We start from the raw sequence: 115,343 nt of genomic DNA, 5'->3' as shown, positions 1-115,343 counted from the left end.
AAAAAGGAGGTTCTGTAATTGAGAACAACCAGCGCAATGGTTTCTCAGAGAAAACTATCAAGACTCATAACGGCGAACAACGCATCAAAATCCCCAGAGATCGTCAAGCGAGCTTTGAGCCTGTTATTGTCCCCAAACATCAATCGATTAGTCAAGAATTAGAAGATTGTATTCAACTGCTTTACGCCAAAGGTATGAGCAATAGCGATATTATTGATTTTATTGAAAGTACCTATGGAGTGCAGTATTCCACATCACAGGTATCCATTATCACCAATCAATTATTGGAAGACATCAAACAATGGCAGAATAGACCTTTAGAAGACGTATATCCCATTGTCTGGATAGATGCTATTCATTATAAAATACGTCAAGAAGGCAAGGTAATATCTAAAGCCTGTATGATAGTTTTAGGGGTGAATACCGAAGGGCAACAAGATATTTTGAGCATGAGTATTGTGGAGACAGAAAAGGCAGCTGCTTGGATGTCCATTTTAGACGATCTGCGCTCTAGAGGCGTAAAAGATATCTTTTTTCTGTGTTCGGATAACCTCTCTGGATTAGATAAAGCTGTAGAAGCTATTTTTCCAGGTAGTATACGTCAAATATGTATCGTACATCAAATTAGAAACTCTTTAAAATATGTGAGCTATAAGGACCGCAAATCAATAATGGTCGATATTAAAGCTATTTATCAAGCCGATAATGAGAAATTCGCTTTAGAGGCTTTCGAAGTCTTTAAACAAAATTGGGAAGATAAATACCTCTCTGCCGTACAGTCTTGGGAAAACAATTGGGATAATTTGACCTCGTTTTTAAACTACCCAAAAGAGATTAGAAAACTTATATATACTACCAATATCATTGAGAGTTTTAATGCCAGTTTAAGAAAATATACACGCAACAAAAAAGTCTTTCCTCATGATGATGCAGCACTGAAATCCATATATTTAGCAGCTCAAAGCATCAGCAAAAAATGGAAGAAAACACGATTTAAATGGGGCCAAATTTACAATCAATTGTATATTTGTTTTCCAAACAGGTTATAATCTATATTATTTTAACCTATGAATTTTGAAATTATTTTTCAAAAACACAAAATTTTGGATAAACTCGACTTGTCAAAGTTACCGTTACCTGCAATAGCTCATGTGGTAGTTAATGGTTCTCTTAATCACTACGTTGTGGTTTTAAAAGTAACCAATTCATTTGTCACTGTAATGGATCCAGCCGATGGAAAGATTCATAAAAAGATTTTATCTGAATTTATAAAAGAATGGACAGGTGTAATAGTATTAATGCTACCTAGCAATACATTTTCAAAAAAAGATGAAAGAATATCTACTTACAAGCGCTTTTGGCTATTGTTAAAACCTCACAAGCTTGTCCTTATTCAAGCATTCGTGGGGGCTATTGTTTATACCTTACTGGGGTTTTCTACCTCTTTGTTTATACAAAAACTAACTGATTTTGTTTTAATAAACGAAAATTACAGATTGTTAAATTTACTTGGAACCGTCATGGTTTTATTATTGCTTGTGCAAGTATTAATTGGGGTATATAAAGACAAATTTTTAATTAAGTCTGGGCAACAAATAGATCTTCAACTAATACTTGGTTATTACAAGCATCTCCTAAAATTACCGCAGCAGTTTTTCAATACAATGCGAGTTGGAGAAATAATATCTCGCATTAATGATGCGGTAAAAATTCGAACTTTTATAAATGACATTTCATTAAATTTAATGGTTGATGTGCTAACCATATTCTTTTCTTTTGGTTTAATGTTCTTCTTCTATTGGAAATTAGCAATCATTATGTCTTTATGTATTCCCTTGTATTTTTTTGTTTATCTGGTGTTAAATAGGTTGAATAGAAGAACCGAAAGAACAGTAATGGAACAAAATGCGGATTTAGAGAGTCAATTAGTCGAATCGCTTAATTCCATTGAAACAATCAAACAATTTGGTATGGAAACCCACGCCAACGCCAAAACTGAAATACGATTTGTGCAACTATTAAAGACTGGTTATAAATCGTCTTTAAACTCAATTTTTTCAATAACAAGTGGAATGTTTTTAACTCAAATTTTCACAATTGTTTTACTTTGGAAAGGCTCTTATTATGTTATTGGTAAAGAAATCACAATAGGAGAATTATTATCCTTTTTTGCTATTATTGGATATTTTACAGCACCAGTATCAAAGTTGCTTCAATCTAATAAAGAAATTCAAAATGCTCTAATAGCAGCTGATAGGCTATTTGAAATAATAGATTTAGAAAGGGAGAAATTTGAAAACAAAGTAGAAATTGAAAAAGATAAATTAGGAGATATAATCTTTAAAAATGTGAGTTTCACATACAATCATAGCATTCAAGTTTTAGATCAGTTTAATTTAAACATTCCCAAAGGTAAGGTAACCTCCATAGTTGGAGAAAGTGGTTCAGGTAAGTCTACATTAATAAATTTAATTCAAAAAATTTATACGATACAAGATGGAAATATTTACATTGGGAAGCTTGATTTAAACTATATAGAAAACTCAAGTCTAAGAAATATCGTTGGAATAGTGCCTCAGAAAATTGATTTGTTTTCAGGAAGTATTATTGAAAATATTGCCCTAGGAGATTATTCCCCGAAGATGGATTTAATTCTTGAGATTTGTACAAGACTTGGAATAATTAATTTTATTGAAGAATTACCGAATGGTTTTAATACTCATGTTGGTCAAAATGGATCTGTTTTATCAGGAGGACAGAAACAACGGATTGCAATAGCAAGAGCATTATATAAAAAACCCGAAATATTAATTTTAGATGAAGCAACATCGTCGTTGGATAGTAAATCAGAAAGTTTTATTCAAAATGCAGTAGCTATTTTAAGACAGGAAAACAAAACTATTTTGATTATTGCGCATAGATTAAGTACAGTAATTAATTCAGATAAAATAGTTGTGCTGAAGAATGGGAAAATACTTGAGGAAGGAGCACACGAAACCCTATATGATAATAAAAACTATTATTATGATCTCTGGCAAGCTCAATTACCAAAAAGAAATATAAATTTAGAATATATATGAGTTTCTAATAAATATTAAGCATTTAATAGTACCAATGACAAATAATAATTTTGAAGTAATAATAATAGGTGGAGGTTATGCAGGCTTATCAGCCGCATTGTCTCTCGGACGCTCTTTGAGAAAAGTTTTAATTATTGAAGGTAACTCACCTTCTGCAAACAAAAGGAGTAAGTTTTCTTATAATTTTATAACTCAAGATGGAATAAAACCAGAATCAATATTAAAACAAGCAAAAGATCAAATTTTAAAATACGATACACTTAAATTTATTTCCGATATAGCTATATCGGTCCAAAAAAGTAATGATCTTTGTTTTATTAATACTTTCTCTGGGCATAAATTTAATTCTAAAAAAATAATCTTTGCCACTGGAATTAAATATATATATCCTAAGATTAAAGGTTTTTCCGAATGTTGGGGAGTGTCTATTATTCACTGTAGTGGCTGCCATGGATATGAATTCAAAAATAAAAAGACGGCAATTTTAGCAAATGGAGATTCAGCTTTCATGTTCATTTCAATTGTCTTAAACCTCACAGATAAAATCTCTATTCTAACAAATGGAGAAAGCAGTTTTTCTCCAATGCAACTCGAAAAACTTAATTCACGTAAAATTCAAATCATTGAATCTAAAATAAAAGAAATTCAACATGTTGAAGGGGTTATAAAGAACGTTGTATTTGATAACAATATAAGTAGTGATTTTGAAGTTTTATATGCGTTTCCTGAATTAAATCAAAAAAGTGAGCTCCCATCAAAATTAGGTTGTCAGTTTACAGATGATGGTCTTATTAAGGTGGATAGTTACAATAGAACAACAGTTAATGGTGTATATGCCTGCGGTGATAACAGTTCTGATAGGCGTTCAATTTCTAATGCTGTTGTTAATGGTCACCTTGCAGGAGCGACAGTAAATTTAGAGTTATCAATAGAAAGTTTCTAAATAATTTGTAAAATGCTGTTTTTATTTGGGCATTCTCTTAAGCTGTTGAAAAAAAAGAAATAATTTACCCTAAAAATGATTTAACTTTTTTGGATAAGAAAATCAATATATTTTCAAAGTTATCTTCATTGATTATTTGTTCGATATTTGAATCGGATTCGCAGTAATACCAAAATTCGTTTACTTTATCAGTAGGGATTCCAAGGCTTATTATAAAATCATCATTAAACATCTTTCTAGCTGTGTTAACAGACTTTATCCTGTTATCTAAATCCACATGGCTTTTAAGCATCTTTGTGCGTCCAGAAATTGTATTCATTAATGAAACTAATCCAAAGCCTCTCGCTAATTGAAGTTGCCGTTCGTTGTAGGTAAGTCTCTCAAAATTTTGGTAAGGAAGTCCAACATCACTTGGAGATATACTTAATGGTTTTTTTAAATTTTCAATATCTTGATTAAGATTGCCTGATAATCCGTGTGAACTCAAAATTATTTCATCAAGGTCGGTAATTTGAATATGAACTTCAATTGATAGTTTATTTTTTTTATTGTGATGAGATTCAAGAATAACCACTTGCTTTTTTTTAATACCTATTGAGGATATTACTAAAGTGTCATTAATTCGAGTCATTATTCTAAACTCCCCTTTCTTGTTTGTTATTGTCCCTTTATTAAGTGAAGAGTTGAAAATATGAATATTCTCTACGGAGACAGAGTCTTTAGAAAATACTAATCCATTAATATCTTTAGTTTCTTGTGCTGATAGTTTTAATTGTAAGATTATTAAAATAAAAAATAAAAAGTAGTTTAACTTTTTATACATATCGGTTAAGTGTTTTGAATATCTATGAATTAACTTGAAATTAAGTTGTACAAAAATGTAGCTTTTCCTTTAAAAATACAATTTAAATAACAAGTAAATGTTATGCTTGTTTATTAATTCTTTGTTAAAATGATTTCTTTTATTCTTAGTAAATAAGGTTGTTTTTATACGCATGTGTAGGCTTCCCTTTTTTAGGGAAGCCTACATTTTTATCCAATCTTTTTATTTCAATTTTTGTTTTTTGAACTAATGGGTGCAATTGCCGCAATACTCTTTTCTTTGTTCAAAGTTTAATATAATTCAAAACATTAGTGTCCGATAAAAGATTTAAAAAGCGGGATTTCCAAGATAGGATTTCCCGCTTATTTTGTATCTTGAAGTTATCACACATCCAAGATATGAATAAAAGTAAAAACTTTAGCGGACACCCCATAATCAAACAGGTATTAAATTTCATTTTGCCCAAAGATGTTCATCGGACAGCCAAAAAGCACAACAGCGATCGCTATACCAAAAAGTTTACCACCTATGAGCATTTGGCCACTATGGTATTTACCATGATCAGTGGCTGTAGCTCACTTCGTGAGGTTTCCAGTATTATGCTTGCCTGCGAGGGAAAGATCAACCATCTAGGACTCACGGACTTTCCAAAACGCAGTACCTTGTCAGATGCTAACAGGAGAAGAAGCTCTGAAGTATTTGCCGATATTTATCATTTACTCTACAAACGTTACCATCGCTTTTTATCGGACAGCAGACCCTTAGAACCTGCAGTGAAGAACCTTAAAATCGTTGATTCCTCGACCATCCCCCTATTTAGCGACATTCTTAAAGGTGTAGGAAGGAACCCGCTCAACGGCAAAAAGAAAGGAGGTATCAAGATGCATACTATGATAAACGCCATGGAAGACGTTCCTTGTCTGATTAAGTTTTCAAGCGCGGCCACGCACGACCACACCTTTTTAAAAGACCTGGAACTCAAGAAGGGCTCTTATGTGGTTTTTGACAAAGGGTATGTGGATTATGAGCAATACCAAAAATGGACACTGGAAGATGTTTACTTTGTGACTCGGCAAAAGGACAATGCTCGCTATACAAGCCTTGAAGAGTTTGATATCCCCAATAAAGTGGACGATGCTGTCTTAAAGGACGAAAAAATAGGGCTTACGGACAAAAACGGCAATGCTTTTTCCCTGAGGAGAATCGCTTTTTGGCACGAAAAGCACCAAAAAGTTTATGAGTTCATCACTAATAATTATGATCTTGATGCAGACAAAATAGCCGACATCTATAAAAATAGGTGGCAGATTGAGACGATGTTCAAGCGGCTTAAACAGAACTTTCCGCTAAAGTATTTTTTGGGAGACAATCAAAATGCCATCGAAATACAAATCTGGGTCAGTTTGATAATCCAGCTCATTATGCTTGTGATCCAAAGAAAAGCCCAAAGAAACTGGGCTTATTCCAATATGATGTCCGTCATACGATACCATTTGATGACATATATCGATTTGTTCAAATTCCTGAAAAACCCAGAAGCTAATTGGGAAGAGATTACAACCAAAAACATTGGGCAATTAAGCCTTTTTGACCCATAAGGAGGTTCTGTTTTCAAAATAAAGAGTGCGATCAATAAAAAAGGCCAACACCAACGCTTTTTTAGCTAATTCTGTTTTTTATCGGACAACAATAAATTCAAAATAATTATTTTCTTTTATCTATAGTTTTCTTATTAAAAGCCACCAAATTAAAAAGCTGCCGCATTCGGCTACGAACACGAATGCCGTAAAGCTCTTCCAGTTCTGCAGCATTTAGATTAGTAGTTGCATGGGTTTTAATTTTCTTCTCTAGGAACAAGTCATGTCGAGATAACAGAATTTCGCCCATCACATTTCAGTCTTTACCGTAGTGTCCGCCCCATCCAGTATATTACACTCAACAGCGCATAGCTATACACCAACGTAGCGGTTCCAAAGGCGCATACATAACCAACAAAGATCATCTTAGCAGCTCCCATTAACAATACAGTCAGTGGAGTCTTCAATACTTTAAGAACAAGGCGGCTGCCATGGTCGTTATGTTGCAGCATGTGTTGAACAGATTATTGCTGCTTTGGATTATCCTGAAACAGGTTACAAAAGAGCTATGGGCGTTATACAACCCCATAAGTCTTATGGCTCCCAAAGATTAGACAATGTTCTTAAAAGAGCCATACAGGCTGATGCTGTAAGCTACAACAGGATAACCAACATACTGAAGGATAATCTAGATCAAAGTTCTTTATTCCTGAAAGATGAGGCAGATCAAAGCACTCATATCCCTAAGCATGCGAACATCCGTGGGGCATCCAATTATAAGTAAAAACAACACGAAAAAATCACTTAAATTTTATACAGATTATGAATACAAATCACACCATCGAAAAACTCAGAAAAATGAAATTAAGGCTACCAATGGGAATACCATCATATTCTACGGGATCTAAAATACGCGCTATGTTACTATCCGTCTTTGGAGAAAAAAGATCTTTACTAACCGTGTGCGTTTGTAAATGACTTTCTGGATAAAAGAAGTTTGTGATATCAGTAATTTGTGTTGTGGTAAGATTTGGATCTAGCCAAGATTTTGCATGCTCTGCATCTAAAATTAAAGGCTGTCGTTTTTTAACATTATGTACTTTAGCGAAAAATGGCGAAGCGTTTTTAGTAATAATAGAAAACGTAATATAACTTCCTATTACAGAATAAATACCTGCTAGAGCCAAGGGTTTCTGCTCTTTATTTTGAATAAAAAACGGGTATTTCTTTTTTTGATGTTCGTGAGGTTCGTAAAAACCTGATACAGGAATGATACACCGCTGTTCGTGTATCGCTTTTTTGTATATGAAATGATCAAACAACTTTTCAGAGCGCGCATTGAGTCCGCCGCCATATTTCACCGCTTCTTTGTAGTAGGACAAAATGTGTTCGGGGGTTTTATGATCTGGCACAATGCCCCAAATTCCTGGCGCTAAAACTTCACTCTTTTGCTGCGGAATTACGAGCATGTTAGGATGTGAAAATCCATTTAAGTGATATTGTGGTTTATCGAAAATGGTGCGAATGTCTTCGCTACTTAATGTCACTTTAAAATGCTGTTCTAGCTTTTTTGTTTTTGTAATGGTCGATGTATGAAAACACATGCTGAATTGTTTGCTTGTTTAAAGATAATGAAATTGTTGAACAGCAAACATTTTAGAACCTATTAAACCATAGTTAACAAGACCTATAGACAGTATCTCTTTTAAACATTAATTCATCAATGCATCCTAAAAAGCTTGTTGCCCAAATTTACATTATAAAGGCTAGTAAAGCTATCATTGTTCAAATAAGAGCAGTTATTCTCAAATATTCCTGAGGAACATACTTTGGAGACCAAATATAAAACACTTAATATTTACCGGGATTTTTATACGAAAATTTCAAATAATTCAATCCTAATTCAATTTGTTACAATAAATTTCTTTTACAACCTTATGTGAGTTGGGGAGATTTTCTTATTGGTAATAATCCGTTTAGAACCCCAAGTATTCTTTTTTAAAACCTATAATGGATTGAAATAGGAAAATATATCATATTACCCGTTGTGCATTTTAAATAATGTTAATTTTAATATTATTAATGTTTCTCCCAAAAATAAACTTATTGATATACTGAATAGTTGTTAAAGCAGTTATCTTAGCTACGATTCTTGTTTTAAAACCTTCAAAAGTTTTAGCATAATTGCGTCTTATCATAAATTGGTCACAAAGTTGTGAAAATAATGTTTCTATCCTTTTCCTCTTTTTTCTAAATACATAAGGCTGTACTTTGTAATTTTTTTGATTGCTTCTCATAGGTGTATTTAGCGTTATATTACAGGTTTCAAACAAGTTAAGCTGTATTTCTGTTGATAAATAGCCTTTATCACCAATTAATGTACAATCGCTTATTTGCATCTTAATATCTTTAAGATAATTAATATCGTGTACAGATGCTGGACTCAAATCGATACTTTGAAAGACACCATTTACAGAACAAACAGCGTGCAGTTTATAACCGTAATAATTAGAACTTTGAGCTGCACAATAACCTTTATCTGGAAATGCATAAGTGTTTTCTTTACAAATCTTTGAACGAGAACTGCGTGATAATTTACAAACTTCTAAAGGCATACTATCTACTACAAAATAATCTTCAAATTCATTAAAATGGGAAGCTAAGCTTAACCTGATACTGTTGAGCTTATTAACTAGTTTTCGTCTTCTTCTATTGTAGACACTTCTCTCTATTTTTGATAATAGGGAATCTGGAAGTTTTCTAAAAAGGTCATTTTCACTATCTATTCCCATAAATTCGGCAGTAAGACTCAAGCTGATAAGTTCTAAATCACTAAGCTTTGGTTGTCGTCTTTGATAACTTAAAAGTTGTTCTTTCGATATTTTTCTTAATACTTCCAATATTCTTTCGTAATTTGCACTCAAGTTGTTCATTATTAATGATTTGTGATTAAATCAATTTACTGATTTTCAGTAAGATGAACAACTTTTTTCTTTTAAATCATAATGCACAACGGGTATCATATTTATATTTTCTATTAAAATAGGACACCCTCATAATCGATTTCAAACGAATTCAAACAAAACAAAAAAACACCTAAACACTGAAAATCATTTATTTAACATTTATTTAGATTTCAATATTTCAATTTTGTCGAGATGACAGGGTCCGAAACTATGAACGTCTGCTTATAAGACTAACAGAAATAATATTGCATTTCTCTTATCTTATTAAACTATTCGCATACCGAATTCTCGACTATTTTTATGAGCTTTTTGGTTAGCCTTAATGTTCAAAACATTCTTCAATTCAACCATATCTTGACTAATTTTAGTTTCCACTACTCTTGAATAAATCTGTGTTGTTGAAATTTTGTTATGCCCCAGTAGTTTCGAAACAGTCTCTATTGGAACACCATTACTTAAAGTCACGGTAGTTGCAAACGTATGCCTTGCCATGTGGAATGTCAAATTTTTATCAATTTCACAAAGCTCAGCGACCTCCTTGAGATACAAATTTAACTTCTCATTTGTGATGACGGGGAGAAGTGTTCCAGACACCTGTGTTATTGGATGTCCTCTGTACTTTTTAATAATCTCAAGAGCCTTATCTAACAACGGCACTTTAACAGGGATATCTGTTTTCTGTCTTTTAATTAGTATCCAATCCTCATTATCTACACCCTTACCAATACTCTTTGAATTCAGTTGCATAACATCCACATAACTAATTATTGTGTAGCAACTAAAGACAAATAAGTCACGAACTCTATCCAAACGTTCTAAATAAAGCTTCTTACTTTCTAGTCTAGCCAATTCATCTGGGGACAAAAATTCTCGTTCACGTCTCTCCCATTTGGGTTTCCACCTAATAAATGGATCCTTACTCATCCATTCCATATGATATCCCAATGTTGCAATCTTTCTAAACCTTTGAATATGTTTCATAACGGTGTTATGAGACATAGATTTAGGATGTCCTTTAGGCCAGAAATTATGTAAATATTGTTCAAATTCCATAAGGAACCTATAATTTAACTGTTTCAAATAGACATCTGAAGTCTTATGAATATCTCTTAAATAATATCCAATATATTTCTCCGTTACATGGAAATTTTTAATCGTACCCTTGCTCAGAGTAACCTCAATTTTGGCATTATGATAATTTAATAGACCTCGAAGTGTTTTCTGTTCATCAGTTTCACCTAAATAATGAGCTTTAATAAGTTCTGTAGTAATTAATTCTCCTTTTAATCTTAAGTCCTGATAAATTTGAAATATTTGGGTATAAATACTGCTCAAAAACTGGTTAAAAGATTTTACCTCTTCTGTAGTTCCATTTAGTCTTTGTAATTTTTTATCCCATCTTAAAATATCAACCTTTCGTTTCAGGCTAATATTAGAACGTTTACCGTCTACGGTAATTCTGGCATAAACAATCCCTTGATTATTTACCTCATCTTTGTTGTAAATCCAAAACAAAATTGAAAACGTGGATTTTGCACTCATAATTGTCATCTTTAATAGTTAAACATTCCGTAAGACGAAGGCCAAATCAATTATAGTTCAATTCCTACTTAAAAGATTAACACTAACCGATAGCCAAAAACAGGGATCAGTCCTAAAAGTTGGGGACTAGGCATAAATTTGTGCTAATCTAAAGAGGAAGAATTCCTTATTTCTCACACCTCTAAGTTGTTGTCTAAAGGCTTTGATCTTTGCATTAAAAGATTCAGCGGCCGCATTGGTACTTCTGTTGTCAAAATAGTTTAATATTCCCCTGTAATTTAGGGAGATTGTGTTCATAACAACTCTAAAGCTTTTAAAGCCACTATTTTCAATTTGATTGTACCAAAGTGCCAATTTAGTCATTGCTATATTTTTGTCTGTACAAGTATTATAAATTACTCTTAGCTGGTTTGACAAGTCATAAGCTTCCTTTATCATAGGGTATTGCATGAATAAAATTCCTGCCCTTTCCTTTTGGGAACTAGTCCATTTGTCAGGACTTTTGAATAGAAGATACCTACTTCGTGCTAGTAGTTGTTTGCGTGTGTCCCCGTTACTAAATACTTCTGCTCGATACTGGTAGTTATTATTTTTAGCTGTCTTGATAGCCTCATTTTCTAGTTCTAGAGCTTGCCAGCGGTATTTTACTCTAATGTCTTGTACAGCATCAGAAGCTAGTTGTTGTACATGAAAGCGATCAATGACTTGCACGGCTCTTGGGAAGCTCTTCTTTGCAATTAGTTTCATGCTACCGGCCATATCTAAGGTTATTTCTTCTACCAACCTCCGCTTGCCTTCAGGTATCTTTTTAAGATATTTAATAACCTCTTCGGCCTTAGTTCCTGAAATAATAGCTACAATAGAACCTGCTCTACCTTTGGCTTTTTTATTGGTTACTACGGTGTATAACTCTCCTTGTGAAAGTGCTATTTCATCTATAGATAATCGTTTGCCAATATTTTGAGGGTAGACTAACCATTTGGAGGATCGCTCAAGGTATTCCCAATCTTTAAATTCACTTAAATAATCTCGATATTGGCGCTGTAGCTTTTTACCATCTAAACCATACAAATTAGCTATAGTTTGCGTGCTAGTATTGTTATTATCGATTAATTTCTTTTAAAAAAGCGGCAAACTCGGTGGTCATACGAGTGCCTTTTGCTACATTATTCCAGTCTCTTTGCAGGGTTTCTTTTGTGTCTACATCACGCCATCTGCGGCGCTTTAAATGCAGATAAACTAGTTTCCCTCTAAGTGGAAAATCCTCGATAATTATTTCTTTATGAAAACCTTTAGATTCTACTTTACGTGTTTTAAAACTATTTGGGACAATGTTCTTCTCTTCGAAATACAACCGAAGTTTATCTTCTGTTGAAGAACTACTTTTAAAACTAAAATGAGCTACCAGAAAATCAGGTAGTAATAAGGATAATAAATCTTTAGAAATTTCCACGGAATTTAATTTTTTCCAAAGATAAAATTATTTTTACTCCCCAACTTTTGTGCTTGACCCAAAAACAGCTAACCGAATAGCGAACATTTTAATTCAAATTAGTTCAAATTATATGAATTCCCAAAAACAACAAATCCCTGCTAATCATATGATTTGCAAGGATTTATACTTATCTAATACTTCTATTAGTGACCGCGCCAGGATTCAAACCTGGAACCTCTTGAGCCGTAATCAAGTGCGCTATTCAGTTGCGCCACGCGGCCTTATTTTGTGGGTGCAAATATACATTTTTATTTAAAACATATGCAAACATTTTTTATAAATTTCTAATTCCGTACTTTTGAAACACTATAAAATATGGTGCTTCTTAATTGTTTTTATCCTGTTAAATTAAAACACTAAATAATGCATCATTTAAATCACATAACTTAACCCTATGAAAACTAATTTATTAACCGATATCTACAAACATCATTTAGATCAAACACTTATTGATGAAATTAATAAAATAGGGGTGCTAAAAAATTTTGAAAAAGATGAAATAATTATTGATATCAATCAAACTTTAAAATTTATTCCCCTTTTATTAAGTGGAAATATTAAAATTTTAAGAGAAGATCAGGATGGAAACGAGTTACTCATCTACTTTTTAGAAGCAGGAGAAACCTGCACCATGTCGTTAACTTGCTGCATAGGCACTGCAAAAAGTAAGATTAGAGCTGTTGCAGAAAGTGATTCTACCTTAATTATGATTCCGGTGTCTTATATGCAAAAGTGGTTTCAGAATAATGAAAGTTGGCGCAACTTTATTTTTGAAAGCTATCAAAATCGATTTGATGAAATGCTTGAAGCTATAGATAATCTAGCTTTTATGAAAATGGACGAGCGTTTATACAAGTATTTGGTTAATAAAACCGTTCTCCACGAATCTAAAAACATTATTATTAAACATCAAGACATCGCAGAAGATTTACACACTTCGCGCGTAGTGGTTTCTAGGCTTTTAAAACAATTAGAGAACGAAAAAAAGATTGTACTGAGTAGAAACAAAATAGAAATTTTATAACATTTCACATCCCGTATCCTTGCTTAGGTAACATTTATCACAAAGCCCCCCCTTTCTTCATTATATTTTTGTAAAAAAATTATAAGCATGGATTTTATTTTAAACCCTTGGCCATGGTATGTTTCTGGCCCACTTATCGCCATTGTTATGGCCCTTCTACTCTACTTCGGTAAAACATTTGGTATGTCGTCCAACCTTCGCACCTTATGTGCCATTGGTGGGGCTGGCAAGTTTTCCGATTTTTTTAAATTCAAATGGAAAGACCAACTTTGGAATCTAACAGTTGTTCTTGGTGCTATAATTGGCGGATTTATTGCCGTTCATTTCCTATCAAACGATAGCGGAACAGCTCTTAACCCAAACACCATGACCGAATTACAACACATGGGATTTAAAAACCCTGGGGCTAACCTAGTGCCTGATGAAATATTTAGCTTAGAGGCATTAGCTTCTGCTAAAACTCTTATTCTTTTGGTTGTTGGTGGTCTTCTAGTTGGTTTCGGTACACGTTATGCTGGTGGCTGTACTTCTGGTCATGCCATTACAGGCTTAAGCAGTTTGCAAATGCCATCACTTATTGCGGTTATAGGCTTTTTTATTGGCGGTCTTATTATGGCGAACCTTATTTTACCGCTTATTTTTTAATAACTCTTACAATATTCAAATTACATGAAATTCATAAAATATTTATTTGTTGGGATCTTTTTCGGCATTGTGCTTGTAAAATCGGAGGCTGTTTCATGGTTCCGCATTTACGAAATGTTCCGTTTTCAATCGTTTCACATGTATGGCATTATAGGTACAGCCATTGCTACTGGTGTGCTTTTTCTTCAAATTTCTAAAAAAGGACATATTAAAACCATGCAAGGGGCAGACTTATATGTTCCTAAAAAAGATAAAGGCTTTACACGATATATTATTGGCGGTATTATTTTCGGCCTCGGATGGGCGCTTGTAGGTGCATGCCCTGGCCCGATGTATATTCTTTTAGGTACAGGTGTATGGAGCATGCTTATTGTTATTGCTGCCGCCATAGCGGGTACTTTTTTATATGGTATTCTAAAAAATAAACTGCCACACTAATTATGGACAGCATCCAAATAATTGGTTATATAGGGGCTTTAATCGTTGGTGTTGTTTTAGGGCTAATTGGCGGTGGTGGTTCTATACTAACCGTGCCTTTACTGGTATACCTTTTAGGATACAACCCCATTTTAGCAACTGCATATTCACTTTTTGTGGTAGGTATCACCTCATTGGTAGGTACTTATGATAAATACAAAAAAGGATTGGTAGATTTTGAAATAGGATTAGCCTTTTCTTTTCCATCCTTCCTAGCCGTGTATTTATCAAGAAGATATTTAGTTCCTGCAATTCCAGATGTTATTATGTCTTTTGGAAACTTTGAGCTTACTAAAGACATCGTCATTATGGTGTTTTTTGCCCTTATTATGCTTTTTGCTGCCATTTCCATGATAAAAAAGAAGAAAGATTTAAAACCTTCGGAAAAAAAGCAAGCCTATTACAAAACTTTTATTCAAGGAATCACCATCGGAACGATAACGGGTTTAATAGGGGCTGGCGGAGGCTTTTTATACGTTCCTGCTTTAGTTCTTTGGGCTAATATACCTATGAAAAAGGCCGTAGGAACTTCATTAATTATCATTACTATTAATTCCTTAATTGGGTTTTTAGGTGACGTACAAAACCTAGACATCGCCTGGGATTTCCTATTAACGTTTACAGCCATTTCGGTTTTAGGCATATTATTAGGTGGCATGTTCTCAAAATATGTTAGTGGCGGAAAATTGAAAAAAAGCTTTGGTTATTTTGTTTTAATCATGGCGGCATACATTATATACCGCGAACTCCTTGAACTAAGTGTTATATAAGTTACAAAGCACATGCTGTAAGTTTAGTAACTTTAAAAAAGTAATTTTAAAACACATCTTACCAACAGGTAAGGCAAAAACATTATACTATGAAAATTGAACAAATATACACCGGTTGTTTAGCCCAAGGCGCTTATTATATCGAATCTAATGGTGAAGTCGCCATTATCGATCCTCTTCGTGAAACGCAACAGTACGTGGATAAAGCCTTAGCTGAAAATGCCACGATAAAATACATTTTTGAAACGCATTTTCATGCCGATTTTGTTTCTGGACATATCGATTTAGCGAAAAAAACAGGAGCAACAATCGTTTATGGGCCTGGTGCTAAAACCGATTACGACATCTATACAGCAAAGGATAATGAAGTTTTTAAACTTGGTAACGTTACTATAAAAGTACTACATACCCCTGGCCACACCTTAGAGTCTTCAACCTTCTTATTATTTGATGAAAACGGAAAAGAACACGCCATTTTTTCTGGTGACACTTTATTTTTGGGTGATGTTGGTCGACCAGACTTGGCTATTAAATCCGATTTAACCAAAGAAGATTTGGCAGGAATGCTTTTTGATTCTTTAAGAAATAAAATCATGCCTTTACCCGACGATACCATTGTTTACCCTGCTCATGGCGCTGGGTCGGCATGTGGAAAAAATCTAAGCAAAGAAACTGTTGGTGTTTTAGGTGAGCAAAAGAAAACAAACTATGCCTTGAGAGCCGATATGACTAAAGCTGAATTTGTAAAAGAAGTGTTAGACGGTATTGCACCGCCACCACAGTATTTTGCAAAAAATGCCATGATGAACAAATCGGGGTATGATGCCTTTGAAACGGTTCTTAAACAAGGCAATACCCCTTTAACACCAGAAGCATTTGAGCATCTGGCTAACGAAGAAGGTGCTTTGGTATTAGATGTTAGACATGAAACAGACTTTGTTAAGGAACACATTCCCAATGCTATATTTATTGGTATTCATGGCGGATTTGCACCATGGGTTGGCGCTTTAATTACCGATTTAAAGCAACCTATTTTATTAATTACGCCCGAAGGTAAAGAGGAAGAAACCGTAACCCGATTATCGCGCGTTGGCTACGACAATACTTTAGGGTATTTAAAAGGCGGTATGGCAGCGTGGAAAAAGGCAGGCAAAGATGTTGAATCGATCACGTCAATAAACGTTGATGAATTTTCGAGTCGATTTAAAAGTGACTCTATTCAGGTTTTAGATGTTCGTAAAGATGGCGAATATAAATCGCAACACTTAGAAGGTGATAACATTAAACACTTTCCTTTAGATTATATTAATGATAATATGTCGGCAATTGACAAAAACCAAGAATACTACGTGCATTGTGCAGGTGGTTACCGTTCGGTAATTGCAGCATCCATTTTAAAAGCTAGAGGGTTTAACAAATTAATTGATGTTGCTGGTGGTTTTGGAGCCATCAAAAACGCTGATTTGCCAACAACCAATTTTGTTTGTCCGTCAACTTTATAATGTCAACACCATGACACTTTAAATAAAAAAAGCCAAGATTTAACCGTTGTCAAATCTTGGCTTTTTTATTTCATTCTATTTCTCAGAGGTTTCCTTCTGAATAATTTTAATTCCGTTTACTGAAAACTACACAATTTCAGCACTTAAACCAGCTTCTAAAAGCATGGTGCAGCGCGGTTTTAAATCGTCGTAATCACCGGTTTTTACGGTACATTTCCCGTTATAATGCACTATTAAGGAGCATTGTTCTGCTTGTTCTGCCGTATGATCGCAGGCGTATATTAGCGTTTCTATAACGTGATCGAAGGTATTTACATCATCATTATACACTACTATTTCATTTTGAGTTGAAACCGCTTCCTCGAGCAATACCTCTTCGGATGTTTTTTCTTTAATACTCATCTTTTTTTTATTACTAATTTATAAATTTTAAAGCGACCCAATTGTTTCTCTCTAATTTCTCTTGAAATTTTAACTGAAGGGCTTCACAAGCTTCTTGAATAACCGGAATGTCATCATTATAGAAACCGCTTAAAAACAAGGTGCCGTTTTCATTTAGGCAAGACACATAGGTTTTCATGTCTTGTAATAAGATATTTCGGTTGATGTTGGCAATAATAACGTCGTAATTTTTTCCCTCAAGCACGGAAGCATCTCCTTCAATAACGGTGATATGTTGGCAATTATTACGCTCCACATTCTCCAAACTATTCAAATAACACCAGTTGTCATAATCGACAGCATCAATAGGTTGAGCCCCTTTCATTTCGGCTAGAATCGCTAAAACACCTGTCCCACAGCCCATATCTAAAACCGATTTACCTGAAAAATCATTTTTTAAAATATGCTGAATCATCATGTGAGTTGTTTCATGATGCCCTGTTCCGAAACTCATTTTAGGTTCGATAACAATATCGTATTCGGTATCGAATTTCTCATGAAAAGGCGCTCGTACCGCACAAACATCGTCTACAACAATAGGATTAAAATTCTTTTCCCATTCGGCATTCCAATTGGTTTGCTCTATTTCGTTGAATTCGTATGAAATTTCAAATTCATCGGATTGCAAAATCTGAATATCATCTAAAATATTGGCATGCCATTCTTCCTTTTGAATGTAGGCTGTAGCCCCTTGTTCTGTTTCTACAAAACTTTCAAAACCAGCATAGCCCAATTCTGCAATTAAAACCTCAACACCTGGCTGTAAAGGGGTTACCTTAAATTCGTACCCGATATAAATGATATTCGACATAGTTATTTTTTTCGGACTACAAAGATAGAAGTAAATGTCGAAATTCAATCCTGTCCTAAACATTTTTGATCTAATCAAAAGTCAACGATTTTACTGGTAATTAGCCATGTTTTTTATCTTTTTCAAAAAGAACCCCTTGTGTATAATTTTGTTTGGGGGGAGGCTGCTCGTTAAAAGGGCTATCAATCCATTTTTGCAAATCCACTTTGACAAAAAGGTTAAGTCTTATAAAAGCTACTAAATTGGACAAGTACCAATTATATTTTGCATTTGCTTTTAAGGCTTTTAGGATGAGTATAGTAATAAGAGCCGTCCATATTTGTATCATTACGGCATTTTCAGAAGTTCCTATAAACGATTTAATATGTAGCTGTTGTTTGATGTCTCTAAAGAATATCTCAATATCCCATCTAGCTTTGTAGAGTTGGCTAATTGTGTTTGCTGTCCAAGACATTTGGTTGGTAATAAGTTCTATTTCCTGGTTATTTTTATCGTCCCATACAGCTATTCTACGTAGCTTCTTTGGGTATTTTGTTTTTGATTTAGCCCCTGTTAGCTCAATGATTTCATCTTTTAAAACATGATGATGTCTATTTTCTGGCAATTCTTTTTCTTTAATACTCTTAAATTGGATGTTTTCTTTGTGCCTAATTACAAAAAACACTTGGTTGCTGTCCCAAACGTTAAGTAACGAAAAATCATTATAAAATCGATCTGCGACAATAACCGAACGGCTAATCAAAGGAATATCGTAAGCTCCTTTATTATCTGCTGTTTTACCATCGCTAATATTTACATAGTGCGGTAAATTACCATCATAATCAAGCAAGGTGTGCATTTTTACAGCTCCTTTGTGGGTTTTGTATTTTGCCCAATCAAAGAGACTTAAACATAGACTTATCGTTGTAGAATCTAATAGAAATATCTTGGATTTAATTTTGAATTTAACACGTTTTAAGTGAGGGTGCTGTCCAAAACTTTTTAAAAGAACATAGTAGTAATCTCGATAAAGCGTCCAGTCTCGATGTTTGTTTTGATAGCTTATCGTTGATTTAGAAGGTGCTTTCTGTATGCCTAAATGATTAAGGTTTCCTGTGGCAGAGCGAAGTCCATTACTTATATCTCGGACGGATTGACTTTTTGCAAATTGACAAAACAACATGGAGACTAAATGTGTCCAACTATTAAATCCTTTTTGATGTTTATCTGTTCCCTTGGCTTTTACAAGTTTAGAAAAACTAGAACGGTCTAATTTGGAGATTATCTGAGAGAACAATGTTATATTTGTCATGGAGAAAGGTTATTTTTTGTTGTGCAACTCAAAAATAATATTTTGAGATACAAAATCCCTTTCTCTTTTTAAGCGTTTTGGACGCTATTGGTCGAAATTATACGAATTGTTCTCATAAAGAGTTCTTAAACTTAACGGAAGTTTAATTTGAGAGCGCCATCGTCATACTGAACTCGTTTCAGTATCGCACAATCTGATTGAAAATTGAATTTAAGAAAAAGCAGCAAGGAGAACTTTTATTTTAAATGCTTCTCGCCTACGCCCAAAACCAACTACACTACCGAATATTATTGATGAGTGCTATTGACAGACTTGTTGTTATATCTTTGAATTGACGTTTTATTTAGAGGATGGGATTCTGAAACACGTTCAGAAAAGCGAAATATTTGCGGTACTGCGTTAGCGATTGAAGTGGCATCCTTTTTTTGACCTTAGAAAAAAAAAGATATAACGTAAAGCGCGACCCCGATTTTTCATCGGGGTAACGCCCAAAATATTAAAATCCATTTCCGGATAAACGAAAATGAAATGAGTTGTTAGGTATTAAAACGCATTAACGATGGCGAAAAAATCTTCGGCATTAAGCGAAGCACCTCCTATTAAACCACCATCAACGTCTGGTTTAGTAAAAATCTCTTCGGCATTGTTTGGTTTTACACTGCCGCCATAAAGTATAGAAACTTCTTCGGCAATATCATTTCCATATTTATCGGCTAATGTTTTTCTTATAAACGCATGCATGTCTTGTGCTTGCTCGGCGGTAGCCGTTTCTCCTGTTCCTATGGCCCAAACGGGCTCATACGCTAAAATAATATCCTGAAAATCGGCTGCAGCAAGGTGGAATAAAGCATTTTTAATTTGACTGCCAACCACAGTTTCTTCTTTTCCTGCTTTTCTATCGGCTAACTCTTCACCGAAACAAAAAATGATACGCATACCTTTAGAAAGCGCCATATCTACCTTTTTGGCTAAGGTTTCATCGGTTTCATTAAAGTACTCACGACGCTCACTATGGCCTAATATTACGGTGTTTATACCGATACTTTTTAACATGCTTGCGCTAACTTCACCTGTATAGGCACCGTTTTCAGCGAAATGCATGTTTTGAGCTACAACTTCTATACCTGTACCTTTAGTACTGTTATAAGCATGCCATAAATTGGTTGCTGATGGGGCAATCATAACTTCGGCATCGGTAGTTTTTGCCTGCTTTGCTAAACTGGCTATTAGCGTTTCGGTTTGCGCTAAATCGTTGTTCATTTTCCAGTTTCCTGCTACAATTTGTTTTCTCATGGTAGTATGTCCCTTGTTTTTTCAAGGTTTTTATTTAGTTATTTAATATGTGTTCTATCCTTTTATCGTCGGCTTCAACTGCCTTGAATAATTTAATATTTCCATTGGCATCAACCACCATATAACGTGGTATCCAATCGATATTTACAAAATCTCCAAACGGACTTTTCTTGCCGTTTTCGAGATAGTAATGCTCGCCCTCGACTTCATATTTTTTAATGCCATGTTTCCACGCCTCTATTTTTCTATCCAAAGATAAAAATACATACGCAACATCGCGGTGATTTTTCTGTAAAGCTTTCACCTTAGGCATGCCTTTTATACAGTCGCTGCACCATGACGCCCAAATGTCTATAACGATATCTTGGCCTTTATGAGCACTTAATATATCTCTAAAAACCGTTTTCTCGCGATTCAAACTTAGAAATACATCATTTAAAGCGTCTTCTGAAAATTTAGTTGGTGTTTGTGAATTACACGATGTAATACTTATTAAAACAACAAGTAGGGTTACTATTTTTTTCATTTATAAAGTGTGTTTATGGTTAATTGAATAGGTCTAGCTTTTGGCTTCAACCTAACATTATCTATATCTATAAAATTATTCTAGCTTTACTTTAGGATCTAACCAAACATAAATAAGGTCTACAAAAATATTAATGATAATAAAAAGTAAAGCAATAATAAGTACCGCCCCCATAATAACGGGTAAATCTAAGGTATTAAGAGCATTCACGATTTCTTTACCTAAGCCGTTCCAACCAAAAATGTATTCTACAAAAACCGCTCCTGCAAGCATAGAAGCAAACCAGCCCGAAATGGCTGTAACCACAGGATTTAAAGCGTTCTTTATGGCATGTTTTCTTATAATTTGAAACTCGCTTAAGCCTTTAGCTCTTGCGGTTCTGATATAATCCTGATTAAAAACTTCCAATAAGGAATTTCGCATAAGCTGAATAACCACAGCTAAAGGTCTTATCCCTAAAACGATGGCTGGAAGAATTAAGTTTTTCCATCTGATATGCATGCCTTCGCCAAAATCGTCTAACTCGTACAAACTACCCGTCATTTCTAAATGGGTATACTCATGTAATACAAATCCGAACAACCAAGCAAACAAAATGGCGCTAAAAAAAGAAGGGACACTCATTCCAAAAGTACTTATAACTTGAATGAACTTATCGACCCAAATATCTTTGTTTAAAGCAGAAATAACACCTAGAAACACCCCCAAAAGCATGGCAATAACAATAGCCGTTATAGCTAAAACGAAGGTGTTAGGCAAGGTTTCACTAAGCACCTGACTCACTAATTTTCCTTGTTTGGTGAAAGACTCTCGCAAATAGGGTAATTTTAAAACAACGGTTTTGTTTCCTATAGAAAACAAAGGGTTTTCATGATATTTTCCTGGCTTTAAGTAGGTATAATCGCTCTCGACATTGGAATGTATAGAAATGGGAGATAAATCGTTTAAATAATATAAGTATTGTGTGGTGGTCGATTTATCGAAGCCATATTTCTGCTTTATTAGTTGGAGCTGCTCGCTGTCTTCATTTTGCCCGAGCATCATTTGAGCAGGATCGCCAGGAAGTACATTAAATAAAAAGAATATCACAGTAACCACCCCAAAGAGTGTGAGTAAAGCATATCCTATTTTATTTAATAAATAACCTATCAAGTAGTTATGGGTTTATTTTTTTTTAATCACGTCTTCAAAATTAAAGCTTTAAATCTTCGATGTCATTCCAATGTACTTTTTGCATCACAGTACCTTTGTCGAGTTCTAATACTCCTGGATTAGATCGCACCACCGTTTTTAAAGCTTTTTCATCACATAAATAGAACTCAAAATCGATATTATAAGTTTGTTTCATGCGCTGTTTAGCGGTTTCACCTGAAGCTGTTAGTCCGATGATTTTATAGCCTTTTTTACGAGCTTCATCTTGAAGACTTTTTAACTTCAATGCCCCATTTTTTTCAATTTTCTCCAAGCTATACGAAACCACAACAATGAGTTTTTCTTCATTTAAAAACTGTGCGGTGAGGTCTTCTTCTGCACTTTCTATAGAAAAATCGTAAATGGGAGGTTGGTACCCTTCTTGAATCACTTTGGTTTCAACACTAATAAAATCGCCATCTACCGAAGGGTAAGAGCCGTTTGTTTTTATTACTTTTTCTTCTCCATTAATATTAAAGGTCCAACTGTATTCTTGTATTGGTTTAGGTGCGTCGTCTGGAATGGACATGCCTTCTGAGATATTGGCTCCAATTTTATAAGCTCTAAAATCGATAGCCGGTAAATGTTCTAATACATGAAAACCAAACCATAAACTTAAAATAAAACTCAATAAAGCAAAAATGGATGTTTGTAGTTTTCCAAAAACAGGGTGAATGTATTTTACGCCCACAAATAAAATTAATATGAATATAAGAAGGACGAGATCTTTGGTAAAGCTTTCCCATGGGGTGAGTTTAAGAGCATCACCAAAGCATCCGCAATCTTTTACTTTATCGAAATAAGCCGAATAAAACGTTAAAAAAGTAAAAAACACAATCATTAACAGTAAACTCCAGACGGTAAATTTGGGCATATATCCTATTAATAAAAATACGCCTAAAACGACTTCAAAAACCACCACAAGAATAGAAATTCCTAAGGCATATGGTATTAAAAACTCTATATTAAGAACATCGGCACTAAAATATTCCTGTAATTTATATGAAAACCCTAAGGGATCATTCAATTTAATAAACCCAGAAATTATAAATAAAACACCAACAAAAATTCTAGAAATCGCTACTAATACTCTCATCTATTTTTTTCCTGCCTTTAAGTGAATCATAGCGAAAATGGCGTAATTAATCATATCTTGATAATTCGCATCAATACCTTCGCTTACCATGGTTTTTCCTTGATTATCTTCAATTTGTTTAACGCGTAGTAACTTTTGCAATATTAAATCGGTTAAGCTACTCACACGCATATCACGCCAAGCTTCGCCATAATCGTGATTTTTGTCCGCCATCAGTTTTTTAGTTGCAGCGGCCATTTTCGTGTATAGGTCTATAGCTTCATCATGCGACAAATCGGGTTGTTCTACAACACCTTTTTCTATCTGGATTAAGGCCATAATACTATAGTTTATAATCCCTATAAACTCACTCTCTTGGCCCTCATTTACTTTTTGAACGTCATTTTCTTGTAAGCCACGAATACGTTGGGCTTTAATAAAAATTTGATCGGTTAATGATGGTAGTCTCAAGATTCTCCAAGCACAGCCATAATCGCTCATTTTCTTTGTGAATAAACTTTTACAGATATCTATGACAGCGTCGTATTGTTTTGAAGTATCTTGCATAAATAAATTGAATTTTGCGTAAATTTCGCATAAATTATTAGAATGTTCAAAGGTTTAAGGCTTAATCTTCGATTTATATTCCTAGACCTCACAAAACCACATCAATGACTATAAATTGCAAAGGACAACTCATCGATTTATCTACCCCAAAAGTCATGGGAATATTGAATATAACACCAGACTCATTTTATGATGGTGGTGCTCATAAAAATGAAAAAGAAGTACTTTTAGCCGTAGATAAAATGCTGAAAGAAGATGCTACTTTTATCGATGTTGGTGCATATAGCTCCCGCCCCAACGCCGATGATGTGAGCGAAACTGAAGAATTAAACCGTATTCTACCGATAGTAAAATCGCTTGTAAAAAATTTTCCTGATATTTTACTTTCCATAGACACCTTTAGAAGTGAGGTTGCCAAGCAATGTGTTCACGCTGGAGCTGCCTTGATTAACGATATTTCAGCTGGAAAATTAGATAGTAATATGTTAGATACTGTTGCTAAATTAAAAGTACCCTACATTATGATGCATATGCGTGGTACACCAAAGACCATGCAACAGCAAACCGATTACAACGATATTACAAAAGATGTTTTATTCTATTTTTCAGAACGCTTAGCCGCTGCAAAAGCACTTGGGATTATTGATGTGATTGTAGATCCTGGCTTCGGGTTTGCCAAAACTTTAGAGCAAAATTATGAGCTTCTCAACAAACTGGAGCTTCTAAAAATGACCGATAAACCGATGCTTATCGGACTCTCAAGAAAATCCATGATTTACAAAAAACTACAAACTGATGCCCAAAAGGCTCTAAACGGCACTTCGGTATTAAACACGATAGCCTTACAAAAAGGCGCTTCGATTTTAAGAGTTCACGATGTTAAAGAAGCTGTAGAATGTATAACGTTGGTTAATGCCCTAAATCCAAAATAAAACATGAAACTGAATTTTCTTTTGCTAAGCCTGTTGTTTTTATATTCCTGCGGAAATGAAAAAGTAATTGAATTGCCCGAGATAAATCATTCTGAAATTTCTGAAATTAACGATGTCTCAGCTGGGTATTTGTTTTACGATGAGACCCAAACGGATAGTATAGAACTAAACAGAAAAAACTTAATTGTATCAACCAACTGGCTTATTAATGTCGACAAACGCTTAAGCCTAAAACAGGTTATTCCGAAGATTAAATTCCTTCAGGACAAAAAAAACAATTCTAGTCATAAAAACGAAAGCGCCAGAAACTATTATACTTGTCATGATTTAAGCAAAAAAAACTTAGGATTTATCGACTTTACAGAAGTCGTTTACACCCTAGAAGACAGCATTTCAAATGCTACCAAAAATCAAATAATAGTGCGATTTGGTAACAACGACAACATTACGCTTAATCAAAAAGGCAAAGACGTCTCAACTATCAATTCTAATTCAGATAACTTGTTTTCCGACTTGAATAAATTTTATACGACCGGCAGCACCATAACCTTAGGTTTTCATGAAGGTTTAAGTTTTCAGGACTATATTGATTACAAAATCTTGTTTCAAAACAAAAAAAGTACGCCTCTAAAATTCTCAAAAAAAGAGTTTCTTTACAATTAATCATATTTCATTACATTTACCAAAAACCCCAACAATCATTGGAAATTTTTAAAGACATTTTAAATTTTACGGTAGTTGATATTATCGATGTTATTCTTGTGGCTTTGCTCCTTTACTACTTATACCGTTTAGTAAAAGGTACCGTAGCCATTAATATTTTCATTGGAATTATTATTATTTATGGGGCGTGGCGATTAACTGATTTCCTAAACATGGAACTCCTTTCAAGTATTTTTGGAGGTTTTATGAAGGTGGGCATTATTGCTTTAATTGTTGTTTTTCAACCTGAAATTAGGAAGTTCCTACTCATGGTCGGCTCAACCAATTTTGGTCGCCGTGGTAAATTATTTAAGCAACTCAATTTTCTTAAAACAGAAAATAGCAACGAAACCGATGTGGATGCCATCATTTCGGCATGTAGTAAAATGGCCCAATCTAAAACCGGCGCATTAATTGTTTTTGAACGTAACAACAACCTAGATTTTTTATCGGAGTCGGGCGATGAAATGAATATTAAAGTCACTCAACCCATCATAGAAAGTATTTTCTTTAAGAATAGTCCGCTGCACGATGGCGCGATAATCATAAACCACAACACGGTAAAAGCCACCCGTGTTATCCTTCCTGTAAACAACGAAAAAAACATCCCGAAACGTTTTGGTTTACGCCACCGAGCTGGTATTGGTGTTTCAGAAAAAACCGATGCCCTAGCCCTTGTTGTTAGTGAAGAAACCGGACACATCTCCTGTTTTAAAGATGGGGAATTCGTGGTTTACAGTGATTTGAATGAATTAAAACAAATTATTAAAAGTGATTTGGTTTAGGAGGTTTTTTTGGGATCCCAAAACAATAAACACCTACAAAACAACAAGTTAAACCTATTTTTATTGTTGATATATTGTAGTTGTATGTAAGCTATGAAAGCTACGTCTGAAATGAACATTTTAAAAAGAAATATTGGAAAAATTATTCCAATAATAATCTCGATTCCTATTGTCGCAGGTCTAATTTATCTGATTTGGCTGAATTCAATATTTAGTATCAATGAACCCAGTGACAAAAGACTTGAACAACTGTTTGAATCTTATACTAAATCTGAATTCCCAAAATCAGGTCAAATAATTGATAAAGACTATTTAAGCGGAATAAACGATGGATGGGAAACTGGAATTATTAAAGTTAGTGACACAATTGAATTTGAGCATTTATTGAATAGTTTAGAACAAAAAAAAATAATGAATAGAAGAATTAGAGGGAAATATGGTTTCGGATTCTCTTCTAAATTTGCATCTGAAAAAACGACTTTATTAACCCGTTGTGCATTTTAAATAATGCTAATTTTAATATTATTAATGTTTCTCCCAAAAATAAACTTATTGATATACTGAATAGTTGTTAAAGCAGTTATCTTAGCTACGATTCTTGTTTTAAAACCTTCAAAAGTTTTAGCATAATTGCGTCTTATCATAAATTGGTCACAAAGTTGTGAAAATAATGTTTCTATCCTTTTCCTCTTTTTTCTAAATACATAAGGCTGTACTTTGTAATTTTTTTGATTGCTTCTCATAGGTGTATTTAGCGTTATATTACAGGTTTCAAACAAGTTAAGCTGTATTTCTGTTGATAAATAGCCTTTATCACCAATTAATGTACAATCGCTTATTTGCATCTTAATATCTTTAAGATAATTAATATCGTGTACAGATGCTGGACTCAAATCGATACTTTGAAAGACACCATTTACAGAACAAACAGCGTGCAGTTTATAACCGTAATAATTAGAACTTTGAGCTGTACAATAACCTTTATCTGGAAATGCATAAGTGTTTTCTTTACAAATCTTTGAACGAGAACTGCGTGATAATTTACAAACTTCTAAGGGCATACTATCTACTACAAAATAATCTTCAAATTCATTAAAATGGGAAGCTAAGCTTAACCTGATACTGTTGAGCTTATTAACTAGTTTTCGTCTTCTTCTATTGTAGACACTTCTCTCTATTTTTGATAATAGGGAATCTGGAAGTTTTCTAAAAAGGTCATTTTCACTATCTATTCCCATAAATTCGGCAGTAAGACTCAAACTGATAAGTTCTAAATCACTAAGCTTTGGTTGTCGTCTTTGATAACTTAAAAGTTGTTCTTTCGATATTTTTCTTAATACTTCCAATATTCTTTCGTAATTTGCACTCAAGTTGTTCATTAGTAATGATTTGTAGTTAAATCAATTTACTGATTTTCAGTAAGATGAACAACTTTTTTCTTTTAAATCATAATGCACAACGGGTTTTATTAGATTCTATCTATTACACAAAACAAGGTTATATTTTGGGAGTTATAAAAAATGAAAATATTATTCTATTTGAAAAAGATTGGTAAAAGCCTACATACAACAACGTGTATAATTCATTGCTAGTACTTGCCTACTCACAAAAATCCTCACGGATTTTCTATTCGGTTTGTATTTGCTATTTTAGTTGCTAAAACACGCAACGAAATCATACACAAAACCGTTATAAAACACAACCAAAAACCACTCCGTATTCAAGAACTTAACGCAACAAATCTAAATTAATAGATTTGTAATTATGGTACGAAAAAAAACAGGTAGACTTACCCTTAAAGAAAGAATACAGATTGAGACTCTTTTAACTGAAAAAAAGAATAAATCATACATCGCTATAACCATTAACAGAGCTCGATCTACGGTTACAAGAGAAGTTAATAAATGGGTGCAAACAGATAGAGATAAATACTCAGCAGAACTAGCTCATTGGTGCGCCAAAGATGATTACCTAAACAAAAGAAATATTGATAAAATATCTAAGTACCCTAGACTTCGAATTTATGTCTATAGGGGCTTATTATCACAATGGACTCCTGAACAAATTGCTGGAAGACTAAAAGAAGAATTCCCAAATGATCCTATAATGTCTATTTCTCACGAATCAATTTATAGGTACATATATGCAAAGCCTCAAGCTAGTTTAAATAAAAAACTAATTAAACTCCTCGTACGCAAAAAAACAAGACGTAGACCCTCTAAAAAAAGACGCAGAACAGGATCTAAAATATTAAACCAAGTCAGTATAGACCTAAGGCCCGAGCATATTAACCTAAGAAATGAAATCGGACACTGGGAAGGAGATTTAATGATTGGGAAGGATCAAAAATCGGCTATTGGAACTATCGTAGAACGCAAATCTAGATATACATTAATTATCAAACTAAAAGCCAGGAACTCTAAGGAAATTGCTAAAATGTTTTCTAAAGAACTTAACAAACTAGATCCCATATTCAAAAAATCTATGACCTACGATAATGGAATTGAAATGGCAAGACACGAAACAATTACCAAGAAAACAGGTATGAAAATTTACTTTGCACACCCCTATTCTTCTTGGGAAAGAGGTACCAATGAAAACACTAACGGACTCATCAGAAGGTACCTCCCAAAAGGAACAGATTTTAACAAAATTGACTTAAATACATTCATCGAAATTCAAGAAAAATTAAACAATAGACCTCGTAAAATTATTGGATTTAAAACCCCTAATGAAGTTATGATAAAAGAACTAAAAATTGTAGCTTAGACTCATACAAAAAAAAGCAACGTTTGTTGCGTTAGAACCTTGAATGCAGCCACTAAAAATGAAAAAAGCACTTAAAATCACCTCTACTGTTTCAGTCATATTATTTGGAATTTTATGGTTGGCAAGCAAATTCGATTTCTTAACAGCGTATCAATCCCCTGAAATCAGGAACCTATTAGTACTTGTTTATTTAATTACCCGTTTAAAATATTTTCAAATGTCTGTTAAAGACAAAGATGCTGAAATTCAAGAATTGAAATTAAAATTGGAGGAGAAATAGGAAATATCAGTATTCCTTATCAATTACAAGCAACTGAATCCCAATTCTCATCGACACCTCTAAGCCACATGCTCCTTTAAAAACTGTACTTCATACAAGTTTTTATAGTAGCCATTTTCCTTTTTTAGGAGTTCGTCGTGTGTGCCTTTTTCTACAATTTCGCCGGCATCCATCACAATAATCTGATCGGCCTTTTGAATGGTTGCTAAACGGTGAGCAATTACAATAGACGTGCGCCCTTTGGTAATTTTATCGGTGGCATTTTGAATAAGCTGTTCTGAATAAGAATCTACCGAAGAGGTTGCTTCATCCAGCACCAAAATACTCGGGTTCGTAACATAAGCCCTTAAAAATGAAATTAATTGCCGTTGCCCCGAAGAAAGCATCACGCCTCGCTCCTTCACGTTATATTGGTAGCCGTTTGGCAAGGACATAATAAAATCGTGAATCCCGATATCTTTAGCCGCTTGATACACTTGCGCTTCGGTAATTTCAGGATGATTCAATGTGATGTTATTCATAATCGTATCGGCAAATAAGAACACATCTTGTAAAACCACCGCTATTTGGGTACGTAAAGAGGCTAAAGTCACATCTTTAATATCAATACCGTCTACCGTAATCATACCTGACTTAATTTCATAAAAACGACTAAGTAAATTTATAATGGTAGATTTTCCTGCTCCAGTAGCACCAACAATAGCTATGGTTTCTCCTGCTTCAACATCAAAAGAAATGCCTTTTAAAACGGTTTCATCTTCAACATAATTAAAATAAACCTTATCAAAGGATATGGCACCTTCAAAATTTTCAGCAATATAAGTACCGTGGTCATCAATTTGCGACGTGGTATCTATCACTTTAAATACTCTAGTAGCGGCAACCATTCCCATTTGCAAGGTGTTAAATTTATCTGCAATCTGACGCAAGGGTCTAAAAAGCATGGGAATAAACATAATAAAAGCTACCAGATCACCTTGAGAAACGCCGCCTTCATTTAAAACCACATTTAAACCACCATACCAAGCGACTAAACCTATGGTTATCGACGCTGATAATTCGGCAATAGGAAAGAAAATAGAGTTATACCAAACCGTTTTAAGCCAACCTTTTTTATGACGCTCATTAATGGCTTTAAAGTTATCATATTCAATGTTTTCTCTAGTGAATAATTGGAGAATTTTCATCCCTGTTAAGCGCTCCTGAACAAACGAGTTAAGATTAGATACCTCGGTACGCACCTCTTCAAAAGCTTTTTTCATGTATTTCTGAAAAAGGCGGGTCGCATATAATAAAAGCGGTAGCATCGCAAAAACGATTAAGCTCAATTTTAAATTCAAATAAATCATGACACCAAAAACTACGGCCATAGTAAGTAAGTCGCGAACAATCATAAAAAGCCCCTGACCAAAAATATCGGCAATACGCTCCATATCGGTTACAGCTCTTGTAATTAAAACCCCTACCGAAGAATTATCGTAATACTTCATTTTAAAACGCAGCAAGTGATTGAACAACTTAATACGCACATCGACCACCAAATTTTGTCCCAACCAAGTCGCATAATAAATAAAAAGCAACTGAAAAACCGTAGACACCACGAGAATACCAAGCATCATCACGATATAGAACAAAAAGTCCTTTTCCTCTCTAGTGATGATGCTATTATCTATAGCATATTTTGTTAAATATGGGGTAGCCGCACTAAAAGCTGCCAATAAAATCACTAAAACAATAAGACTATAAAACACCAATTTATAAGGCTTTATGTATTCAAAAAGCCGCTTAAAAAGCTTAAAGTCGAAAATATTTTCTTTTGGTTTACTCATTTATTTTTTTATATCTTCAGGATACTCAATATGTGTTAAAAACAAAGCATGTGCAGGAACAGAGAAGCCGGCTTCGCATCTGCTTTTCGATTGGATGATGCTATGCATCTCTTCTACCGCTATTTTCCCTAAACCAATATTTACCATCGTACCAACAATAGCACGTACCATATTTCTTAAAAACCTATTGGCTTTAATAACAAAATGAAGCTCATCATCTTTGTAAAACCATTCTGCTTTCATAATCTCACAATTATAGGTTTTCACATCGGTGTTGCTTTTTGAAAAACATTGAAAATCTTCATAATCGAACAATATTTTTGAAGCCGCATTCATTTTATCTACATCCAAAGGTTTTTTCACAAAATAACTCTGCTCATATTGAAACACATTTTTCTTAGTCGTAATGCGATATAAATACTGTCTGCTTAAGGCATCAAAACGTGTGTGTGCTTCATCATGAACTCTAAAAACATCATTAATAGCGATATCTAATGGTAAATAAGAATTGAGTTTATAAAGAAACTTGTCTTTTTCAAAAGCCATTTGGGAATCAAAATGTGCAAACATCTGTGAGGCATGCACTCCGGCATCGGTACGTCCCGCGCCCATAATGGAGATTTTCTCTCCCAAAATGGTTGTTAAGGCCTTTGCTAAAACCTCTTGTACTGAAATCGCATTGGGCTGATTTTGCCAACCGTGATAAGGTTTTCCGTTATAAGAAAGTTCTAAAAAATATCTCAATTTTAATACATTTGTTCAAACAACAAAGATAGGCAGTTTTATGCTTCTTAAGAAGTATGTGTCCTAATTCTACATTAAAAGATTTTCATGACTAAAATCCTACTGCTTTCCGATACCCATGGCTACATTGACGATGATATTTTAAAATATGTAAAACAAGTTGATGAAGTCTGGCATGCGGGTGACATAGGCCGTTTAAAAGTAACTGACGTTATAAAAAAAATTAAGCCTTTACGCGGGGTTTATGGTAATATTGACGATGCCGAAATACGTGTGGAATTCCCAGAACACAACCGTTTTATGTGTGAAGATGTAGATGTCTGGATCACGCATATTGGAGGCTACCCTCCCAAATACAATAATCGTGTTATAGATGGTATTAATGAAAATCCGCCACGAATATTCATCTGTGGGCATTCGCATATTTTAAAAGTGATGCCAGATAAAAAACGCCATTTGATTCATATGAATCCTGGTGCCGTTGGGAAAAACGGTTTTCACAAAGTGCGAACCATGTTACGATTTACTATTGATGGGAGAAAAATAGAGAATCTTGAAGTGATTGAATTTCCGGTGCGTCATCCTAGGTAGGATCGGGTTTTGAGTTTTGGGTTTTGGTAAGTTTTACTTCGTCTTGAAACTGGAAACAAAAATCATATAAAAGACACAAATTCCACAAATTATCACGAACCGTATTACATAACAAACCATCTTAACAACTAAACTCCAGTAGAATGTATATAGAGGAAGTAGACCTTTGGCTATACCTAATTCCATCTTTGAAACTTTGGAGCTTTGAAACTCTAAAACCTTAAGCAATACGCCGTAAGCTATAGGTTACTCCGTCTTTAGAACTTTGCCTTTATGTGAATTTTTTACTTTCTAACCTCTAACTTTATAACTCTGTAACTTTGAATCTTCTCCAAATTAACAGTATTTAACGTATAAAACCCTAAGTTTAAATTCATAAATTGTAGTTTTGCCTTTCGATTTATTAAAACAGTAAACATTAATATTTATGAGTCAAGTAAAAGAAAATGATACCGTAAAAGTTCATTACACAGGAAAATTAGGAAATGGTCAAGTTTTTGACAGTTCTTTAGAAAGAGAGCCTCTAGAAATTACTCTAGGTCAAGGGATGCTTATTCCTGGTTTTGAAAAAGGTATGATTGACATGAAAGTAAACGAGAAAAAAACAATTAATATTCCTGTTGCTGAAGCTTATGGTGAGGTGAGACAAGAGTTATTTTACGATGTAAAAAAAGAGCAATTACCTCCAGAAATGACTCCTCAAGTTGGTATGGGATTAGCCTCTAAAGACCCTGAAGGTCGTGAAGTTCAATTTAGAGTTGCCGAAGTTCATGATGATTACATCGTTGTTGATGCCAATCACCCATTAGCTGGTCAAGATTTAACTTTCGATTTAGAGCTTGTTGAAATCAAGTAATTAACGATAACGAGTTAACATATATTTGAATGCCCAGAACTAAGTTCTGGGCTTTTTATTTTGTGATATATTCTAATTTAAAAATTTATGTTATTTAGAGCTAGTCAAAATATCCCGCTCCAATGAAATTCTAATATGATGAGAACCTGAAATAAAATCAGATTGACGTAAGAGTAACTTTTTTACATGTCATATTCAGCTTGTTTAATTATTTCAGTAAACACCTTTATAATTAGGGTTTCGACGGGCTCAACCTGACAAATACAAGTAACTAAACCAAAACCTCAGCTACCCTTTAGGATTTATAAACGTTTCAATGTCAAAAGTTGATAAGTCAGGATTTGCCCCTTCACGTTGGGCAACCAAAGCGCCAACCGCACTTGCAAAATTAATGGCTATTTGAGGCGTAATTCCGTTTAACAACTGACTTATCAAAGAGGCTAAAAAAGAATCGCCGGCACCAACGGTATCGGCCACCTTTATTTGGTAACCACTATTATAAAACAAATTGTCATCATAAAGCAACACCGCTCCATGAGATCCTTTGGTCACACAAATATGGTTGGTATGGGTGTTTTCGGCTATATAGTGTAAATTTTGTTCTAAACCATTGAATTTAGATCCCATAAAAGCAGCCACTTCAAAAAGCTCATCATCATTAAATTTTATAAAATCGGCTTTACGCATTAAATAAACTAAGAGCTCTTTGTTATAAAAAGGAGGTCTTAAATTAAGATCGAATATTTTATACGTCTCTTCTACTTCAAGTAAATTAAAAAGGGTTTGTTTAGATACGGCATCGCGAGCGGCCAAACTACCAAACACAAAAGCATCAGCTTCTTGTACCGCTAATTTAGCCGCTTGTTTCAAGCAAATTTTATCCCAGGCACGCGGATGTTCAATCGTGTAACTCGCCGATCCTTTAGCATTTAAAACCACCTGAACCTCTCCTGTTTTATAATCTTCTAGAATTTGTACGTGATTTGTATTGATGTGATGTTCTTCTAAATAATTCAAGATTGTAGCTCCCAATTCGTCTTGACCAACAGCACTAATCATAGTGACATCATGATTAAACGAGGCCAAGCGAAGGGCTACATTTAAAGGTGCTCCGCCTATTTTTTTATGCTCAGGAAAAACATCCCAAAGCACTTCTCCAAAACAAACAATATGAGCCATATTATATTTTTTTAGAATTTAATTTCATGAACTATTTTATGTCAGACTAAGACTTACCTATAAAAATTTTAATAAATATTAGATTCCATAGTACGCTGGTTTATAGAGTTTTTAAATATCTCCAAAATACGCTTGGCAATACCAGTCCATCCAAAATTACGACGGGCAAATCGTGCGCCTTCCACAGACAATTCGTTTCTTAAATTGGGGTACAATAGCGGCATAGACAACATGGCTCCAAACTCTATAGGGCGGTGCGGATCGGCAAAAAGGGCTTGATTTCCAAAATCGATTAAGTCGTATAAACCACCGTGCACTGTAACAACACTTGGCGTTCCGCAGGCCATAGCTTCAATAGCTACCATACCAAAAGGTTCATATCTAGACGGCATAGCAAATATATTTGCCGAACGGTATACATTCGCTAAATCTTCATCGGCGATATAGTTTTTCCACTTAATTTTATCGGCAACCCCAAGCTCATTAGCTAATTTTTGAAGTTTTTCTACGCCTAACTTGTCTTGCTCCGAATCACCACCAACGGCAGCTACCAATCGGGCTTCCGGACAGAGTTCAAAAACAGTTGGCAAAGCCTGAATAAGTAAATCGTAACCTTTATTGTGTGCCATTCTTCCGAGGGCCAAAATATCGGTCGGATGGATATCGTACTTTAATCGAATTTTATCATTTTCTTTGGTAGGCACCGGGTAAAAGCGATTTTCATCGATACCAGGAGGAATCATACCGCAATTTCGAGGTAACACATCGTATTGCTGTGTTAGCAAATCTACCTGTGGTAAAGTGGTTGCGATTACATAATTACACATTTGAAACACAAAATATTCTTTTCGAATACGCTCTTTGAAACGGTAGGTTTTCTCCATTTCCTTTTCATCCATATCACTACCCATGGTATGCTGTTTCCACCATCCTAATGAGTGTGGGGTATGCACGTGCGAAATACCTAGTTCTTCAGCAATTTTCTGTCCTGCCCATCCAGCATCCCAATAATGTGAGTATACGATATCGTACTTTTTACGCTCCTTTTTAATCGCCGCTAAAGTATTGGTAACAAACTTTTTGAGGTGATCGTGCATATCTTCCTTTCTTATGAATTTTTTTCCACCAAAAGGGATTCGCCAAACACTAAAATTCTCATCTACATGATCGTATTCTGGCTGGTCTTCAAACTGTCGGGTAACTAAATCTACGGTCCTTCCTAGCCTGCTAAAGCGATCGGCGAGTTCTAAAACATAAACTACTTGTCCGCCGGTATCTGGTTTTCCTAATTCTGGGTTTGCTGCAACATAACCGTGCAGCGATATCATTAAAATTGACTTCATCGTAATTATATTTAGTTATTATTTGGCTATTTTTAAATCATGACAGGCAGAAATATATTGTGCGGCAGACCAAGCCTGATAAGCTTTTCCCATAGGTTGTCCTGTGGTACCATGTGCCCATTCGGTAAACTCCCATTCGTGATTAATGCCTTCTTTATTGATTAAAGCGAGTTTATACAATTCGGAAATCGCGACTTCACGTTGGCCTAATTTATTAACAAACTTCACCCAAAACCCGCCAACAAAGGGCCAAATACCACCGTTGTGATAATGGTTAGGTAAATTCAATAAATTCACGGTATAATAGGGGCGCCAATCGGGATCACCAGGCATCACTACAGGATACACATTAGCTACAGGAAACGGGTCGTTAACCCCAACCCCCAGCATAAAACGGAAGGTTTGATGTGCTTTTTCGGCATCGACAGTACCGTGTAAAAAGGCCAAAATATTTCCTAGAGTATCGCAACGCCAACTAAAGTCGAACGGTGTTGTTTGGGCTATTAAATAAGAAGTATCTCCCAGGGTAAATTGCTTTTCAGCAAAAGACACCGAATTAAACATTTGCTGTTTGGTTGAAGGCCAGAAATTTTGAACGATTTCTTTTTTTATAACCTGCGACCAACGGATGTACTCCCCTGCTTGTTCGGAGTCACCCAACATTTCTAGCATACGACCAAAACAAACATTGGCACGATACCACAGAATTTCATCGTAAAGAATGTTATAACTTCTACCAAAAAGATCGGTCCAATCGCCAGCTTCAGGGATTTCTAGAAGCGCATCATTATTACTATCATGCGCGCCCAACCAAATCATGGTTCTTTTAATATCTTCAATATGTGTTCTAAGGAATTCGATATCCTTAGTCACATTCACGTATTCATAAAAGGCAATAATCACCCAAATCCCAGAATCGATAGAACAAATGCCGCCTACACCTGAGTAATCGGGCACATTATCTTTAATGCGCACATTTGAAGGGATTTGTCCATTTCTAGAAATATGCTCAAATAAAGTTAATAGGGTTTGCCTCTGGCATTTATGGATCTCTTCATCCTGAATTAAAGGCAGCGAACCAATTACTGTAATAGCGCCATCGCGAGCCCAAACACTATAATAATTCTCGTCGGTACCATGGGCCACATTATCGGCTATGGAACAAGCAGAAAAACCTAAAGGTGTGATGTTTTTCTTTAAAGCTTCAACAGCCTTTTTATAACCTTCTTTAATTAATGCAATCTTCTCATTTTCATCTTCAGCAGCAATATGATTTAATTCCTGTTGAATAAAAAAATCATCGGAATGATCAATATTTGTATCGGCATTCGCCTGCTCTGGTAAGACTCCATAAAAAACCAATCCTTCAATAATACCATCGCCTTGCTCTTTTTCTGCGTGATACACTTTTCGGTGTTTGGTATAAACGTATAACTCTTCGTGAGCATTAGCAACCACAATACCTTTAATATCTTTTAAGTCGAACATCGCGGAATCGTTACCACTATCGCCAGCAACAATAACTTCGCAAGGATCAATACTTAAATTTCGTAAAAGCCATTGCAAGGCATTGCCTTTATTGGCCCATTTTGGTAAAATATCTAAATACCTTTCGCCAGAATATACCACATTAATATCCATATTCGCCTTGGCAAAATCCTGCTCAATACTTTCAATAAGATCAGGCGTGGCATCGTGGAAGAAGTAACTTCTTTTATAAGCATGTTGAAATTTAGAAGGTTGATCGCTAATGGGGTGCGTAATACCTTTTATAACATTTTCTACAGCCTCTAAATTCCAGCCGTCGTCTAGAATATCATTAAATTCTTTAACGACACTTTTTGTATTATAGTTGTAAATGTGGGTTCCTACGCCAGAAATGATGTAATCGGGTTCCGGTAAAACCTTAGTTTTAATAAGGTTTAAAACATCGTCGATAAGGCGACCGGTATTATAGGTGAGTAAAACCTCTTGAGAAGGCTTGTGTTTTTTCCAAATTTTACGAAAGTTACTTTTGTAGGTATGAAAATCTATTAACGTATTGTCAATATCAAAAGACAAGAGCTTAATGGGGCTCTTTTCAACAGGGTTTGTATCCATATTTTAAAAAGACGGTTTTTGTGAATTTTCGATTGAATTTTACTAAAAACAAGCAAAAAAACATGGTTATTGGCTTAATTTATGTAAAAAAAGTCACTAAACCGTCCTTTATCGAATTGGATATGAATTGTCCATTTTATTTTTACTGAAATAAAAATATTACATACCTCAAAATAAATATTTGAAAATATAAGCTACTTATTCCATGAATATGAAAATAGCCAAACCAAACCCTATAAACCACTTATAAAACTACCATAAGGGTCCTTAAATTGAATCCCTTCGGTAAAACGGTGTTTGCCTAACTGTTTGAATTCTACAAGTGCCCAGAGAACAAACTCCTTTACAAAATAGCTATCTTCTTGTGCTAAATTAGGTTGATGCTTTGCTAGCAAATCATCTAAAGGTGTGATGGCTCCCAGTAATCGTTGGTATTCTTTATCTTTAGCATCGTCAAGCAGCTCGAAACCTTCCTTTTGGTTGAAAAACCAAGAAACAATATCATCGTAATCGCTTTCATCATCCTGTTTTTTAAGTTTTTCGATTTTAGGAAAATACTCGACAAACAAACTTTGAACCGCTTCGCCTATTAAATTGTAGGCTACTAGTGCTGCACCTTCTTGTTCCCCTTCGTAAACCAACTCCACTTTCCCTGTAATAGACGGGATAATACCAACAAAATCGGATAAGCGCACCATGGTTTGCTCGTCGCCAGCTAATAAAGCTCGGCGCTCGGCCGTACTCAGTAAATTTTCTAAAGCAGTAATACTTAAACGGGCACTTACTCCACTTTTAGCGTCTATATAATCGTTCTCACGGGCTTCAAATACGATTTGCTCTAATAAATCTCTTGCCAAATCAGGTACTAAAACCATAGATTTCTGGGCTTCAACAAGCTTGGCTTCCTGCTCCGTAATTTGTCTAGCCGTTTCAATATTTACTGGATAATGGGTTAAAATTTGCGATCCAATACGATCCTTTAATGGTGTTACAATACTACCTCTATTGGTATAATCTTCTGGATTTGCCGTAAACAAAAACTGAATATCTAAGGGTAATCGTAATTTAAAACCTCGAATTTGGATATCGCCTTCTTGTAGAATGTTAAAAAGGGCTACTTGGATGCGCGCTTGTAAATCGGGCAACTCATTAATAACAAAAATACAACGGTTGGCCCTAGGAATCATCCCGTAGTGAATCACGCGATCATCGGCATAGCTTAACTTTAAATTCGCCGCTTTAATAGGGTCAACGTCACCAATAATATCGGCTACTGTAACATCTGGCGTTGCTAGTTTTTCGGCGAAACGTTCCCTACGATGCAACCAAGCGATTGGCGTTTCGTCTCCTTTTTCTTTAATAAGCTCCACCGCAAATCTCGAAATAGGTTGCAACGGATCGTCATTAATCTCGGAACCTGCAACGTATGGTATATACTCGTCCAATAAATTTAGCATCAAACGCGCCAATCGTGTTTTTGCTTGTCCTCGTAAACCCAATAAATTAATATTGTGACGCGATAAAATAGCACGTTCCAACTCAGGGATTACAGTATGCTCATAGCCATGAACTCCTTCAAAAGTGGTTCCTTTATTTTTTATTTTCTGAATTAAATTCGTTCTTAATTCGTCTTTTATAGATTTACTTTGATATCCAGAAGCTTTAAGCTCCCCTAGTGTTTTTATATTCATACTAAAATTGAAATTGACTATTTGTTATTGAATATTGATTGTTAAACTGGTTATTGGTTGTTTGTTATTAGTTGTTGGTTTTGAATATTGCTTACAGCATAATGACTTAAAGCGTATCTCCTACATTTAACTTCCCCGAATCCTTTTCTTCCTATTGGTTTCGTAATCTTCAAAAATCATTTCACCTAAACCTTTAATACCTGTGTAAAACGCTTTGCCTTGATTCGCATAAGTAAACTCACGAACAAATTGCATTAAATAGGCATCTTTAGCAATCATAAAAGTGGTTATGGGTATATGTAAACGTCTGGCTTGTTGCGCCATGGCGTAGCATTTATTAACGATATGCGCATCCAAGCCCATACTGTTTTTATAATATTCGCCATCGGGAAGTCTTAAGCAACTGGGTTTCCCATCGGTTATCATAAAAATTTGCTTGTTGGTGTTTCGCTTTCTGCGGAGTAAATCCATGGCCAGTTGAAGTCCTGCAACGGTGTTGGTGTGGTAGGGTCCAACCTTCAAGTACGGCAAATCTTTTATTTCAATTTGCCAGGCATCGTTTCCGAATAATAAAATATCGAGCGTGTCTTTGGGGTAGCGTGTGGTAATTAATTCAGCTAAAGCCATGGCTACTTTTTTAGCCGGTGTAATGCGATCTTCTCCGTACAAAATCATACTATGGCTTATATCTATCATAAGTACGGTACTCATTTGCGATTTATGCAGGGTTTCTTCAACCACTAAATCGTCTTCCGAAAGGGTAAAATCACCTATTCCATGACTTATTTGGGCATTTTTTAAACTTTCTGTCATCGACACCTTATCTAAAGCATCTCCAAACTGATAGTTTCTAAAATCACCAGTATGTTCGTCGCCAGCGCCCGAACTTTTACTTTTATGATTCCCCTGTCCGCTACGCTTTATTTTTCCAAAAATATGATTTAGAGCTTGCTGTCTTATGGCGCGTTCGGTTTTAGCCGTAATGGCTGTTCCGCCTTTACCATCGGGATCTATTTCTTCCTTTATATAGCCTTTCTTTTTAAGGTCTTCAATAAAATCGTCTATAGTATAATCGGGTGTCGAAAGTTTGTATTCGACATCCAATTCCCTTAACCAATCAATAGCTTCATCAAAATCACCAGAAGTATGTGTAATTAGTTCCTTGAAAATTTCAAAAAGTTTTTCAAAAGGCGATTGGTAAGGTGCTTCATAACTTTTAAATACGAAACCCTTTTTAAGTGTTTTTTTATCATTCATAGCCCTATAAAAATAATACATTTTATATAGAAACAAGAAATAGGTAAAATTATGATTGTAATCACAGCAAGATTAACAAGAAAACACCTCAAATTAAATATTTTAAACTAATTTTAGGCGCCAGTATAACCCTCCAAAAAGACATCACATGAAACGACTTATTTCTTTAATTTTAGTTACACTTCCTCTTTGCAGTCCAGCACAAGTAGTATTGGATGCAGATGGCCCGGGAGACACCTACGCCCTTATAACATCTGTTTTAGCACCAGGCTACAATCCTATAGAAACTCCAGATTGCAGTCATACTACCTTTGGCAATCATATCGATGAAGTTTTTGACAACACCTTAAACAGCTACGTGTTTCGATTTCATATTCATACTAATGAAGACAATGACCGTTGTAAAAATTTCGACAGACAACGCAATGAAATTAAAACTTACGGCCAATCGCCTGATAATTTACTGGGCATTGAAGGTGAAACCGTAATCTATAAATGGAAATTTAAACTGGATCAAGGCTTTCAATCTTCATCGAGTTTTACTCATATTCATCAATTAAAATCTGTTGGTGGTTCGTTGGAAAGTATGCCAATGTACACCTTAACCACACGCAAAGGAAACCCAGATCAACTGGAGCTACGTTATGCCGAAACAAACTCGCAAACTACCCTAAAGAAAACAGATTTATCACCTCTTGTTGGCACCTGGTTAGAGGTTACAGAAACCATAAAATATGGCACGACGGGAACTTATGATATTATTATTAAAAAAGTTAGTGATAACAGCACTTTGTTTTCATACACCAATAGCAATATTGTTAATTGGAGACCTGAAGCCACTTTTGTGCGTCCGAAATGGGGTATTTATAGAAGTCTAAATAACGTGGCAGATCTTAGAGATGAAATGCTTTGGTATGCTAATTTTAGTATTGAAGAGCCCTCAACCCTCTCAACTACTAATAGCGCTTCTGAAAATGGGTTTATCATGTATCCGAATCCAGTAAATGACACCTTATTTTTAAAACAAATCTCGCCAAAAGCAAAATTGCTACAGATTTTCTCTATGGATGGAAAAAAAGTATTAGAGGAACCTTTAAGCCCGGCTTCCGAATTAAAGCTAGATGTTACAGCCCTTTCAAGCGGGAATTACATTCTTAAAATTAAAGGTGAGCAATGGCATCAATCTAAACATATTACTATTTCTAATAAGTAGGTACTTGGTTAAAACTAATAAACATATTTTTTAAACACAAATTACTGAACCTTAAATTATAATGAAAAAAGACCTATTTAGTTTAGTATTCGGAATTTTAACAAATCTGAATTACGTTCAAGAAAAAACGACATTGGAACTGAATAAATTTGGTCTGTGATTATTTACTAGTTTGAACTCTATTTGAAATTTATACCAATTCGATATTCCCTTTTATTGGAGATAGAAGGTGTTTATCCAGGTTACAAATCAAAACTCATAACTAAAGGAAACCACTAAAAACATGAAAAAACACATAACACCGTTGTTTCTATTAATTTCAGTATTCATCTATTCACAAAACAAGCCTGATTTAATTGACTTAACTATAACGGGAAATCAAATTTCTAAAAATTCTAATCCAAACCAAATTTCTAAAAAATGGTTTTCTAACGTTGAAGCTGAATTTGCAATTAATCATGAAGTAAGATATGATTATGCATTATACGACAATAATGATAGGTTAATTTCTGGAAAAACAGCTAAGCTGGATAATAAAACTTCTTTTGGAATCTTATATAATATCAATTATCCGCTTTTAAATAAACTAACATTGGGAGCCGTTAGTGGATTTCAATATCAGTCACAGTTAAAAATATCGACATTAAAACTAGGTGGCATTTTAAGATATCACTTTTTAAATTACGAAAGTGTAAATATCAATTTGATGACGGCCTACAATATGGCGTTAAGCAATAATATAGAAAGCGACATGGCGAATGTGAGACTTGGCTTGCAATTCCCAATAAAACGAACCGATGATTTTATTATAAATCTGAATATTTTTGGCGACTATAATTATTATGTTTACCAAGAAATAATTCTTAATGACATAAACGAAAGACCAGGTAGTCTAATATTTAGATCCTACGGTTTCAGTCTAGGCATACAATTTTAATAATTGAAACCCGACAAACCATATCATATAGCTATGAAAACCTACTCAACACGCTCTAAACCAGCGAAGTCAATAATTTTTATATATTTCCCAACCGACTCGATTAAGCCTTCTTTTTTAAACTGAGAAAGTACGCGAATAGCCGATTCAGTGGCCGTTCCCACAATACCAGCATAGTCTTCGCGAGACAGGAGAATACTTAAGGTATCATCTGGATTAGTTCCAAAATTCTCATGAATATAAAGTAGGGTTTCAGCCAAACGTTGACGAACCGATTTTTGAGCCATGTTCACGATAATATCATCAGAATCACGTAAATCGTGCGCCATATCCTTTAACACCTCAAACGAAAACTTCGGGTTTTTTTGTAAATCGGCGAAAATTTCACTCTTAGGAATAAAACATACTTCCATATCATTTAAGGCCGTAGCTTGCAAATTAGAACTTTCTTCACTTATTAATGAACGCTGCCCCAATAACTGCCCCTTAACCACCATTTTTACAATTTGGTCTTTGCCGTTTTCACTAAGCTTTGATAATTTACAAATACCATCTTTTATGCAATAAACACCGTTTAAAACTTCGCCTTCTTCAAAAATGACTTCCCCTTTTTTAATAGAGCGCGATGTTTTACAAGAAGATATACGCACTAACTCATCTTTTGTTAATGCCTTTAAAGAATTGAACTGTTTAATAATACATTGTTCGCACTTACCCATACTTATATTTTTGTACTTTGCAAAAGTAATTAAATCATGACAATTATCATATCTTATAAATTGTTGATTTTTCATTTTTGTTAATTGCAATTTAATGAACGAACTTTCTATGGAACATAAAACATGTTTCCACTGCGGATTAGACGCCTCTGAAGCCTCCATAACCTTTGACAACAAATCCTTTTGCTGCAACGGTTGTAAAACCGTTTACGAGATTTTCTCTGAAAATGACTTAACTTCATACTACGATTTACAACAAGCGCCTGGCGCAACCCCGAAAGACGTTGAAGGCAAATACAATTTTTTAGATAATGCTAAAATTGTAGAAAACCTACTCGAATTTAACGATGACAACACCCAAATTGTAAACCTATACGTACCTCACATTCACTGTAGTTCTTGCATATGGGTTTTAGAAAATTTGAACAAACTTAATCCTGCTGTATCATCGTCCATGGTGAATTTTGGAAAGAAAACAGTTCGTATTACATATAACGCACACAAAGTTTCATTAAAAAATCTTGTACAACTATTAAGCCGCATAGGATACGAGCCTTTTATTAGTTTAGATGATTATGCTGTTGGACAAAAAAATGTAGACCGCTCCTTAATATACAAACTAGGCGTAGCCGGATTTGCTTTTGGAAACATCATGTTTTTATCATTTCCTGAGTATTTTCAAGTAGAAGAATTTTGGCTCGAGCAATTTAAACACCTTTTTAGATGGTTGATGTTCGCATTTTCATTACCCGTTGTTTTTTATTCGGCTCAAGATTATTTTATTTCAGCTTATAAAGGTCTCAAATCACGAATTTTAAACATTGACGTCCCCATAGCCCTAGGAGCCGCCGTGCTTTCTATTAGAAGTACTGCTGAAATTATTTTAGACCTTGGTACTGGCTTTTTTGATAGCCTTGCGGGACTGATCTTTTTTCTACTTCTAGGTAAATTTTTTCAGCAAAAAACATACAGCTTTTTATCGTTTGAACGCGATTATAAATCCTATTTCCCTATCGGAATAACAAAAATCTCTGCTGATGGCGAAGAATCATCTATTCAGGTTTACGACATTGAAAAAGGCGACCGATTACTTATTAGAAATGAAGAACTCATTCCTGTTGATAGCATTTTAATTAAAGGAAAAGCCCGTATTGATTATAGTTTTGTGACCGGTGAATCTGAAGCGGTTTCAAAAAAATCGGGCGACAAACTTTACGCTGGTGGCAAACAGGTTGAAGGGAGTATAGAAATTGAAGTTTTAAAAAGTGTGGAACAAAGCTACTTAACCCAGTTATGGAGCAATGATGTATTCAATAAAAATAAAGAAGATGCGTTTACCACATTAACTAACGCCATAAGCAAACGATTTACCATTGCTATTTTAAGTATTGCTTTTATTGCTACAGCTTATTGGCTTTTAACCGACTCGTCTAAAGCACTGAATGTATTTACAGCTGTCCTAATAATTGCTTGCCCATGTGCTATTGCCCTGGCAGCCCCTTTCACGCTAGGAAATATGCTTCGTATTTTTGGACGCAAAAAATTCTACGCAAAAAACGCCTCGGTTATTGAACAATTAGCGCAAATAAACACCATTATTTTTGATAAAACAGGTACCATTACCGCTAACAAAGAAACCGCTATCACCTATGAAGGCTCCCAACTTTCTAATGCTGAAGAAGATTTCTTAAAAAGCACCTTGCGAAATTCAAACCATCCCCTAAGCCGTTCTTTATACACTTTATTAAAAGAAAACCACATTGTACCTATTGAAAATTATGAAGAACACATAGGTGAAGGCATTGAAGCGCATTACAATCAAAACTTCATGAAAATTGGCTCGGCCCCTTTTGTTGGGTTAGCATCGGAAGTTAAAAATTTAAATACCGAGGTTCACATAAGCACCAATAACACCTACAAAGGTAAGTTTACGTTCTATAACCGCTACCGCCAAGGACTTTCTAAACTCTTCAATCAGCTAAAACCAACATACGATTTGGTGATTTTATCTGGAGACAATGCAGGAGAAAAAGAAAATCTCACCAAATTACTTCCTGCCAAAACCAAATTGCTTTTTAACCAAAAACCAGAAGACAAACTCGAATACATTAAACATCACCAAAACTCAGGTGCCACAGTTTTAATGGTAGGCGATGGTTTAAACGACGCCGGAGCTTTAGCCCAAAGTGATGTAGGTATTGCTATTTCAGAAAATGTAAACGTTTTCTCTCCTGCTTGCGATGCTATTTTAGACGCATCGAACTTTAATAGCCTGTATGATTTTATAAAAGCATCAAAATCTGCCATAACCATTATAAAATGGAGTTTTATTTTATCTCTAGTTTATAATTCTATCGGCCTTTATTTTGCGGTTTCAGGACAATTAGCTCCTGTTATAGCCGCTATTTTGATGCCATTAAGTTCTATAAGCATAGTTGTATTTACAACAATTAGTACTAACTTAGTGGGGAAAAAAATTAAACAGAAGGTTGAAAAAACATGATAAATGTCATATTTTAGGACGGCATTTAAAAATATTTTTGATCACTAAACTTTAATTCAGCACGCCTTAATGAGTGTTATTTATATCTTGCTAGCAATCAGTATCCTAGTTGCTATAAGCTTCTTCATCGCTTTTGTTGTTGCCGTAAAAAGCGGGCAATACGACGATAGCTACACCCCTTCGGTACGTATGCTCTTTGAAGATGAACTTGTTAAAGAAAAACCAAAAAAATTAAGCACTAACCAAAAGACTAATTCTTAACTATGGAAATGGAACAGTTTCATTACGATAACAAAATCGTTACTAAATTTATCTACGCTACAATAGTTTTCGGTGTAGTTGGCATGGCAGTAGGTTTACTACTTGCCTTTTTGTTTTTATTCCCTAATCTAACTGATGGTATTTCATGGTTAAGTTTTGGGCGATTAAGACCACTACACACCAATGCTGTTATTTTTGCCTTTGTGGGTAATGCCATGTTTGCGGGTATTTATTATTCGCTTCAGCGTTTACTTAAAGCACGCATGGCCAGCGACTTACTTAGTAATATTAATTTTTGGGGCTGGCAGCTTATCATCGTTGCTGCTGCGATATCACTGCCTTTAGGCTACACCTCTTCTAAAGAATATGCCGAATTAGAATGGCCTATCGATATTGCTATTGCAATCGTTTGGGTGGTTTTCGGTATCAATATGATATGGACCATTTTAAAACGTAGACAACGTCATTTATATGTCGCCATTTGGTTCTATATTGCCACATTTGTAACCGTTGCGGTACTTCATATATTTAACAATATTGAGTTACCTGTTAGTGCCATGAAAAGCTACTCGGTTTACGCCGGAGTTCAGGATGCCTTAGTACAATGGTGGTATGGCCACAATGCCGTGGCTTTCTTTTTAACGACGCCATTTTTAGGTTTAATGTATTATTTTGTGCCTAAAGCTGCTAACAGACCTGTATACTCATACAGATTGTCTATTGTTCACTTTTGGTCTTTAATATTTATCTATATCTGGGCAGGACCTCACCATTTATTATATACGGCTTTACCAGAATGGGCTCAAAATTTAGGTGTTGCCTTTTCGGTTATGCTACTCATGCCATCTTGGGGTGGTATGATAAACGGACTCCTAACCCTTCGTGGTGCTTGGGATAAAGTGCGTACCGACCCTGTTTTAAAATTTATGGTAGTCGCCATTACAGGTTACGGTATGGCAACTTTTGAAGGACCAACTCTATCCTTAAAAAACGTTAATGCCGTGGCGCATTTTACCGATTGGATTATCGCACACGTTCACGTTGGCGCATTAGCATGGAATGGTTTTATGGCATTTGGTATTATTTACTACCTCATACCTCGATTATTTAAAACAAGACTTTATTCTTTAGCCCTTGCAAACCTACATTTTTGGTTAGGAACTTTAGGAATCATCATGTATGCTTTACCGTTATATGTTGCTGGATTTACACAGTATTCAATGTGGCAGCAATTTAACCCAGACGGTACTTTAGTTTATGGAAATTTCCTAGAAACAGTAACCGAAATTATGCCTATGTATTGGATGCGTGCCATTGGTGGTAGTTTATACATTCTAGGCATGTTTATTTTAGTATATAATATTATCGTTACCATCAAACAAGGAAGTGCGGTTGAGGACGAATTAGCTGAAGCCCCTGCCTTAGAAAAAGTAACCAACAAACGTACAGCATCCGAAAGCTGGCACAATTGGTTGGAGCGTCGACCAATTCAGCTTACAATTTTAGCCACCGTGGCTATTTTAATAGGAGGTATCATTCAAATTGTACCAACCATTATGGTGAAATCAAACATTCCTACCATTGCTAGTGTAAAACCATATACACCTCTAGAATTAGAAGGCCGTGATATCTACATTAGAGAAGGTTGTGTGAGTTGTCATTCACAAATGATTCGACCATTTAGACATGAAGTAGAACGTTACGGTGAATACTCTAAAGCAGGTGAATATGTTTACGACCACCCATTCCTTTGGGGAAGCAAACGTACTGGTCCCGATTTACATCGTGTCGGACAAAAATATTCTGATAACTGGCACTTTAACCACATGTATGACCCGCAAAGTACCTCTTCGGGCTCTATTATGCCGCGTTACCCATGGTTAATTACTGGCGAAAGCAGCCGATTAGACAAATCGATGACAGAAGCTAAAATGAAAGCTATGGTGTCATTAGGCGTGCCTTACACAGAAGAAGATATCGCTAACGCGCAACAACACATGAATGCGCAGGGTGCGCAAATTGAAAAGAATTTATACTCCGATCCAGACTTTGTAACAGCCTATGAGGCAGATAAAAAATCGGCCGCTAAAAACGGAGAGGATTTTATAGAAATGAAGGATAGAGAAATTGTTGCTATGATCGCTTATTTACAACGATTAGGAACAGACATTAAAGTGGAAAGCACACAACAATAATGATCTAAAACAAGCAACCATGTTAAAATATATAAAAAACCATATGGAGAGTATTGCAGGTATAGAAATATACCCAATCATCTCTTTACTTATCTTCTTCATCTTTTTTGTAGCCTTATTTTGGTGGGTTATCACCGCAAAAAAAGACTACATTAATAGAGTGAGTAATTTACCTTTAGACAACCACCAAAACGAAGACATATTATGAGAAATTTAATACCATCTTGGATTCGAGTTCCTATCCTATTTTTTATTGTGGCTGGAATTGTTGAATTCTTTGTAGACTCTGGAAATCAACCGGCATTTATAAAATATCCAGCCGTATTAATGTTTTTGCTTCTGGTGTTATTCATTTTAATAGCCATTGAGGGTATTGTAGGTTCCCTAGAAAATGTAATGTTTCAAAAACTAGATCCTGAAGCTCAGGCTCGTTTCTTGGCCGATAAAGAAAAAGCCACAGAGTTTCCATGGTTAAAGAAAACTTACCTCAAACTATTAGGATCAAAACCTATCGAGCAAGAGGGTGAAATTATTCTAGATCATAATTACGATGGCATTAAGGAACTGGATAACGATTTACCGCCATGGTGGAAATATGCCTTCATCATATCCATAATTTTTGCTGCCATTTACCTTTTAAGGTATGAAGTATTTAGCGGCCCATCGCAAATTGAAGAATTCGACACCGAATTGGCTGAAGCTAAAATCGCTATTGAAGCTTATAAAAAAACAGCTAAAGGTTTAGTTGATGTAAATACCGTAACAGTACTTACAGAGACAGCCGATTTAACCGCAGGTAAAACCATTTTTGAAACCAACTGTGTGGCCTGTCATATGGCCGATGGTGGTGGTGGTATTGGCCCGAATTTAACCGACAATCATTGGATTTTAGGCGGTGATATTAAGAGCATTTTCCATACGGTTTCTGAAGGAGGTCGTGCCGGAAAAGGTATGATTGCATGGAAAGCCCAATTAAAACCCTTAGAAATTGCACAGGTAGCCAGCTATGTGCTAACATTTCAAGGTACAACACCTGCAAATCCTAAAGCTCCTGAAGGAGATATTATTATTAACGAAACAACCGAAGCCGCAGAGGCGGTAACTGACACTACAGAAACAGCTTCACCAGAATTAAAAGATGAAAGCGTTTCTGAACCCGAATAATTTTGGGTGATATTCCTACGGAATAAAAACTAAATGAACACACATTAAACTAAATTTGACCTCTTGAGTCACCACCTCAAGAGGTCTACATTACTAAAGCCTTGGAAACCCCACAAAACGAAACATTTCGAGATTCAATTGGCACGGTTACCAAAGAAGGTAAGCGCGCTTGGGTATTTCCAAAAAAACCAAACGGTAAATTTTACAAATACCGAAAGTATGTTAGTTACGTTTTATTAACCTTTTTACTGGTTTCACCTTTTATAAAAGTAAATGGCAACCAGTTTTTAATGTTCAATGTATTAGAACGTCGTTTTAACATATTCGGATTTCCTTTTTGGCCACAAGATTTCTATTTATTTGTTATTTCCATGCTTATAGGGGTTATTTTTATCGCCCTTTTTACGGTGGCTTTTGGTCGGATTTTCTGCGGATGGATTTGCCCGCAAACCATATTTATGGAAATGGTGTTTCGCCGTATAGAGTATTGGATTGAAGGCGACCGTGGAAAACAAATGCGCTTGGCCAAGCAACCTTGGAATGCCGAAAAAATAAGAAAGAAAGGCTTAAAGCTTTTCATTTTTCTAGGCATCTCATTTCTAATAGCTAACGTTTTTCTTGCTTATCTTATTGGTAGCGACAAACTCATCAACTACATTAAAGCTGGCCCTTCCGAACATTTAAGCACACTGGTTTCTTTAATTATTTTCACCGCTGTTTTTTATTTTGTATTTGCTTGGTTTAGAGAGCAAGTCTGTATAATAGCTTGCCCCTATGGTCGCTTACAAGGCGTCCTTTTAGACACCAAGTCGATTGTGGTAGCATACGATCACAAACGTGGGGAAGCTGAAAATGGTAGAAAAAAATTCAAAAAAAATGAAGATCGTAAATCCTTAGGTTTTGGCGATTGTATTGATTGCAAACAATGTGTTCATGTATGTCCTACTGGTATTGATATACGAAATGGCACCCAACTGGAGTGTGTTAATTGTACAGCATGCATTGATGAATGCGACCATATTATGGAAAGTATCAACTTACCAAAAGGTTTAATTCGATATGCTAGTGAAGAAGAAATAGAAAAGAAAGCCAGCTTTAAGCTAACCGCAAGAATGAAAGGTTACGCTGCCGTTTTAGTTATTCTAATAGGCTTACTTACTGGCATGTTGTTTTTAAGAAACGATATTGAAGCCAATGTTTTAAGGCTCCCAGGACAACTTTACGAGCATAAAGACAACAATATGATAAGCAATGTGTTTACTTATAAACTCGTTAATAAAACCACGAAAGATTTTAATAATGTAACACTTAAGCTGATGTCACATAAAGGGTCTTTAAAAATAGTAGCCACCAGTGATACGCTTTTTGTACCAAGTCAAGGCCTTGCTAAAGGCACCTTATTTGTTGAAATTAACAACAATGCCCTGTCTGGAGACCGAAATAAAATTGAAATTAGTGTATATAAAGGCAACGATTTAATTGAAACCACTACTGCAAACTTTTTAGGACCAAGAAGTTTTAAATAAGAGTCAAATAATATAGGTTTCCGTTTTCACGGGAATAAAAAACAAAGAAAAGCGATGAAAATAAATTGGGGAACAGGCATTGTATTAGCTTTTATAGGATTCATTTCCTTTATCATGTACTTTATCGTGACAATGAATGTGAGTAAAGATTTCGAACACGAATTGGTCACAGAAGATTATTATGGTGTAGAATTGGCCTATCAAAATGATATCGATAAACTTAACAACGCCAATACACTCTCAGAAAACATTAGTTTTACAAAAAATAAAGAAGGTTTACTTATTTCCTTTCCAAAAGACCTTGATTTTAAAAAAATTACTGGTAAAGTTACCCTTTACAGACCTTCAAATATGAAATTAGATTTTGAAGAACCTATTGCTCTAAAAGACTCTAAAATGTTTATCGTTAATGATCGTTTGATTGACGGCCGATGGAACTTAAGAATCGACTGGAATTACAACGGTACAGACTATTTGTTTAAAGAAGGGGTGCACTTTTAGTATGCTTGCTTCCGCATTCATATTAGGTTTATTAGGAAGCTTCCACTGTGTGGGTATGTGTGGCCCCATAGCTTTTATGCTGCCTGTAGATCGCAACAATCCTGTGAAAAAAGTTACTCAAATCTTTATTTATCATGTTGGCCGTATGCTTTCTTATGCCATAATCGGACTCATTTTCGGATTCATAGGAAAGCAGCTATATCTCTTCGGTTTTCAGCAACAGCTATCTATTGTTATTGGCGGACTTATGATACTTTTTGCCATCATTCCTCAAAAAACACTAAATAGCTTTCAGGTATCCAAACCAATTTATAGGGTTATTTCAAAAGTAAAATCAGCACTAGGCAAAGCCTTTAAAAAGAAAACCTACGATACCTTTTTAACCATCGGTTTTTTAAACGGCTTTTTACCTTGCGGTTTGGTTTACATGGCTGTTTTTGCTGCCATTGCCAGCGGAAATACAGCATCAGGAACGATATACATGGCTGTATTTGGCTTAGGCACCATTCCTTTGATGACTACAGCTATATATTTTAGTCAATTTTTAAAAGGTAAAGCCAGACAACGCATTCAAAATTTAATTCCCGTTTTTATAGTCCTTATTGGCCTCTTATTTATAATTCGAGGACTTGGCTTAGGCATACCATACCTCTCGCCTAGCCCTATACATGATACTGTTGTGAGTGAAATAGAATGTCACTAAACCCATCCAACCCGGTCATTATATCATTTTTAAAATTATACATAGATTAAATCTATGTTAACGCGATAACTTTTAATAGTAATACTATTATATTTGCAATCAAAACATACAACTATGTATAGTTTACTATCAAACGTAAAAATTTCTGTACCCGAAAAAATCTATGTAAAAGATCCTGAATCATCCGATTTAGGCAAACGCATCATACAAGAAAGCATACAACTGATACATGATATAGGCTTTGAAGCTTTCACTTTTAAAAAGCTAGGTGCTAAAATAGGTTCCAACGAAAGCTCTATTTATCGGTATTTTGAAAACAAACACAAATTGCTTTTATACCTTTCGTCTTGGTATTGGGCGTGGATTGAATATCAAATCGTATTAGAAACATATAGTATTCAAGATAATAAGAATAAACTTATTAAAGCCATAGAGGTATTATGCCGTACTATTGAAGAAGACTCCAATTTTTCTCATATTAATGAAGTGGTACTAAATGCTATTATTATCCACGAAAATTCGAAGTCCTTTTTAACCAAAGCTGTAGACACCCAAAACAAAGAAGGCTATTTCAACATTTACAAACGCGTTGTAAACCGATTAAAAGACATTATATCAGATAATGCCCCTTTATATAAATATCCCGCATCTTTAGCCAGCACCATTATAGAAGGTAGCTTACATCAGCATTATTTAAAAGATCATTTCTGGTCCATTACCGATTGCAAAGAAAATGTTTTACCTGCAACCTTTTTTAAAAACCTAACCCTTAACGCTTTAAACTTACACGAATGAATCACCTCGGAATAACGCCATGGCAGCGCCTATTAGGCTTATTAGAATTAGACAAAAAAGAAATATTACAAGTTTTTTACTACGCGATATTCTCAGGAGTCATTTCCTTAACCCTTCCTTTGGGAATACAAGCCATTATTAACCTCATTCAAGGAGCACAAGTGAGCACTTCTTGGATTGTTCTTATCGTTTTAGTAACTATAGGTGTGGCATTTGATGGCGGTTTAAAACTCATGCAACTTCGTATAATTGAAACCATTCAACAACGTATTTTTACGCGAACTTCATTCGAGTTAAGTTACAGGTTTCCCAAAATTAAAATGTCGGAATTACGTAATAACTATCCTCCTGAATTAGCCAATCGTTTTTTTGATACTCTAATCATTCAAAAAAGTTTATCTAAAATACTTATTGATGTACCTTCGGCAGTATTACAAATTATTTTTGCCCTTATTCTACTATCGTTTTACCACGCTTTCTTTATCATATTTGGGCTGTTATTACTACTTCTTATTTTCGTTGTCTTTAAATTTACGGCTAAAAAAGGTTTAGATACCAGTTTATCTGAGTCCAAATACAAATATAAAGTGGCACACTGGATACAGGAAATTGCCAGATCGGTTATTAGTTTCAAACTCTCTGGAAGCACTAATTTAGGGGTGACTAAAAATGATAATTTAGTTGATGATTATCTTAATGCCAGAGAAAGTCATTTTAAAATTTTAATGCTGCAATTTATTCAAATGGTAAGTTTTAAAGTGATTGTAACAGCAAGCTTACTGGTTATTGGAGGCGCTTTAGTACTTAATCAAGAAATGAATATTGGTCAGTTTGTAGCTGCAGAAATTATCATTTTACTTATTATCGGTTCGGTTGAAAAACTAATCATTGGTTTAGAGTCCTTTTATGACACCCTAACCTCATTAGAAAAATTAGGTCAAATAGCTGATAAAGATATTGAAAACCAATATGGTGAAACACCAACATTTAAGAACGGTATTTATATTGAATTAGACAATGTTTCCTATAATGTTTCCGACCGAGAAAAACATATTTTACACAATATTTCCTTAAAAATAAACCCTGATAGTCGTATTCTTATTAGAGGGGAAAGCGGTTCAGGAAAATCAACTTTACTTCGTTTAATTTCGGGTGTTATTGAGCCTACCTCAGGAAACATTTATGTTAATGATATGTCGATTGAAAGTTTACACCTAAACTTCTATCGATCAAAATTAGGCTTATCACTTTCCGACGAAACGCCTTTTGAAGGAACCATCAAAGAAAACTTAACATTTGGAAACCCATCAATAACCGATGAAGAAATCCATGAAGTACTAAATATAGTGGGGTTAAAATCATTTTTAAAGGAACAACCCAAAGGGCTTCACACCATATTATACCCCGATGGTAAACAAATGTCTTACACCATTTCTAAAAAAATTGTACTGGCTAGAGCCATTTTAAAAAAACCACAAGTGCTCATCCTAGAAGACGCCTTAGATCGTTTTAACATAGAGGAAACCACAGAAATAATTAGTTATTTATCCGATAAAAAACGTCCGTGGGCTCTAATTGTTGTTGGACACAATAAACGTTGGATTGGCCAATGTGACGAAGTTGTTATTCTAGAAAAAGGTAAAATTCAAAAATAAGCGAGGTTTATGTTAAATATTTCAAACAATAAATTAAATAATTCGATAGACCTAACTGAGTTTAAATCTGGTAAAAAGGTATTAAACAAGACCTATTTTAAATATTTTAATAGGTTTTTAATTGGTGCTGCCATCATTTTATTCATCGTGATGTTTTTACCTTGGACACAAAACATTACCGGACAGGGGGTCGTAACCACTTTAAAGCCTAACCAACGCCCGCAACATATCATGTCGCAAATTCCAGGACGTATAGAGGCCTGGTATGTACAGGAGGGCGATCTCGTAAACGAAGGTGATACCATTTTGCGTATATCTGAAGTTAAAAGTGACTATTTTGATGATCAACTTGTAGAACGAACTCATGATCAAATACAAGCAAAAAGTGCATCGGCAAAAGCCTACCTTAATAAAATTGATGCTTTAAACCGACAAATTGTGGCTTTACGAAATGAGCAACGCCTTAAGCTACAACAAACGGAAAACAAATTAATTCAAGCCAAACTAAAGGTTAAAAGTGATAGTATCGATTTAGAAGCTTCAAAAACAAACCTCATGATTGCTAAACGCCAGCATGAGCGAACGTTAACTTTAGAAGAAGAAGGTCTTAAGGCCACGAAAGATGTGGAAGAAAAGCGTTTAAAGCTTCAAGAAACACAAGCCAAATTAATGGCTCAAGAGAACAAGTTTATTGCCAGCAAAAACGAAGTTATTAATGCACAAATTGAGTTATCTCGTGTTAACGCCACCTTTTCCGATAAAATATCAAAAGCACAAAGTGATATGCACACGGCACAATCTAACAGCTTTGATGCTGATGTGCAAGTGTCTAAACTTGAAAACAGCTATAGTAATTACAAAAAACGTAACAGTTTGCTATATGTTACGGCGCCTCAAAAAGGCTACATAAACAAAGTGATTACCGATGGTATAGGAACGACTTTTAAAGAGGGTGCCGAGCTGGTTGGTATTATGCCTGCCGAATACCAATTAGCTGTTGAAACTTATGTAGAGCCTATAAACCTGCCACTACTACACATTGGAGAAAAAGCCCGTGTTCAATTTGATGGATGGCCTGCTATTGTTTTTAGTGGATGGCCTAATGTATCTTACGGTACTTATGGTGCAGAGGTTATCGCTATTGAGCAATTTATTAGCCCTAACGGAAAGTATAGAATACTTCTGGTTCCCGACGAATCTCAACACCCATGGCCTGAAGCTATTCGGGTTGGTTCGGGTGCAAGAACCATGGCATTATTACAAGATGTCCCTATTTGGTTTGAAATTTGGCGTCAGATAAACAGTTTCCCGCCAAATTACTATCAACCTCAAAGCACGACTAAAAAAGACAAAAAATGAGACGTTTCATATTAAGCCTAATATTAGTATCTACTTGCCATTTATATGCGCAAGATAGCCTATCAACCATTAGCTTGGCAGAATACTTAGGGTATGTAAAATCGTTTCATCCTATTGTAAAACAAGCCAATCTAATTTTAAATGAAAGTGAAGCGAAACTTTTAAAATCTAGAGGCGCTTTCGACCCTAAATTAGAAGTTGATTATGGAAGAAAAAATTTTAAAGGTACCGAATATTACGATAAGCTTAATGCTAGTTTTAAAATACCCACATGGTATGGCATAGAACTTAAAGGTAACTTTGAAGAAAACACAGGGCAGTATTTAAACCCAGAATCGAGTTTACCCACCGATGGTTTATATAGTGCAGGGATTTCTGTTTCTCTTGCCAAAGGCCTCCTAATTAACGAACGTATGGCAACTTTAAAACAAGCCAAACTATTTGTTAACCAAGCCAAAGCAGACCGCTTACTTCTTGTAAATGACATAGTATACCAAGCCTCATTAAGCTATTTCGAATGGCTAAAAAGCTATAAAGAAAAACGCATCTATGAAAGCTTTTTAAACAATGCCCAAGAGCGTTTAGATGGCATCAAAACAAGTTTTGAGGTTGGAGAAAGACCGGCCATTGACACGGTTGAAGCACGTATAACTCTAAATACAAGAAAGTTAAATTTAGAAAAAGCCAAAATAAAATATATTAAATCTACTTTAGAACTCTCCAATTATTTATGGTTAAATGAAAATACACCTATTGAATTAAAAGATAATATTATCCCTGATGTTAGCACCAGTAATCAAATAGATGCGGTTTTTAATACCAGTAATTTAAATATTGAAAATATCTCTTTAGAAAATCATCCTAAAATGTTATCGCTTCAAAATAAATATAAAAGTTTAGAAGTTGAAAAAAGACTTAAAACAAATAATCTGTTACCAAAAATAGATTTACAATATAATTTTTTATCGCAAACACCAGATCTCATTCAATCTTTTAATACGGCTAATTATAAAAGTTATGTTAATGTGAGTTTCCCTTTATTTCTAAGAAAAGAACGTGGCGATTTACAATTGGCTAAAATGAAACTTCAAAACACGTCGTTAGACATTAGTGCTACACGGGTAACGCTTCAGAATAAAATTAACGCGGTAAACCAAGAAATTGCCTCATACAAAGTACAAACCCAACACACCTCAGAGATTATTTCAGACTATAAAATCATGCTAAACGCCGAGGAAAGAAAATTTTCATTAGGCGAAAGCTCTTTGTTTTTGGTAAATTCTAGAGAATCTAAACTCATAGATGCCGAACTTAAAGGCGTGTCTATAGAATACGATTTACTGCAAACTAAAGCGAAGCTATCCAATGTTTTAGCTACCGATATAGATTAAAAAAAAGGCTTTCCTCAGAAAGCCCTTCAGAATTAGCATGGTTGTTAGTTAGAGTTTATACTAATTCTACTTAAATTGTAAATACATTTAATGTGCTAAAAAAAACATTTTCACATCAATTTTAACACTATACCGTCATAGAAAACAACTGGGTATGAGGTTGCTTTCTTTGTAATAACACATCAAAAGCCATACAAATATTACGCACAAAAGGTTGCCCTTTTGGTGTGACCTCAACACTGTTTTTTGTTCTTAATAATAGACCGTCATGTTCCATTTCTTCTAATTTAACAAGAACATCTGGCAAGGCATCAAAATACAAATATGTTGGCGTCCATGAGGTTTTAAAACGGCACATCAAATTGAGAATATGCTGACGCACAATTAAATCTTCTTCATTTAAAATATGACCACGATAAACCGGAATGGTATCAGCATCAAGTAATTTATAATAATCTTCAATAGATTTTACATTCTGCGCAAAGCCATACCAACTATCGCTTATAGCCGATACACCCAAACCAATCATCGCCATGGTTTTGGAATCTGAATACCCCATAAAATTGCGATGTAAATCACCAGAAATCATGGATTGATATAAGGTATCCGATTTTAAGGCAAAATGATCCATACCAATCTCTTCATACCCCACCTCAGCTAACAACTGTTTCCCTATTTCGTATTGTTTTCTTTTTAATTCCCCAGAAGGCACATCAGAATCTTTAAATCCGCGTTGTCCATTCCCTTTTACCCAAGGCACATGTGCATAGCTGTAAAAGGCCAGACGATCTGGCAAAAGCGATTTCGTTTTTAAAATGGTTTCCTTAACATGTTCTAAACTCTGAAAGGGTAAACCAAAAATAATATCATGACTCACCGATGTGTAGCCAATTGCTCTAGCTTGTTCGGTAACACGTTTTACATTTTCAAAAGGTTGAATACGATGAATCGCCTTTTGAACGGTATCATTATAATCCTGAACCCCGTAACTTACACGTCTAAAACCTACATCATACAAGGCCTGTAGGTGTTCCTTTGTGGTATTATTAGGATGACCTTCAAAGCTAAACTCATAATTTTCGGCAATAATAGCATGCTTCAAAATGCCGTTAATGAGTGTTTTTAAGTTTTGCGGACTGAAAAACGTGGGCGTACCACCACCAAGATGGAGCGCTTTAATAATGGGTTTTTCATCAAATAATTTTAAATACAGTTGCCATTCCTTTAAAACGGCATTGATGTATGGAGATTCTACACCATGCTGTTTGGTAATACGCTTATTACAACCACAAAAGGTGCATAAACTTTCGCAAAATGGCAGATGAATATATAAACTAATACCCTCTTCGGAGTTACTAGAACTAAAAGCCTTGTGTAACGAAGTTTTCCATTGGCTTAAGGAGAAAGAGGTATTATCCCAGTAAGGCACAGTTGGATAGCTTGTGTATCGAGGCCCTGGAATGTTATATTTATTTACTAAAGCGTTTGACATACCCAAAAATACCCCAATTCAAAATGGCAAAACATGATAATTGTCATAACAGTTATTGGGATATTCTTTAATAATCACTAACTTTCGAATAAATAAAAACATTTTAAAATGAAAAAAATAAGCTTATTTTTTATTGCTATAACATTGAGCCTAACAGCTTGTAAACAAGAGAAAAAAGAATCAAAAACAGAAACATCTACAGAAGCAGCAACAAGCGCAAAATTTGTGGTAAAACCAGAAGCCACTTCTGTAAAATTTACCGCTTATAAAACTACCGATAAAGTTGGGGTTGGCGGAGAATTTACCTCTGTTAAGTTTGAAGAACAAACGGGAGACACTCCAGAAGAAGCCTTAAACAACTTAAGTTTTTCGATTCCAGTAAGTAGTTTGTTTACCAACGACCCTACAAATACTCGAGATGCAAAAATTAAAACAGCATTTTTTGGAGCTATGTTAGACACCAATTTAATTACAGGAACTCTAAAGTTTGAAAATGGCTCGGCCGTGGCTTCAATTACAATGAATGGTGAAACACAAAATTTACCTATGGATGTTGCTATTACAGATGAAAGACGCGTTACCTTAACTGGTGTTATGAATCTTGCCGATTGGAAAGCCTTAGACGCTTTAGAATCGTTAAATAAAGTGTGTTTCGATTTACATAAAGGTGCTGATGGTGTTAGTAAAACTTGGGAAGATGTTGCTATTGAAGTGAGTACATTTTTACGCGAAAACTAATGACGCATACCTTCTTGAAAAAAGCTGTTTAAAGTTAGGTGGCCATTTGCTTCATCCCTTTGTAGAAAAATCATATTTCTAGAAAGTCATAGTAAAGGCTTAGGTTTAAACAGCTTTTTTAATTTTATCACCTTTTCTCCGTAAAAAATGCTGTTTATTTTTTCTATTGAATAAAAAACGCAATCAAAAAAATCTGGGCTTACAAATCTTTATCTAAATTTATGGCTTGACACCTAAATTTAGAAACTCGCTTTGAAATCATTAGGTTAAAGCTTAACGGTGTTTTCGGAACTGCGAATTAACTATAACATTAAAGGCGAAAAAAAATGACCTATGGACATTAATACCTTACTAAAACAGCAACAAGCCTTTTTTAATTCCAATAGCACTAAAGATGTCTCCTTTAGAATAACGCAGCTTAAAAAAATTGAAACCCTTTTAAAATCTAACGAAGCTTTATTGTACCAAGCCATTTATGAAGATTTTGGCAAATCGCAATTTGAAACCTATGTCACCGAACTGGCGCTCGTTTACCATGAATTATCAAGCTTCATCAAAAACATAAGAAAGTGGAGCAAGAAACAAAGCGTTTCTACGGGATTAGTCAACTGGCCTGCAAAGAGCTATGTAATTCCCGAGCCCTTAGGAAATGTATTGGTTATAGGTGCTTGGAATTACCCTTATCAATTATCATTGTTACCCGCTATTACAGCCTTAGCCGCTGGAAACACGGTTATTTTAAAGCCTAGTGAACTTCCAAAAAAAACATCGGAAGTGATGGCCAACCTTATTAATAATAATTTCCCTAGCGACTATTTTTGCGTTGTTGAAGGTGGCGTAGAAGAAACCACAGCACTGCTAAAACATCGTTTTGATAAAATTTTCTTTACCGGAAGTACCGCTGTTGGAAAAATAATCTATAAAGCTGCTGCTGAAAATTTAACGCCTGTTACACTAGAACTGGGTGGTAAAAGCCCCACTTTTGTGATGGCCGATACCGATATAAAAATGACGGCCAAACGTATGGTTTGGGCTAAGTTTTTAAACGCCGGACAAACCTGTGTCGCTCCCGATTATGTTTTGGTTGAAAAAGCGATTGAAACCGAATTTCTTGAAGCTTTAAAAGCCGAAATTTCTGCGCATTACAGCAGTGCTACCATAGAAGATAATTATTTACAAATTATAAATGCGGCTAATTATAAGCGCCTGATTAAACTTCTGGACAAAGATAAAATCTATTACGGCGGACAAACCAATTGTGAAAACAGGTTTATAGAACCGTGTATTTTACACCAAGTTACTTTTGATGATGATGTGATGCAAGACGAGATTTTTGGTCCGATCCTACCTATTATCACATTCACAAATCTCGACGAAGCTATAAAAAAAGTTAAGGAACGCCCTAAGCCTTTATCATCTTATATCTATTCAAAAAATAAAAAAACTATTAATAAAATACTTCACGAAGTCTCATTTGGTGGCGGTGCGGTAAACGATAGCCTCATGCATTTATCAAACAACAGTCATTTACCATTTGGAGGAGTTGGTTTAAGTGGTATAGGAGCTTATCATGGTAAAACAGGTTTCGATACTTTTACGCATCAAAAAAGCATTTTACACAAATCCTTTTGGCTAGAGCCCAATGTTAAGTATGCACCCTATTCCCATTTTAAATTGAAAATTATTAAATGGCTTATGGGATAATAGCTTTGTCGCTATAAACAGGTGCTTACTTCAATAAAACGGTACCTTTAGCTAAAATAAGATTGGTGTTTTTAAGGAATTGTTTTTGTTATTCCAAAACCTGATTAATTTTTCATTTCATCATCCATCTAAAATCTCAATAAGATGTGCAAGGTCCCAATACTATCATTTTTTGCTTCTTCTATTTTTAATTTCAGATAAATGCAAGCCTTTTTCTCTAAAAAACACATTGTTTTTCGGACTTCCGATAATTTGAGCAGAATACACACCCGAGTGTCCCGAAAACAAATAAGCTGTAGAGCAAGCTAAGGCAATAAATACGCCAGATTCAATACCAAAAAGTTCAATACCCATAACCGTACATGCTATGGGGGTGTTAGTAGCTCCTGCAAAAACAGCCACAAACCCCATACCTGCAAGTAGCCCCATAGGTAAGGGTATAAACCAGATTAAAGCATTCCCTAAAGTTGCTCCAATAAAAAACAAAGGCGTCACCTCACCACCTTTAAATCCGGCGCCAAGGGTGAAGGATGTAAAAAGCAATTTTAAGAAAAAATCATAAGAATTTAAATCCACGTTAAAAGCATCAACTATGGTAGGAATCCCTAACCCAATGTATTTGGTGGTGCCCATTAGGTATATTATAATCGCCAAAATAACCCCTCCAACCACAGGACGCAATGGCGGATATTTAAAAAACTTACCAAAAAGATGCCCCCAAAAATGTGTAGATTTTGAAAACAGCATCGCTACTAATCCAAAAATAATTCCTGCTAGCAAGCACCATAGTAAATTTACTGGAGTCATTTCTGCAACTTCGCTAATCTTATAATGCGTATGAGAAACACCCCATATTTCGCAAAAATAATCTGAAAAAACAGCGGCTATAAAACTAGGAATTATGGCATCCAAACGTAAACGGCCCAATACTAGAACTTCTAATGCAAAAATCCCTCCTGCTAATGGGGTTCCAAAAACGGAAGCAAAACCAGCACTAATACCTGCAATCAATATAATTTTTCGGTCTCGTTTAGAAAGCTTCAAAATTTTAGTAAATCTATCGGCAACAGCACCTCCTATTTGAACTGCAGTTCCCTCTCGACCGGCTGATCCTCCAAATAAATGAGTAATAACAGTGCCAAAAAGGACTAAAGGTGCCATCCGAAAAGGGATTATTTTTTTTGGTGTATGAAATTCTTCCAGCAATAAATTATTCCCTTTAACAACACTACTTCCGTATAGGTGATACGATAAGCCAATTATAAATCCGCCAATAGGTAAAAACCAAATAATCCATTGATGTGATTCTCTATAATCGGTAGCCCAACTTAAGCTTATTAGAAAAAAAGCCGAAATCCCCCCTACAATAACACCTAAAACTAGACATATTAACACCCACTTAACCAGATACACCAAAGAAGGTACTTGCTCTACAGACAACAAAAAATTTTTGATTTTATTTTTTTCCATACGTATTATATTATCACCTTAACTTTTAGTTATCTCTATTAGTAATCTTAAAACAAGCCAGCATAACGATTCAATACCAAATATTTGGCCTACTTATTAAACAAATATAGGCTAAATAATTTTTTTTAGTTAACACCCAATAAAAGGTCTTTTTTTATTAAAATTAATGAATAGAACAATTATAATAAACCTGTTATTTAATTTTACCTACAAACAAATTCTATAAGAATACCGCATGAGCAATAATCAAAACTTTTTTCTGAAACAAAATGAACCAAACAAAGCTTGTTTATTGGTTATGCGTGATTTCTTATTAAACTTTGATAAGGACATCACAGAAACCACAAAATACGGCATGCCTTGCTTTTGCTATAAAGGCAAAATGTTTTGTTATATTTGGACCGACAAAAAAACTGCCGAGCCATACTATTTATTAGTAGAAGGCAAACGCCTTAATCACCCCGATTTAGAAACTGGAAGTCGCACCCGAATGAAAATATTACGCATCAATCCAAATGAGGACCTACCCATAAATACCATTAATAATATCATGACCATGGCTTTAGATTTATACAAAAGTGGTACGATAAAAATGAAGTAAAGTCGATTAAAGCACTAACGATACGTGATTTGTTTTTTTAAAATAAATTTCTGTTTTCACGGGAATGAAGCTAAAAACGGTGCGATACATTGCCTTTACCCGAAAAACAGTGTCCTTAATTTAAAAATGCTCATTTGAAACAATGCCCTTAACATGTTACGTATTTAAGGTGTTTCTTCTATCGAAAATCTTATTTTTGCAGTTATAAATTCATGACATGAACCCATCGGCAGCAGGCTGGATTAACAAGCTACTCAAAGAACTTTATAAATTCAACCTCTTTTTAAAATATGATAAAGAGGCCTTTTACATGACTTTAAGGTCTTGCGGATTTATTTATGGTAATAATTTAGATGTTGTGGCACAAAGTCTTCCCAAAAGTGACTTAACTGAAGAAGAAGTTTGTAAAACCAACTTAGTTTTAGCCTTGTTATATGCGCATGAAAATTCGAATAGCGAGCTCCCATTTACAGAAAGCGTTATTTATTTTTATACCAACATTAATGAAATAAAAACATCCTTATTTCAAGATATTTTAGGTGGCAAAAAGTCTAGCGAACAGTTGGAACGTATTATCCATAAACGCATTCATATTAACGACAATATCCTCACTAAAAACTTCAACTATTTTATAATAAATGCCTTATTATATGTGGATGTTTTGGCCTATACCGAATATTTAAAAAACAACAGCATTTCTATTGATTACTTAAAAGATATTGAAGCTTCTATTGTCGCGATAACTTTGGGTGTTTTAAATTCAAAAGAAATAAAAAATCAATATGATGCAAGTTTAATCAAGCTATTTGAAGCTTCTCTCAGGTACCATGACAACACGCATATAGACTATAATAAAGCCTTAAAGCACCTTCAAACACCTCGAGAAAAACAATACCTATTAGACTTAGCCTGCATGGCTACTTGGGCAGATGAAATGATTGATACCAACGAACATTTGTTTTTAGAAAAATTAGGTTTAGATATGGGATTGCGTTTGTCTGTAATTCATCAATCTATAAAATCTGTAAATCAATTTTACACAAAAAACAAAGCTCACATTGCCCTTTTAAGCTCCTCTAACATTGTACAAACCTTTTACAATAATTCGAGTAAAATGGTTATCAAGCTCATTACCAGAAACAGCAAGCGTTTATACCATGAAATTCGGGAAAGCAAGGAACTCATGGTACTCATTACGCAGTCTACGGTTAGAGATTTAACTAAGGAGGAGCAAAAAAAAGTTCAGGAACAGCTTTTAGATATTTTCAAATCCATACCAAGTTTAGCTATTTTTTTATTGCCTGGAGGCGCTATATTACTTCCCTTAGTGATTAAATTCATACCTAATTTATTGCCTTCTGCTTTTGATGAAAATAGGATTGAAGAGTAAATAGTAACTTTAATCGTTTTTTCTTTTAGCTTTACGACATAAAATAACTTAAATCGACAACATGGCTTCATATACTATTAAAGAAATTAATACTATTTTAAAAGGCGAGTTAATAGGTAATACGGACAACTTAATTGAAGGTCCAGAACAACTAAAAAACGCCAAAAATCATCATATTACATTTATTGGTAGTACAAAATACGCTAAACTATGGGAATCCTCAGAAGCGAGTGCAGCCGTTATTAATGACAATTTAAACATTGAACCTGGCGATAATCGTGCTTTAATTAAAGTTCCCAATGCCGATTTGGCCATGGCAAAAATATTAGAAATGTTTAGTCCGCCAAGTCCAGAATTTGAAGTTGAAATACACCCAACAGCGGTAATACATGAAACCGTTGTTATTGGAGGCGGCTGTAAAATTGGCGCTAACTGTTATATAGGTCCTAATGTGGTTCTAGGTGATGGCGTAACGCTTTACCCTAACGTTTGTATTTTCGACGACACCGTAATTGGTGATGCTACAACTGTTTGGTCTGGAACGGTTATTAGAGAACGTTGTATTATAGGAAGCCATTGTATTTTCCATACTAACGTGAGTATTGGAGCCGACGGATTTGGTTACCGACCAAGTGACGACGGACGCGGATTAACAAAAATCCCACAAATCGGAAACGTTATTATTGGTCATTATGTAGAAATTGGAGCCAATTCTTGCGTAGATCGAGCCAAATTTAGCGCCACTATTATTGGTGATGGCTGTAAAATAGACAACTTGGTGCAAATTGCTCATAACAGCGTTATGGGACGTTCTTGCATTATGGCTGGGCATAGTGGTCTTGCAGGTTCTGTTACCTTAGGAGATGGTGTTATTATAGGCGGCAGTGCTTCCATTAAGGATCACACCACTATAGAATCGGGAGCAACTGTTGGGGCAGGCTCGGGAGTTATGGGTGATATAAAAGCGGGTCAAACCGTATTGGGTTATCCTGCACAAGATTCTAGAGAAATGCTAAAGCAGTGGGTTGCTTTGAAAAGACTCACTAAAAAATAGGCAGTATCTCATAAACTATGTAAACAAAAATATCGAGGGTTGCAACCCTCGATATTTTTTTATTCAATTACATTAGTGTCCGATAAAAGATTTTAAAAGCGGGATTTCCAAGATAGGATTTCCCGCTTATTTTGTATCTTGAAGTTATCACACATCCAAGATATGAATAAAAGTAAAAACTTTAGCGGACAACCCATAATCAAACAGGTATTAAATTTCATTTTGCCCAAAGATGTTCATCGGACAGCCAAAAAGCACAACAGCGATCGCTATACCAAAAAGTTTACCACCTATGAGCATTTGGCCACTATGGTATTTACCGTGATCAGTGGCTGTAGCTCACTTCGTGAGGTTTCCAGTATTATGCTTGCCTGCGAGGGAAAGATCAACCATCTAGGACTCACGGACTTTCCAAAACGCAGTACCTTGTCAGATGCTAACAGGAGAAGAAGCTCTGAAGTATTTGCCGATATTTATCATTTACTCTACAAACGTTACCATCGCTTTTTATCGGACAGCAGACCCTTAGAACCTGCAGTAAAGAACCTTAAAATCGTTGATTCCTCGACCATCCCCCTATTTAGTGACATTCTTAAAGGTGTAGGAAGGAACCCGCTCAACGGCAAAAAGAAAGGAGGTATCAAGATGCATACTATGATAAACGCCATGGAAGACGTTCCTTGTCTGATTAAGTTTTCAAGCGCGGCCACGCACGACCACACCTTTTTAAAAGACCTGGAACTCAAGAAGGGCTCTTATGTGGTTTTTGACAAAGGGTATGTGGATTATGAGCTGAAGTGTCTACCTTTGTTGTGACGGTTTTATATAGAGTATAAACTATATTTGAATTATGGAAAAAAAATATGACAACGAGTTTAAATCGATGATATTAGATTTATCCAAATCTGGTATACCAACAAAACAACTGAGTGAAGAATATGGAGTTCATACAAGTGTTATTAATAGATGGAAACAAGAGTATGATTTAAAAGGAGGAGATTTTTCTAAAAATGAACCTAAATCCAAAGAACATCAAGAACTTATAGCATTAAAAAAGGAATTAAGAGATGTTAAAATGGAACGTGACATCTTAAAAAAGGCGGTGAGCATCTTTTCCAAGAGCGACAGATAAGGTATAACTTCATTTTATCAAACAAAAATACTTATCCTGTCGAAAAGATGTGCAAATGCATGAAGGTTAGTAAAAATGCTTATTACCATTGGCTTAAAACCAAAGACACCTTAAAGGTTAATTCCTCTAAATCATTTTTAAAAGACAGAATCGAAGCTATATTTGACAATAGTAAACAGATTTATGGTAGCTATCGAATTCAAAAACAACTTGAACGAGAAAAGCTTTTTTATTCCCGTTCATATGTGGGGTTACTTATGAAAGAAATGGGACTAAGAAGTGTATTGAATAAGAAATTTGTGGTAACTACGGATTCAAATCATTCTCTAAAAACAGCTAAAAATGAATTAGACAGGGATTTTACCAGTTTTTCTTTAGGCTACAAATTAGTCTCTGACATTACGTATATAAGAGTTAATCAACAATGGAACTATTTAACCACGATAATGGATTTGGCTGATAGAAAAATAATAGGCTGGTCTTTAAGTGAAGATATGACTACTGAGAATACGGTTTTAAAGGCCTGGGTTGATGCTAGAAGAAACAGAGTGATAAACCAGCAGTGTATTTTTCATTCCGACAGGGGTGTGCAATATGCATCCAACAGAATCACAAATATGTTCTTTTTTAATCAAAAAGTGATACAAAGCATGAGTAGAAAGGGAAATTGCTGGGATAATGCTGTAGCTGAAAGTTTTTTTAAAACCATTAAATATGAGTGGATTAACAGATTTAAGTATACGTCTTATAATCAATTATACAAATCTATTGATCAATATTTAAACTGGTATAACACTCAAAGATTACATTCTAGTTTAGGATACATGACGCCTCTTGAAAAAGAATTACAATTAAAAGGATTTATTAACAAAGCTGCTTAGTATAAAATAGCACCAAATTTATTAGGTAGTCCAAGCAATACCAAAAATGGACACTGGAAGATGTTTACTTTGTGACTCGGCAAAAGGACAATGCTCGCTATACAAGCCTTGAAGAGTTTGATATCTCCAATAAAGTGGACGATGCTGTCTTAAAGGACGAAAAAATAGGGCTTACGGACAAAAACGGCAATGCTTTTTCCCTGAGGAGAATCGCTTTTTGGCACGAAAAGCACCAAAAAGTTTATGAGTTCATCACTAATAATTATGATCTTGATGCAGACAAAATAGCCGACATCTATAAAAATAGGTGGCAGATTGAGACGATGTTCAAGCGGCTTAAACAGAACTTTCCGCTAAAGTATTTTTTGGGAGACAATCAAAATGCCATCGAAATACAAATCTGGGTCAGTTTGATAATCCAGCTCATTATGCTTGTGATCCAAAGAAAAGCCCAAAGAAACTGGGCTTATTCCAATATGATGTCCGTCATACGATACCATTTGATGACATATATCGATTTGTTCAAATTCCTGAAAAACCCAGAAGCTAATTGGGAAGAGATTACAACCAAAAACATTGGGCAATTAAGCCTTTTTGACCCATAAGGAGGTTCTGTTTTCAAAATAAAGAGTGCGATCAATAAAAAGGGCCAACACCAAAGCGGGACTGTAAACTATTTTGTGTTTTTGCTGTTAGTTAGTTTAAAAATGATTTTGAAATTCATAGGCAAAAAATTTACTTTTAAATTTTTATTTTATGAACTCAGACTTAGAAAAACAATTAGACGCCTTGATCGGCAAAATCAGCAACAAGGAGGACTTTGACCAGGTCAAGGAACAGTTGCTTAAACGTGGTATTGAATCACTTTTAAAAGCAGAAATGACTGCCCACTTAGGGTTTCAAAAAGGAGGTTCTGTAATTGAGAACAACCAGCGCAATGGTTTCTCAGAGAAAACTATCAAGACTCATAACGGCGAACAACGCATCAAAATCCCCAGAGATCGTCAAGCGAGCTTTGAGCCTGTTATTGTCCCCAAACATCAATCGATTAGTCAAGAATTAGAAGATTGTATTCAACTGCTTTACGCCAAAGGTATGAGCAATAGCGATATTATTGATTTTATTGAAAGTACCTATGGAGTGTAGTATTCCACATCACAGGTATCCATTATCACCAATCAATTATTGGAAGACATCAAACAATGGCAGAATAGACCTTTAGAAGACGTATATCCCATTGTCTGGATAGATGCTATTCATTATAAAATACGTCAAGAAGGCAAGGTAATATCTAAAGCCTGTATGATAGTTTTAGGGGTGAATACCGAAGGGCAACAAGATATTTTGAGCATGAGTATTGTGGAGACAGAAAAGGCAGCTGCTTGGATGTCCATTTTAGACGATCTGCGCTCTAGAGGCGTAAAAGATATCTTTTTTCTGTGTTCGGATAACCTCTCTGGATTAGATAAAGCTGTAGAAGCTATTTTTCCAGGTAGTATACGTCAAATATGTATCGTACATCAAATTAGAAACTCTTTAAAATATGTGAGCTATAAGGACCGCAAATCAATAATGGTCGATATTAAAGCTATTTATCAAGCCGATAATGAGAAATTCGCTTTAGAGGCTTTCGAAGTCTTTAAACAAAATTGGGAAGATAAATACCTCTCTGCCGTACAGTCTTGGGAAAACAATTGGGATAATTTGACCTCGTTTTTAAACTACCCAAAAGAGATTAGAAAACTTATATATACTACCAATATCATTGAGAGTTTTAATGCCAGTTTAAGAAAATATACACGCAACAAAAAAGTCTTTCCTCATGATGATACAGCACTGAAATCCATATATTTAGCAGCTCAAAGCATCAGCAAAAAATGGAAGAAAACACGATTTAAATGGGGCCAAATTTACAATCAATTGTATATTTGTTTTCCAAACAGGTTATAATCTATATTATTTTAACCTATGAATTTTGAAATTATTTTTCAAAAACACAAAATTTTGGATAAACTCACCAAAGCTTTTTTAGCTAATTCTGTTTTTTATCGGACAACAATAATTCAATTACTATTCTTTTCTCATAAAATTGGTAATTTTTAATGATTTCTAAATCTTTTAAATTCTGTAATATATCTTCAATTTTCTCCTGTTTCCCTAAAGTTCCAACAAACGGTTCATTAGCAACTTTTTTGTTTTTAAACTCAACTTCAAAATCATACCATCTAGAAAGCACTTGCATAATTTCTTCTAAAGATTTTTTGGTAAAGCTAAATACGCCGTTTTTCCATGAAATTTCATGAAACACATCAACCGTTTGCACAGTCATGGTATTGTTATACTTGTTTAAAACAGACTGCTGATTAGGGGTAAATGAGATTTATTCTTCTTGGTAATTCACATGAACTTTTCCTTCAACCAAAGTTGTGGTTACAATCGCTTCTTCTTGATAGGCCTTTACATTAAAAGCAGTTCCTACTACGTTAATTTGTTGAACTTTATTAGAGTCGCCGTTGTGATTTGTGCTAGGTGACACCTCAAAATAAGCCTCTCCATAGACTAGCTCTAAAAGTCTTGTTTCGCCAGACTTAAACCGAACCGGATATTTTATTTGAGAATCGGAATTTAACCAACCTTGCGTCCCATCAGCTAGAACCAAAGCATACTCACCTGCTCTAAAAACAGATTTTTTTTGTTTTTTTAAACATAAATTAAAAAAACACGAATACGCGTGCTAAAAACAAGAACACACATAACTTATTTACAGCGCTTTAAAACTTATTAAACAACAAGTTTTAACTTTAAAAAAACCGAAGAAATAAAATCAATTCTTATTGATTTTTTATGATAAAGAAAATGAAATCTATGCTAACCGAAATATTTAAACTTGTTCGCAACACCCTTAACGCTTTACTAACATGCCCTTATACAGCACGTTACGAAACATTAAGCTGTTTAGCAATGTCTTTATTACTAAGACCTTGCTCTCGACTGAGTTTAAATACTTCTTTACATTTTTTGGGCAGCACTTTTATTACGTCCTCAAATTGCTGGATAAGTTCTTTATGAATAAGTTGATTTTCTGGAGTTAGCACTTGTGCTTTTTGAGAAAAATCGTCTAGAAGTTCGACATGTATCATTTTTTTATTTTTTCTAAAAAAATCATACACTTTATAAATGGTACTGGTATACAAATAACTTTTAAGCGAGGTTTTAACTAAAACTTTATCTTTTTTATTCCAAAGATTCACGAATACATCCTGAACAATATCTTCAGAAACCTCTTTATTTTTTACGATATTATAAGCCGCCAAATACATAATTTGCCAATACTTCTTATAAATTAAAGTCAAGGCAGACTCATCACCTTTGTGAAGTAAATGAATTAAATAATCGTCATTAGGTATTTGATTAGGCAATGGTTATCGTTTTATAGAGTCTTCTAACACATGGTTTGACTCCATTCAATTTTTATTCGACCAAAAATAATATTTTTTTTAAATTTTTACCTTTTAACAGAATAAATATTAACAAAAACAACCAAAACATAAATAATATATAACTTTTTTAAACATATACATAGCAATTCGCAATTTCACTAAATAAGATTTAAAAACAGCTATAAATACATAAAATATAAATTACCTCTCCAACCACAACTTAAAATCCTTGACACGCTCGCGTGCCACAATAACCTCTTGATCATGATAACTGTTTAGTTTTATTTGTAGTCGGGAGTTGGTATAACTCACCATATCTTTAATAGCGTTAATGTTTACGAAGAATTTTCGATTGATACGGAAGAAGCTTTCTGGTTCTAGTTCGTTTTCTAGAAAATCTAAGGTATGATCTAATAAATAATTTCGGCCCTCGTTGGTATGAATATAGGTGCCTTTATTTTCGCTGTACACACATTCGATATCTTCAACTTGAATGAGTTTGATGTGCTGACCTACTTTTACCGAAAATCGTTTTTTATAGGCTCGATCAATCGGATTTACAAGCAGTTTTTTGATGTCATTAAAATCTAAAGTTACTCCTTGCGACTGAATGCTTCGGTTTTTAAATTTTTCTACGGCTATGAGTAGTTCATCCTCATCGATGGGTTTTAACAAATAATCGATACTATTTAATTTGAAGGCTTTAAGTGCGTATTCATCGTAAGCCGTGGTAAAAATGATGGCCGATTTAATTTCGACAGCCTCAAAAATCTCGAACGATAATCCATCGCTCAATTGAATATCCAAAAATATTAAATCGGGATGCGGATTGTTTTGAAACCATGTTACGGATTCTTCTACAGAATGTAAAAGCACCTGAGCGTTTAGGTTTAAACTTTGCAGCAAGCGTTGCAACCGTCGTGCCGATGGTTTTTCGTCTTCTATGATAATAATGTTCATTTGGTAAAACTATAAATTAAACAGTGTCGAGGCTTTGCGTTAGGCCTGCAGGCAGGGATTACTCATTGCTTTTTAATTTTATCCTTTGGAAATCGTGAATGCACAGCATTTGCAGTGGAAATCCTTTTTTTTATTTCTAAAAAAAGATTGTAACGAAAAGCCCGACCCTTGTGGTAACGCCCTAATAAGATCAAAACTTATTCCCATCGTTTTGATTGGTTTTCAGTTTCCATGAATTCGCGTATTTTTTTTGATTCCCAATCTCTTTTAAAGAAGATTTTACCTTTAAACACGTGCCATCCATGCATGGCTATAAAAGCTGTCCAAGCTACTAAAATACAAATATCAAACCATTGAAAAAAAGGTTTATAAGGTCCCGCCATGATATATAAATTATAACTAAGTAGCATAACTACTACGATATAACCCAATAAATGGATGTAGAATATTTTTAATTTTTTTAGCTTTTTTTGGGCTTCTAATAATAACGTTTCATTTTTATTTTCTGGTTTCATGTTGTTTTCAATTAAAAGTTTTGTCGTTCTTTATCCATGTACTCTTTAATTTTTCGCTCTTGCCAAGCTTTCCCAAAAAGCAGGTCGACTCCAAACACGGTCATGGCATGAAATGCGAGACCTATACCCCAAAATATAGGGGTTGCAAAAGTGCCAAAACTGAAGAAATTACCACCATTAAAAACAATCATACAAATGATAAAAATATTTACAACGATGTACCAGAAGCCATGCCAATAAAAACCTTTAAGTTCTTTTAAGCGCTTTTCGGCTCTTAAATACGCTTCTTCTCTCTCGAATTTTTGCCTATTAAAATTTGATGTATTTTGTGTTTCCATGAGTGTTTGATTTAATTCCATTGGTTTTTTTCCTCTTTCATAAATTGTTCAATTTTTCGCTTTTCCCAGTTGCGCCCAAAAGCGCCATCGTCTACAAAAACACGAAAAGCTTGAATGACTAAACCTATACCCCAGCCAAACATAGGAAACCAAAACCATTGGAAACCCCAATAGCTTTTATAGTTTACAAAAATTAAAAAAGGAATAACTACGAAATAAGAGGCTAGACTGTAATAAAACCCTTTAAGTTCCTCGACATGTTTGCGTGCTCGTACATAACTGTCGTCTAATTGTGATTGTGATGTATGTGTTCTCATAATGGATATTTGTTTGGTAAGCATTGGTATTGCTACAGCAAAACGGTTTGCTTCTTTAGTAATATTAATTTTTCTATGGGTTAGTAAATTGTAGCGTTGGTTAATGTTATTTAAACCTACCCCACTACTTTTTTTTACAATTTGTTTGGGCTGAAAATTATTTTCGACCACCAAATTGTTACCGTCTTCAAAAATGGTTATATGCAAAGGTTTATTTGGCGTAACCATATTGTGTTTTACAGCGTTTTCTAATAACAACTGTAATGATAAAGGCACCACTTTACTTTCGGGGTTTGTAGCCTGTTCTGGCATATGGAATACGATGCTATCTTCGAAGCGCATTTTTAATAAAGACATGTATGTTTTAGCAAACTGCAACTCCTCGTTTACCGTTACCAATTCTTTATTTTTTTGCTCTAAAACATAGCGGTAAACTTTAGATAGTCCCGCAGTAAATTTTTGTGCGTTTTTAGGATTTTCTTCAATTAAACTGGTTAGTACATTTAAACTATTGAAAAGAAAATGTGGGTCTAGTTGATTTTTTAAAGCATCGAACTTCGCACTTGCTGTTCCTGCTATAACTTTTTGCTCTTTAAGCTTGTTTTGTTGGTATTTATTGTAGTAGTAAATTACATGAAAAACAGCTACAATGGTAAGGGTAATCCAAAGGCCAAATTGGTAATATTTTAATTTTTCACCACTAATAAAGGCTTTAAAATCTACACCATAATACAGGGTAGCTGTAGATGCTCGTAGCACAAAAAGGCCTACTAAAGTGATGAGGACTGCACCAACAATACCTATTGCTATACGTTTTTTCCACGCGCCTTGTTTCCAATTTAAACGGTCTAAATAACCAAAGAAATATATATTTGAAAACCCTAGTACAAAAGCATACAATTGATAAAACACAAAATCGATAAAGATTTTATTAGTGCTATTTGTATAAAAAGCACCAGAAATTAAACTGCCAATTACAAAAACGACACTTCCTATTACGAAGGTTAGAATGATATTTTTTAAGAGTTTTGACATGGATAAAGAATGGTATATAAAATTGGATGTTTAAATTTAGTAAAAAGTTTACGGGAAGCTTAAAATTGCAAAAAGTTTCGCTTTAAATGATCATGTGCTTGTGTTTCATATTTTAGGTTTTTTAGATTAATATGAGACAAATATCTAATGGAAGGGCGCTATTTCAAAAAAACATGTACCGAATTGTAAAATAACGGAGACGAATTGTTGATGGTTTAAACTTTTAATCAGAAAAGCTGTCTGAAAAATTGAAACCATCGTCATCCTATGCTCGGCACAGTACCTCATAACATCGAAAATTCAATAATTATGAGCATATGAAATAATTCATATTGACGAAAAATCAACTTTTTCAGACAGCTTTTAAAGCTAAAATACGATTAGCTTTTTCTATTGCACTCTATACTTAAAAAAGATAGGTACGGCATATGATACTTTTACAGGCACACCGCGTTGCGTTCCAGGCGTCATTTTTGGCAACAAACTAATAATACGCTCAGCTTCATTCTCTAAAATCTCATCGGGTCCTCTTGATTTTATGGAAGAGATACGCCCTTGACTATCAATAACAAAAATAACAGAAACACGCCCCTGAATCTCTAAATCTAAAGCGGCTTGGGGATACCTAAAGTTTTTCGTGATGTGCTCTGTTACTTTATTTTTAAAACAATCTATGGCAGCCTGTTTAGTAAGACCTTCGCAACCAGGAAACACAGGGACCTTCTCGATAACAGCAAAAGGCACTTCAACCTCTTCTTCTACTTCTTCTACTTCTACGGCTTGAACAGCAACAGGAATGGGCTCTACACTAACGGCATCTTCGAGCCCAATTTCAGAGCTTTCGATAACAGTTTCTTCTACCTCAACAACATCTTCAACAATTTTAATAGCCTCTGTAACTGATGCTGGAGGAGGAGGTGGCGGTGGGGTATTCAATTGTACAATTGGGATGTCTTCCTCAAATTGTTTTTCAACAACCAAAGCTTCTATACTTACTTCTTTGGAATCGTAAGTTTTATACTCTAAAGCTTGCCAAGTAAAAAACAACATCAAGTTTAATCCTATAGCAAAATAAATGCTGCTATGTCTCCCAATTTCGATCTCAGGATTCTTTTTAGTTTTCATAACGATATAGTTTAGAAATTACTTTTCAACCTTTTTAAAGTTAGTAAATTACCTCTCAAAAAACCATGACAAAAATCATAATAACAAACTATTTCACAAGTATTTACACTAATCACCAATTAACTTTATCCCTTATAAAAACAAGCCTATTTGCTTAAGGTGATTTCCTTAATTTATGGCATCAATTCTGGCCATGAAACAAACATTTTTTACACATTTTAATAGCCAAACCATGTTTTTAAACAAAAAAAAATAGCCGATGTAGCATTATAAAAACACTCTAAATCTTACCTTTAAAGCTATCATAAATAGAATTCAAAAAAATATTTTTACGAAAGTGTAACAAATTAAAAGTTTCTGCATCTTATCTATTGAACTGATTTAAACTTTTGGCGTTTAAGCGAAAATGAGCGTTTTTTGGTCATTATTTTTTTTTGAATTTCATAGCAGGGCTACGAAAGAAAAAAGGTGAAAAAATGGATGAAAAAAGCCCTTTCACAACAAGTAAAAAAATGTAAACCAGTTCAAAAACTAATCCAATCCATTGAATAAAGAACTTGAACATAATTTTGTAGAATTACTGGAAAAGCACCAAAATATTGTGCACAAGGTATGCCGTTTATACACCAATAATTATGACGCGCATAACGATTTATTCCAAGAAATTACAATTCAATTATGGAAAGCCTATCCAAAATTTAGAGGCGATGCTAAATTTAGTACTTGGATGTACCGTGTTGGGTTAAATACAGCGATTACCCTCTATAGAAAATCGAAACGCACCATAAACACACAAGATTTTGATGGTGTGGCTTTCAAAATAAAAGCTGATTACTACGACGATACAGAAGAGCAACAATTAAAGATTCTCTACCAAGCCGTACACCAATTAAATGATATTGAAAAAGCATTGGTGTTTTTGTATTTAGAAGACAAAGATTACAGAGAAATAAGTGAAACTTTAGGTATAAGTGAAGTGAATGCCAGAGTGAAGATGAATAGAATTAAAACGAAACTTAAAACCATTTTAAATCCGTAAACCTATGGATGAATTAGATTTATTAAAAAAGGACTGGAACAAGAAGTCCGATAGCACTAAAATTTCTGCTAAAGAAATTTACGCTATGCTGCATAAAAAATCATCTTCTATAGTTAAAACCTTGTTTTACATTAGCTTAGGAGAACTCGTGTTTTGGATACTTATAAACGTGCTACCCTATTTTTTCTCAGAAGCCTACAACGACCAATTAGACCTTGTTTATACTAATAAAACCGTATTGACGCTCATAAACGTTTTTAGCTATTCTATAATCCTCATTTTTGTTTACTTACTTTTTAAGGCTCACAAAAACATTTCGGTAACCGATAACGCAAAAAAACTGATGGAGAGCATTTTAAAAACTCGAAAAATTATAAAATATTACGTTATATACAACCTTATCGTGGCTTCTGTTTCCATGTTAATAGGATTGTATTTCGGAATTAAATTTACCCCTGGAGTATCAGATAAACTTACAGATGCTAGCAGCACCGAATTATTTATCATTTTTGGAGTATGCTTTTTAATGACCGCTATTTTTGTGCTTTGTTTTTGGTTGTTTTACAAGCTCCTTTACGGCCTATTATTAAAACGTTTGAATAGAAATTACAAGGAATTGAAGAAGTTGGAGGTTTGAATTAAGAATTAAGAATTAAGAATTAAGAATTAAGAATTAAGAGAAAACTACTAATTGAAATTTTGACCTGAGTTTATCCAAAATTTTGTGTTTTTGAAAAATAATTTCAAAATTCATAGGTTAAAATAATATAGATTATAACCTGTTTGGAAAACAAATATACAATTGATTGTAAATTTGGCCCCATTTAAATCGTGTTTTCTTCCATTTTTTGCTGATGCTTTGAGCTGCTAAATATATGGATTTCAGTGCTGCATCATCATGAGGAAAGACTTTTTTGTTGCGTGTATATTTTCTTAAACTGGCATTAAAACTCTCAATGATATTGGTAGTATATATAAGTTTTCTAATCTCTTTTGGGTAGTTTAAAAACGCGGTCAAATTATCCCAATTGTTTTCCCAAGACTGTACGGCAGAGAGGTATTTATCTTCCCAATTTTGTTTAAAGACTTCGAAAGCCTCTAAAGCGAATTTCTCATTATCGGCTTGATAAATAGCTTTAATATCGACCATTATTGATTTACGGTCCTTATAGCTCACATATTTTAAAGAGTTTCTAATTTGATGTACGATACATATTTGACGTATACTACCTGGAAAAATAGCTTCTACAGCTTTATCTAATCCAGAGAGGTTATCCGAACACAGAAAGAAGATATCTTTTACGCCTCTAGAGCGCAGATCGTCTAAAATGGACATCCAAGCAGCTGCCTTTTCTGTCTCCACAATACTCATGCTCAAAATATCTTGTTGCCCTTCGGTATTCACCCCTAAAACTATCATACAGGCTTTAGATATTACCTTGCCTTCTTGACGTATTTTATAATGAATAGCATCTATCCAGACAATGGGATATACGTCTTCTAAAGGTCTATTCTGCCATTGTTTGATGTCTTCCAATAATTGATTGGTGATAATGGATACCTGTGATGTGGAATACTGCACTCCATAGGTACTTTCAATAAAATCAATAATATCGCTATTGCTCATACCTTTGGCGTAAAGCAGTTGAATACAATCTTCTAATTCTTGACTAATCGATTGATGTTTGGGGACAATAACAGGCTCAAAGCTCGCTTGACGATCTCTGGGGATTTTGATGCGTTGTTCGCCGTTATGAGTCTTGATAGTTTTCTCTGAGAAACCATTGCGCTGGTTGTTCTCAATTACAGAACCTCCTTTTTGAAACCCTAAGTGGGCAGTCATTTCTGCTTTTAAAAGTGATTCAATACCACGTTTAAGCAACTGTTCCTTGACCTGGTCAAAGTCCTCCTTGTTGCTGATTTTGCCGATCAAGGCGTCTAATTGTTTTTCTAAGTCTGAGTTCATAAAATAAAAATTTAAAAGTAAATTTTTTGCCTATGAATTTCAAAATCATTTTTAAACTAACTAACAGCAAAAACACAAAATAGTTTACAGTCCCTTTGACCTCGCGATTACCTAAATAAACATATCAACAATTTTCCTACTATTGCTTGAAAACAAGAAACTTTAAGCAGGAAACTATTTAAACCATGTGTAATCTTATTTGGTGAGATCCCTACTATCGTCGGTATGACAAGCCTACGCAAGTGAAACCCCTCGATTACACAGTTAAACAAATTAACGATTAAACATTTACCTCATCTACCTCTCTGTCATGTCGAAAGCAGTGAGACATCTTTTAAGCGACATCTTATTTGGTGAGGTACCTCCTAACCTCGGTATGACAAGCCTACGCAAGTGAAACCCCTCGATTACACAATTAAACAAATTAACGATTAAACATTTACCTCATCTACCTCTCTGTCATGTCGAAAGCAGTGAGACATCTTTTAAGCGACATCTTATTTGGTGAGGTACCTCCTAACCTCGGTATGACAAGCCTACGCAAGTAAAACCCCTCGATTACACAATTAAACAAATTAACGATTAAACATTTACACAACTAAACCCTCAAATCATCAACCTCAACAACATCACCAGGCTGCATCTTATGTAAAAGAATATCGCCTACACGTACACGCACCAAACGCAATGTGGGATGACCAACGACTGAAGTCATTTTACGAACTTGACGAAATTTCCCTTCCTTTAAGGTTACCGAAATCCATGGCGCCGGCCCGTGGCGTTCGTCTCTAATTTTTTTCGATCGCGAGGGTAATTCTGGAATGGATTCTAAAGCAAAAACAGTACAGGGCTTGGTTTGGTATTTTTTACCGTTAAATCCAATTTCAACACCTTCACTCATTTTTGTTATCGCTTCCGCGGAAATGGCGCCGTCCACCTGTGCATAATATTCCTTTTCGACTTTACGACTGTTTATATAATCACTCATTTTTCCATCGGTGGTAAGTAATAACAAGCCTTCCGACTTCTCATCCAACCTTCCAATAGCCATAATACCTTCCGGAAAATCGTGAAGCGCACCCAAGAAATTTTTAGATTGTTGTTTAGAGTCATGACTTTTAAACTGACTCAAAAAACCGTAGGGTTTGTAAATTATAAAGTGCCTATGATGCGTTTTAGATGTTTCCATTTAATATTTGATGCACCAAGGCTTTGGTAGGTTTTTGGCCGTTCATAGCAGATCTTACGTCCTCGAAAGTCATTTTAAAATCGCAGCCCGTTTTGTAGGCGCTGCAACCGTAGGCTGTTTTGCCTTTTAGTACCGTGCCCTTTTTACATTTCGGACATACCAATTCGTCTGAACTTGGTTTAGGTGTCGCTTTCGCTGAAGTTTTTTTAGGCTCTAATTTTAATTTGAAGTTGTCATCAAAACGCAGCAAACCTTCAACCGCAGCACCATCTACCTTAAAACCTTTTAAATTCACCGTTGAGCCTTTTTGAAGCAGGCGAACCCATTGTTTTTCAGAGATTTTTTTATCAGCAAAACTAAAAGGCAACACAAAATCACATCCAGCTTTATAACCGCTACAACCGTAAGCTGTTTTTCCCTTTAAAAGCTTTGCTTTTTTACATTTCGGACACTCCTCATTTAAAATTCCCGCAGCCTTTTGCTTAGCCACTTTAGCCTCACGATTTTTAACGGTAACAAACTGCGAAATATTGGCGCGTTTGGTTTCGCTTCGTACTTCATACACTAAGGCATCAACCATCTGCTTCATATTTCTAATAAAAGCAGCTGCACTAAACTCGCCTTTCTCAATATCTTTGAGTTGTTTTTCCCAAGACCCGGTAAGTTCGGCCGACTTCAATAAATCATTCTGAATCGTATCTATCAACTGAATGCCTGTAACCGTTGGCAGAACCTGTTTTTTATTTCGTTTTATATATTTTCTTCTGAAAAGCGTTTCAATAATATTGGCTCGAGTAGAAGGTCGTCCAATACCATTTTCCTTCATTAAATCACGTAATTCTTCGTCGTCCACCTGCTTACCTGCGGTTTCCATGGCTCGAAGTAGCGAAGCTTCTGTATATTGATTTGGCGGCTTGGTTTCCTTTTCTAAAAACGAAGGTTCGTGTGGCCCTTTTTCCCCTTTTACAAAGGTTGGCAAAATACCCGATTCCTTTTCTTTAGCATTTGGGTTTTCAAAAACAACACGCCAACCTTTTTCTATAATTTCTTTACCAGTGGTTTTAAACACGATTTTGGCAGCATTTCCTAAAACGGTGGTGTTCGAAACCGTACAATCGTCATAAAAAACGGCTATAAATCGTTTTACAATAATATCGTAAACCTGCTGCTGGTTGTATTGCAAATTGGTTTGCATACCCGTTGGAATAATGGCATGATGATCGGTTACTTTCTTATCGTTAAAAACCCGAGACGATTTTTTAATTTTCTTGCCTAAAAGCGGTTGTGTTAAAGCGGCGTAATTGGTTAATTTCTGAAGAATTCCAGGTACTTTCGGATAAATATCGTTTGGTAAAAACGTGGTATCCACTCTAGGATAAGTCACCACTTTTCGCTCATATAAGGCCTGAACAATTTTTAAAGTTTCATCGGCCGAAAATCCGAATTTGGTATTACAATACACCTGCAACCCGGTTAAATCGAATAATTTTGGCGCATATTCTTTACCTTTCTTTTTGGTAATAGAATCAATTTCAAAGTCACTTTCCTTGACTTTATTAGCTAAAGCTTCGCCATCTGCTTTCTTTAAAAAGCGCCCTTCTTCATAGCTAAAAAGTGTATCGCGATATAAGGTTTGAAGCTCCCAATAGGGCTGTGGTTCAAAGTTTTCAATTTCTTTAAAACGATTAACCACCATCGCCAAAGTTGGTGTTTGCACACGACCAACCGATAAAACTTGTTTATAACCACCGTGTTTCACTGTGTATAATCTCGTCGCATTCATACCCAGCAACCAATCGCCAATCGCTCTTGAAAATCCTGCATAATACAAATTATCGTAATCGGAAGCGGGTTTTAGGTTTTCAAAACCTTCTTTAATAGCTTCGGTCGTTAAGGAGGAAATCCATAAGCGCTGCACCTCACCATTATAATTGGCTTCATTAAGCACCCAACGTTGAATGAGTTCTCCTTCTTGCCCAGCATCGCCACAGTTTATAACCAAATCGGCTTTATCAAATAAACTTTTTACAATCTTAAATTGTTTTTGAATTCCTGAATTAGAAACCACTTTGGTTTCAAACTTTTCGGGAAGCATCGGTAGGTTATTTAAATCCCAACTTTTCCAATAAGGCTTATAATCGTTGGGTTCTTTAAGCGTACATAAATGTCCGAATGTATAGGTTACCGCATAACCGTTACCTTCATAATAACCATCACGTTGCGTATTTGCTCCTAAAACAGAAGCAATTTCTCTGGCAACACTTGGCTTTTCGGCTATACAGACTTTCATTTATTTTGATTAAAAACAGGGCTGCAAAATAGAACTTTAAAATAGTTTTTAAAAAAGTTCTTTTTAGGAGTTATTAACGAAAACAGTTGTTTAAAACGCTTATCGAAAAGCCCTAAAAGCATCAAGAAGCAAGTGTAAGATAGCCACTTACAAATAAATTATTTCTTAAATATTTATTGTTGTCCGATAAAAAACAGAATTAGCTAAAAAAGCTTTGGTGTTGGCCTTTTTTATTGATCGCACTCTTTATTTTGAAAACAGAACCTCCTTATGGGGCAAAAAGGCTTAATTGCCCAATGTTTTTGGTTGTAATCTCTTCCCAATTAGCTTCTGGGTTTTTCAGGAATTTGAACAAATCGATATATCATCAAATGGTATCGTATGACGGACATCATATTGGAATAAGCCCAGTTTCTTTGGGCTTTTCTTTGGATCACAAGCATAATGAGCTGGATTATCAAACTGACCCAGATTTGTATTTCGATGGCATTTTGATTGTCTCCCAAAAAATACTTTAGCGGAAAGTTCTGTTTAAGCCGCTTGAACATCTTTGGGCAAAATGAAATTTAATACCTGTATGATTATGGGTTGTCCGCTAAAGTTTTTACCTTTATTCATATCTTGGATGTGTGGTAACTTCAAGATACAAAATAAGCGGGAAATCCTATCTTGGAAATCTCGCTTTTAAAATCTTTTATCGGACACTAATGGTTAAAATTTTAAAAAATTTATTGGATTAAATTCTTTATTATTAGGTTTAACGTCCTTTTAAAGGATAAATACACAACGTAAAATATGACCATCGAAGCGCTTGTTGGCAAGTACACAATTATAGGACAGAATCAAAATGCAGAAAAAAGCCCCTATAAAGGCACACTTAGTTTAAGCCTAGATTCCTATAAGCGGATTAAGGCCGAATGGCTTATAAATAATGAACAACTACAATGGGGCGTGGGCGTGTATAAAGACCGTATTCTTGTTATTAATTTTCATTATAAAGGCGACCATGGCGCTATTTATAATGGTGTGGTGGTTTACAAATGTCTTACTGAAAATATACTTGAAGGCTTTTGGTTCGAAGAACATGGTGATCCAGAATACCTGGGGCAAGAACAAGGCATAAAAACCATCACAACAAACACTTTATTCAATTAATGCTCCTTGTTGAATTCTAAAAAAACGCGAAGTCCAAAAAAATTTTAGTTAAAAAAATATTGTTGTCCGATAAAAAACAGAATTAGCTAAAAAAGCTTTGGTGTTGGCCTTTTTTATTGATCGCACTCTTTATTTTGAAAACAGAACCTCCTTATGGGTCAAAAAGGCTTAATTGCCCAATGTTTTTGGTTGTAATCTCTTCCCAATTAGCTTCTGGGTTTTTCAGGAATTTGAACAAATCGATATATGTCATCAAATGGTATCGTATGACGGACATCATATTGGAATAAGCCCAGTTTCTTTGGGCTTTTCTTTGGATCACAAGCATAATGAGCTGGATTATCAAACTGACCCAGATTTGTATTTCGATGGCATTTTGATTGTCTCCCAAAAAATACTTTAGCGGAAAGTTCTGTTTAAGCCGCTTGAACATCGTCTCAATCTGCCACCTATTTTTATAGATGTCGGCTATTTTGTCTGCGTCAAGATCATAATTATTAGTGATGAACTCATAAACTTTTTGGTGCTTTTCGTGCCAAAAAGCGATTCTCCTCAGGGAAAAAGCATTGCCGTTTTTGTCCGTAAGCCCTATTTTTTCGTCCTTTAAGACAGCATCGTCCACTTTATTGGAGATATCAAACTCTTCAAGGCTTGTATAGCGAGCATTGTCCTTTTGCCGAGTCACAAAGTAAACATCTTCCAGTGTCCATTTTTGGTATTGCTCATAATCCACATACCCTTTGTCAAAAACCACATAAGAGCCCTTCTTGAGTTCCAGGTCTTTTAAAAAGGTGTGGTCGTGCGTGGCCGCGCTTGAAAACTTAATCAGACAAGGAACGTCTTCCATGGCGTTTATCATAGTATGCATCTTGATACCTCCTTTCTTTTTGCCGTTGAGCGGGTTCCTTCCTACACCTTTAAGAATGTCGCTAAATAGGGGGATGGTCGAGGAATCAACGATTTTAAGGTTCTTCACTGCAGGTTCTAAGGGTCTGCTGTCCGATAAAAAGCGATGGTAACGTTTGTAGAGTAAATGATAAATATCGGCAAATACTTCAGAGCTTCTTCTCCTGTTAGCATCTGACAAGGTACTGCGTTTTGGAAAGTCCGTGAGTCCTAGATGGTTGATCTTTCCCTCGCAGGCAAGCATAATACTGGAAACCTCACGAAGTGAGCTACAGCCACTGATCACGGTAAATACCATAGTGGCCAAATGCTCATAGGTGGTAAACTTTTTGGTATAGCGATCGCTGTTGTGCTTTTTGGCTGTCCGATGAACATCTTTGGGCAAAATGAAATTTAATACCTGTTTGATTATGGGGTGTCCGCTAAAGTTTTTACTTTTATTCATATCTTGGATGTGTGATAACTTCAAGATACAAAATAAGCGGGAAATCCTATCTTGGAAATCCCGCTTTTTAAATCTTTTATCGGACACTAATGTTAAAAAAATAAAACAGTAACCGTCTAAACGGTATTTTTGTTATCGATTACATTTTAACTTAACCAACAACATTTAATGATTACAAAATCAATTCCATTAAAAGTATTTTTTATAGGGCTCATTTTTGGTTATTCTATTATTTCAACTGGCCAAGAACACGACATAGAACTTTGGACAACACCTCCAAATGCGATTGAAAATAAAGATTATCAAGCAGAATTTCGATTAAATAATAAAGGTGTTGCTACAGGTATTAGAAAAGTAACCCAGCCAAGTTTAAAGGTTTTTTTAGCTAAAAATGACAATACGAAAACCACCCCAGCTGTTATTATTTGTCCTGGAGGCGGCTACCAACATTTATCTCATATAAAGGAAGGCGAAAAAGTTGCAGAATGGCTTAATTCCATTGGCATTTCAGCATTTGTACTTAAATACAGGTTGCCCAGCGATAAAATCATGATTAATAAAACCATTGGGTCTTTGCAAGACGCTCAAGAAGCCATGAGAACGGTGAGACGCCAATCGAAAGCATGGCACATCAACCCAAACAAAATTGGTGTTATGGGCTTTTCGGCAGGTGGACATCTAGCTGCGACACTATCAACCCATTATAAGGATTCTATTTACAGCCACGACAATACTTCGGCAAGACCAGATTTTTCTATATTAATTTACCCAGTTATATCGATGAAAGATGATATAACCCACCAAGGCTCGAGAACTAACCTACTGGGAGAAAACCCATCGCCAAAATTAATAAACCAATATTCTAATGAAGATCAAGTGACTCCAAACACACCACCCACATTTTTAATTCATGCTACAAATGACCAATCCGTTCCTGTTGAAAACAGTATCAATTACTACTTGGCATTAAAGGAAAATAACGTGCACGTTGAAATGCACATATACGCGAATGGAGGTCATGGTTTCGGACTTGGTACCACAGGCACAAATGTAAATTGGCCTAAAGCCTGTGAAGCTTGGCTTAAAGCTCAAATGAGAAATTCACAACCTTAATCTAATTTCAAACCTGTATTGTAATTACTCTAAAACTAAATAACCTGCCTCATTGCAAAACGGAGATTTTTCTTTATAAAAACAGATAAATAAAGTATCGCCAAAGTGATGGTTTGTTTTTTTATCTTGAAAAAGAAATAGAAAAAAGCCTTTTTATTAGGGGTATATAAATTCAGAACTGGTGTAAAATCAACATATAAAAAAGACCCTGTACACTAATATACATGGGCTTTGATAAAAGATTAATAAATAAAATATTAACCTACTTTTTGTTTCTTTTTCATTTCTTTAAATAGCTTCAATTCTTTTTGAATTTCTTCACTTCTTTTAGCTATCTTATTTACTTTTTCATCTATGATCTCTTGATGTCTAAGCCGACGCTGACGTTGAAGTTCTTCCTTTTCCTTCAGTATTTGGCGCTCCTTCATCATCTTCGCCTTTTCTTGAGCTACAGATATATATGAATAACCATAAATGCTTAAAAATAATAAAGCCACAATTCCTAATACTACAAAACCGTATTCCATTTTAAAATGCTATTGATTAAGTTCTTTATTTAAACCTACATTATTGAATAGTCAATATTTTGGCAAACTTTATATTAAAGGTATAAAAAGGATCATCTTATTTTAAAATAAAAAAGATGAAAGGCTTAAAAAATAGTTAAACGTTTAATAAACAACTTTTAAAGGAAAGGTATTGACTTATTATTTATTTTAAACAAAAAAAATGTAAATAGAAAAGTATTAAAACGAGGCGACTAATTGTTAACTTTATAAGGCAATCCGCTAGACTTCCAACCTAAAAAACCATGCTTTAAATTATAAATGGTTTTAAACCCTGCCTTTTTAAAATAAGGCACACTCTTAGTGCTTCGTTTTCCGGTACGACAGTAAATGTAAACAGGTTTATCGGAGTTTAGCTTTTCTATATTATTCAAAAAATTATCAGATTTAAAGTCAATATTAATAGCATGTTCCAAATGTCCTTTATCAAATTCTTCAGGCGTGCGAACATCTATAAGTTGAACAAAATCATGACTCACATCCATTTGAAATTGTTTTGCGGCCATAAGCACACCATCGTCTGATGTCATTTGCTTACAGCTTCCTAAAATAAAACTGATAAAAAATAAAAAATAAATGAGATAATACTTCATGGGAGTATTTATTTTTCAACTACATCTCCTGTCCACTCTAACATACCTCCTTCAAGGTTATAAGCATTTTCAAAACCTAACTGCTCCATGATCTGGCAAGCTTTTCCAGAGCGATTACCTGAACGGCAATACACATAATAGTTTTTAGATTTATCTAAAGCTTCAATCTCATCAACAAATTCTTGTCCTTTATAAATATCAATATGAATGGCATTTTCTATAATACCTTCTGCCACTTCTGCATCTGTTCTTACATCTAAAACAACCGCATTATCGTCGTTTGCCAATCGTTCTACCCATTCTTCTTGTGTTAAATCTTCCATAGTTATCTATATAAAATGTTTAGCGCATCAACATAAAAATTAAAAATCCTTTATCCTTAAAGCTTGTTTTTTAAGTTTTAATGTTAATAGTTCATGTGTATTTTGATACAAAATTAAGGCTTATAAAATTATAGACGAAAAAAAATCCGAAGAATTAGTTCCTCGGATGTTTTTAAAACCACATGTACCGTTATACTTTTATAGAACAACCAATAGCTTTGGTTTCTGTTTCGGGTACTGGATTACCTTTCAATAAAGCATCAACAGCTGCTTCTACAAACTTAGTGGTTACTGCCGATGGATCTTTATAATTGTCGTCGATCGCTCCTATATATTTCACAACATTACCCTTATTAGTTTTCCCTAACACAAACATATGAGGCGTTTTAGTAGCACCAAATTTTGGGTATACCGATTGCTTTTCATCTAATAAATAAGGAAAGTTAAACCCTTTTTCTTCGGCGCGTTTTTTCATTTCTGGCAAAGCATCACCAGGCTTAACAGCAACGTTATTTGGCATTATGGCTATAACCGGATAGCCCTTTGGAGCGTATTTTTTGTTTAACTCTATAATTCGATCTTCATACATCACGGCGTAAGGACAGGTATTACAAGTAAATGTGATTATAAATCCTTTGGCATTTTTATAATCGGCCATAGACACCATTTTACCGTCTATATTTTTTAGCGAAAAATCTTCGGCTACATCACCAATTTTATAGCCATTGTTTAGCGTTTTGGTTACGGTAAAAGCACTTACTAAGAGAATTAATAAGCCTCCTGAAATAAATTTGATTACTTTTTTCATAATGTTTTTGGTTTATTTTAAAAATGGTTTAATCGCTTTTTCCAACGATTCTAAAGTAAAGGATTGCTCAAAAAAGGCCCTTTGATTGTTTTTGTAAATAATGGTGGCTGGAATCGAACCCGACCAAGTGGCATCTACTTTTGGAATCCAAGTATTCATATCGGGATCATCTAAAGCAATGACTCTCGATTTTATTTTTTTATCTATTATAAAGGGTTTTAGCTTAGTTTCATATTGATGAGGTAAATCTAAACTTACTAATAAAACTTCTACATTTTTATCTTTATACGTCTCGTTTATTTTTTCAAAATAAGGCAACTCCTTCACACAGGGGCCACACCAAGTTGCCCAAAAATTTATCACATGGATTTTATCATTCTCTTCATTTAAAAACTTCTCAAAACCGTTAAAGTCATAAACCTCCAGGTTAAATTTTTCAACTTGAGTTTTCTCCTGAACAGAATCGTTTGTAACCCTTTCTGATAGGTCTTCTTTCTTTTTAACTTTAGAACAACTTGCCATTATCAAAATAGCAACAAATAACACATTTAACTTCATAAGCATAAAACTAAACATTACTTCATTGAACATCTTCTAGTTTAACAAACTTTTAATTAAAAAAACAGTATAAAGTTTTGCCCAATCGCTTTTTCATTTCTATATTTGGGCAGATTAAAACTTAAAAATGAAATCAATTTTAAACAATACTTGGTGGTGGTGCTTTCGAAACTAATCTTCGTGAAGTAAAATCCTAGTATATTTAAAACTCAAAATATCATAAGGCTTGTCATTCACGACAAGCCTTTTTTATGTTACATATGAAAAAATTTAGCTTATATACCCATCATAAAAGAATATTAACCGACACGATTACACCGGTTACAGTTTACTATAAAATTCGTGATAAATACCCGAACAGTATTCTTCTGGAAAGCGGTGATTACCATAGAAGTCATAAAAACTTCTCGTACATCTGCTTCAACCCCATTGCAAGCATTAAAGTTGAAAACGAAGTGATTTCTGAAACTTATCCTGACGGAAGTTCTACCAACATCAATATTACTGAAGATGTTAATGTTGTTGATGAGGTTTATAATTTCACCAAGCGTTTTGATGTTAACACCGATGAAGATTTCAAATTTATAAACAACGGCATTTTTGGTTATACCGCTTATGATGCTGTGCGATATTTTGAAGATATTCAAATTAGCAAGAAAGATGATTCGGTAACGGTTCCAGACATGTATTATGCCGTTTACAAGAACATTATCGCTATTAATCACTATAAAAATGAGGCTTATATTTTTGCCCATTGTTATGAAGATCAAGAAAATAATATTGATGCGATTGATAAGCTAATTAATACGCAAAATTTTGCTGAATACGACTTCAGTTCAAACGGTGACATTCAATCTAACTTAACGGATGATGAATTTAGAAAACAAGTTGAAGTCGCTAAAAAACATGCTGGTCGAGGCGACGTTTTTCAACTGGTTTTATCCCGTCGTTTTTCGCAAGCGTTTACGGGCGACGATTTTAATGTGTATCGTGCCCTAAGAAGTATTAATCCTTCACCATACTTGTTCTATTTTGATTATGGGGATTTTAGAATTTTTGGAAGTTCGCCTGAAGCCCAATTAGTAGTTAGCGATGGTTTGGCTGAAATTCACCCCATTGCTGGTACTTTTAAACGTACTGGTAACGATGAACAAGACGAAAAATTAGCAGAAAAATTAAAAGCCGACGATAAAGAAAATGCCGAACATGTGATGCTTGTCGACTTAGCAAGAAACGATTTAAGTCGCCATGGTAGTGGTGTAAAAGTAGTGACGTATCGCGAAGTTCAATTCTTTTCGCATGTCATTCACTTGGTTAGCAAGGTTACTGGAAACAAACACGATAGTACCTCTACCATGCAAGTAGTAGCCGACACCTTTCCGGCCGGTACTTTAAGTGGTGCGCCAAAACATATGGCCATGCAACTTATTGAAAAATATGAAAAAACAAGTCGTGGGTATTATGGTGGAGCGATTGGTTTTATGGATTTCGACGGCAACTTTAATCATGCCATTATGATACGTACCTTTTTAAGTAAAAACTATAAATTAAATTGGCAAGCTGGAGCAGGAGTGGTTTCTAAATCGGATGCCGAAAGCGAATTACAAGAAGTTTATAATAAGCTTGGCGCACTCACAAAAGCGATAACCTTGGCTGAAGAGATTTGATATTGGTTATTGGTTATTGGTTAAAAAAATATAAAGTATAACTTAAAACAGATTCCTGCCTAAGCAGGAATATAAGAGATGAGTAAGAAAATATTAGTTATAGATAATTACGACAGTTTCACATATAATTTGGTTCATTATTTAGAAGATTTAAACTGTGATGTAACCGTGGTTAGAAACGATAAATTAACCTTAGAAGATGTAGCCCCTTTTGATAAAATCGTATTATCACCAGGACCTGGAATTCCAGACGAAGCGGGTTTACTAAAAGCCATTATAGAAAAATATGCCCCAACAAAAAGTATTTTTGGGGTTTGTTTAGGACAACAAGCCATCGGCGAAGTTTTTGGAGGTTCTTTAGTAAATTTAGATGATGTTTATCATGGCGTGGCAACACCTGTTGAGCTTTGTGTAGACGATGAAAACCTCTTTAAAGGTTTAGATAAAAATTTTGATGTTGGCCGCTACCACTCATGGGTGGTTAATGCGAATTTACCTGAATGTTTGGAAGCGACTTCTTTCGATTCAAACGGACAAGTCATGTCCTTAAGACATAAAACATATGATGTTAGAGGTGTGCAATATCATCCGGAATCTGTTCTAACACCAGATGGTAAGAAGATTTTAGAAAATTGGGTTAATGGTTAATAGTTAATAGTTAATAGTTAATAGTTAATAGTTAAAAAAATCAATCTAATCTGGATAACAATAACTTTGGATGTAATATTCCGAAGAAATTCTATCAAATTAAAATGATTTTTGGCTTGGTTCATTAAACCTGATAAAATTAGTAGAGATAAAATAGATTCCCGCTTTCGCGAGAATGAAAATTGAAATTAATGAAAGACGTATTAAACAGATTAATAAATCACGAAACCCTCTCTAGTGAAGAAGCCAAACAAGTTTTGGTAAACATCTCTAAAGGGATGTACAACCAAAGTCAGATTGTTTGTTTTCTATCCGTTTACATGATGCGTAGTATTACGCTCAATGAGTTAAGCGGATTTAGAGATGCGCTTTTAGATTTATGTATTGCGGTAGATTTAAACGCATATAATCCTATTGATTTATGTGGTACTGGTGGCGATGGCAAAGACACATTTAACATTTCAACTTTAGCCTCTTTTATTACTGCAGGCGCAGGTGTACATGTGGCAAAACATGGCAATTATGGTGTATCTTCATCTTGTGGGTCATCCAATGTTATGGAACATTTAGGTATTAAATTTTCTAACGATGTCGATTTTTTAAAACGTTCTATTGAGCAGGCGGGTATTTGTGTTTTACACGCCCCCCTATTCCACCCTGCCATGAAAGAAGTAGGCCCAATACGAAAAGAACTTGGAGTAAAAACCTTTTTTAATATGTTAGGCCCCATGGTTAATCCGGCCTTTCCTAAAAATCAAATGGTAGGTGTTTTTAACTTAGAATTACAGCGCTTATACGGTTACTTATATCAAAAAACCGATAAAAATTATAGCATCATCCACGCTTTAGATGGTTATGATGAAATTTCCTTAACGGGAAAAGCTAAAATCATTTCCAATAACGCCGAAACGCTTTTTACCTCAGAAACTTTAGGTTTAAAAGCCATTTCTCAAGAATCCATTTTTGGAGGAAGTTCTGTGGAAGAATCGGCCAAAATATTTAAAAAAGTAATAAATGGTGAAGGTACTGATGCGCAACACAACGTGGTTTGTGCCAATGCCGGTTTAGCTATTGCAACAACAAATCAAATTTCACATCAAGAAGGTTTTGAAATGGCTAAAGAATCGTTATTCTCGGGAAAAGCGAAAGCGAGTTTAGAAAAGTTAATTGCTCTTAGTAGATAGTTGTTGGTTGTTGGTTGTTGGTTGTTGGTTGTTGGTTGTTGGTTGTTGGTTGTTGGTTGTTGGTTAACAAAAAAAGTAAATAAGTTTAAAATAAAAATTAAAAAGTTTTCCGTCACAGTTTTAAGTATGCAGACAACAGACTAAAAATTACAGACTTATAAAAATGAATATATTAGATAAAATCACATTAGATAAACGCAAAGAAGTTGAACTTAGAAAAAGTTTAATTCCCACCTCGCAATTAGAACAGTCTGTTTTATTTGAAAGACCAACCGTTTCCTTATCTGATAAACTACGTAATAGTAAAACAGGAATCATCGCCGAACACAAACGCCGATCGCCATCAAAATCGGTTATTAACCACACCTTAAGCGTTCAAGATGTGGCACAAGGTTATGAAGATGCTGGTGTTTGCGGGATGTCAGTTTTAACAGACGGCAAATATTTTGGAGGTTCTTTAGACGATTTACTTACCGCTAGAGCAAGCTGTAACCTGCCGCTTTTAAGAAAAGAATTTATTATAGATGAATATCAACTTCTAGAAGCCAAAGCTTATGGTGCCGATGTTATCCTTTTAATCGCCGCCATTTTAACCCGCGAGGAGATTAAAAAATATTCAGAGTTTGCAAAAAGCCTAAACTTAGATGTGCTTTTAGAAGTGCATAACGAAGAAGAATTACACAAGTCCATCATGCCAAGCCTAGACATGCTTGGTGTAAACAACAGAAATTTAAAAACCTTTGATGTTAGCTTAAACACGAGTAAATCTTTAAGCACACTTATTCCAAACGATTTCGTAAAAGTTTCCGAAAGCGGCATTAGTAACACTGAAGCCATTAAAGAATTACAACCTTACGGATACCAAGGTTTTTTAATTGGTGAAAATTTCATGAAAACTGATAACCCAGGGGCTAGTGCCACAGCATTTATAAAGAGCCTCCTCTAGCTCCTGCAAAGGAGGAGGACGCTTACTCATGTGAATAATCACTGTTATGAATAATAAAGACAAACAACATACACCGCAATCAATGCTCTCCCCAAAGGAAAGTGAGGGGCTTCACCTCAAAATTTGCGGCATGAAGTATTCAGATAATATCGAAGAAGTTGCTGAACTTCAACCCGATTATCTAGGATTTATTTTTTACGAAGATTCTGCTAGAAACTTTGAAGAAAGCAGTATTCCAGAAATACCTAGTACTATCAACAAAACAGGGGTTTTTGTAAATGCCGACATCAATTTTGTAATTAAAAAGATTACCACTCTAGGACTACAAGCCGTTCAATTACATGGCCATGAATCGCCAGAATACTGCGATACCTTGAGACACACGCAATATATTCTTGATGACGTGCTGCTTAAAAAACCAGAAATCATCAAAGTTTTTTCAATAAAAGACAGTTTCAATTTTGAAGAATTAAAGCCTTATGAAACGGTTTGCGATTACTTTCTTTTTGATACCAAAGGGAAACTACCTGGCGGAAACGGCTACACCTTCGATTGGAATGTTCTAAACGACTATCCGTCTACAAAACCATTCTTTTTAAGTGGTGGTATTGGCTCAAATCAAGTTAAGGATGTTGAAAAATTTATAGAAAGTCCAGCTTCAAAGTACTGCTACGCTTTAGATGTAAACAGTAAATTTGAAATCGAGCCCGGATTAAAAAATATAGAATTATTAAAAGAATTTATAAAAAGTTTGTCATTTCGTAAATAATACGGAATCCATACTTCGAAGGAATATTAAAGATTATGAATAATTACAACGTAAACGAAAAAGGTTATTATGGCGAATTTGGAGGTGCTTTTATTCCAGAAATGCTATATCCTAATGTAGAAGAATTACGCCAAAACTACCTAAAAGTAATGGCCGAACCCGATTTTAAAGCAGAATTCGATAAACTTTTAAAAGATTACGTAGGTCGCCCCTCGCCGCTATATTTTGCGAAGCGTCTTTCAGAAAAATACAATACCAAAATATATTTAAAACGCGAAGATTTAAACCATACGGGAGCGCATAAAATCAACAATACTATTGGTCAGATTTTAATGGCGAAACGCCTTGGTAAAACCCGCATTATTGCCGAAACTGGCGCGGGACAGCACGGTGTGGCAACAGCAACGGTTTGTGCCTTAATGGGTCTAGAGTGTATCGTGTATATGGGTGAAATTGACATTGCTAGACAGGCTCCAAACGTGGCAAGAATGAAAATGCTTGGCGCAACCGTTGTGCCTGCAAAATCTGGAAGCCGCACCCTTAAAGATGCCACAAACGAAGCCATTCGCGATTGGATTAACAACCCCGTAGACACCCATTATATCATTGGTTCAGCTATTGGTCCGCACCCCTACCCAGACATGGTAACGCGTTTTCAAGCCGTGATTTCCGAAGAAATTAAATGGCAATTAAAAGAACAAGAAGGCCGTGAAAACCCCGATTATGTGGTGGCTTGCATTGGTGGTGGATCGAACGCCGCTGGAACCTATTACCACTACTTACACGAGGAAGAAGTAGGCATTATTGCCGTTGAAGCTGCCGGTTTGGGCGTCGATTCTGGTGAAAGTGCAGCCACTTCTGTTTTAGGAAAAGAAGGGATTATTCACGGTTGTAAAACCATGTTGATGCAAACTAAAGACGGACAAATAACCGAGCCATATTCGATTTCAGCAGGATTGGATTACCCTGGCGTAGGCCCGATGCACGCACATCTTTGCAAAACAGGACGTGCCGAATTTATGGCCATTACCGACGATCAAGCGATGAATGCTGGACTGGATTTATGTAAGTTAGAAGGCATTATTCCAGCCATCGAAAGTTCGCACGCTTTAGCCATTTTTGAGCAACGCAAGTTTAAACCAACAGATGTGGTTGTCGTGAGTTTATCTGGTCGTGGTGATAAGGATTTACAGAATTATATTGAGTATTTTAAAATTTAGTATTTGGGCGTTACCACAAGGGTCGGGCTTTCGGCAGTCGCTTTTTTTGAGAAAAACAAAAAAGAGCTCCAACAATGCCTCAATCCCTAACGCAAGGAAGTACCAAGTTAAGGAGTTAAGGAGGACAAACAATATAAATGGGATTATAACCAAGCCTAGCAAAAATTAAAGTCCCTAATTCCGATAACATCGGAAAATCAAAATTAAGAAATAATGAGCGAAGGAATGAAGTTAAGAAGTGAAGCTTCAAGCACGCAATTCCGAAAGCGAATGGTCCGCAGGAATTTCGTAAGTTTGATTTGATCTTTTGACTTGGTTTATCCTGAGCACAGTCGAAGGGTTTTGTATCCAGAACTACGAAGTACATCATGAGTACTTAAGAAAATAAAAGTGGGCGAATACAAAATGAACAGACACAAATAATGAGAACCTGAAACAAGTTCAGATTGACGAAAATAAATATTAAAAGATTCCCTTTTTCAAGGGAATGAAAACTATTCATTAACAATGAACAGAATAAATAAAAAACTAAGCGAAGACAAAAAATTACTGTCTATCTATTTTACAGCAGGTTACCCAAGCCTTAACGATACCGTATCAATCATTGAAGATTTAGAAAAAAGCGGTGTCGATATGATTGAAATTGGCTTGCCTTTTAGCGATCCTTTAGCCGATGGACCAACCATTCAGGAAAGTTCAACCAAGGCTTTAAAAAATGGCATGACCACAGAAGTACTTTTCGATCAACTAAAAGACATTCGAAAAACGGTGAATATTCCATTAATCATCATGGGGTATTTTAACCCTATGTTTCAATATGGTGTGGAAGCTTTCTGTAAAAAATGTCAGGAAATTGGTATCGACGGACTTATTATTCCGGATTTACCGGTTGATGTGTATCATGAAGAATACCAAGCTATTTTTGAAAAATACGGCTTAATTAATGTCTTCCTTATTACACCACAAACGAGTGACGAGCGTATTCGTTATATCGATTCTATTTCAAACGGATTTATATACATGGTAAGTAGTGCTAGTACAACGGGAGCGCAATCTGGTTTTGGCGACGAGCAAACACAGTATTTCGAGCGTATCCATAAAATGAAGCTTAATAATCCGCAAATTATTGGTTTCGGTATTAGTAACAACGAGACCTTTACCCAAGCCACACAATACGCAAAAGGCGCCATTATAGGCAGTGCTTTTGTAAAACATGTGACTCAAGAGGGTACTAAAAGTTTAAATAAATTTATAGATTCTATATTAAATTAAATATATTGACCTACTAATTATTAACCAACCCCAAACCAAAAATTTATGAAATATTATTTAAAAGTAGTTCGTGATAACTATGCAAATTTTAACGGTAGAGCTAGACGCGAAGAGTATTGGATGTTCACATTGTTTAATATCATTTTTATTATAGCTATCATGACTGTTTTTGGTGGCATTGCTGCTGCAACAGACACTCCTGCTTTATTGGGCATATATGGTATCTACATTTTAGGAATTTTCATTCCTTCCTTAGCTGTAATAGTAAGAAGATTGCACGATGTTGGTAAAAGTGGCTGGTTTTATTTAATTGGTGCCATCCCTTTTATTGGTCCTATTTGGATTTTCGTTTTATTAGTAACCGAAGGTGATAAAGGGACTAACCAATATGGTCCAGATCCTAAATTAGAAAACGCTGACGAAATTAATGACATAGGAAAAACTCAAATTGAAGCTTAATACCAAATAAAATCATTTTTAAAGCCTATTCTCTATAAACAGGAATAGGCTTTTTATATTTAAATAGTTAATAGCATGCCTCTAAACATCGTACTTATAGAACCTGAAATACCTAACAATACTGGCAACATTGGACGTTTAGCCTTGGGGTCAGGCTCCAATTTACATATCGTAAAACCTCTTGGGTTTGAAATTACAGACGCCCGTTTAAAACGCGCTGGTTTGGATTATTGGCAACATCTTTCGGTAACCTATTACGATAATGCCGAAGCATTTTTTAATAAGAATCAAGGGAAGAACATGGCTTTTCTATCCAGTAAAGGCGCTAAAAACCATTGGGATATTCCTTTTGAAGACGACATGTTTTTAATCTTCGGAAAAGAATCGGTGGGGTTAGCTCCAGAAATTATAGAAGCTAACACGGAAAGGTTATTTAAAATTCCGCTTTATAGCGAACATGTAAGAAGTTTAAATTTAGCCAATGCAGTAAGTATCGTTATTTATGAAGGTTTGAAAGGCATGAATCCATAAGTTAAAAATTAAAAGCTATTAATTTTCCGGAAAACCATTAAGTGCCAAAGTTCCTATTTCTTGATTGTCGTTTTCAAAAATCAAATACACTTTAAGTTCAGGATGGTCTTTTAAAAAGGCTTTTACCTTCTCTATGCCCATAGTTTTAAAAGCAGTTGCATAAGCATCAGCCGTCATGCAATTTTCGCCAATCACAGAAATACTTAATAAGCTCGTTTTACTAGGAAAACCGGTTTTAGGGTCGATAATATGAGCGTAACGCTTACCTTCTTTGTCAATTTTAAATTTCCTGTAAGTTCCTGAAGTTGCCATAGCTTCATCTTTAAGCTCAACGACATCAGAAATCATATGTTCGCCTTCAAAATTCGGACTCTCAATTCCAACTTTCCATAAGTGGTTTTTTTCAGCATTCATGCCTCGCACTCTTATTTCTCCACCAATTTCAACCAAATAATCATTTATATTTTGTGATTCTAAAAACTCACCTATCACATCAACCCCATAACCTTTTGCAATGGCATTGAAGTCTAAAAAGGTGCCTTTGGATTTAATTATTTTATTGTCTAGTAATGTCACCTGCTTTAATCCCACCGAACGCATCAGCCAGTCTATTTTAAGGGTGTCTAGCTGTTCTATTTCTCCTTTTGGTCCAAAATCCCAAGCATTTACAACAGCTCCAATAGTAGGATCGAAAGCGCCTTCGGTTTCTTCATATATTTTTTTTGAAGCCTCATAGACCTTTATAAAATGATCGTCGACTTCAACCAACTCATTTTCATTTAATCTAGAAATGATGGAATTTTCCTGGTAATTAGACATCGAGTGATTCAAGACAGCAAACAAACTATCAAATTGTTTAGAATAATTTTTTTCTGAATGATAAATCACAGAATAAGTGGTTCCAAATACGTTTCCAGATAATTTAGTGTTTCTAATCTCCTTATTACAAGAAACCAAAAATAAAAGACCAATAACAAAGGTTAATTTTTTCATAGGGTTGAATAGGTTTAGTTTAAATTGGTTTCTAAAAATTGAATGCCGTTGTACTCTAGCAAATAATCGGTATTTAAATAAATTGAAGCTTTTTCGCACTCTAAACTGCCAATACCTACACCAGCATATAAAACTTTAGCATTTTGTTCTCTGGCATGATTTTTAAAGGATTCCATCCAAACAACATCATAATTATTCGGGTTTTCCGGTAAAATAACGGCTCTTACAATTACAAAAAAATATTGGTTGTTTTTATCAATACATACAAATTGAGGATGCTTTTTTAGCTTACTATTAATCGCAATAAACTCAAAACCACGTTCTTCTAAATCTTTACCAACATGATTCATGGCTAAATTATGTAATTCTTGTTCTGTAAGCGGTTTACTCATATGCAATTATTTTTCTTTAGACAAACTTAATAATATTTTAAAGAAATTCAGATAGTCATCTTAATAATGATTGCTCTTTCATTTTCTTAAACCCTTATTATTAAACCTGTTAAAAGGAAGCGTTTGATTTTTTTATTAACTTAGAAGTAAAAAAACATGAAAACGACCACAAGATTCGATGCAGCCATACATAAATTATATACCGCTTTTCACAGTAACCAATTAAACCCAATATGTTGCAAGCAATGTGCTGTGGGCAATATTTTAGATAATACCGATAGTTGGAAACATGTTTCGGACCATCATGGTAGCTTAAACTTAAATTATGTTGGCCAGGTACATCAATCTATGGGACGAAAATTTAATGGCTATACGCCTATAGAATTGCTTCAGATAGAGAAGGCCTTTTTAGAAGCTTGTGGGTTGGAAACACCGCTTCATCACCGTCATAAAAAACCATCAAACTCCACCGACAAAAATGTTTTGTTTCAAGGGCTATCAGCGGTAATAACATTACTGTGTAAGTTCGACAATATACCTAATGTGATGGATTATAAACGGGTATTTAAATCATCAGAAATGGCAATCACTAAAAAATAAAGGCATAAAAAAACCGACACTTTCGTATCGGTTTTCTGTATAGCATAGTCTTATAATTGATATAAGAAGCTTTTTACTATCCTCCAAAGTCATCAAAACGGATGTGCTCATCAGGAATTCCAAAATCTTCTCCCATTTTCTGTACCGCATTATTCATTAATGGTGGTCCACAGAAATACAATTCAATATCCTCAGGCGCTTCGTGTTTACTTAGGTAATTATCAATCACACAATTGTGAATGAAACCAACGAAACCATCTCCTGGAGAGTCAATATCCGCTTTTACTTGCCAGTTATCTTCTGGTAAAGGTTCAGATAAGGCTAAGAAAAATCTAAAGTTCGGGAACTCCTTCTCTAATTCACGGAAGTGCTCTAAATAGAATAATTCACGTTTAGATCGTCCACCGTACCAATAAGTTACTTTTCTACCTGTTTTTAAGGTTTTGAAAAGATGGTATAAGTGTGAACGCATTGGAGCCATACCAGCACCACCACCAACGTAAAGCATTTCGCTTTCAGACTCGTTGATAAAGAATTCACCGTAAGGTCCTGAAATAATAACTTTATCTCCTGGCTTTTGATTAAAGATATATGAAGACGCTACACCTGGATTTACATCCATCCAACCGTTTTTAGCACGATCCCATGGCGGACAAGCCACACGAACGTTCAACATAATTTCACGCCCTTCAGCTGGGTAAGAAGCCATAGAATACGCTCTTTCAACCGTTTCACTATTCTTCATTACTAATGGCCATAAATTGAATTTATCCCACTCGGCTTGAAACTTATCTGGTGTATCATGCTCTTCTGGATGAGCAGTAATATCCATATCAGAATACTTCACTTCACATGGTGGAATTTCAATTTGAATATATCCACCAGCTTTGTAGCCCATATCTTCAGGAATCTCTACAACAAATTCTTTAATAAAAGATGCCACATTGTAGTTACGCACTACAGTAGCTTCCCATTTTTTAATTCCGAATACTTCTTCAGGAATCGTGATATTCATGTCTTGTTTCACTTTAACTTGACAAGCTAAACGTGCTCCATGTTGTAATTCTTTTCTTGTGAAATGAGGTACTTCAGTAGGAAGTGCTTCACCACCACCTTCTAAAACATGACATTCACACTGGATACAAGTTCCACCACCACCACAAGCTGATGGTAAGAATATTTTTGAGTTTCCTAAAGTTGAAAGTAAACTTCCACCTGAAGCTACTTCTATTTCCTTTTCACCATTAATCGTGATCTTTACAGGACCAGAAGGTGATAATTTTTGTTTTACAACTAATAATAAAGTAACCAATAAAAGCGTAATAATTAAAAAGGCGATTACCGTTACTACAATAGTTCCTGTTGTACTTGCTGCTAAAATCATACTACTCATTTACTTTTATGTTGTTAGCGATCACTTCGTTGTTCTCTGATTGTTCCTTAGCTGGTTCAACTTGAGCTGTTTTTTCTTCCTTCGGTGCTTCATCGTCACCTCCAGTTAACATACCTCCAAAACTCATAAATCCGATAGCCATTAAACCAGTAATGATAAAGGTAATACCTAAACCACGTAATGCTGGTGGTACGTTTGAATATCTAATTTTCTCGCGAATAGCGGCAATAGCAAGAATTGCTAAAAACCATCCAATTCCAGAACCGATACCATAAGTGGCAGCCAATCCTATCGTTTGAATTTCACGAGATTGCATGAATAACGACCCACCTAAAATCGCACAGTTTACAGCGATAAGCGGTAAAAAGATACCTAATGAGTTATATAATGAAGGTGAAAACTTTTCAACAACAATTTCTACCAATTGTACCATGGTTGCAATAGTAGCGATAAACATGATAAAAGATAGGAAGCTTAAATCGTAGCTCGCATATTCTTCTCCTAACCATTTTAAAGCACCTGGCTGAAGTAAATATTGATCCAATAACCAGTTTAATGGTACGGTGATCGCAAGTACGAAAATTACCGCTGCACCAAGTCCCACTGCTGTACTTACTTTTTTAGATACAGCAAGGTAAGAACACATCCCTAAGAACGTGGCAAATACCATGTTATCTATAAATATTGATTTTAAAAATAATTCTAAATGTTCCATGTTTTTTAGTTTTTAGTTTTTTGTTTTTAGTTAGTGGTAAATGACTATCAACCAATAACTATCAACTATCAACTATTTAATGATCTTCTACTAAAGCTTTGTTTCTTGTACGTTGTACCCAAATAATGATACCTACAACAATTAAGGCCATTGGTGATAATAACATAAATCCGTTATTCTCGTAACCGATAGCGTATAATCCTGTTTTCGCAATTGGATCACCCAATACTGGGAAACCTAATAAAGTTCCAGAACCTAATAATTCTCTAAAGAAACCAACGATGATAAGAATAACAGCATATCCTAAAGAGTTACCAATACCATCTAGGAAAGATTTCCAAGGGCCATTTGCTAAAGCGAAAGCTTCAAAACGTCCCATGATAATACAGTTGGTAATAATTAATCCTACGAAAACCGAAAGCGTTTTACTCAACTCGTAAGCAAAAGCTTTAAGTACCTGATCTACTATAATTACTAAAGCAGCTACAACAGTTAACTGTACAATAATTCTAATTTTAGAAGGAATGATGTTACGCATTAAAGAGATAACAACATTACCTAATCCTAATACAAACATTACAGAAATGGACATTACAATTGAAGCTTTTAACTCTGCCGTAATAGCCAGTGCTGAACAAATACCTAATACTTGAATCGTAATGGGGTTATTATCTGCTAATGGGTCTGTGATTAACTTTGTGTCTTTTTTTGATAAAAGTCCCATAGATTAATTATTTTTTAAATTATCGAAATAAGGTTTGTAAAGCTTCAAATCGCTTTTAATCATTGCTGTTACCCCATCACCTGTGATAGTAGCTCCTGCAATGGCATCAACCTCGTTATCTGTTTTATTTTCGTTTATTGGATCGGCATTTCCTTTAGCCACGGTAACACCTTTAAAGGTTCCGCTATCATCTAAAACATGTTCTCCAATAAAGTCATCCATAAAGTAACGCTGTTTAATATTCGCTCCTAATCCAGGTGTTTCACCTTTGTGATCGAAATAAGCCCCTTGAATGACCATGTTTTCATCTAAAGACACATAGCCCCAAATCGCATCCCATAATCCTTTACCATAAATTGGAATGATATAATGAGTCACCCCATCTTTTTCACCAACAAATAAAGGTAAGTTACGCTTAGCAGGATCACCACCAGCTGCAGCTTTATCCTTTTTAAGGTCTATTAAATAGGCTTGATCATCTTCTGAAACCTCACCATTTTTAATTACTAATTGTTTAGAGATGTATTTATTAAATAATTCAGGTGCATCTTGAGTTGAAACAAAGATGGCACTAGATTCATCATTATCATTTACGCCCATCGCATACAAAATATTTTGTTGCTTTTCTATACGTTGGTTTTCTGAAATTTTCGGACTTAAAGAAGACGCCGTAAATGCTAATAATGCGCCAACCACGATAACCATGGCTATGGCAAATATTATAGTATATGAATTTTTATCCGTTCTATTTTCCATGGTTAAGCCGTTTTTACTTTTAAACGTTTCTTTCTTTTCTTCACATTACCTTGTACAACGTAATGATCGATGGTTGGTGCAAAAACATTCATTAATAGAATGGCCAACATTACACCTTCTGGGTAGGCAGGATTGAATACACGAATTAAAATAGAAATGAATCCTACTAAGAAACCGTAATACCATTTACCTTTATTGGTTTGAGAAGCAGTTACTGGATCGGTAGCCATAAATACGGTACCAAAAGCAAAACCACCAATAAGTAAATGATGCCAAAATGGTGTACTCATTAATCCGTAAAACTTACTAGTTTCGGTAATAACACCAGCATCAACAACTTGGTTAAAAATAAGTCCTACTGCAAGGGCTCCAAGCACTGATGATAACATGATTCTCCAACTTCCAATTTTAGCAAAGATTAAGAACAAACCACCTAAAATAATTAATAAGGTAGAAGTCTCTCCAATGGAACCTGGAATAAATCCGAAGAACATATCGGCAACCGAATGGGCAACTTCTTTACCTTGTGCTAAACTACCTAAAATAGTTTCTCCAGAAACGGCATCTAGATTCTGTCCCGCTGCAATGGCTTGATCTCTAGCTACAGCACCTTCAACCCATACTTTATCTCCAGACATCCAAGTTGGATAAGCGAAGAATAAGAAAGCTCTAATAGTTAATGCAGGATTTAGAATGTTCATCCCTGTTCCTCCAAAAACTTCTTTACCTATAACAACACCAAAAATTACAGCTACTGCTAGCATCCATAATGGAATATCGATAGGCACAATTAACGGTACTAACATACCTGTTACCAAATAGCCTTCTTCAACTTCATGACCTTTAATGATGGCGAAAATAAATTCAATACCTAAACCAACACCGTAAGACACGATGACTAGTGGTAAAATTTTCCAAAAACCAACTAAAAAGTTATCTAAAGTCCAAAATTCCGGACTAAAAAACCCACCTGAAACCGCTTGAATACCATCAAAAGCAATGTGATGTTGGTATCCTGCATTGAACATACCAAAAATTAAACACGGTACCATAGCCATGATTACGGTATTCATGGTACGTTTTAAATCGTCGGCAGCTTTAATATGTGTTCCGTTATGAGTAACCTCATTAGGTAAAAATAAAAATGTATGAATGGCAGAAAAAGCAGGTAGCCACTTCTTCCCTTTATTTTTAACTTTAAAATTATGTAAATTATCTTTTAAACCCATTATCCTATCTCTTTTAGCATTAAGTCTAAACCTTCTCTAATTATTTTTTGATGTGGTTGTTTAGACACACAAACAAATTCTGTTAAGGCAAAATCTTCGGGAGCAACTTCGTACATCCCTAAAGCTTCCATTTCATCTAAATCCTTATACAAACATGCTTTTAAGATTTGTAATGGATAAATATCAAGAGGAAAAACCTCTTCATAAGTACCTGTCGTTACAAAAGCTCTATGCTCACCATTTGTATTGGTATTTAAATCGTAAACTTTTTTAGGATTTAACCATGAAAACGTTAATGCTCTTGAGGTAGACACCTTGTTAAACACCGGTTTTGTCCATCCGAAAAACTCGTAATCATCACCTTCTGGAATCACCGAAATTACGTTACTGTAGTAATCTAAGCTACCATCGGCTTTAATTTCTTTTCCTGTTAATACATTGCCAGAAATGATACGGTCATGACCAGCTTTATCGATACCTTTATCATAGATTATAGTAGAAACTTCACTACCAATAAGGGTTTTAAAATATCTTGGTTTTTGAACTGAAGATCCTACCAAGGCAACAATACGCTCGGCATTGAATTTCCCTGTTAGCAACAGCTCACCGATAATCACTAAATCCTGAGCGCCTATGGTCCAAACAACTTCACCTTTATTAACAGGATCAATTTTATTGATTTGGGTTCCAACATTTCCAGAAGGATGCGGACCAGAAACCTTATGTAAGGTAACGCCCTTCAATCCAGAAAGCGGTGAATTAGCAGTTGCACCAACTGAAACATGTACTGTACCTTCGGTAAGTTTACCTAAAGCAGTAACCGCAGCTTGTAGCTCGGCTTCTTTACCTTGTAAGGTAAAATCTAAATCGGCAGCTAAAGGAGCACTGGCATATCCTGAAATAAAAATCGCTTTTGGCGATCGCTCAGGGTTTGCAACCACGTCGTAAGGACGTTGTTTTACAAACGGCCAACATCCCGAAGCAAGCAAATGCGCTTTAACATCCTCTGGTTTAGCAGTTTCAACAGCAATCTTTCCAAAATCTTTGTAAGACTGTGTTTTATCGGCTTCAATTTTAATAGCGTCAATACGCCTTTTAGGTCCACGAATAACCTCAACGACTTTCCCCGAAACAGGAGAAACAAATATTAATTTTTCGTTGGACTTATCATGAAAAAGCGTATCTCCAGCTTGGACTGCAGTACCTTCTTTCGCAATAAGTTTAGGGATAATTCCATGGAAGTCTTCTGGCCTTATGGTACAGTAGTTGCTGATAATGGCTTGCTCGACCGTTTTCTCAGCTGCACCCTTAAGTTTAATATCCAGACCTTTTTTAATACGAATGTCGTTTGACATATTTATATTTATTGAAATTAGTTGTCTAAAAATTGCAGCAAATTTACAGAATTTCTTTAGTATTAATATCCATTGTATTCGTATTGTTTTATTATTTGTATCCATTCTAAATAACAACCTGTAAGCTCGGTACGAAATTTGCTATCTTTACATTCTTTTAAACAATTACCCCATGAAAATCAACCTTCTTTTGCTTACTATTTTTGGCCTTAACCTATCATTTAGTTATGCTCAAACACAAGAAACACCGCCTCCTGAATACATAAAAACCATACAATTTAAAGGATCTACAGCCGAAAACCAACTACCCATTATACCTTTAGGTGACCCCATTACTATAGAGTTTGATGCCTTAAACGGTGATGAAGATGACTTTTACTACAAAATCAAATACTACAATAGAGATTGGACCCCCTCTGTACTCATTCAAACCGAATACATGGATGGTTTCGACAACCAGCGCATAAGGGAGTATGAAAATTCGTTTAACACGTATCAGATTTTTTCACATTACAGGCTCACTATTCCAAACGACCAAACTAGAGGCTTAAAAATTTCAGGAAACTACATGTTATTTATCTATAATGGTGATAATGAACTTATGTTTTCTCAAAAATTTATGATCTATGAAAAATTAGCAGATGTAGGCATTGTACTAAAACGCGCTAGAGATATTTCTAATATTGAAGAAAAACAACGTGTAGAGCTTACGGTAGCTTCCAACCGTATTCAATTTAATAACCCTACCCAAACCGTAAATGCTGTAATTATTCAGAACAACAACTTAAAAACTGCGATAACCGATGTAAAACCTCAGTATGTATTAGGCAATCAATTGGTTTATAAATATGATTCTGAAACCAGCTTTTGGGCAGGTAACGAGTATTTATTTTTTGAAAATAAAGATGTAAGAGGTGCTAACAATAATATTCAATTTATCGATTTACAAGACTTATATCACAATTATTTATTCACCAACCAAAGTCGTGCCAACCAACCTTACACCTATTACCCAGACATTAATGGTAACTATGTAATTAATAACATAGACGCTTCCGACCCCAGTATTGAGGCCGACTACGTATGGGTACACTTTTCTTTACTTGCAGACGAAAACTTAAAGAACAAAGACATCCATGTTTATGGCACCTTCAACAATTATGCTATTGAAGATTTAACACGAATGACCTACGACGCCTCAAAAAATATCTTTACAGGAAGTATTCTACTCAAGCAAGGGTTTTACAACTACAAATATGTTGCAGTAGATTCTAATGGTAGCATTGACGAGAATTTAATAAGTGGTAACTTTTGGCAAACCGAAAACAACTATAAAGTTTTAGTATACTACAGGGACCTGGGAGCACGATATGATAGAATTATTGGTGTTAATGAAGGAACTTCCATAAATATTAGCAACTAAAATTGTAAATTATCTAATTTTTTAACCGAAGACGTTAAAATTTATGATTGGCATTTATAATTCATTACATTAGCCACCATTAACACCTAGTATATCAGCATTTAACATGGTTCAACAAGTTACAAAAGGCATAAAAATTTCCGTAAAAACGACTTACGAAGGTTCATTTTATAAAAACTATAAGATCCAATACGCTTTTGGCTATACCATAACCATTGAAAACCAAAGTAAAGATTCGGTCCAGCTCTTTGCAAGACATTGGGAAATTCTTGATGCTTTAAATCATATTGAAACCGTTTCTGGAGAAGGCGTTATAGGTAAAAAACCCGTTTTAAAGCCTGGTGAATCCCACACCTACTCTTCTGGTTGTTTATTAACATCGCCCTTAGGCGCCATGCACGGCCATTACAGTATGGTAAACTTTACAACCACGAAAAAGTTTCAGGTTACCATTCCTACCTTTAAATTAAGTGCTCCTTTTGCTATGAACTAAATTGCTGAATTTATTCGGTAATTGTCACATACAACAAATACATTCCAAGTAAAACAAGCCTCTATTAATAATTGATTATTTTTAGCAAGTATTTAATCAATAATCGGTATTACTATGATTAACGTGCTTATAACTGGGGCCACAGGAAACATTGGGCGGGAATTAATTACTTTTTTATGTCAACCCGACCAACAGATTACAGTGACTGCAGCTGTAAGAAGCCTCACTAAAGCAAAACAACTTTTTGCAGAACCACAAAAGCTAAAATTTACAACATTCGATTTTAAGGACCAATCCACCTTTAACACTGCGTTTGAAAACATCGACATTCTTTTTCTCCTCAGACCTCCTCATATTTCAAGTATCGAAGAATATTTCAATCCCCTGTTAAAGTCTGCCCAAAAAAAAGGGATTAAAAAAATTGTTTTTCTTTCTGTTCAAGGAGCTGAAAAGAGTAAAATCATTCCGCATAACAAAATTGAATCGTTAATTAAAGATTTTAATTTCGAATATATTTTTCTGCGACCCAGTTATTTTATGCAGAACTTAAGCACCACCTTACGCCCCGAAATATTAAAATCGCAAAGCATTACACTGCCTTCTGGTCATGCTAAATTTAACTGGATTGATATAAAAAACATAGCCGAAGTAGCATCCATAGTACTTACTACATTTGACGGTCACAAAAATAGTATCATCGAACTTACAGGGTCTGAAAATAAAAGTTTTTATGAAGCTACCGCTTTATTGAATCAAGTGACGGGCCTACACATAAGTTTCAACAGTATAAATCCGATACGATTCTATTTCAAAAAAAAGAAAGAAGGCCTCAATAAAGACTTCGCCTTAGTTATGACGCTATTACATTTTTTACCCAGACTAGAAAAAGAACCTAAAATTTCTAACAACTACAAGCAGTTAACGGGAAAGAAACCTATTACTCTAACCGAATTCTTCAAAAGAGAAAAAGCACAGTTTACACAAAGCCTATGAAAAAGTTAAAATTTCCTTCAGCACAAACCTTATTATTCATTATTGCTGGATTAGTAGCTTTATTAACATGGGTTGTTCCTGCAGGGAAATACGATAGTCTTTCTTACAACGCTTCAAGTCAAACTTTTACAAAAACCAGTCTTGACAACACCTTCGAACTTCCTGCTACCACAGAAACCTTAAACAATCTTGGTATAAAAATTCCTTTGGAAAAATTTACTAGTGGCGCCATTTATAAACCCATCGGGATTCCTCATTCGTACAAAGCGCTTCCGGCGAATTCTCAAGGATTTTTTGATTTAGTGAAAGCTCCTATAAAAGGTATTATTGAAGCTGCAGATATCATTTTTCTCATATTAATTATAGGCGGTTTAATTGGCATTATGAACTTAACCGGTGCCTTTGATGCTGGCATTGCCTGGACAGCCAAAATACTTAAAGGCAAAGAATACCTTTTAATTATTTTGGTAACCACTATTATAGCATTAGGAGGAACCACATTTGGCCTTGCTGAAGAAACCATGGCGTTCTACCCGATTTTAATCCCCGTTTTCTTAGCTGCAAAATATGATGCCATAGTTGGAGTAAGCTGTATATTTTTAGGTTCGGCTATTGGAACCATGTGCTCCACGGTTAACCCGTTTTCAACAATAATCGCTTCAGATGCTGCAGGAATTAATTGGACCACTGGTTTACAAAATCGGTTAATTATGCTTGTGCTTTGTTTAAGTATTACCATAATTTACATTCTTCGCTATGCGAAACGCGTAAAAAACAATCCTTCAAAATCTATCATATACAATCAAAAAGAAGATATTGAAGCCCGTTTTAAAATTAAAACCAATAGTTACACTAAGTTTTCGGGACGACTAAAAGCGATTACCTTTGTTTTTTCTGCATCATTTGTGGTTATGATTATTGGGGTTTCTTTTTTAGACTGGTGGTTTATTGAAATGACCACGACCTTTTTAATAAGTGCCATCATTATTGGAGTTTTAGCAAAAATTAAAGAAAAAATATTCATTGAAAGTTTTGTAAAAGGTGCGGCCGATTTATTAAGCGTCGCCTTTATTGTTGGCATCGCTAGAGGTGTCACTATTCTTATGCAAGATGGCCTTATTAGCGACACCCTTTTATTTCACGCCAGCACTATTACTGAAGGCATGCCCAAAGCGCTTTTCACAAATTTCATGCTATTTATTTATGCGGGACTCTCGTTTTTTATGCCTTCGTCTTCAGGAATGGCTGTATTAACGATGCCTGTAATGGCACCCCTTGCCGACACCGTTAATTTAGGCAGAGAAGTTATTGTGAACACCTACCAATATGGCATGGGACTCTTGTATTTAATTAGTCCTACGGGATTAATTCTTGCTGCCTTAGCTATTGTTAATATCGGATTTAATAAATGGCTAAAGTTTGTACCCCCACTACTCATCATATTAACCTTAACAACCATGGCGTTTTTAAGTCTCTCAGTTTATTTATAATTAAGAAGATGACACCCGTTGAAAATTAAAAATATAGGTGTTTTGCTTTACCTGAAAGCTTTTACAATTAGAAAAAGGCAAAAACTCATAATCTGAATCGAAACAAAACGCCTTTTTATCTATCTCAAATTGAGCATCACAATCCACCCTACCGTAGGGTGAAATACGTCTGAATCGAAAAAAAGAATCGTCATCTGTTTTATGAAGTTCAAACCAAGCTCCACCACCTCTTTTGACAACAGATTACCTTTCAAGTTCGGCTGAAAATCTTTTAACCTATCTAAAAAACACCTTAGGTTTTCACTTTTTTGAGAGCCTTTAAATTCTGAGATATCACCGCTTTCTAAAACTTTAAAAATGGTATTCTCCGTATCACTTAACAGAACATTACCTACCGTACTTGAGGTAAATCTTTGCATTTTTTTGAGCTGCTTTCGAATGCGAGCATCGGTTACTGAAGCCAACAAGGTATCGGCTACGAAACGCGCACAGTTAGAAGCTTCCCTTTTAAAAGCAGCATAGCGAACTGCCTTTTGACCTTGTAAATTTAATATGAATGAATGGGCCTTATTGTAATCAACTGAACTACAAACGGAAGCTAACATCGCCCCTTCTCCATGGGTGATTTTGGGATGCGTTGCTAAATATTTTAGAATGTCATTTAGGTTTGTAATATCGTCCCTATCCATTTCTGCTTTAAAAGGCATGCGCAATTGGTTATCGGTTTCATGACTGCGAACACGGCCGTATGGCTCTGGCACGATATAGCGACCAAAATCGTAATAATCTAAAGCACCTGAATTTTTTTCAATTAAAACCAAAGCGGCATGTCCCGCTCTCACATAATTTTTAGTCCCAACCCCTAAAAATCTCAAATACGGTGCATACCATTCTTTTGGCAACCTCACCACCGCATCGGGATAAGCTAGAGTTATAATAATTCCAGTATTAACCATGCAAAGCCGATTTTTGAAAATCGAACACCTCTTCGGAAACCATTTTGTTTTCAAGGGTTTCGTATCGCATTTTCACCACATCATTGTATTTTTCAACCTGAGTGATGCTGGTCGTTTTCACAAAACCACGATCCATGATTACACCATAATCACGATTTTTTCCTCCTGCCGATTTGTGAAACGTCAAGATTTGCCCTGCACGCCTATCATTTCCAATTAAAAAATCGTGAAACCAACACTGTCGTTCTTTTTTCATCGCTTCGGTATACAAGGTTGAAGACGACCAAATTTTGGGTTTTAATGGCAGCTTCTCAAAATGTTTTTTTGCACCATCCCAAACCAGTTCAAAAAATTGAAGATGCGTATTCCAATCTACAATAACCACCGTAAAAGGTTCAATATCCTTAAAATTGTAGTTTTCAACATCTTCGACAACATCCTCCATAAGCATCAAATCTTTAGCTACAAGTCCGCGACTTTTGCGGTACATCGCTTTACGCTCGTGCAAAGCAAAACCACCATTAAGCAGGCAAACCAATCGCTTTTTTTCACTAACACCAACCCAAGTTCCACCAGACCTTGGGTCTTCAGGAAATAAAAGTTTTGTGTTTTCTAATGAAGAAAATCTTGGAATAACCGCAGGCCGATTGGGAGATTCGTCGCGATTTGAAGTCAATATAAAACCGGCAGTATGGACTGGAAATAAACTTACGGTACACATAAAATGATTAGTCAGAAAAAAGTTGAGCCAACTTACAAAAAATATTTAACAGACAGCTATTTCAAAGTGACCCACATATTATTAAGCCAAAGCCTGGTAAGGCTTCACAAAACAACACTTTACAAGATTATTAAAATCTTACTCCCTATCTTTAAAATTATGCTTAATTTTATTCTTTAAAACAGCTTTTTTTAGCTTATTCAATTTTCAATGAAAAAATTACTATTCACCCTATGGATAGCTTTGCCATTATTAACTTTTGGACAAGCTAGCAAACTATACAGACAAGCCTTAAGATCTTCCGATTTATCTGAAAGAATTTCGTTATTAAATGAAGTTATCAAACTAGAACCCAAAAACTTAGATGCTTATTTTCAACGCGCCTTGGCTAAAAACAATTCGGAAGATTTCTACGGAGCCATTGTAGATTACTCTAAAATTATTGCCGAACAACCAGACGCCGACTCCTATTATAACCGTGGAAATTCCAGGTACAGCGTTAAAGATTACGCTGAAGCTAAAGAAGATTATGCCAAAGCCTATCTTTTGGATGACAGTTTTATTGACGCCCTTTACAGCTTAGCCTGCGTACGCTTAGATTTAGAAGAATATGACAAAGCCATTAAAGATTTCGATAAAGTCATTAAAAAAATCCCTGGGCAACCAAAAACTTATATTTTAAGAGCAACCGCCTATAAGGCTTTAGAGAATTACCAAAAGGCCTTTAACGATTATTCTACAGCGATTTTAATTGAAGCCAGTCCAGAAAACTTCTATGAAAGAGGCGTGTTTTTTATGGATGTAACGCGCTACCAAGAAGCCCACAACGATTTTACCAAAAGCATCATTTTAGACGACAACAATCCGTTTGCCTACTTTTATAGAGGAGCTTCCAGTTTATTTCTTAAAAAAGATGCTAATTCGGTTACGGATTTTGAAAAAGTATTAAAATTTGATTCTAATGATTTTGATGCCCATCTTGGCCTTGCCATGGCCTATTTAAACTTAAACGATAAAGTAAAAGCCAAATACCATTTTAATAAAGCCAACAACATTTTAAACTTAGGGGCCAACATTTCAAGTATTGAAGCTTATAGCGATACGTATTGGTTTCAACACCAATATTTCTTTTTCAATAAAGCGATTACTGAATTGGTAAAACTATAAGTTTAGCCGCGGTACTTTAGGGGTAAATGCACTACTTTTTTAGTTTCAAAAAAGTCTTCATTATAATAATCACCTAAATTATAAATGGTCGTGGTACGGTAATCTTTTAGTTCTTCGGTTAAATCGCCACCTTTTAAATATAGAATACCATTTTTTAATTCATGTTTTTGTTCTTTGGCGATTTTGCCTTTTACCCAATGTACAAAAGTTGGCATAATGGCAACAGCGCGACTTACTATAAAATCGAATTGCTCATCAATAGCTTCCACGCGACTATGGGTTGTTTTTACATTGTTTAGCCCTAGGCCTTCCACAACTTCATTTACTACTTTAAGTTTTTTAGCAATACTATCAACCAAATGAAAAGAACATTCAGGAAACATTATGGCTAAAGGGATACCAGGAAAACCACCACCTGTACCAACATCTAAAATATGACTTCCGTCTTTAAAAGAAATTACTTTAGCAATACCTAAAGCATGTAGGACGTGTCGCAAGTACAATTCATCAATATCTTTTCTTGACACTACATTAATTTTTAAATTCCAGTCTTGATAGAGGGATTCTAATAGTGAAAACTTATTGATCTGGTCTTCTGTAAGATTAGGAAAGTACTTTAAGATGAGTTCCATGTATTGTTAAATTTTCAACAAAAATATAGCTTTTAAACCCATTTTTTTACAAAAAATTGGTAATACTTAACTTTGTTTATTCCTATCTTTGCGCAGAATATGGCGTAACGAATTGATTTTTATACCATGTTAATTAAATTATAGTATGACTAAACAAGCTTTATCTTTTTCAAGAACAGATTCGGCAAAATTTTTCCGAACATTAAATAAACGCGTCAATGATTATTTTAAAGAGAATAACATTAAACGCACCGGAAACTGGAAACTGTACCTAAAAGCAGTGGTTATGTTTGCCTTGCTTATTGTACCGGTTGTATTAGTTTTAAGCCTTGATATGCCATGGTGGGCACAAATTTTATGTATGATTACAACAGGCATTGGTATGGCTGGGGTTGGCATGAATGTGATGCACGACGCCAATCACGGATCTTTTTCAAGCAAAAAGTGGGTGAACAAATTAATGGGAAGCAGTATTTATATTTTAGCTGGAAACGATTATAACTGGAAGGTACAACACAACGTGCTTCATCACACATATACCAATATTCAAGGTCATGATGAAGATATTGATGCAGGAAGAATTATCCGTTTTTCAAAACACACAAAATGGCTAAGAATTCATAAATACCAACGCTTTTACGCCTTCTTTTTGTATGGTTTATTAACTGCAAACTGGGCCATTACAACCGATTTTATACAGACATACAATTATCTAAAAAGAAAATTAGCTTACGGCAAACTTCCTAACCCAGCTACCCAATGGACTAAACTTATAATTGGTAAGATTATATATTATTTGATTTGGATAGTACTCCCTATTTCATTAGGATTTGCTTGGTGGCAGGTTTTAATAGGTTTCTTCGTGATGCACTATACTGCTGGTATCATTTTAAGCGTTATTTTTCAATTAGCCCATGTCATGCCAAATACAGAAATGCCGGTACCCGATGAAAATGGCAACATGAAAAACACTTGGGCAATTCATCAATTATTCACCACCTCTAACTTTTCACCAAAAAGTTGGTTCGCCGAGTTTTATACTGGTGGTTTAAACAGACAAGTAGAGCACCATTTATTTGCTCATATTAGCCATATACATTATAGTAAAATAGCTAAAATTGTAAAAGAAACAGCAAATGAATACCGTTTACCTTATAACGAATATTCTACCTTTTGGCAAGCCGTTTCAGAACACTATAACCAACTAAAAGTTTTAGGTAAAAAACCTAATTTCGCATAAATTTCAAACCACACAATAACAAATAATTTACATGCAATTACTATCTGATAGAATTTTAAACATGGCAACCTCTGCAACGTTGGCAATGGCTGCTAAAGCGAGAGAACTTAGAGGAGAAGGAAAAGACATTATAGGTTTAAGTCTTGGAGAGCCAGATTTTAATACTCCAGATTTCATTAAAGACGCTGCCATTCAAGCGATTAATGAAAACTA

Annotated in this window: 115 protein-coding genes, 1 tRNA gene and 3 pseudogenes (2 of these 119 running past the window's edge); 62 read left to right on the top strand and 57 right to left on the bottom strand. The window is 35.0% G+C overall.

All coding sequences use genetic code 11. The features are described 5' to 3' along the window. The 3 genes in view from C1A40_RS11920 to C1A40_RS11910 are tightly spaced (at most 34 nt apart) and all read left to right on the top strand, a layout consistent with a single transcriptional unit that may run on beyond the window. Nucleotides 1-1,049, top strand: the 3' portion of a protein-coding gene (locus C1A40_RS11920; protein WP_102994979.1) for an IS256 family transposase. It extends 145 nt beyond the left edge of the window; the window shows 1,049 of its 1,194 coding nt (coding positions 146-1,194); the start codon falls outside the window, past its left edge; its stop codon occupies nucleotides 1,047-1,049. An 18-nt stretch (nucleotides 1,050-1,067) separates the two neighbouring features. Beyond that, on the top strand, nucleotides 1,068-3,080 hold the full coding sequence (locus tag C1A40_RS11915; protein WP_102996087.1) for a peptidase domain-containing ABC transporter: 2,013 nt from the start codon (nucleotides 1,068-1,070) through the stop codon (nucleotides 3,078-3,080). A 34-nt stretch (nucleotides 3,081-3,114) separates the two neighbouring features. Continuing rightward, on the top strand, nucleotides 3,115-4,023 hold the full coding sequence (locus C1A40_RS11910; protein WP_102996086.1) for an NAD(P)/FAD-dependent oxidoreductase: 909 nt from the start codon (nucleotides 3,115-3,117) through the stop codon (nucleotides 4,021-4,023). Between the two features lie 64 nt (nucleotides 4,024-4,087). On the opposite strand, the gene C1A40_RS11905 is transcribed toward C1A40_RS11910, so the two are convergent. Further along, on the bottom strand, nucleotides 4,088-4,846 hold the full coding sequence (locus C1A40_RS11905; protein ID WP_102996085.1) for a carboxypeptidase-like regulatory domain-containing protein: 759 nt from the start codon (nucleotides 4,844-4,846) through the stop codon (nucleotides 4,088-4,090). Nucleotides 4,847-5,244: 398 nt separating this feature from the next. Between C1A40_RS11905 and C1A40_RS11900 the strand changes: the two genes are divergently transcribed. Beyond that, the gene (locus C1A40_RS11900) at nucleotides 5,245-6,444 is read left to right on the top strand and encodes an IS4 family transposase (RefSeq protein WP_102996084.1); all 1,200 of its coding nucleotides are present in this window, start codon (nucleotides 5,245-5,247) and stop codon (nucleotides 6,442-6,444) included. A gap of 106 nt (nucleotides 6,445-6,550) precedes the next feature. On the opposite strand, the pseudogene C1A40_RS11895 reads toward C1A40_RS11900, so the two are convergent. After that, nucleotides 6,551-6,763, bottom strand: a pseudogene (locus tag C1A40_RS11895) (ATPase); the annotation flags it as partial. 195 nt (nucleotides 6,764-6,958) lie between these two features. Here C1A40_RS11895 and C1A40_RS18525 point away from each other — a divergent pair. Then, a complete protein-coding gene (locus C1A40_RS18525; protein ID WP_241910397.1) occupies nucleotides 6,959-7,207 on the top strand; it encodes a hypothetical protein in 249 nt (82 codons plus the stop codon). A gap of 49 nt (nucleotides 7,208-7,256) precedes the next feature. Here the strand turns inward: C1A40_RS18525 and C1A40_RS11885 are convergent, their stop codons facing one another. From C1A40_RS11885 to C1A40_RS11860, 6 genes are all read right to left on the bottom strand, one after another. Continuing rightward, on the bottom strand, nucleotides 7,257-8,027 hold the full coding sequence (locus tag C1A40_RS11885; protein WP_102996083.1) for an SOS response-associated peptidase: 771 nt from the start codon (nucleotides 8,025-8,027) through the stop codon (nucleotides 7,257-7,259). 450 nt (nucleotides 8,028-8,477) lie between these two features. Beyond that, entirely contained in the window at nucleotides 8,478-9,356 is an 879-nt protein-coding gene (locus C1A40_RS11880; RefSeq protein ID WP_102996082.1) for an IS982 family transposase, read from the bottom strand. Between the two features lie 297 nt (nucleotides 9,357-9,653). Next, nucleotides 9,654-10,940: a site-specific integrase gene (locus C1A40_RS11875; protein WP_338418050.1), complete on the bottom strand. Its 1,287-nt coding sequence runs from the start codon at nucleotides 10,938-10,940 to the stop codon at nucleotides 9,654-9,656. A gap of 117 nt (nucleotides 10,941-11,057) precedes the next feature. Then, the gene (locus tag C1A40_RS11870; RefSeq protein ID WP_479685326.1) at nucleotides 11,058-12,002 is read right to left on the bottom strand and encodes an ISAon1 family transposase; all 945 of its coding nucleotides are present in this window, start codon (nucleotides 12,000-12,002) and stop codon (nucleotides 11,058-11,060) included. A 31-nt stretch (nucleotides 12,003-12,033) separates the two neighbouring features. Further along, complete coding sequence (locus C1A40_RS11865; RefSeq protein ID WP_102995318.1) at nucleotides 12,034-12,384, bottom strand: ISAon1 family transposase N-terminal region protein; 351 nt, start codon at nucleotides 12,382-12,384, stop codon at nucleotides 12,034-12,036. Nucleotides 12,385-12,573: 189 nt separating this feature from the next. Then, nucleotides 12,574-12,647, bottom strand: a tRNA-Arg gene (locus C1A40_RS11860). A gap of 173 nt (nucleotides 12,648-12,820) precedes the next feature. On the opposite strand from C1A40_RS11860, the gene C1A40_RS11855 reads away from it, so the two are divergent. From C1A40_RS11855 to C1A40_RS11835, 5 genes are all read left to right on the top strand, one after another. Continuing rightward, on the top strand, nucleotides 12,821-13,450 hold the full coding sequence (locus tag C1A40_RS11855; protein WP_102996080.1) for a Crp/Fnr family transcriptional regulator: 630 nt from the start codon (nucleotides 12,821-12,823) through the stop codon (nucleotides 13,448-13,450). A gap of 87 nt (nucleotides 13,451-13,537) precedes the next feature. Next, a complete protein-coding gene (locus tag C1A40_RS11850; protein ID WP_102996079.1) occupies nucleotides 13,538-14,095 on the top strand; it encodes a YeeE/YedE family protein in 558 nt (185 codons plus the stop codon). Nucleotides 14,096-14,119: 24 nt separating this feature from the next. Further along, nucleotides 14,120-14,533, top strand: a complete 414-nt coding sequence (locus tag C1A40_RS11845; protein WP_102996078.1) for a DUF6691 family protein — start codon at nucleotides 14,120-14,122, stop codon at nucleotides 14,531-14,533. Nucleotides 14,534-14,535: 2 nt separating this feature from the next. After that, on the top strand, nucleotides 14,536-15,342 hold the full coding sequence (locus C1A40_RS11840; protein WP_102996077.1) for a sulfite exporter TauE/SafE family protein: 807 nt from the start codon (nucleotides 14,536-14,538) through the stop codon (nucleotides 15,340-15,342). Between the two features lie 89 nt (nucleotides 15,343-15,431). Further along, a complete protein-coding gene (locus tag C1A40_RS11835) occupies nucleotides 15,432-16,844 on the top strand; it encodes an MBL fold metallo-hydrolase (protein WP_102996076.1) in 1,413 nt (470 codons plus the stop codon). 126 nt (nucleotides 16,845-16,970) lie between these two features. On the opposite strand, the gene C1A40_RS11830 is transcribed toward C1A40_RS11835, so the two are convergent. The 8 genes from C1A40_RS11830 to C1A40_RS11795 form a co-directional block, all read right to left on the bottom strand. After that, nucleotides 16,971-17,246, bottom strand: coding sequence for an ATP-dependent Clp protease adaptor ClpS (locus tag C1A40_RS11830; RefSeq protein ID WP_067151326.1), 276 nt, complete (start codon nucleotides 17,244-17,246; stop codon nucleotides 16,971-16,973). A gap of 13 nt (nucleotides 17,247-17,259) precedes the next feature. Further along, nucleotides 17,260-18,096 (bottom strand): 50S ribosomal protein L11 methyltransferase, encoded by an 837-nt coding sequence (gene prmA, locus C1A40_RS11825; protein ID WP_102996075.1) that lies wholly within the window; start codon nucleotides 18,094-18,096, stop codon nucleotides 17,260-17,262. Between the two features lie 100 nt (nucleotides 18,097-18,196). Further along, nucleotides 18,197-19,387 (bottom strand): IS4 family transposase, encoded by a 1,191-nt coding sequence (locus C1A40_RS11820; RefSeq protein ID WP_102996074.1) that lies wholly within the window; start codon nucleotides 19,385-19,387, stop codon nucleotides 18,197-18,199. A 543-nt stretch (nucleotides 19,388-19,930) separates the two neighbouring features. Continuing rightward, on the bottom strand, nucleotides 19,931-20,680 hold the full coding sequence (gene tpiA, locus C1A40_RS11815) for a triose-phosphate isomerase (RefSeq protein WP_102996073.1): 750 nt from the start codon (nucleotides 20,678-20,680) through the stop codon (nucleotides 19,931-19,933). A 34-nt stretch (nucleotides 20,681-20,714) separates the two neighbouring features. Further along, nucleotides 20,715-21,206, bottom strand: coding sequence for a TlpA family protein disulfide reductase (locus C1A40_RS11810; RefSeq protein ID WP_102996072.1), 492 nt, complete (start codon nucleotides 21,204-21,206; stop codon nucleotides 20,715-20,717). Nucleotides 21,207-21,281: 75 nt separating this feature from the next. Next, a complete protein-coding gene (locus C1A40_RS11805; protein WP_102996071.1) occupies nucleotides 21,282-22,358 on the bottom strand; it encodes an ABC transporter permease in 1,077 nt (358 codons plus the stop codon). Nucleotides 22,359-22,398: 40 nt separating this feature from the next. Further along, a complete protein-coding gene (locus C1A40_RS11800; RefSeq protein ID WP_102996070.1) occupies nucleotides 22,399-23,493 on the bottom strand; it encodes a BT_3928 family protein in 1,095 nt (364 codons plus the stop codon). Beyond that, nucleotides 23,494-24,039 carry a DUF1599 domain-containing protein gene (locus C1A40_RS11795; protein ID WP_102996069.1) on the bottom strand — a complete coding sequence of 182 codons (546 nt, stop codon included), beginning with the start codon at nucleotides 24,037-24,039 and terminating at the stop codon, nucleotides 23,494-23,496. A gap of 104 nt (nucleotides 24,040-24,143) precedes the next feature. On the opposite strand from C1A40_RS11795, the gene folP reads away from it, so the two are divergent. The 4 genes from folP to C1A40_RS11775 all read left to right on the top strand — a co-directional run bounded on the left by folP (nucleotide 24,144) and on the right by C1A40_RS11775 (nucleotide 26,962). Continuing rightward, on the top strand, nucleotides 24,144-24,971 hold the full coding sequence (folP, locus tag C1A40_RS11790) for a dihydropteroate synthase (RefSeq protein ID WP_102996068.1): 828 nt from the start codon (nucleotides 24,144-24,146) through the stop codon (nucleotides 24,969-24,971). Nucleotides 24,972-24,974: 3 nt separating this feature from the next. Then, a complete protein-coding gene (locus C1A40_RS11785; protein WP_158651345.1) occupies nucleotides 24,975-25,634 on the top strand; it encodes a hypothetical protein in 660 nt (219 codons plus the stop codon). A gap of 38 nt (nucleotides 25,635-25,672) precedes the next feature. Then, a complete protein-coding gene (gene cdaA, locus C1A40_RS11780) occupies nucleotides 25,673-26,458 on the top strand; it encodes a diadenylate cyclase CdaA (protein ID WP_102996066.1) in 786 nt (261 codons plus the stop codon). A gap of 93 nt (nucleotides 26,459-26,551) precedes the next feature. Further along, a complete protein-coding gene (locus C1A40_RS11775; protein WP_102996065.1) occupies nucleotides 26,552-26,962 on the top strand; it encodes a hypothetical protein in 411 nt (136 codons plus the stop codon). Here C1A40_RS11775 and C1A40_RS11770 read toward each other — a convergent pair. Then, nucleotides 26,959-27,837: an IS982 family transposase gene (locus C1A40_RS11770; RefSeq protein ID WP_102996064.1), complete on the bottom strand. Its 879-nt coding sequence runs from the start codon at nucleotides 27,835-27,837 to the stop codon at nucleotides 26,959-26,961. The genes C1A40_RS11775 and C1A40_RS11770 overlap by 4 nt on opposite strands. A 385-nt stretch (nucleotides 27,838-28,222) precedes the next feature. Here C1A40_RS11770 and C1A40_RS11765 point away from each other — a divergent pair, with 385 nt between their 5' ends. Together C1A40_RS11765 and C1A40_RS11760 are read left to right on the top strand one after the other, a co-directional pair. Then, on the top strand, nucleotides 28,223-29,227 hold the full coding sequence (locus C1A40_RS11765) for an IS30 family transposase (protein WP_102994224.1): 1,005 nt from the start codon (nucleotides 28,223-28,225) through the stop codon (nucleotides 29,225-29,227). 58 nt (nucleotides 29,228-29,285) lie between these two features. Further along, on the top strand, nucleotides 29,286-29,507 hold the full coding sequence (locus C1A40_RS11760; RefSeq protein ID WP_158651344.1) for a hypothetical protein: 222 nt from the start codon (nucleotides 29,286-29,288) through the stop codon (nucleotides 29,505-29,507). A 59-nt stretch (nucleotides 29,508-29,566) separates the two neighbouring features. Here the strand turns inward: C1A40_RS11760 and C1A40_RS11755 are convergent, their stop codons facing one another. Both C1A40_RS11755 and truA read right to left on the bottom strand, forming a co-directional pair. Continuing rightward, nucleotides 29,567-31,336, bottom strand: a complete 1,770-nt coding sequence (locus C1A40_RS11755; RefSeq protein ID WP_102996062.1) for an ABC transporter ATP-binding protein — start codon at nucleotides 31,334-31,336, stop codon at nucleotides 29,567-29,569. After that, nucleotides 31,337-32,080: a tRNA pseudouridine(38-40) synthase TruA gene (truA, locus tag C1A40_RS11750; RefSeq protein ID WP_102996061.1), complete on the bottom strand. Its 744-nt coding sequence runs from the start codon at nucleotides 32,078-32,080 to the stop codon at nucleotides 31,337-31,339. A gap of 87 nt (nucleotides 32,081-32,167) precedes the next feature. Between truA and C1A40_RS11745 the strand changes: the two genes are divergently transcribed. Both C1A40_RS11745 and C1A40_RS11740 read left to right on the top strand, forming a co-directional pair. Beyond that, nucleotides 32,168-32,671 (top strand): metallophosphoesterase family protein, encoded by a 504-nt coding sequence (locus tag C1A40_RS11745; RefSeq protein WP_102996060.1) that lies wholly within the window; start codon nucleotides 32,168-32,170, stop codon nucleotides 32,669-32,671. A gap of 427 nt (nucleotides 32,672-33,098) precedes the next feature. Next, a complete protein-coding gene (locus tag C1A40_RS11740; protein ID WP_102996059.1) occupies nucleotides 33,099-33,527 on the top strand; it encodes an FKBP-type peptidyl-prolyl cis-trans isomerase in 429 nt (142 codons plus the stop codon). 288 nt (nucleotides 33,528-33,815) lie between these two features. Here the strand turns inward: C1A40_RS11740 and C1A40_RS11735 are convergent, their stop codons facing one another. The 5 genes from C1A40_RS11735 to C1A40_RS11715 form a co-directional block, all read right to left on the bottom strand. Beyond that, entirely contained in the window at nucleotides 33,816-34,706 is an 891-nt protein-coding gene (locus tag C1A40_RS11735; protein ID WP_102996058.1) for a carbohydrate kinase family protein, read from the bottom strand. Nucleotides 34,707-34,774: 68 nt separating this feature from the next. Further along, nucleotides 34,775-36,049, bottom strand: a complete 1,275-nt coding sequence (locus tag C1A40_RS11730) for a glycosyltransferase (RefSeq protein WP_102996057.1) — start codon at nucleotides 36,047-36,049, stop codon at nucleotides 34,775-34,777. Nucleotides 36,050-36,067: 18 nt separating this feature from the next. Further along, complete coding sequence (locus tag C1A40_RS11725) at nucleotides 36,068-38,149, bottom strand: HAD-IIB family hydrolase (RefSeq protein ID WP_102996056.1); 2,082 nt, start codon at nucleotides 38,147-38,149, stop codon at nucleotides 36,068-36,070. 233 nt (nucleotides 38,150-38,382) lie between these two features. Continuing rightward, nucleotides 38,383-39,840: a magnesium chelatase gene (locus C1A40_RS11720; protein WP_102996055.1), complete on the bottom strand. Its 1,458-nt coding sequence runs from the start codon at nucleotides 39,838-39,840 to the stop codon at nucleotides 38,383-38,385. Nucleotides 39,841-39,966: 126 nt separating this feature from the next. Next, complete coding sequence (locus C1A40_RS11715) at nucleotides 39,967-41,097, bottom strand: vWA domain-containing protein (RefSeq protein ID WP_102997203.1); 1,131 nt, start codon at nucleotides 41,095-41,097, stop codon at nucleotides 39,967-39,969. Nucleotides 41,098-41,245: 148 nt separating this feature from the next. On the opposite strand from C1A40_RS11715, the gene C1A40_RS11710 reads away from it, so the two are divergent. Together C1A40_RS11710 and C1A40_RS11705 are read left to right on the top strand one after the other, a co-directional pair. After that, nucleotides 41,246-42,310: a T9SS type A sorting domain-containing protein gene (locus C1A40_RS11710; protein ID WP_102996054.1), complete on the top strand. Its 1,065-nt coding sequence runs from the start codon at nucleotides 41,246-41,248 to the stop codon at nucleotides 42,308-42,310. Between the two features lie 283 nt (nucleotides 42,311-42,593). Further along, nucleotides 42,594-43,247 carry a hypothetical protein gene (locus tag C1A40_RS11705; protein ID WP_102996053.1) on the top strand — a complete coding sequence of 218 codons (654 nt, stop codon included), beginning with the start codon at nucleotides 42,594-42,596 and terminating at the stop codon, nucleotides 43,245-43,247. Nucleotides 43,248-43,288: 41 nt separating this feature from the next. Here C1A40_RS11705 and C1A40_RS11700 read toward each other — a convergent pair whose 3' ends face one another. Next, entirely contained in the window at nucleotides 43,289-43,966 is a 678-nt protein-coding gene (locus C1A40_RS11700; protein WP_102996052.1) for a Crp/Fnr family transcriptional regulator, read from the bottom strand. A 109-nt stretch (nucleotides 43,967-44,075) separates the two neighbouring features. On the opposite strand from C1A40_RS11700, the gene C1A40_RS11695 reads away from it, so the two are divergent. The 12 genes from C1A40_RS11695 to C1A40_RS11640 all read left to right on the top strand — a co-directional run bounded on the left by C1A40_RS11695 (nucleotide 44,076) and on the right by C1A40_RS11640 (nucleotide 58,019). Beyond that, a complete protein-coding gene (locus tag C1A40_RS11695; protein ID WP_102997202.1) occupies nucleotides 44,076-46,469 on the top strand; it encodes a heavy metal translocating P-type ATPase in 2,394 nt (797 codons plus the stop codon). 69 nt (nucleotides 46,470-46,538) lie between these two features. Beyond that, nucleotides 46,539-46,730, top strand: a complete 192-nt coding sequence (ccoS, locus tag C1A40_RS11690) for a cbb3-type cytochrome oxidase assembly protein CcoS (protein ID WP_102996051.1) — start codon at nucleotides 46,539-46,541, stop codon at nucleotides 46,728-46,730. Between the two features lie 2 nt (nucleotides 46,731-46,732). Further along, nucleotides 46,733-48,925 (top strand): cytochrome-c oxidase, cbb3-type subunit I, encoded by a 2,193-nt coding sequence (gene ccoN / locus C1A40_RS11685; protein ID WP_102996050.1) that lies wholly within the window; start codon nucleotides 46,733-46,735, stop codon nucleotides 48,923-48,925. Between the two features lie 19 nt (nucleotides 48,926-48,944). Beyond that, on the top strand, nucleotides 48,945-49,133 hold the full coding sequence (locus tag C1A40_RS18520) for a CcoQ/FixQ family Cbb3-type cytochrome c oxidase assembly chaperone (protein ID WP_102996049.1): 189 nt from the start codon (nucleotides 48,945-48,947) through the stop codon (nucleotides 49,131-49,133). Beyond that, a complete protein-coding gene (locus tag C1A40_RS11675) occupies nucleotides 49,130-50,089 on the top strand; it encodes a cbb3-type cytochrome c oxidase N-terminal domain-containing protein (RefSeq protein WP_102996048.1) in 960 nt (319 codons plus the stop codon). The genes C1A40_RS18520 and C1A40_RS11675 overlap by 4 nt, the downstream gene beginning before the upstream one ends. A gap of 101 nt (nucleotides 50,090-50,190) precedes the next feature. After that, entirely contained in the window at nucleotides 50,191-51,615 is a 1,425-nt protein-coding gene (gene ccoG, locus C1A40_RS11670) for a cytochrome c oxidase accessory protein CcoG (RefSeq protein ID WP_102996047.1), read from the top strand. Nucleotides 51,616-51,669: 54 nt separating this feature from the next. Then, nucleotides 51,670-52,116, top strand: a complete 447-nt coding sequence (locus C1A40_RS11665; protein WP_102996046.1) for a FixH family protein — start codon at nucleotides 51,670-51,672, stop codon at nucleotides 52,114-52,116. Nucleotide 52,117: 1 nt separating this feature from the next. After that, complete coding sequence (locus tag C1A40_RS11660; RefSeq protein WP_102996045.1) at nucleotides 52,118-52,819, top strand: sulfite exporter TauE/SafE family protein; 702 nt, start codon at nucleotides 52,118-52,120, stop codon at nucleotides 52,817-52,819. A 114-nt stretch (nucleotides 52,820-52,933) separates the two neighbouring features. After that, complete coding sequence (locus C1A40_RS11655; RefSeq protein ID WP_102996044.1) at nucleotides 52,934-53,614, top strand: TetR/AcrR family transcriptional regulator; 681 nt, start codon at nucleotides 52,934-52,936, stop codon at nucleotides 53,612-53,614. Next, on the top strand, nucleotides 53,611-55,269 hold the full coding sequence (locus tag C1A40_RS11650; protein WP_102996043.1) for a peptidase domain-containing ABC transporter: 1,659 nt from the start codon (nucleotides 53,611-53,613) through the stop codon (nucleotides 55,267-55,269). Before C1A40_RS11655 ends, C1A40_RS11650 begins: the two co-directional genes overlap by 4 nt. A 9-nt stretch (nucleotides 55,270-55,278) precedes the next feature. Then, nucleotides 55,279-56,628 carry an HlyD family secretion protein gene (locus tag C1A40_RS11645; RefSeq protein ID WP_102996042.1) on the top strand — a complete coding sequence of 450 codons (1,350 nt, stop codon included), beginning with the start codon at nucleotides 55,279-55,281 and terminating at the stop codon, nucleotides 56,626-56,628. Continuing rightward, entirely contained in the window at nucleotides 56,625-58,019 is a 1,395-nt protein-coding gene (locus C1A40_RS11640) for a TolC family protein (RefSeq protein WP_102996041.1), read from the top strand. Before C1A40_RS11645 ends, C1A40_RS11640 begins: the two co-directional genes overlap by 4 nt. Before the next feature lie 127 nt (nucleotides 58,020-58,146). Here the strand turns inward: C1A40_RS11640 and hemN are convergent, their stop codons facing one another. Then, nucleotides 58,147-59,511 (bottom strand): oxygen-independent coproporphyrinogen III oxidase, encoded by a 1,365-nt coding sequence (gene hemN, locus C1A40_RS11635; protein ID WP_102996040.1) that lies wholly within the window; start codon nucleotides 59,509-59,511, stop codon nucleotides 58,147-58,149. A gap of 108 nt (nucleotides 59,512-59,619) precedes the next feature. Between hemN and C1A40_RS11630 the strand changes: the two genes are divergently transcribed. Further along, entirely contained in the window at nucleotides 59,620-60,249 is a 630-nt protein-coding gene (locus C1A40_RS11630) for a YceI family protein (protein WP_102996039.1), read from the top strand. Between the two features lie 333 nt (nucleotides 60,250-60,582). Beyond that, nucleotides 60,583-61,953 (top strand): aldehyde dehydrogenase, encoded by a 1,371-nt coding sequence (locus C1A40_RS11625; protein WP_102996038.1) that lies wholly within the window; start codon nucleotides 60,583-60,585, stop codon nucleotides 61,951-61,953. 165 nt (nucleotides 61,954-62,118) lie between these two features. Here the strand turns inward: C1A40_RS11625 and C1A40_RS11620 are convergent, their stop codons facing one another. After that, nucleotides 62,119-63,423, bottom strand: coding sequence for a voltage-gated chloride channel family protein (locus tag C1A40_RS11620; RefSeq protein WP_102996037.1), 1,305 nt, complete (start codon nucleotides 63,421-63,423; stop codon nucleotides 62,119-62,121). A 235-nt stretch (nucleotides 63,424-63,658) separates the two neighbouring features. On the opposite strand from C1A40_RS11620, the gene C1A40_RS11615 reads away from it, so the two are divergent. From C1A40_RS11615 to C1A40_RS18515, 7 genes and pseudogenes are all read left to right on the top strand, one after another. Further along, nucleotides 63,659-64,024: a DUF1801 domain-containing protein gene (locus C1A40_RS11615; RefSeq protein WP_102996036.1), complete on the top strand. Its 366-nt coding sequence runs from the start codon at nucleotides 63,659-63,661 to the stop codon at nucleotides 64,022-64,024. Between the two features lie 217 nt (nucleotides 64,025-64,241). Next, nucleotides 64,242-65,414 carry an LETM1-related biofilm-associated protein gene (locus C1A40_RS11610; protein ID WP_102996035.1) on the top strand — a complete coding sequence of 391 codons (1,173 nt, stop codon included), beginning with the start codon at nucleotides 64,242-64,244 and terminating at the stop codon, nucleotides 65,412-65,414. A 61-nt stretch (nucleotides 65,415-65,475) separates the two neighbouring features. After that, nucleotides 65,476-66,468 carry a UDP-3-O-(3-hydroxymyristoyl)glucosamine N-acyltransferase gene (gene lpxD / locus C1A40_RS11605; protein ID WP_102996034.1) on the top strand — a complete coding sequence of 331 codons (993 nt, stop codon included), beginning with the start codon at nucleotides 65,476-65,478 and terminating at the stop codon, nucleotides 66,466-66,468. 162 nt (nucleotides 66,469-66,630) lie between these two features. Further along, nucleotides 66,631-67,284 carry a DUF4372 domain-containing protein gene (locus tag C1A40_RS11600; protein WP_241910396.1) on the top strand — a complete coding sequence of 218 codons (654 nt, stop codon included), beginning with the start codon at nucleotides 66,631-66,633 and terminating at the stop codon, nucleotides 67,282-67,284. Nucleotides 67,285-67,318: 34 nt separating this feature from the next. After that, nucleotides 67,319-68,481, top strand: a protein-coding gene (locus tag C1A40_RS11595) for an IS3 family transposase (protein WP_102996033.1) whose coding sequence is annotated in 2 segments (ribosomal slippage) — nucleotides 67,319-67,556 and nucleotides 67,556-68,481 — 1,164 coding nt in all. Because the reading frame shifts where the segments join, the coding sequence is not laid out codon by codon here. Between the two features lie 53 nt (nucleotides 68,482-68,534). Beyond that, nucleotides 68,535-69,086: a transposase gene (locus C1A40_RS11590; RefSeq protein ID WP_102996032.1), complete on the top strand. Its 552-nt coding sequence runs from the start codon at nucleotides 68,535-68,537 to the stop codon at nucleotides 69,084-69,086. A 151-nt stretch (nucleotides 69,087-69,237) separates the two neighbouring features. After that, a pseudogene (locus tag C1A40_RS18515) lies at nucleotides 69,238-70,431 on the top strand (IS256 family transposase). A gap of 82 nt (nucleotides 70,432-70,513) precedes the next feature. Here the strand turns inward: C1A40_RS18515 and C1A40_RS11580 are convergent. The 8 genes from C1A40_RS11580 to C1A40_RS11545 all read right to left on the bottom strand — a co-directional run bounded on the left by C1A40_RS11580 (nucleotide 70,514) and on the right by C1A40_RS11545 (nucleotide 76,211). After that, nucleotides 70,514-70,810, bottom strand: a complete 297-nt coding sequence (locus tag C1A40_RS11580; protein WP_102996031.1) for a FecR domain-containing protein — start codon at nucleotides 70,808-70,810, stop codon at nucleotides 70,514-70,516. 51 nt (nucleotides 70,811-70,861) lie between these two features. Next, the gene (locus C1A40_RS11575; protein ID WP_102996030.1) at nucleotides 70,862-71,140 is read right to left on the bottom strand and encodes a FecR family protein; all 279 of its coding nucleotides are present in this window, start codon (nucleotides 71,138-71,140) and stop codon (nucleotides 70,862-70,864) included. 277 nt (nucleotides 71,141-71,417) lie between these two features. Beyond that, complete coding sequence (locus tag C1A40_RS11570; protein WP_102996029.1) at nucleotides 71,418-71,900, bottom strand: RNA polymerase sigma factor; 483 nt, start codon at nucleotides 71,898-71,900, stop codon at nucleotides 71,418-71,420. 222 nt (nucleotides 71,901-72,122) lie between these two features. Next, a complete protein-coding gene (locus tag C1A40_RS11565; protein WP_102996028.1) occupies nucleotides 72,123-72,881 on the bottom strand; it encodes a LytR/AlgR family response regulator transcription factor in 759 nt (252 codons plus the stop codon). A 197-nt stretch (nucleotides 72,882-73,078) separates the two neighbouring features. After that, on the bottom strand, nucleotides 73,079-73,396 hold the full coding sequence (locus tag C1A40_RS11560) for a 2TM domain-containing protein (RefSeq protein WP_102996027.1): 318 nt from the start codon (nucleotides 73,394-73,396) through the stop codon (nucleotides 73,079-73,081). A gap of 11 nt (nucleotides 73,397-73,407) precedes the next feature. After that, complete coding sequence (locus tag C1A40_RS11555; RefSeq protein WP_241910395.1) at nucleotides 73,408-73,734, bottom strand: 2TM domain-containing protein; 327 nt, start codon at nucleotides 73,732-73,734, stop codon at nucleotides 73,408-73,410. Nucleotides 73,735-73,745: 11 nt separating this feature from the next. Further along, nucleotides 73,746-75,086 carry a histidine kinase gene (locus tag C1A40_RS11550; RefSeq protein ID WP_102996025.1) on the bottom strand — a complete coding sequence of 447 codons (1,341 nt, stop codon included), beginning with the start codon at nucleotides 75,084-75,086 and terminating at the stop codon, nucleotides 73,746-73,748. A 390-nt stretch (nucleotides 75,087-75,476) separates the two neighbouring features. Then, entirely contained in the window at nucleotides 75,477-76,211 is a 735-nt protein-coding gene (locus tag C1A40_RS11545; RefSeq protein WP_102996024.1) for an energy transducer TonB, read from the bottom strand. Between the two features lie 544 nt (nucleotides 76,212-76,755). Between C1A40_RS11545 and C1A40_RS11540 the strand changes: the two genes are divergently transcribed. Together C1A40_RS11540 and C1A40_RS11535 are read left to right on the top strand one after the other, a co-directional pair. Then, a complete protein-coding gene (locus tag C1A40_RS11540) occupies nucleotides 76,756-77,250 on the top strand; it encodes an RNA polymerase sigma factor (protein WP_067149786.1) in 495 nt (164 codons plus the stop codon). Between the two features lie 4 nt (nucleotides 77,251-77,254). Continuing rightward, nucleotides 77,255-77,887 carry a hypothetical protein gene (locus C1A40_RS11535; protein ID WP_102996023.1) on the top strand — a complete coding sequence of 211 codons (633 nt, stop codon included), beginning with the start codon at nucleotides 77,255-77,257 and terminating at the stop codon, nucleotides 77,885-77,887. A gap of 135 nt (nucleotides 77,888-78,022) precedes the next feature. On the opposite strand, the gene C1A40_RS11530 is transcribed toward C1A40_RS11535, so the two are convergent. From C1A40_RS11530 to C1A40_RS11515, 4 genes are all read right to left on the bottom strand, one after another. Continuing rightward, entirely contained in the window at nucleotides 78,023-79,216 is a 1,194-nt protein-coding gene (locus tag C1A40_RS11530; RefSeq protein ID WP_102994202.1) for an IS256 family transposase, read from the bottom strand. Nucleotides 79,217-79,814: 598 nt separating this feature from the next. Continuing rightward, nucleotides 79,815-80,405 (bottom strand): pseudouridine synthase, encoded by a 591-nt coding sequence (locus C1A40_RS11525; RefSeq protein ID WP_102996022.1) that lies wholly within the window; start codon nucleotides 80,403-80,405, stop codon nucleotides 79,815-79,817. Next, the gene (locus tag C1A40_RS11520; protein ID WP_102996021.1) at nucleotides 80,392-82,695 is read right to left on the bottom strand and encodes a type IA DNA topoisomerase; all 2,304 of its coding nucleotides are present in this window, start codon (nucleotides 82,693-82,695) and stop codon (nucleotides 80,392-80,394) included. Before C1A40_RS11520 ends, C1A40_RS11525 begins: the two co-directional genes overlap by 14 nt. A gap of 323 nt (nucleotides 82,696-83,018) precedes the next feature. Further along, nucleotides 83,019-83,243 carry a hypothetical protein gene (locus tag C1A40_RS11515; protein WP_199287703.1) on the bottom strand — a complete coding sequence of 75 codons (225 nt, stop codon included), beginning with the start codon at nucleotides 83,241-83,243 and terminating at the stop codon, nucleotides 83,019-83,021. 247 nt (nucleotides 83,244-83,490) lie between these two features. Here C1A40_RS11515 and C1A40_RS11510 point away from each other — a divergent pair, with 247 nt between their 5' ends. Beyond that, nucleotides 83,491-83,850, top strand: a complete 360-nt coding sequence (locus tag C1A40_RS11510) for a hypothetical protein (RefSeq protein ID WP_102996020.1) — start codon at nucleotides 83,491-83,493, stop codon at nucleotides 83,848-83,850. Nucleotides 83,851-84,001: 151 nt separating this feature from the next. Here the strand turns inward: C1A40_RS11510 and C1A40_RS11505 are convergent, their stop codons facing one another. Continuing rightward, complete coding sequence (locus C1A40_RS11505) at nucleotides 84,002-85,201, bottom strand: IS4 family transposase (protein ID WP_102994434.1); 1,200 nt, start codon at nucleotides 85,199-85,201, stop codon at nucleotides 84,002-84,004. Between the two features lie 168 nt (nucleotides 85,202-85,369). Here C1A40_RS11505 and C1A40_RS11500 point away from each other — a divergent pair, with 168 nt between their 5' ends. Next, a complete protein-coding gene (locus C1A40_RS11500) occupies nucleotides 85,370-86,314 on the top strand; it encodes an alpha/beta hydrolase (RefSeq protein WP_102996019.1) in 945 nt (314 codons plus the stop codon). Nucleotides 86,315-86,571: 257 nt separating this feature from the next. On the opposite strand, the gene C1A40_RS11495 is transcribed toward C1A40_RS11500, so the two are convergent. The 5 genes from C1A40_RS11495 to C1A40_RS11475 all read right to left on the bottom strand — a co-directional run bounded on the left by C1A40_RS11495 (nucleotide 86,572) and on the right by C1A40_RS11475 (nucleotide 89,195). Then, nucleotides 86,572-86,841, bottom strand: coding sequence for a hypothetical protein (locus C1A40_RS11495; RefSeq protein WP_102996018.1), 270 nt, complete (start codon nucleotides 86,839-86,841; stop codon nucleotides 86,572-86,574). Nucleotides 86,842-87,074: 233 nt separating this feature from the next. Beyond that, nucleotides 87,075-87,473, bottom strand: a complete 399-nt coding sequence (locus tag C1A40_RS11490; protein ID WP_102996017.1) for a rhodanese-like domain-containing protein — start codon at nucleotides 87,471-87,473, stop codon at nucleotides 87,075-87,077. An 8-nt stretch (nucleotides 87,474-87,481) separates the two neighbouring features. Then, nucleotides 87,482-87,796 carry a rhodanese-like domain-containing protein gene (locus C1A40_RS11485; RefSeq protein WP_102996016.1) on the bottom strand — a complete coding sequence of 105 codons (315 nt, stop codon included), beginning with the start codon at nucleotides 87,794-87,796 and terminating at the stop codon, nucleotides 87,482-87,484. Nucleotides 87,797-87,986: 190 nt separating this feature from the next. Next, nucleotides 87,987-88,604, bottom strand: a complete 618-nt coding sequence (locus tag C1A40_RS11480; protein ID WP_102996015.1) for a thioredoxin family protein — start codon at nucleotides 88,602-88,604, stop codon at nucleotides 87,987-87,989. Nucleotides 88,605-88,616: 12 nt separating this feature from the next. Beyond that, nucleotides 88,617-89,195: a TlpA family protein disulfide reductase gene (locus C1A40_RS11475; protein ID WP_241910394.1), complete on the bottom strand. Its 579-nt coding sequence runs from the start codon at nucleotides 89,193-89,195 to the stop codon at nucleotides 88,617-88,619. Between the two features lie 227 nt (nucleotides 89,196-89,422). Here C1A40_RS11475 and C1A40_RS11470 point away from each other — a divergent pair, with 227 nt between their 5' ends. From C1A40_RS11470 to C1A40_RS11430, 9 genes are all read left to right on the top strand, one after another. Beyond that, the gene (locus C1A40_RS11470) at nucleotides 89,423-90,829 is read left to right on the top strand and encodes an anthranilate synthase component I family protein (RefSeq protein WP_102996014.1); all 1,407 of its coding nucleotides are present in this window, start codon (nucleotides 89,423-89,425) and stop codon (nucleotides 90,827-90,829) included. Nucleotides 90,830-90,907: 78 nt separating this feature from the next. After that, entirely contained in the window at nucleotides 90,908-91,477 is a 570-nt protein-coding gene (locus C1A40_RS11465; protein WP_102996013.1) for an anthranilate synthase component II, read from the top strand. A 191-nt stretch (nucleotides 91,478-91,668) separates the two neighbouring features. Further along, nucleotides 91,669-92,661, top strand: a complete 993-nt coding sequence (gene trpD, locus C1A40_RS11460; protein ID WP_102996012.1) for an anthranilate phosphoribosyltransferase — start codon at nucleotides 91,669-91,671, stop codon at nucleotides 92,659-92,661. 163 nt (nucleotides 92,662-92,824) lie between these two features. Continuing rightward, on the top strand, nucleotides 92,825-93,607 hold the full coding sequence (gene trpC / locus C1A40_RS11455; RefSeq protein ID WP_102996011.1) for an indole-3-glycerol phosphate synthase TrpC: 783 nt from the start codon (nucleotides 92,825-92,827) through the stop codon (nucleotides 93,605-93,607). Between the two features lie 130 nt (nucleotides 93,608-93,737). Continuing rightward, nucleotides 93,738-94,376: a phosphoribosylanthranilate isomerase gene (locus tag C1A40_RS11450; RefSeq protein ID WP_102996010.1), complete on the top strand. Its 639-nt coding sequence runs from the start codon at nucleotides 93,738-93,740 to the stop codon at nucleotides 94,374-94,376. A gap of 35 nt (nucleotides 94,377-94,411) precedes the next feature. Continuing rightward, complete coding sequence (trpB, locus tag C1A40_RS11445) at nucleotides 94,412-95,596, top strand: tryptophan synthase subunit beta (protein ID WP_102996009.1); 1,185 nt, start codon at nucleotides 94,412-94,414, stop codon at nucleotides 95,594-95,596. 507 nt (nucleotides 95,597-96,103) lie between these two features. Further along, complete coding sequence (gene trpA / locus C1A40_RS11440) at nucleotides 96,104-96,868, top strand: tryptophan synthase subunit alpha (protein ID WP_102996008.1); 765 nt, start codon at nucleotides 96,104-96,106, stop codon at nucleotides 96,866-96,868. A 45-nt stretch (nucleotides 96,869-96,913) separates the two neighbouring features. Beyond that, a complete protein-coding gene (locus tag C1A40_RS11435) occupies nucleotides 96,914-97,327 on the top strand; it encodes a DUF805 domain-containing protein (protein WP_102996007.1) in 414 nt (137 codons plus the stop codon). 75 nt (nucleotides 97,328-97,402) lie between these two features. Next, the gene (locus tag C1A40_RS11430) at nucleotides 97,403-97,858 is read left to right on the top strand and encodes a tRNA (cytidine(34)-2'-O)-methyltransferase (protein ID WP_102996006.1); all 456 of its coding nucleotides are present in this window, start codon (nucleotides 97,403-97,405) and stop codon (nucleotides 97,856-97,858) included. Nucleotides 97,859-97,876: 18 nt separating this feature from the next. Here C1A40_RS11430 and C1A40_RS11425 read toward each other — a convergent pair whose 3' ends face one another. Continuing rightward, complete coding sequence (locus C1A40_RS11425; protein ID WP_102996005.1) at nucleotides 97,877-98,851, bottom strand: FAD:protein FMN transferase; 975 nt, start codon at nucleotides 98,849-98,851, stop codon at nucleotides 97,877-97,879. Between the two features lie 14 nt (nucleotides 98,852-98,865). Next, entirely contained in the window at nucleotides 98,866-99,243 is a 378-nt protein-coding gene (locus C1A40_RS11420; protein ID WP_102996004.1) for a Na(+)-translocating NADH-quinone reductase subunit F, read from the bottom strand. Nucleotides 99,244-99,399: 156 nt separating this feature from the next. Here C1A40_RS11420 and C1A40_RS11415 point away from each other — a divergent pair, with 156 nt between their 5' ends. Beyond that, nucleotides 99,400-99,843 carry a Na(+)-translocating NADH-quinone reductase subunit F gene (locus tag C1A40_RS11415; RefSeq protein WP_102996003.1) on the top strand — a complete coding sequence of 148 codons (444 nt, stop codon included), beginning with the start codon at nucleotides 99,400-99,402 and terminating at the stop codon, nucleotides 99,841-99,843. 76 nt (nucleotides 99,844-99,919) lie between these two features. On the opposite strand, the gene nqrF is transcribed toward C1A40_RS11415, so the two are convergent. The 6 genes from nqrF to C1A40_RS11385 form a co-directional block, all read right to left on the bottom strand. After that, the gene (nqrF, locus tag C1A40_RS11410) at nucleotides 99,920-101,227 is read right to left on the bottom strand and encodes an NADH:ubiquinone reductase (Na(+)-transporting) subunit F (RefSeq protein WP_102996002.1); all 1,308 of its coding nucleotides are present in this window, start codon (nucleotides 101,225-101,227) and stop codon (nucleotides 99,920-99,922) included. 1 nt (nucleotide 101,228) lies between these two features. Then, the gene (gene nqrE, locus C1A40_RS11405) at nucleotides 101,229-101,951 is read right to left on the bottom strand and encodes an NADH:ubiquinone reductase (Na(+)-transporting) subunit E (protein ID WP_067149865.1); all 723 of its coding nucleotides are present in this window, start codon (nucleotides 101,949-101,951) and stop codon (nucleotides 101,229-101,231) included. Between the two features lie 76 nt (nucleotides 101,952-102,027). Further along, a complete protein-coding gene (locus C1A40_RS11400; RefSeq protein WP_102996001.1) occupies nucleotides 102,028-102,675 on the bottom strand; it encodes an NADH:ubiquinone reductase (Na(+)-transporting) subunit D in 648 nt (215 codons plus the stop codon). A 3-nt stretch (nucleotides 102,676-102,678) separates the two neighbouring features. Next, nucleotides 102,679-103,431: a Na(+)-translocating NADH-quinone reductase subunit C gene (locus C1A40_RS11395; RefSeq protein WP_102996000.1), complete on the bottom strand. Its 753-nt coding sequence runs from the start codon at nucleotides 103,429-103,431 to the stop codon at nucleotides 102,679-102,681. A gap of 2 nt (nucleotides 103,432-103,433) precedes the next feature. Then, entirely contained in the window at nucleotides 103,434-104,660 is a 1,227-nt protein-coding gene (locus C1A40_RS11390; protein WP_102995999.1) for an NADH:ubiquinone reductase (Na(+)-transporting) subunit B, read from the bottom strand. Further along, nucleotides 104,660-106,015, bottom strand: a complete 1,356-nt coding sequence (locus tag C1A40_RS11385) for a Na(+)-translocating NADH-quinone reductase subunit A (protein ID WP_102995998.1) — start codon at nucleotides 106,013-106,015, stop codon at nucleotides 104,660-104,662. The genes C1A40_RS11390 and C1A40_RS11385 overlap by 1 nt, the downstream gene beginning before the upstream one ends. Nucleotides 106,016-106,187: 172 nt before the next feature. On the opposite strand from C1A40_RS11385, the gene C1A40_RS11380 reads away from it, so the two are divergent. From C1A40_RS11380 to C1A40_RS11365, 4 genes are all read left to right on the top strand, one after another. Next, complete coding sequence (locus C1A40_RS11380) at nucleotides 106,188-107,438, top strand: type IX secretion system plug protein (protein ID WP_102995997.1); 1,251 nt, start codon at nucleotides 106,188-106,190, stop codon at nucleotides 107,436-107,438. 106 nt (nucleotides 107,439-107,544) lie between these two features. Next, nucleotides 107,545-107,931, top strand: a complete 387-nt coding sequence (gene apaG, locus C1A40_RS11375; RefSeq protein ID WP_102995996.1) for a Co2+/Mg2+ efflux protein ApaG — start codon at nucleotides 107,545-107,547, stop codon at nucleotides 107,929-107,931. Between the two features lie 114 nt (nucleotides 107,932-108,045). After that, entirely contained in the window at nucleotides 108,046-108,924 is an 879-nt protein-coding gene (locus tag C1A40_RS11370; RefSeq protein ID WP_102995995.1) for an NmrA family NAD(P)-binding protein, read from the top strand. Further along, nucleotides 108,921-110,414, top strand: coding sequence for a YfcC family protein (locus C1A40_RS11365; RefSeq protein ID WP_102995994.1), 1,494 nt, complete (start codon nucleotides 108,921-108,923; stop codon nucleotides 110,412-110,414). The genes C1A40_RS11370 and C1A40_RS11365 overlap by 4 nt, the downstream gene beginning before the upstream one ends. Here C1A40_RS11365 and C1A40_RS18835 read toward each other — a convergent pair. The 3 genes and pseudogenes from C1A40_RS18835 to C1A40_RS11355 all read right to left on the bottom strand — a co-directional run. Continuing rightward, nucleotides 110,415-110,582, bottom strand: a pseudogene (locus C1A40_RS18835) (DUF6695 family protein); the annotation flags it as partial. Further along, a complete protein-coding gene (locus tag C1A40_RS11360) occupies nucleotides 110,534-111,370 on the bottom strand; it encodes a DUF6695 family protein (protein WP_241910393.1) in 837 nt (278 codons plus the stop codon). The pseudogene C1A40_RS18835 and the gene C1A40_RS11360, both read right to left, overlap by 49 nt. Continuing rightward, nucleotides 111,363-112,091: an NRDE family protein gene (locus C1A40_RS11355; protein WP_102995993.1), complete on the bottom strand. Its 729-nt coding sequence runs from the start codon at nucleotides 112,089-112,091 to the stop codon at nucleotides 111,363-111,365. Before C1A40_RS11355 ends, C1A40_RS11360 begins: the two co-directional genes overlap by 8 nt. Before the next feature lie 210 nt (nucleotides 112,092-112,301). Here C1A40_RS11355 and C1A40_RS11350 point away from each other — a divergent pair, with 210 nt between their 5' ends. After that, nucleotides 112,302-113,258, top strand: coding sequence for a tetratricopeptide repeat protein (locus tag C1A40_RS11350; protein ID WP_102995992.1), 957 nt, complete (start codon nucleotides 112,302-112,304; stop codon nucleotides 113,256-113,258). A 2-nt stretch (nucleotides 113,259-113,260) separates the two neighbouring features. Here the strand turns inward: C1A40_RS11350 and rsmG are convergent, their stop codons facing one another. Beyond that, the gene (rsmG, locus tag C1A40_RS11345) at nucleotides 113,261-113,890 is read right to left on the bottom strand and encodes a 16S rRNA (guanine(527)-N(7))-methyltransferase RsmG (RefSeq protein ID WP_102995991.1); all 630 of its coding nucleotides are present in this window, start codon (nucleotides 113,888-113,890) and stop codon (nucleotides 113,261-113,263) included. Nucleotides 113,891-114,035: 145 nt separating this feature from the next. On the opposite strand from rsmG, the gene C1A40_RS11340 reads away from it, so the two are divergent. Next, nucleotides 114,036-115,130, top strand: coding sequence for a fatty acid desaturase family protein (locus tag C1A40_RS11340; RefSeq protein WP_102995990.1), 1,095 nt, complete (start codon nucleotides 114,036-114,038; stop codon nucleotides 115,128-115,130). 31 nt (nucleotides 115,131-115,161) lie between these two features. Then, nucleotides 115,162-115,343: the start of a pyridoxal phosphate-dependent aminotransferase gene (locus C1A40_RS11335; RefSeq protein WP_102995989.1), read on the top strand. It continues 1,006 nt past the right edge of the window; only the first 182 of its 1,188 coding nucleotides appear in the window; its start codon is at nucleotides 115,162-115,164; its stop codon lies off the right edge, out of view.

The organism is Tamlana carrageenivorans, from assembly GCF_002893765.1.
Lineage (GTDB): Bacteria > Bacteroidota > Bacteroidia > Flavobacteriales > Flavobacteriaceae > Pseudotamlana > Pseudotamlana carrageenivorans.
This window is presented reverse-complemented; position numbering and strand designations above follow the sequence as displayed.

What these genes read in the sequence shown, in the direction of transcription:
- nqrE (WP_067149865.1), bottom strand. Translation starts at nt 101,951, where the DNA reads ATGGAACATTTAGAATTATTTTTAAAATCAATATTTATAGATAACATG.
- C1A40_RS11525 (WP_102996022.1), bottom strand. Translation starts at nt 80,405, where the DNA reads ATGGAAACATCTAAAACGCATCATAGGCACTTTATAATTTACAAACCC.
- C1A40_RS11840 (WP_102996077.1), top strand. Translation starts at nt 14,536, where the DNA reads ATGGACAGCATCCAAATAATTGGTTATATAGGGGCTTTAATCGTTGGT.
- rsmG (WP_102995991.1), bottom strand. Translation starts at nt 113,890, where the DNA reads ATGGAACTCATCTTAAAGTACTTTCCTAATCTTACAGAAGACCAGATC.
- ccoN (WP_102996050.1), top strand. Translation starts at nt 46,733, where the DNA reads ATGGAAATGGAACAGTTTCATTACGATAACAAAATCGTTACTAAATTT.
- C1A40_RS11740 (WP_102996059.1), top strand. Translation starts at nt 33,099, where the DNA reads ATGAGTCAAGTAAAAGAAAATGATACCGTAAAAGTTCATTACACAGGA.
- C1A40_RS11705 (WP_102996053.1), top strand. Translation starts at nt 42,594, where the DNA reads ATGAAAAAACACATAACACCGTTGTTTCTATTAATTTCAGTATTCATC.
- C1A40_RS11785 (WP_158651345.1), top strand. Translation starts at nt 24,975, where the DNA reads ATGAAACTGAATTTTCTTTTGCTAAGCCTGTTGTTTTTATATTCCTGC.
- lpxD (WP_102996034.1), top strand. Translation starts at nt 65,476, where the DNA reads ATGGCTTCATATACTATTAAAGAAATTAATACTATTTTAAAAGGCGAG.
- C1A40_RS11530 (WP_102994202.1), bottom strand. Translation starts at nt 79,216, where the DNA reads ATGAACTCAGACTTAGAAAAACAATTAGACGCCTTGATCGGCAAAATC.
- C1A40_RS11555 (WP_241910395.1), bottom strand. Translation starts at nt 73,734, where the DNA reads ATGGAAACACAAAATACATCAAATTTTAATAGGCAAAAATTCGAGAGA.
- C1A40_RS11885 (WP_102996083.1), bottom strand. Translation starts at nt 8,027, where the DNA reads ATGTGTTTTCATACATCGACCATTACAAAAACAAAAAAGCTAGAACAG.
- C1A40_RS11645 (WP_102996042.1), top strand. Translation starts at nt 55,279, where the DNA reads ATGTTAAATATTTCAAACAATAAATTAAATAATTCGATAGACCTAACT.
- C1A40_RS11775 (WP_102996065.1), top strand. Translation starts at nt 26,552, where the DNA reads ATGAAAGCTACGTCTGAAATGAACATTTTAAAAAGAAATATTGGAAAA.
- C1A40_RS11655 (WP_102996044.1), top strand. Translation starts at nt 52,934, where the DNA reads ATGTATAGTTTACTATCAAACGTAAAAATTTCTGTACCCGAAAAAATC.
- nqrF (WP_102996002.1), bottom strand. Translation starts at nt 101,227, where the DNA reads ATGATTTTAGCAGCAAGTACAACAGGAACTATTGTAGTAACGGTAATC.
- ccoS (WP_102996051.1), top strand. Translation starts at nt 46,539, where the DNA reads ATGAGTGTTATTTATATCTTGCTAGCAATCAGTATCCTAGTTGCTATA.
- C1A40_RS11355 (WP_102995993.1), bottom strand. Translation starts at nt 112,091, where the DNA reads ATGTGTACCGTAAGTTTATTTCCAGTCCATACTGCCGGTTTTATATTG.
- C1A40_RS11385 (WP_102995998.1), bottom strand. Translation starts at nt 106,015, where the DNA reads ATGTCAAACGACATTCGTATTAAAAAAGGTCTGGATATTAAACTTAAG.
- C1A40_RS11630 (WP_102996039.1), top strand. Translation starts at nt 59,620, where the DNA reads ATGAAAAAAATAAGCTTATTTTTTATTGCTATAACATTGAGCCTAACA.
- C1A40_RS11390 (WP_102995999.1), bottom strand. Translation starts at nt 104,660, where the DNA reads ATGGGTTTAAAAGATAATTTACATAATTTTAAAGTTAAAAATAAAGGG.
- C1A40_RS11660 (WP_102996045.1), top strand. Translation starts at nt 52,118, where the DNA reads ATGCTTGCTTCCGCATTCATATTAGGTTTATTAGGAAGCTTCCACTGT.
- C1A40_RS11430 (WP_102996006.1), top strand. Translation starts at nt 97,403, where the DNA reads ATGCCTCTAAACATCGTACTTATAGAACCTGAAATACCTAACAATACT.
- C1A40_RS11820 (WP_102996074.1), bottom strand. Translation starts at nt 19,387, where the DNA reads ATGACAAATATAACATTGTTCTCTCAGATAATCTCCAAATTAGACCGT.
- C1A40_RS11855 (WP_102996080.1), top strand. Translation starts at nt 12,821, where the DNA reads ATGAAAACTAATTTATTAACCGATATCTACAAACATCATTTAGATCAA.
- C1A40_RS11735 (WP_102996058.1), bottom strand. Translation starts at nt 34,706, where the DNA reads ATGGCTCATATTGTTTGTTTTGGAGAAGTGCTTTGGGATGTTTTTCCT.
- C1A40_RS11710 (WP_102996054.1), top strand. Translation starts at nt 41,246, where the DNA reads ATGAAACGACTTATTTCTTTAATTTTAGTTACACTTCCTCTTTGCAGT.
- C1A40_RS11515 (WP_199287703.1), bottom strand. Translation starts at nt 83,243, where the DNA reads ATGTTCAAGCGGCTTAAACAGAACTTTCCGCTAAAGTATTTTTTGGGA.
- C1A40_RS11450 (WP_102996010.1), top strand. Translation starts at nt 93,738, where the DNA reads ATGAAGTATTCAGATAATATCGAAGAAGTTGCTGAACTTCAACCCGAT.
- C1A40_RS11495 (WP_102996018.1), bottom strand. Translation starts at nt 86,841, where the DNA reads ATGGAATACGGTTTTGTAGTATTAGGAATTGTGGCTTTATTATTTTTA.
- prmA (WP_102996075.1), bottom strand. Translation starts at nt 18,096, where the DNA reads ATGTCGAATATCATTTATATCGGGTACGAATTTAAGGTAACCCCTTTA.
- tpiA (WP_102996073.1), bottom strand. Translation starts at nt 20,680, where the DNA reads ATGAGAAAACAAATTGTAGCAGGAAACTGGAAAATGAACAACGATTTA.
- C1A40_RS11765 (WP_102994224.1), top strand. Translation starts at nt 28,223, where the DNA reads ATGGTACGAAAAAAAACAGGTAGACTTACCCTTAAAGAAAGAATACAG.
- C1A40_RS11910 (WP_102996086.1), top strand. Translation starts at nt 3,115, where the DNA reads ATGACAAATAATAATTTTGAAGTAATAATAATAGGTGGAGGTTATGCA.
- C1A40_RS11565 (WP_102996028.1), bottom strand. Translation starts at nt 72,881, where the DNA reads ATGAACATTATTATCATAGAAGACGAAAAACCATCGGCACGACGGTTG.
- trpB (WP_102996009.1), top strand. Translation starts at nt 94,412, where the DNA reads ATGAATAATTACAACGTAAACGAAAAAGGTTATTATGGCGAATTTGGA.
- C1A40_RS11395 (WP_102996000.1), bottom strand. Translation starts at nt 103,431, where the DNA reads ATGGAAAATAGAACGGATAAAAATTCATATACTATAATATTTGCCATA.
- C1A40_RS11700 (WP_102996052.1), bottom strand. Translation starts at nt 43,966, where the DNA reads ATGGGTAAGTGCGAACAATGTATTATTAAACAGTTCAATTCTTTAAAG.
- C1A40_RS11365 (WP_102995994.1), top strand. Translation starts at nt 108,921, where the DNA reads ATGAAAAAGTTAAAATTTCCTTCAGCACAAACCTTATTATTCATTATT.
- C1A40_RS11640 (WP_102996041.1), top strand. Translation starts at nt 56,625, where the DNA reads ATGAGACGTTTCATATTAAGCCTAATATTAGTATCTACTTGCCATTTA.
- C1A40_RS11475 (WP_241910394.1), bottom strand. Translation starts at nt 89,195, where the DNA reads ATGTTCAATGAAGTAATGTTTAGTTTTATGCTTATGAAGTTAAATGTG.
- C1A40_RS11905 (WP_102996085.1), bottom strand. Translation starts at nt 4,846, where the DNA reads ATGTATAAAAAGTTAAACTACTTTTTATTTTTTATTTTAATAATCTTA.
- C1A40_RS11755 (WP_102996062.1), bottom strand. Translation starts at nt 31,336, where the DNA reads ATGAGTAAACCAAAAGAAAATATTTTCGACTTTAAGCTTTTTAAGCGG.
- C1A40_RS11625 (WP_102996038.1), top strand. Translation starts at nt 60,583, where the DNA reads ATGGACATTAATACCTTACTAAAACAGCAACAAGCCTTTTTTAATTCC.
- C1A40_RS11360 (WP_241910393.1), bottom strand. Translation starts at nt 111,370, where the DNA reads ATGGTTAATACTGGAATTATTATAACTCTAGCTTATCCCGATGCGGTG.
- C1A40_RS11720 (WP_102996055.1), bottom strand. Translation starts at nt 39,840, where the DNA reads ATGAATATAAAAACACTAGGGGAGCTTAAAGCTTCTGGATATCAAAGT.
- C1A40_RS11845 (WP_102996078.1), top strand. Translation starts at nt 14,120, where the DNA reads ATGAAATTCATAAAATATTTATTTGTTGGGATCTTTTTCGGCATTGTG.
- C1A40_RS11550 (WP_102996025.1), bottom strand. Translation starts at nt 75,086, where the DNA reads ATGTCAAAACTCTTAAAAAATATCATTCTAACCTTCGTAATAGGAAGT.
- C1A40_RS11620 (WP_102996037.1), bottom strand. Translation starts at nt 63,423, where the DNA reads ATGGAAAAAAATAAAATCAAAAATTTTTTGTTGTCTGTAGAGCAAGTA.
- trpA (WP_102996008.1), top strand. Translation starts at nt 96,104, where the DNA reads ATGAACAGAATAAATAAAAAACTAAGCGAAGACAAAAAATTACTGTCT.
- C1A40_RS11695 (WP_102997202.1), top strand. Translation starts at nt 44,076, where the DNA reads ATGGAACATAAAACATGTTTCCACTGCGGATTAGACGCCTCTGAAGCC.
- hemN (WP_102996040.1), bottom strand. Translation starts at nt 59,511, where the DNA reads ATGTCAAACGCTTTAGTAAATAAATATAACATTCCAGGGCCTCGATAC.
- C1A40_RS11580 (WP_102996031.1), bottom strand. Translation starts at nt 70,810, where the DNA reads ATGACTGTGCAAACGGTTGATGTGTTTCATGAAATTTCATGGAAAAAC.
- C1A40_RS11425 (WP_102996005.1), bottom strand. Translation starts at nt 98,851, where the DNA reads ATGAAAAAATTAACCTTTGTTATTGGTCTTTTATTTTTGGTTTCTTGT.
- C1A40_RS11380 (WP_102995997.1), top strand. Translation starts at nt 106,188, where the DNA reads ATGAAAATCAACCTTCTTTTGCTTACTATTTTTGGCCTTAACCTATCA.
- C1A40_RS11760 (WP_158651344.1), top strand. Translation starts at nt 29,286, where the DNA reads ATGAAAAAAGCACTTAAAATCACCTCTACTGTTTCAGTCATATTATTT.
- C1A40_RS11545 (WP_102996024.1), bottom strand. Translation starts at nt 76,211, where the DNA reads ATGAAAACTAAAAAGAATCCTGAGATCGAAATTGGGAGACATAGCAGC.
- C1A40_RS11875 (WP_338418050.1), bottom strand. Translation starts at nt 10,940, where the DNA reads ATGACAATTATGAGTGCAAAATCCACGTTTTCAATTTTGTTTTGGATT.
- trpD (WP_102996012.1), top strand. Translation starts at nt 91,669, where the DNA reads ATGAAAGACGTATTAAACAGATTAATAAATCACGAAACCCTCTCTAGT.
- C1A40_RS11500 (WP_102996019.1), top strand. Translation starts at nt 85,370, where the DNA reads ATGATTACAAAATCAATTCCATTAAAAGTATTTTTTATAGGGCTCATT.
- C1A40_RS11350 (WP_102995992.1), top strand. Translation starts at nt 112,302, where the DNA reads ATGAAAAAATTACTATTCACCCTATGGATAGCTTTGCCATTATTAACT.
- C1A40_RS18520 (WP_102996049.1), top strand. Translation starts at nt 48,945, where the DNA reads ATGTTAAAATATATAAAAAACCATATGGAGAGTATTGCAGGTATAGAA.
- C1A40_RS11610 (WP_102996035.1), top strand. Translation starts at nt 64,242, where the DNA reads ATGAACCCATCGGCAGCAGGCTGGATTAACAAGCTACTCAAAGAACTT.
- C1A40_RS11465 (WP_102996013.1), top strand. Translation starts at nt 90,908, where the DNA reads ATGAGTAAGAAAATATTAGTTATAGATAATTACGACAGTTTCACATAT.
- C1A40_RS11795 (WP_102996069.1), bottom strand. Translation starts at nt 24,039, where the DNA reads ATGCAAGATACTTCAAAACAATACGACGCTGTCATAGATATCTGTAAA.
- C1A40_RS11370 (WP_102995995.1), top strand. Translation starts at nt 108,046, where the DNA reads ATGATTAACGTGCTTATAACTGGGGCCACAGGAAACATTGGGCGGGAA.
- C1A40_RS11880 (WP_102996082.1), bottom strand. Translation starts at nt 9,356, where the DNA reads ATGAACAACTTGAGTGCAAATTACGAAAGAATATTGGAAGTATTAAGA.
- C1A40_RS11600 (WP_241910396.1), top strand. Translation starts at nt 66,631, where the DNA reads ATGAATAAAAGTAAAAACTTTAGCGGACAACCCATAATCAAACAGGTA.
- C1A40_RS11615 (WP_102996036.1), top strand. Translation starts at nt 63,659, where the DNA reads ATGAGCAATAATCAAAACTTTTTTCTGAAACAAAATGAACCAAACAAA.
- C1A40_RS11810 (WP_102996072.1), bottom strand. Translation starts at nt 21,206, where the DNA reads ATGAAAAAAATAGTAACCCTACTTGTTGTTTTAATAAGTATTACATCG.
- C1A40_RS11745 (WP_102996060.1), top strand. Translation starts at nt 32,168, where the DNA reads ATGACTAAAATCCTACTGCTTTCCGATACCCATGGCTACATTGACGAT.
- C1A40_RS11800 (WP_102996070.1), bottom strand. Translation starts at nt 23,493, where the DNA reads ATGAGAGTATTAGTAGCGATTTCTAGAATTTTTGTTGGTGTTTTATTT.
- C1A40_RS11435 (WP_102996007.1), top strand. Translation starts at nt 96,914, where the DNA reads ATGAAATATTATTTAAAAGTAGTTCGTGATAACTATGCAAATTTTAAC.
- C1A40_RS11650 (WP_102996043.1), top strand. Translation starts at nt 53,611, where the DNA reads ATGAATCACCTCGGAATAACGCCATGGCAGCGCCTATTAGGCTTATTA.
- C1A40_RS11915 (WP_102996087.1), top strand. Translation starts at nt 1,068, where the DNA reads ATGAATTTTGAAATTATTTTTCAAAAACACAAAATTTTGGATAAACTC.
- C1A40_RS11715 (WP_102997203.1), bottom strand. Translation starts at nt 41,097, where the DNA reads ATGAATGATAAAAAAACACTTAAAAAGGGTTTCGTATTTAAAAGTTAT.
- C1A40_RS11470 (WP_102996014.1), top strand. Translation starts at nt 89,423, where the DNA reads ATGAAAAAATTTAGCTTATATACCCATCATAAAAGAATATTAACCGAC.
- C1A40_RS11490 (WP_102996017.1), bottom strand. Translation starts at nt 87,473, where the DNA reads ATGAAGTATTATCTCATTTATTTTTTATTTTTTATCAGTTTTATTTTA.
- C1A40_RS11420 (WP_102996004.1), bottom strand. Translation starts at nt 99,243, where the DNA reads ATGAGTAAACCGCTTACAGAACAAGAATTACATAATTTAGCCATGAAT.
- C1A40_RS11520 (WP_102996021.1), bottom strand. Translation starts at nt 82,695, where the DNA reads ATGAAAGTCTGTATAGCCGAAAAGCCAAGTGTTGCCAGAGAAATTGCT.
- C1A40_RS11900 (WP_102996084.1), top strand. Translation starts at nt 5,245, where the DNA reads ATGAATAAAAGTAAAAACTTTAGCGGACACCCCATAATCAAACAGGTA.
- C1A40_RS11505 (WP_102994434.1), bottom strand. Translation starts at nt 85,201, where the DNA reads ATGAATAAAAGTAAAAACTTTAGCGGACACCCCATAATCAAACAGGTA.
- C1A40_RS11510 (WP_102996020.1), top strand. Translation starts at nt 83,491, where the DNA reads ATGACCATCGAAGCGCTTGTTGGCAAGTACACAATTATAGGACAGAAT.
- C1A40_RS11415 (WP_102996003.1), top strand. Translation starts at nt 99,400, where the DNA reads ATGAAAACGACCACAAGATTCGATGCAGCCATACATAAATTATATACC.
- C1A40_RS11535 (WP_102996023.1), top strand. Translation starts at nt 77,255, where the DNA reads ATGGATGAATTAGATTTATTAAAAAAGGACTGGAACAAGAAGTCCGAT.
- trpC (WP_102996011.1), top strand. Translation starts at nt 92,825, where the DNA reads ATGAATATATTAGATAAAATCACATTAGATAAACGCAAAGAAGTTGAA.
- C1A40_RS11340 (WP_102995990.1), top strand. Translation starts at nt 114,036, where the DNA reads ATGACTAAACAAGCTTTATCTTTTTCAAGAACAGATTCGGCAAAATTT.
- C1A40_RS11835 (WP_102996076.1), top strand. Translation starts at nt 15,432, where the DNA reads ATGAAAATTGAACAAATATACACCGGTTGTTTAGCCCAAGGCGCTTAT.
- C1A40_RS11675 (WP_102996048.1), top strand. Translation starts at nt 49,130, where the DNA reads ATGAGAAATTTAATACCATCTTGGATTCGAGTTCCTATCCTATTTTTT.
- C1A40_RS11850 (WP_102996079.1), top strand. Translation starts at nt 13,538, where the DNA reads ATGGATTTTATTTTAAACCCTTGGCCATGGTATGTTTCTGGCCCACTT.
- C1A40_RS11665 (WP_102996046.1), top strand. Translation starts at nt 51,670, where the DNA reads ATGAAAATAAATTGGGGAACAGGCATTGTATTAGCTTTTATAGGATTC.
- C1A40_RS11560 (WP_102996027.1), bottom strand. Translation starts at nt 73,396, where the DNA reads ATGAAACCAGAAAATAAAAATGAAACGTTATTATTAGAAGCCCAAAAA.
- C1A40_RS11480 (WP_102996015.1), bottom strand. Translation starts at nt 88,604, where the DNA reads ATGAAAAAAGTAATCAAATTTATTTCAGGAGGCTTATTAATTCTCTTA.
- C1A40_RS11725 (WP_102996056.1), bottom strand. Translation starts at nt 38,149, where the DNA reads ATGGATACAAACCCTGTTGAAAAGAGCCCCATTAAGCTCTTGTCTTTT.
- C1A40_RS11830 (WP_067151326.1), bottom strand. Translation starts at nt 17,246, where the DNA reads ATGAGTATTAAAGAAAAAACATCCGAAGAGGTATTGCTCGAGGAAGCG.
- apaG (WP_102995996.1), top strand. Translation starts at nt 107,545, where the DNA reads ATGGTTCAACAAGTTACAAAAGGCATAAAAATTTCCGTAAAAACGACT.
- C1A40_RS11730 (WP_102996057.1), bottom strand. Translation starts at nt 36,049, where the DNA reads ATGAAGTCAATTTTAATGATATCGCTGCACGGTTATGTTGCAGCAAAC.
- C1A40_RS11485 (WP_102996016.1), bottom strand. Translation starts at nt 87,796, where the DNA reads ATGGAAGATTTAACACAAGAAGAATGGGTAGAACGATTGGCAAACGAC.
- C1A40_RS11400 (WP_102996001.1), bottom strand. Translation starts at nt 102,675, where the DNA reads ATGGGACTTTTATCAAAAAAAGACACAAAGTTAATCACAGACCCATTA.
- folP (WP_102996068.1), top strand. Translation starts at nt 24,144, where the DNA reads ATGACTATAAATTGCAAAGGACAACTCATCGATTTATCTACCCCAAAA.
- C1A40_RS11770 (WP_102996064.1), bottom strand. Translation starts at nt 27,837, where the DNA reads ATGAACAACTTGAGTGCAAATTACGAAAGAATATTGGAAGTATTAAGA.